We start from the raw sequence: 115,343 nt of genomic DNA, 5'->3' as shown, positions 1-115,343 counted from the left end.
CGCTCTCCAAACGTGTCCCGAGTCCCACCGCCCCGGTACCCGCGCGGGCTGGCGGGGCGACGAGGACGACGGTGCCGTCGGAGAGCGTGAACTGGACCGCGTCCGGCATGAAGGGCTCCTGAGTGGGGGCGAGGTGGGGATGGGGCGCGTCAGGCTTGGTTCGGGGTGCCGCAGAGAGGGGTGGGCCGAGGGGAGTCCCCCAGGTGCTGTTGGACTTGGTCGAGTGCCTTCAGCAGTCCGGTCAGGTCTTCGCCGTTCACGTACTCCATGACCGCTCGGTAGAAGGCGGCCGACACGTCGGGATCCATCGCGTCGGCGGCGCTGAAGCAGAGGGTGTGACCGGAGCGGAGCATCCCGGCGATACGCGCCTGGGTCCGGTTGTCGTACGTCGTCACCTGCCGGTTGGCGGAGAGCGCGTACCCCGGTTCGTTCACCCAGGTCTGCTGAGCCTTCGCACCGGCGAGATAGGCGATGAGCCGGTCGGCGCCCGGGTTGTCCCGGGTGAACTTGCCGACGAAGTCCGCCGACACCTCCAGGGCCTGCCGCGGGGAGGGGAGTACGTAGGTGTAGCGCTCGTCCTTCATCAGGTCCGCCGGGAACGCCATCGCGGACAGGGCGCCATGGCCCAGGGAGCACCTGTTGCGGACCAGTTCGACGGCGGCCTCGTCGAACTCTCGCTCGGTCGCGCTCTCGCTGCCCTCGACGAGGCTCCACCATCTCTCCCACGCCTCCCTGACCGGCGGTGAGTTCCACGTCACACCGTCCCCGGAGACCCAGTTCTCGTACGCGTCGACGCCCTCCTGGGCGAGCAGGATGTCCGCGATCCAGTCCGCGCCGGGCCAGCCGGAGGTCGCGCCGGGGGACTCCAGTCCGAGGCACCAGGTCTCGGGCCGTTTCTGGAGTGCGGACCAGGTGCCGGCCGGCTTCGGGGTGAGCCGGCGGTCGTACCAGACGAGACTCTTGACGTCGGCCTTGACGGGGACCGCGTACACCTTGCCGTCGTCCATGGCCAGCCCGCGGAACGGGTCGACGAACGAGGACGTGTCGACGCCGAGCGGCCGGAGCGCCCCGCCGCGGTACTTGGCGATCGCTCCCACACTGGGCAGGACGGCCAGGTCGGGCGGTGCCTCCGCGGCCACCGCGGCGTCGAGCTGCTGGGTCAGGGCGCGGGTGACCTGTGGGGCGACGTCGATACCGGGATTGGCCTTCTCGAAGGCCTCGATGACCGAGTAGAACGCCTTGAACTCGGTGCCGGACCAGGGAACCATGATCGTCACCCGCTCCCTCTCCGGCGCACCGCACCCGAGGGCGGCCAGGAGCAGCCCGAGGGCCAGGGCGCAGTGCACCAGGGGTGCCGTCAGTCTCTTCATGAGTGCGGGAACCTGTACTCGGCGATCCGGGGGCGGTAGGCCAGGTACGCGAGCGCACCGGCCGCGAGCAGCAGCGGCAGCGCGATCGCCATGACCCATCCCCGGCCCGGCAGCAGTGGGTCGCCGCAGGCGATCAGGGCGACGGACGCCGTGGCCAGCAGCGCCAGGCCGAGCGCCGGGCTGGGGTACTGCCGGAAGTGGCGGGCGACGACGAAGCCGGTCGTGCCGGCGAGCAGCAGCATGACGACCACCGGCCCTATGAGCACGGGCCACAGGAGGTACGGGTCCAGCCAACGCGACCGGAGCTGTTCGTCCAGGGCGAGGACCTCGATCTCCCGGAGATCCTCCAGGGACTCGATGAGCCCGCCCGTGAACCGGACGTCCCTGCCCCGGTCGTCCTTCTCCGGCCCGTCCTCCAGCGAGGGGAGCGCCGTCCTCGGGCCCTGCGGGCCGTTGGCCAGCTGTACGGAGGTGGTCAACTGGCCCTGGACGAACTGGATGTGGTGCAGCCCCTGCTCGCCGGCCGCGTTGCCCTCGGTCGCCGAGGTGAGGAGGGTGCTCACGCGGGTGGTGGCGTTGGCGAAGCTGGTGCCGGTGCCGATCAGGTCGACCTCGTCGGTGGCCGCATCCGCTTTCTCCAGCTCGTCCTTCGCCGCTACGGCACTCTCGCGGGCCTCCCCGAGATCACGGATGGCCTCGCGGGTGCGATCGGCGGCGGCCATCTGCTCCCCGGCCCGGTCGGCCACCACGAGATACAGCAGCGCGGTCACGGCCACCATGCCCAGCACACCGGCCCGCAGCCACCGCAGCACGACGATCGGATGGGGCACGCGCCCCGTCCTCCAGGAGAGCCTCACGACGCATCCACCGGCCCACCGTCCCGCGCTCCGTCCGCGAACCGGTACCTGCACTGCTCGCAGAACTTGGCCGTCGGCGACGCTGGCGTCGTACCGCAGCGCGGGCACTCGCGCGGCGACAACGGGGCTTCAGCCGAGGGAAGTTCGCCCGAGTCGCCCACATCCACCAGGTCCACCGGGCCCACCACGTCGACCGGGTCCACCATGTCCACCATGTCGACCATGTCGACCGGCGGTGCCACCGTCTTCGTCGAGTCGACCCCGATCTTCTGGATCTCCGCCCGGGAGACATCACGCCGCACCCGTGGCAGACCGTCGGGGCCGGTGGTCGCGACCGCGCGCAGCAGGCGCAGCCGGACGGTGTCCTCAAGGTCCCGCGCGAGGTCGGTCGCGAGGCGCAGTTCGCGGTCGGCGCGGTCGAGGTCGCCGCGCAGCTGGGCGTCGGCGCAGGCGCGCATCGCCATGCCGAGTTCGCGTTCGTTCTCGACCCGGGTGAGATGGGCGGAGCGGGGGATGCCGAAGGAAGGCGTCGAGCGGCGTCGTACGGCCATGGACACCGTGTCGGAGCAGGGCGCCCGGGTGCCGTCGGGGTGCTCGGCGTGCAGGGTGATGCGGGCGGCGCGCAGGTTCTCGTCGACGGGCAGGGAGTGCGGGTCGAAGCCGAGGGAGACCTGGTACTGGCGGGTCTCCGGGGGCCAGGAGCCCAGCGGGACGTGGGTCTCCTCCTCGTACCGTTGACGTGCCGTCAGTTCGGCCTCCACGGGGCGGATCTGGCGTACGAAGGCGAGCTGGAACATGTCGTTGAGGCGCAGGCCCAGATAGACCCGGGGCACGACGATGCGCTGTGCCTTCCGCATGAGCCGGGTGAAGTCCTCGGTGAGGTCGGAGACGGTGACGACGGCCTCGGCGGTGCCGTGCAGGGCCTCGGTGATGCGCAGCAGCTCGGCGTAGTGCCAGTCGTCGCCCAGCCCGCGGGCGTCGCAGACGAACCGGTCGGTGCATGCGGCGAGGATGTCACCGAGTTGCTCGGGCGTCTCGTGCTCGTCCTTGCCGTCCGTGTAGAGCACGGCGTGGCGTACGGCGCCCGCGGAGGTCACCGAGGCGAACAGGCGCTCGGCGCAGGCCAGCCACTGCCCGATCGCCGTGCCGCCGGCGGCGAACTGGCCGATGACCCGCAGCTTGGCGTCCTCGCGCGCCGCGGCGTCGACGCGGGTCAGGCCGCCGTCGGCCGGGAAGATCACATCGGCCTCGTGGTGGCCCGCGACGATGCCCAGGAGGGTGCCGTCCCGCAGGGTGTCGATGGCCGCGCACATCGCGCGTTTCGCCTCGTCCAGCTTGTGCCCGGACATGGACAACGACCGGTCCATGATGAGGACTTCGGCGCCCGGCGGCTCCGGGCCCGCGACCGCGCCCGAGGCGGAGCGGGCCGTGACGGTGAGGAGGGCGTCCGCGCGCTGTTGGTCGTGGGCCAGGTCCGAGGGTGCGTCGACTTCCAGGGCGAAACTGAGCCCCAAGGGCGAGCTGTCCCCCACCGGCACCACCCGATCGCGTCGCTGCGTGTCGCTGTGTCCCTGTACCGCCGCGCCCCTCACGGAGCGTGGAAGCGTCCGTCACTTGGCGTATCAGGAGCTTAGCGTTCGGGGTGTTCCTCCGAAACGGGAATGACGGGTTCTTCCACGTCGTGCGGACCATCTCCACCTGAGCGGTGGGCGCAGCCGGTTCGCGAGGTCCACCAGGGCGACGTACTCGCGCTCGGTGGGCACGTGCGGGCCGAGTTCACGGATCGCGTCGGACAGGCGCTCGCGGTCGTGGTGGTGCAGGAAGTGCGCGTACTGGATCTCGGCACGCAGCCCGTCCCGTGCCGCCCGGTCCACGTCGAGGCCGTCCAGACCCGCCTCGGCCCGCGCCAGGTCGTCGCCGGTCGGCCTCGGATGGGCGGGCCCGCCGAGGACCATGACACTCAGGCGTACGGCCGCCACGCGCGCCTCGCGTTCGTAGCGGAACTCCTCCGCCAGCCGTACGGCGGTGCCCACGGCCTTCGTCCGCTCGCCGGCCAGCAGATGGACGCGGGCCAGGCCGAAGCCGGCCGCGCCGAGTGCCGGGGTGGTGTCGAAGACGGCGCTGTAGTGCGCCCGGGCGGCGGTGAGGTTCCTCCGCAGCTCGGCGCAGAGGCCGAGGGCGAGTTGCGGTATCAGCTCGCCGGGGACGGCCTCGCGCACCGTGGTGAAGGCGGTGGCGGCCGACTCCGCGTCCTCGCGGGCCAGCGCGATCAGACCGGAGTACCAGGCGTGCAGCCAGTGCCAGTCGGACAGGCCCGCCGCCGCGAGCGTCCGCTCCGCGAGCACCGGGTCCCTACGACGCAGGGCCAGCCGGCTCTCGGCCAGGGCGCGTCGGGTCTCGCCCGCGAGGTCGGGGGCGTCGGGGTCGGACAGCGGAGTCGGGAGCGCGGCCGCGATGTCGCCGGGCTCGGGGGAGGCGAACGGCGCGCTCATCGTCAGCGTCCCGTCCTCGCCGGGCCGCGCCTCGACCCAGTGGGCGAGCGGACGGGCCGCCCCCAGTCCGCCGTGCAGCGGCTCGGGCATCGAGCCGAACAGGGCGGACGGGCGGGCGACCTGACGATACGTCGGGGCTGCCGCCACGACCTGCCGGATGACACCGCTGAGCTGCTCCGCGAACTGCCGCGCCGACACGAACCGCCGACTCGGCCGCTCGATGTCCGTGGCACGGTCGAGCAGCAGACGCAGCGAGTCGACGCCCGGCGCCGAGGGGTCGGTCCCGCGGGAGCGGCACACCTCGCGCAGGGTCATGCCCAGGGAGTAGAGGTCGAAGCCCGGGGTCGGGCCCCCATGCTCCGGGTCGCCCAACGGGGGTGCGTACGCCTCGGTGTACGCCACCATCGGTCCCTCGTCCTTCTGGCTGCGCACCGAGCCGAAGTCGATGAGCCGCACCCGGTCCAGCGCGCCCGCCGGGCTCTGCTCCCGGTACCGGATGATGTTCAGCGGCTTGACGTCGCAGTGCAGCAGGCCCCGTTCGTGCAGGTAGTCGAGAGCCTGGAGGACGCGGACGCCGTGGGCGAGGAGGGTCTCCAGCCGGTCGCCGTCGCCTGCCGTGAGGGGGACGCCCGGCACGTACTCCAGGACGAGATGCGGCCCTTCGTGCTCGTAGCCCAGGATGCGGACGATGCTGTCGTGCCGGAGCCCGACCAGGACGTCCCGCTCGTGCAGCGCGGTCCTGGCGACCGACTTGTTCAGGGCCTTGAGGACGACCTGGGTGGCGAGGTTGCGGTCGTGGACGAGGTAGGCCGCGCCGTACGCCCCCGAGCCGAGGGCGCGTTCGACGTCGTAGCGGCCGGCGATGGTGAGGCCGCTGGGCCGGTCGAAGTCGAACCCGGTGCCGCATTCCGGGCAGTAGCCCTTCGTCCGGCCCGGTTCACCGGCGCGCCCGCGGCCGACCGGGGAGTCGCAGAACGGGTTGACGCAGTAACGATGCTCCTCGGTGACGGGATCCGCTGACCTCGGCGGGACCTCCGGGGCCCTCGCCCCTTGGTCGGAGTCGACGAGCCCGAGCCCGTACCAGGGATCCGCCCGCACATGAGCCACCCCGACACCCGCACCCCGCACCGGCTCCGGCCCCGGAAGCTCCGCCGAGCCACCGTCCTGCGGCACCGGCTCCCGGTCACACCGGTCACAGAACCCGTCCTCATCGATCTCGCCTCGGCCGCAGTCGGGCCGGTTGCACATCCGCACGGCGCGTCACGCCTCCTCGATACGGCGGTTGACCTCGTCGGCGTACCGGCCGACCGAGCGGCGGGCGGTCGCGAGGTCGATCGGTACGGTCTGCAGGGCGCGGGCCGCCGGGGCGTGGAGTTCGGCGAGGGGGCGGTCCTCCTCGCCGAAGTACCGGGCGGCGCGGACCCGGTGCAGTTCCAGGGCCGAGGAGAGGTCCTGCTGGGTTCTGACCAGTCGGCGCAGGCCGCGGTCGAAGCGGGCCACCTCGGCGCGGGCCGCGGCCGCCTGATCGTGGACCGCGGTGAGTTCGGGGTTCGGCGCGGTCGCCCGGGCGACGGCCAGCCGGACCCGCAGCCGGGGCGCGGTGCGGGGCGGCAGCCGGGGCGCGGCGAAGAACCGTACGCCCCACTCCTGTTCCAGCGCCGCCGCGGCGTCCTCCTCGGCGGCGAGCAGGCCGACCACCTCCTGGGCGCGGTCGGCGCTCACACCCCCGACGACGGCGCCGCGGATCGGTTCCGGGTCGAGGGACACGTCGCGGGCGAGGCCCTCCGGCGGTACGCCCTCGAAGCCGAGGACGAGCCGCAGGCCCCGCGACCGGGCCCGGGCGGCCAACTGCCCGAGCAGGTCCTCCACCAGGGCCTGTGGGTCCTGGGCCCGGTCGACGCCGCCCACCACCAGACAGGCGGGCGGCCTGCGGCGCAGCAGTTGCCGGGCCACCGTGCGGGCGTCGCCGCCGGGGAGGCCGAAGCGGCGCGCGAGATAGCCGCACACCTCGGCGACCGACCTGCCGCGCGCGTCGTAGGCCGCGTCGATGGAGCCCAGGCCGAGGACCGTGTCGCCGGGTGCGCCGGTCAGCTCCGCGTCGGAGACCACCGCCCGGGCCGCGGGGTCGGCCGTGCGCACGAGGCGGACGAGCCAGGAGTCGCCCACCGCGGTGGTGCCGCCGGTGCCGACGACGACGGTGCCCGGCCGGCCGCTGTCGAGCAGCCGGGTGAGCTCCTGCGTGAGGGCGAGCCGCAGCGGGTCGCCCAGCACGTGGTCCTGCAACGCGCCGCCGGTGTCGCCCAGTTCGGTCGCCGGGTCGCCGTCGTAGAACCCCAACTCCGCGATCCGGGGCAGATAGTGGAGCACCGTCTCGGTCGGCAGCATCCACGCCGCCTTCGCGTCGCCGTCGACGAAGTCGGCCACCACGATGCCGATGACCCGCCCGTCGAAGGCGCCGCCCATCGCCATCGCTCCGGCGCCCGAGTACCCCCGCTGGATCCACGGATCGCCGACGCGCACCCGCTTCATCAGCCCCCACTCGCCCTGCCGGCCCCCGGACCCGGCGAGCTGCGCGTCGGCCCCCATGCCGACCGGATCGGCATGGGGAAAGCCGTATACGCGCACCGTGCCGCCGGAGATGGGCGCCTTCCACAATTTCGTCCGCGTGCCGCACCCGGCCGGCTCGTCGAGTTCGAGCAGCGCCACGTCACCGCGCTGTGTGCCGTTGGCGTGCACCCATGTCCCGGACGCCACGCGCGCGGGGCGGCTCCACTCCGGACGGCACGCGACGCTGTTGATCCGTACGTGACTCGTGGTGCCCCCGGGTGCCGCCCCCGCGTACCGGACGACATGCGCGCAGGTGAGCACATGACGGTCGTCGAGCAGCACCCCGGCGCCACAGGGCGTACCGTCCTCGTCGTCCACCCTCACTCGCCACGAACCGTCACTGTGGTGATGCAGCGCCATATGCCCAAGGTAGGGCAACGGCCGTCACATGCACCCGAGTTGTCAAGCGGACCTGGATCCGTACTCAGGTGCGAACGTCGAGTTCGGCCAGCGCCGTCTCCCCGCGCACCCCCACCCGCACGTACCGGACCGCGCTCCCGTCCGCCGCATGCCACGTCCGCCCGTCCGCCGAGACCTCGACGGCGTACGCGATCGGCCGCTTCTGCCAACTCGGCCGGACCGTCCGGACCTTGAGCGCCCGCCCCAGGTCGACCGTGAGGGCGGCGCGCTCGGCGGCCGGGGACCAGACGGTGGCCGCACTGCCGTCCACGGCCGCCTCCGGATACAGCCCCGGCTCTGCGGAGGTCGCCGTCACCGGGCGGCAGCGGGCCAGGTCGGGGGTGAGGGCGAGGTCGGGGCGGCGGGTCTTGAGGGTGACCGTGCCGTAGAGCGTGTAGCGGCCCTCCGGGGTGTCCAGGGGGACGGGGGCACCCGAGCGGAGCCGGACGGTGGTCGTCTCCGGCCCGATCGAGACGTCGTACGTCCGCCCCCGCCACCGCAGCCCCGACAGCCGTGCCCCGTCCGCGAGTTGGGGCGGCAGCGTCGGATCGAGGTGCAGGGCGTCCGGGCGCGGCCGAAGGCCCGTCAGGCCGTGGGTGAAGACCTGGAGGAAGCCGCCCTTGCCGGTGAGGAAGTCCTGCGCCGGGGAGCCCGCGAGCGGATCGGCGGCGCCCGCCTTCTCGCCGCGCGACTCCGAGAACAGTGCGAACGGGCCCCGCGCGAAGGGCTGGTAGGCGCGCCGCAGGAAGGTGTACGCGACACAGCCCGGCTCGCCGGTCGAGGCCGCGGCGATCGCGTGCACCGAGTCGGTCATGGCAGGCCCGTCCGGATCGGTACGGGCGGTGTAGTGGTCGAGCGTGGCGGCCGCGGCGCCGTCCGGCATGGGCCACTCCAGCGGATACACGAGCAGCACGGTGTCGGCCTGCTTGATCGGGGCGCCGTCGTAGCCGTCGTACTGGAGGAAGATCCGCCGCTTCGGGTCGTACGGGATGCGCAGCCGCCCGGCGATGTGCGCCCAGTCGGCCGGGGCCTGCCTGCCCAGAAGGCGGGCGGCGTCGGTGGCGGCGCGCAGGGCGGTCGCGGCGACGGCGTTGGTGTAGGCGCCGTCGGTGACGCCGTTGCTGTACTCGTCGGGACCGGCCACCTCCTTGACGGAGTACGAGCCGTCGGCGTTCTCGGTGACCCGCGAGGCCCAGTAGCGCGCGATCCCGTCGAGCAGCGGCCGGCCCCGCTCGCGCAGCCAGACCAGGTCGCCGGTGGACAGGTAGTACTGCCAGGCGGCCAGCGCGATGTCGCCCTGGAGATGGTTCTGGGTGACGCAGTGCGGCGGCTGCCAGCTCTGGCACTCGCTCCACAGCCGCCCGCGGCTCGCGCTCGTCCACGGGTAGAACAGCCCCTTCACCCCCGTCCTCGCGGCGTTGTCGGCGGCGGCGGCGCGGGTGCGGTGGCGGTACTCCAGGACCGGGCGGGCGAGTTCGGGGTGCGTGACCAGCAGCGCAGGGAACATCCACGTCTCCGCGTCCCAGAACACCATGCCCGCGTAGTTGTCGCTGGTCAGCCCGGTCGGGGCGATGCTGTCGCGACCACCCGCGCGCACCGACGACAGCAGACCGTACTGCGCCGAGCGCACCCACAACTGCAGATCCCGATGCCCCGGCACCTCGATGTCGGCCGTCCACAGGGCCCGCCAGGCCGCACTGTGCGAGCCGAGCAGCGCCGCCCAGCCACGCCCGGCGGCACGGTGCGCGGCGGTGCGGGCGGCGGAACGCGGGTCGCGGGAGGTGAGCGCGGTGTCGACGCCGACGTATTTGGTGGCGGTGTAGGTACGTCCGGCGCGGACGGAGACGCTGACTGCCTGACTCGCGGTCAGATTTGTTGCACTACCGGTGTGTTGTGCCCGTCCGCCGGGCGGCGCGTGGAACGTCGAGGCGACCGCTCCGTCGACCCGGGTGCCCTGCGTCCGGAACGCCACCGCGATCGTGCGGGCGTCGACGCGACCCGCTTCCGTCCCGGTCATCCGACGGGCGCCTCGGCCGTCGAGGCGGTCGGTGAGGGTGAGTTCGCCGTCCCAGTGCGGGGTGACACGCAGGCGTACGGCGCCGGTGTGCGGGTCGTCGCGGGAGGTGAGGACGTCGTACGCGATATCCGTGCGGCGGCCGTCGGGGGCGGTCCAGGTGAGGGTGGTGCGGAGGTAGCCGCAGCGCAGGGAGAGGGTCTGGCGGTAGTCGGTGACCCGGCCGTGGGCGCCGTATGTGTGGCCACCCGCCTCGACGTCGAGGCCGGTCCAGTTCGGCAGCGCGGCGAGCGCCTCGCGGCCTGCCGTGTGGTCGGGCCCGCGGCCGTAGAGGCCGGAGACGAAGGTGCCGTCGTAGCGCGGGGTGTACAGGGGCCAGCCGGTCTTCTCGCCGGTGGCGGCGTAGCCGGTGCCGGTGGGCGGGACGCGGGTGGCGAGGTAGCCGTTGCCGACGTAGGGGTGGTGGGCGTCCTTCGGGTCGATCCGGGTGGCGGTGGGGGCCCAGCCGGGGGCTTCGCAGGCTTGGGCGGGGGAGTGGGGGGTGGCGTGTGCCGGGCGGACGGTGTGGAGGGGCTGGACCGGGAGGAGGAGCGCGGTGGCCAGGAGGGGGGCGAGGAGGTGGGGCTTCGTCACGCCGTCGACGATGCGGGGTGGGAGGGGAGGAAGGTGGAGATACGCCGGGAATTACCACGTATGGGGTGGGAGCGGTACGGGCTTGGACCCGGGCTACCCGCACGGATAGGACGTCGGTGGCGTCGGGGCGCATTCCTCGATGCCGGCTTCGGAGAGCTTGAGGACCTGCCGCTGCTTCTCCGCGAGGCCGTGCACGGTGAAGCCCTTGCCGTTGTTCGTGATGTCCTGGGTGTGCGTGCCTTCGGAGTCGACGTAGGTGACCTCGAAGGCCTTCCAGGTGCAGTCCTGGGTGCCGGACGTGACCTGGATCCGAAGGCCCCCGGGTGTGTCGCCGTTCCCGAGGTCGATCTTCTTGTGCTGGAAGTACGGCTACTCGGCGCCCTTCGCCACCAGGAACACCAGGAGCGAGCTGACGACCACCCGGCCCAGCCTGATGAGGATCTTGCGGTTCCGCCTGCGTGGGTCGGTGTCCGCCGCCTCCGGGACGACGCCGGCGACGACGTCGTCCATCAGCGGCGAGGTGCCCGAGGTCCTGGGCGTGGATGACGGGGGCGAGGGCGTGGAGGAGGGTGAGGGCGACGGCGAGGGGGAGGGCGGCGTCTAGCTGTCTGCCATGGCAGGGGCCTCGCTGAGGTAAGTGCGGTAAGTGCGGGGTGAGAAGGGGAAGTTGATGTTATGTCATGGGCCCGACACCCGCCCGCAAGCCTCCGCATACGCCCGCACCAGCGGCCGCCCCCCGTCCTCCGCACGCCAGGCCAACGCATACCGACTCGGCGAAAGCCCCCGAACCGGCCGCGTCACCACCCCACCCAGCGTGATCAGCGGGGCGTTGCCCGTCGCGACCAGGCAGACACCGAGACCGGCGACCAGCGCCTCGTACGTCTCCTCCGTGCTCGCGATCTCCGCCCCGACGCGCGGCGCCCGGCCGCCCCGCTCCTCCAGCGCCAGCCAGTAGTCACGCAACGGCCCCGCACTCGCGGGCAGGGCGAGGAAGGGCTCCTCGGCGAGGTCGGCGAAGTCGACCTCCGTAAGGGCTGCGAGCGGATGTGACTCGGGGAGGGCGACGAGGCGCGGCTCCTCCGCCACCACCGTCCACGCGTAGCGGTCGGCGTCCGGGAGGGGCAGCCAGACGAAGGCCACGTCGGCGTCGCCGTCCGCGAGGCCCGCCGTGGGGTCCTCCCAGCTCACCTGGCGCAGACGCAGCACCGTGTCCGGGTGCGCGGCGGTGAAGCGGGACCGGATCGCGGGGAGCAGGCCGCCGCGCCCCGGGCTGGTGCTCATACCGACCACCAGCGTGCCGCGTGCGGCGGCCCGGGCCGACTCCACCGCCGCCGCCCCCTCCTCCCAGACGTCCAGCACCCGCCGGGCATACGGCAGCAGCGCCGCCCCGGCCTCGGTGAGCGCGACGCCACGCGGCTCACGCCGGAACAGCTCCACGCCCAGCTGCCGCTCCAGCGCCCGTACCTGCTTGCTGAGCGCGGGCTGGGAGACGTACAGCCGCTCGGCCGCGCGGGTGAAATGCAGCTCCTCGGCCACCGCCGCGAAGTAGCGCAGGTCGCGCACATGTACGTCCATGGTCATAGCCATCGGTTATCAGCGTGGGTCTTGGACGCGCAACCGGACCCGGCGGCAGGCTGGATTTACGCCGACGGGCGAGTGCGGAAACGGCGAGTGCGGAAACGAGGAGCTGTCATGAACAAGGTGTGGCTGATCACCGGCGCGAGCAGCGGTTTCGGGCGGGCCATCGCCGAGGCCGCGCTCGCCGAGGGTGACGTGGTGGTGGGCGCGGTACGGCGGCCCGACGGGCTGGACGACCTCGTGGCCGCCCACCCCGACCAGGTGGAGGCGCTACGGCTGGACGTCGGCGACACGGGTGCCGCCGAGGCCGCCGTACGGGATGTGATCGCCCGGCACGGACGGATCGACGTGCTGGTCAACAACGCGGGCCGCACCCATGTGGGCGCCTTCGAGGAGACAACCGAGGACGAGCTGCGCAAGCTGTTCGATGTGCATGTCTTCGGGCCCGCCGCCCTCACCCGTGCGGTGCTTCCTCATATGCGGGAGCGGCGGGCCGGAGCGATCGTGCAGATGAGCAGCATGGGCGGGCAGATGTCCTTCGCGGGCTTCTCGGCGTACAGCGCCACCAAGTTCGCCCTGGAGGGCATGTCCGAGGGGCTCGCGGACGAGGTCGCCGAGTTCGGCATCAAGGTGCTGATCGTCGAGCCGGGTTCGTTCCGTACGTCGCTGTTCGAGACGGGGCGGGCGGGGGCGAGCGCGGACAGCGGGCTGTATCCCAAGGTGAGCCAGACCCGCGGGTTCGTCTCCGGCGGGGACGGTACGCAGCCCGGTGACCCGGGGAAGGCGGCGGCTCTGATCCTGGCCGCGCTGGAGGCGGAGCGGACGCCGTTGCGGTTGCCGTTGGGGGAGGACGGGGTGGACGCGGTCCTCGGCCACCTCGATCAGGTGCGGGGCGATGTCGCGGCGTGGGAGAAGCGGACGCGGGATACGGCGTTTACCTCGCTGCGGTGAATGCCGACCAGGCGTCGGGGCCTATCCGGAGAGTGGGGCCGTCCGCCGGGTTGTTCTTGGAGTCGCGGATATGGATGGCGTGGGGGGTGAGGGCGACTTCGAGGCACTCCCCTGAATCGGAGCTGTAGCTGGACTTGAACCACTGGGGTGCTGTGCTGGTCATTGCTCTCCTACGAGACGCTCTAGAAAGCTCTTGGAGTCCTTGGGGGATAGGGCCTGCGACCGGAGCATCGCATACTTGTGGGCCAAGTTGGCCGCCTGATCCGGGTCAGCAATCCAGTGGCTGCCGAGCTGACTCTCGGCGTAGACGAGCTGCTGGTGGTCCGCTGTCTCCAGCATGGTGAAAGGGCCTGCCGTCCCGGCGTGCGAGGGTGCGTCAAGAGGCAGGATCTGGAGGACGAGTTGCCGGAGTTCGGTCAGCTCGCGCAGGTGCTGGAGCTGAGCGGGGCGGACCTCGGCCCCACCGAAGCGGAGATGGAGCACGGGCTCCCAGACAACGAAGCTCAGCGTCGGCGGAGACGGCCGACGCAGGATCTCCTGACGGTGGATTCGCTCCGCCGTCCTCATCTCGATCTCGTCCTCGTCGTACGCGGGTACGTGCTCCCGGAACACGGCGCGGGCGTACTCCGGAGTCTGGAGCGGGCTGGGCAGGACGAGACACTCGTACCAGGAGATGGCAATGGCTTCGCGCAGGTGAATGTTGAACTGCTCCGCGTTGAGCGGAAACTGATCGATCTCCGGCATGTTCTCGATGCCCGCCAGCAACATGCCCTTCGCGTCCAGAACTTCTTCCAAGCGGACGGCGATGTGAGGCAGCAGTGGTCGCCTGCCCTGCTCGATCGACGCGATGGTCTCCTCGTCCAGCTCGACCGCCTGGGCGAGGGAACTCTGCGTGTATCCCGCCGCCTTGCGGGCGCTCTGCAACTGCTTGCCCAGCATGCGCATGGTCGAGTGCTTCTTTGCCCGTGACAGCTTCTTGGTGTTCATGGCCTACCTAACTCCCCACACCCGAAGTACCGCCCCAGCATGAACCCGTACAAAAAATCTGTACGGTCTCACGCACTGCTGCACGCTACTGACTCTGCGCGACATTCGTACCGTGATTGCCGCAAACGAACTCCCCTACCAGCGCGACCAGTTCTACGCCCGCGACCGCCGATCCATCCCCGCGGCCCGGCACATGACCTCCTGGGCCCTGAAGTACTGGGACCTCGCCGACTGGCACCGCTGCGACGACGTCCTCCTGTGCGTAAGCGAACTGACGACCAACGCCCTCCTGCACGGAGTGCCCCGCGGCCGGGGTTTCCTCCTCCGCGTCCGCTACGACGGCGACGTACTCCGCGTCGAGGTACACGACAGCGGACCCGGCGAACCGAGGATCCCCGACGAACCGGACGAGAGCGAAGGGGGTCGCGGTCTGCTGCTGGTCCAGGAGCTGGCCGACAAGTGGGGAGTGGGGGAGCGGACCCCCGGCAAGGTGGTGTGGGCGGAGTTCGCCGTGCAGGGCCCTTGTGCAATTCCTGTGGAGGCCTCAATCTTTCGGCTGGCGCACAGGTGCGACACAGGGAATTGACATGTTCCTGTCCGCCTCCGTGGTCGGTCCGCTCCCGTGCACCCCCCACCAGCGCACCACCGATTGAGGAGGATCCCTCAGATGGCAGTGATGCGTAACTCCCGCAGAGACAGCCGGCGAAGACTTGCCGCCCTCAGCGTCGCGGCCACCGCGGCGCTCACCGCCGGCCTCGTCTCCGCGCTCCCCGCCTCGGCCGCCCCCGAGGGCCGTATCCAGTACGCGGGCGCGGCCAACGCCGTGGCCGACAGCTACATCGTGAACCTCAAGGCGGACCACGCCCGTTCGGGTTCCCAGGCAGGCCGCGCCCTCGTCGAGAAGTACGGCGTCGACATCGAGCGCACGTACAAGAAGGCCCTCAACGGCTACGCGGTCGACGCCTCCGAGGCGGAGGCCAAGGCGCTCGCCGCCGACCCGGCGGTCGCCTCCGTGGTCCAGAACCGCACGTTCAGCATCAACGCGACCCAGACCAACCCGCCCTCCTGGGGCCTGGACCGCATCGACCAGAAGAACCTGCCGCTGAACAGCTCGTACACCTACCCGGATTCGGCCGGGCAGGGCGTGACGGCGTACGTCATCGACACCGGCGTGCGCATCACGCACAGCGACTTCGGCGGCCGTGCCTCCTACGGCTACGACGCCATCGACAACGACAACACCGCCCAGGACGGCCACGGCCACGGCACGCACGTCGCGGGCACGGTCGCCGGCAACGCGTACGGCGTCGCCAAGAAGGCGAAGGTCGTCGGCGTCCGGGTGCTGAACAACTCCGGTTCCGGTACGACCGCGCAGGTCGTCGCCGGTATCGACTGGGTCGCCCAGAACGCGGTCAAGCCGGCCGTCGCCAACATGTCCCTCGGCGGCACCGCCGACACCGCCCTCGACACGGCCGTACGCAACGCCATAGCCTCCGGCGTCACCTTCGCGGTCGCGGCGGGCAACGAGACGACCAACGCCTCCACCAGGTCACCCGCACGCGTCACGGAGGCCATCACGGTCGGCGCGACGACATCGACCGACGCCAAGGCGAGCTACTCCAACTACGGCACGGTTCTGGACCTGTTCGCGCCGGGCTCGTCCATCACGTCGGCCTGGAACTCCAGCGACTCGGCGACCAACACCATCTCCGGTACGTCGATGGCGACCCCGCACGTCGCGGGCGCGGCGGCGCTCTACCTGGCCGACAACCCCTCGTCCACCCCGGCCCAGGTCGCCTCGGCCCTGACGTCCGCCGCCACGACCGGCGTCGTCACCAGCCCCGGCACGGGCTCGCCCAACCGCCTCCTCTACGTCGGCGGCGGTACGACCACCCCGCCCGGCCCGCGCTTCGACAACACCGGTGACTACGCGATCGCCGACAACTCCACGGTCGAGTCCCCGGTGACGGTCTCCGGCGTCTCCGGCAACGCGCCCTCGGCCCTCGCCGTCGAGGTCCACATCGTCCACACGTACATCGGCGACCTCCAGGTCCAGCTGATCGCCCCCGACGGTACGGCGTACACCCTCAAGTCGTACGGCACGGGCGGAAGTTCGGACAACATCGACACCACGTACTCGGTGAACGCCTCATCGGAGACGGCCAACGGCACGTGGAAGCTCCGCGTCAGCGACAACGCGAACATCGACACCGGCCGGATCGACGCCTGGGCGCTGCAGTTCTAGCCCTCGTCGCGGCCCCGACTCAGCAGTCCTCATCCTCATCCTGATCGTCCTCGTCCTCGCGGTACGGTTCCGGGTCGGCGACCCAGCCCGCCGCGAGGACGAGCCGCGTGTGGCGGTGCAGGGCCAGGAAGCCGAAGGGGCGGTCGAACGTCGCCTCCACGGTGGTGGTCAGCCAGCGCAGCTGCGGTATGCCGGCGCCGGCCATGCCGAAGGCCGTCACCGCGGCCGCCTCGAAGCCGCGGGCGCCGAACCGGGCCAGGGCCGACTGCCGGGCCCCCTCCACGTACAGGGGGGAGCCGCTGATTCCGGGGAAGTGACCGGGGAGCTGCCGCAGCCTCGCCGCCGTGAGCCCGAACACCTCGTGGCGCTCCAGGAGATCGTGGTTCGTCCGCACCTCGTAGGCCACGGTCCGGACGTCCAACGTCGGCGGCTCCGGCCTCGCGACGCGCTCCTTCGCCACGCGCAGGCCGGGCCCCACATCGCCGTAAGGGAGCCGGGAACCGGGGACGACGGGGTGCCTTCGGGCGAGAACGCCGACTCCCGCTCCCAGCACCCGCCCGGGTGTCATCCCCTCCTCGCCCAGCAGTAGATGGACGTCGATGGCGTTGTCGCCCAGCACCTTCAGCTCGGTGACGTGGCCCGCGGGCGTGTCCGCGACGCCGACCCGGTCCAGCAGCGTGCTCTCGCGGCGCAGGCCCACCAGCTCCCGCCCGCACCACGGCCCGGTCTCGGGCATCCAGAGCCGCTCGCGGAAGGGCCGCAGCCATTTCGTCCGCAACGCCAGCGCACTGGCCAGCACCAACTCGGTGTCCTCGGTCACCGGTACGGGCATCGAGTCGATCAGCCCACCGGTCCGCTTCACGGCCCAGGCGTCCAGTGCCGCCTTGTCGGCCTGCTCGTCCCCCGTCAGCGCCCCGTGTGCCTCAGCCGGCAGCCCCGCCCCCCAGCGCTCCCGCAGCTCCAGCGTCCGCTTCGTCCACAGCCCGAGCGCCGAGTCCAGCCCTCGCATCGCGCCCAGCGCCCTAAGCAATTGCCGCGCCGCGTCCGCCGCTTCGTCCGCCGGCAGTCCGACCGCGTCCGCCAGTTCCGTCCGCGCCGGACCGCCCGCACCGTCCGCCAACAGGGCGAGCAACGGCCACACCCCCGCCGCCGAGAGGACCGTGCCGCCCCCGCCTGTCTCCGAGGCCTGTGCCCAGCGAGCGGTCAGCCCGTTCACCGCCCGGATCGTCGCATTCGTAACCCGCATGACAAACCCCCGCACCCCCCGCTTACGATTCGCCCAGCCGTACGCCAGTTCCCGCCACCCGGCCCCGCCGCCCGACCCAGGAGCACGGTACTCGTGTCCATACCTCCGCCCCCCGGACCCCAGCAGCCCCCAGGGTCCCCGGAGCAGCCCCAAGGGCCGTACGCACAGGGCCAGTACCCGCCGCCGTCAACGTCGCCGTATGCCCAAGGCGCACCCGGCGCCCCGGGACCGTACGCGTACCAGCAGCCCTACGGCCCGTACGCCCCATACGGTCCGCAAGGCCCGCACGGCCCGTACAGCCCCTACGGCAGCCCCGCCCCCGTCAACGGCGTGGCCATCGGCGCCCTCGTGCTCGGCATCCTGTGCTTCGTGCCGGCCCTCGGTCTGGTGCTGGGGCTGATCGCGCTGGCGCAGATCAAGAAGAAGGGCGAGCGCGGCAAGGGCATGGCGATCGCCGGGTCCATCCTGTCCTCCGTCGGGCTGGCGCTGTGGGCGGTGGCGCTGGCCACGGGCGGGGCCGCCGACTTCTGGGAAGGCTTCCGGGACGCCGCCAAGGGCGAGGGCACCGCCTTCGCGCTCGCCAAGGGCGACTGCTTCGACTCGCCGACCGGCAACCTGGAGGGGGACGCCTACGACGTCGACGAGGTGCCCTGCTCCCGCGAGCACGACGGCGAGGTCTTCGCGGTCGTCACGCTGCCGGGCGGGGACTTCCCGGGCGACGACGAGGTCACCGACACCGCCGACGAGAAGTGCTACGCGCTCCAGGACGGCTACGCCATGGACACCTGGGCCGTGCCGGACGACGCGGACGTCTACTACTTCATCCCGTCCGAGGAGAGCTGGCGCTTCGGCGACCGCGAGATCACCTGTCTGTTCGGCAGCACGGAGGAGAACGGCAAGCTGACCGGCTCGCTGCGCAACGACGCGTCGACGCTCGACACCGACCAGACCGTCTTCCTCTCCGCCACCAACGCCATCGACACGGCGCTGTACGAGGAGCCCGAGGAATACCCGGAGGACGACCTGGCGGCGAACCGGGCCTGGGCGAAGGACGTCCACGCGGTGCTCGGCGAGCAGATCGATGCCCTGCGCGGACACGAGTGGCCGGCGGGTGCGAGGCAGCCGGTCGCCGATCTGGTCGAGGAGATGGAGGCCGCCCGCAAGGAGTGGTCGCGGGCCGCCGCGGCGACCGACGTGGACACGTACTACACGCACTACGAGAGTGGGTATGAGTACGTCGACGGCCCCACGACCGTCACCGCGCGCAAGGCTCTGGGCCTGGACACCACCGTGCCGACGTACGAGGACGACTCGGACAGCGGCGGTGGGAGCGGGAACGAGGGCGGCATCAATGTGTGAGCGGATGTGTGACCGCGGCTATAGCGGGGAGAAAGTGCCTGCGTAAAGCCCTCCACGGGCACAAGTCATCACATCGAGTGATTCTCTGGCCTTTGCTTGCAAGAGACAACCCACGGTTGCCACGCTGTTGCTGTCTGTACAACCTGATGGGAGCGGCCAGTGACATTCGGTGAGCAGCCGGCGTACCTGCGCGTCGCGGGTGATCTCCGCAAGAAGATCACCGACGGTTCGCTGCCACCGCACACCCGCCTCCCGTCCCAGGCCAGGATCCGCGAGGAGTACGGCGTCTCGGACACCGTCGCGCTGGAGGCACGCAAGGTGCTGATGGCCGAGGGCCTGGTCGAGGGCCGCTCCGGGTCCGGGACATACGTCCGCGAGCGGCCCGTGCCCCGCCGGATCGCCCGCTCCGGCTTCCGCCCGCCGAGCGGTGCCACACCCTTCCGCCAGGAGCAGGCCGACGGCGAGGCCCGCGGCACCTGGGAGTCCAACAGCGCGCAGGCCGAGGCGAGCGTCGCCGTCGCCGAGCGGCTCGACATCCGGCCCGGCGACCGCGTCATGTGCACGCGGTACGTCTTCCGGGACGCCGGCGAGACGATGATGCTCTCCACCTCCTGGGAGCCTCTCGCCGTCACCGGCCGCACCCCTGTGATGCTGCCCGAGGAGGGCCCGCTCGGCGGCATGGGCGTCGTCGAGCGCATGGCGGCCATCGACGTCGTCGTGGACAACGTGACGGAGGAGGTGGGCGCGCGCCCCGGCCTCGCGGAGGAACTGCTGGCGTTGGGCGGCGTCCCCGGTCATGTGGTCGTCGTCATCCAGCGCACCTACTACGCGTCCGGCCGCCCCGTGGAGACGGCGGATGTGGTGATCCCTGCGGACCGCTACCGGGTCGCGTACCACCTCCCAGTGAAGTAGCGCACACCTTCACCGCAGTTGCCACCGTCAGGGCCCCAACTCCCGTCCCTTTCACCGCCGTTGGATTCTGGCCGTTCTCGCAGGTCGTAGCGGGCGTGTCCGGCATGCCTGTGACCGGATGCGTAGAGGTCCGCGCACGGCGCATTCAATGCCGTGCGCCCCCTGCGACTTGGCTGGTTGCGTACCTCTTTGTGAAAAGGCGTATTCGCTGCGTAAAGGTTAGGCGTAGGCTCGGGCATATGCGGATTGCGGTTTCCTTAGCGGGCGGGGCACGGCACAGGCCGCGAGCGGTAGGCGGACGGCTGTGGGCGGGAAGGAGCGGTGGGGCGCGATGAACGACAGCACGATCACTCTTCCTTGGCTCGTCGTCCGACAGGACGACAACGGCAATCGCTATCGCGTGGGCCGTTACGCGACACGGGCGGAGGCCCAGAAGATCGCGGACAGCCTCGACGGTCGCGGACACAAGCAGCTGTACTGGGTCGAGCGGATCGCGCAGAACGGGAGCAGCGCCGAGGACTGACGGCTCGCTCCCGTAGGCTCCGGCGCATGACGGAACGGATCGTGGTCGGTGCCGCGCTGCTGGACGGGGGCCGTCTGCTGGCGGCGCGCCGCAGCGCACCCGAGGAGCTGGCCGGGCGCTGGGAGTTGCCCGGTGGGAAGGTCGAGCCCGGTGAAGCGCCCGAGGCGGCGCTGGTGCGGGAGCTCCGGGAGGAACTCGGCGTCGACGCCGAGGTGATCGAGCGGGTGCCGGGGCAGTGGCCCCTGAAATCCCCGTACGTCCTGCAGGTGTGGACTGCCCGCCTGCTGCCCGGCACCCCCGACCCCAAGCCCCTTGAGGACCACGACGCCCTGCGCTGGCTGGGGTCCGGGGAATTCTGGGACGTGGACTGGCTGGACCAGGATGTGCCGGCGGTTCGAGAGGTGGTCCGGCGGCTGGGAGCGGGCTGTGCGGCTGGGGGAGGCTGAGCGGACCGGCGTCGACCGCCGTCTAGAACTGCCCGGTGGCCCGCGCGCCCGGGCGATATCGCCCCCGGATATCGGGTATGTGCCTACTAACCCCACGAAACCGGACATGGGTGGACCCGCTGGCCTGGGAAGTGATCGGCGTGATCGACACCGAAGGCGACTGCGCCGACTGGAGCTTTCCCGCAGAGCCCGGCGCGGTCCGCGCCGCGCGCGCCGCCGTCCGCGACCGGTTGCGCGCCTGGGGTCTGGACAGCCTCGCCGACATCACGGCGCTGCTGGTCAGTGAGCTGGTGACCAACTCCCTCCGGCACGCCACGGGCCCCATCGGCGTACGGCTGGTGCGCCCCGCCGACCTCGGTGACGTCCTCCTGGTCGAGGTCTCCGACCCCCTCCCCGACCCGCCCCGCGAGCGCATCGCCCACCTCGAGGACGAAAGCGGGCGCGGACTCCAGCTCGTGGCGCACTCCTCCCGTCGCTGGGGAACCCGGCCGGGCCGCCACGCGGGCAAGACGGTGTGGTTCGAGCTCGCGGTGCCGGAGTGACGGCGGGCGGCGTCCGTACTCCGCCGGCCCGTTCTACAACCCGTCAGTAGGCGTCCACTTCGCTGTACGTGGGGCCTCGCCCTGTCGAACGTCTGGTTCAGGCCAGTGGCAGTTGGGCCGCCGCGTGATTCGACTGCGTGTCCGCTGGTTAGAAGACTGGAAGTGTTTCCGCAGTCGGGACCGAAAACCATCGGGAACGTGCTGTGATCGTGAACACCGTGTTGTGCGGGGCCGTAGTGCTGGATACTGCGGGCAGCCGCCGCCGGTGACCGGTGCCGGACGCGGTGAGCTGGAGGGGACGGTTCGCGTGAGCGAGATACCAGCGAAGGCCACGGAGTCCGAGGACCCGTCGGACGGCGCGAGGGCGAGGGCCGCGGGGGAGTGGGCGGCCTACGACACACAGGCCTCCCGAGCCACACGGGCCCCCGAGGACACGCGGGGCTCGCAGAACACACCGGTCTCACAGGGCGGTGGGGAGTCGCACACGCACCCCTCCCGGAGCCTGCACGCAACCACCCCCGGCAACCCCGGCTTCCCCTTCGTCGACGACGCCCGCCCAGGTGACGCCGTCTGGCAGAGCAGCCCGCCCGGTTCGATCTACGACTACATCAAGGTCGCGTCCTTCTCCATCGGCCCCGACGGCCTGGTCGACCAGTGGAGTCTGCGCGCCGAGCAGGTCTTCGGCATCCCCGCCGAGCGTGCCATCGGGATGGACCCCATAGAGGCGTTCATCGACCCCGACCTGCGCGAGCAGGGGCAGCGCAAGATGGCCGAGATCCTGGACGGGCGGGAGTGGACCGGAGTGGTCCCCTTCCGGGTGCCGGACGACGCCGACGGGGGGCGCGGCAGGGACGGTCTCGCCGAGGTGTACGTCATGCCGACGCGCACCGAGGGCGGAGAGAAGGCCGCCGTGTGCATCGTGGTCGACGTCCGCACCCTCCGCCGGATGGAGACCGACCTCGCTGCCTCGCAGGCGATATTCGGCCAATCTCCCTTCGGCTTCGTGCTGATCGACCCGGAACTGAAGGTCCGCCGCGCCAACCAGCGGTTCGCCTCCCTGTTCGGCGGCACACCGGACGACCACCGCGGCCACAGCGTCCACGACTATCTGCCCCGTGCCGAGGCCGACCGGGTCGCGGCCACCCTGCGCCGGGTCCTGGAGAGCGGCGACTCCATCACGGACATGCACGTCACGGGCTTTCTGCCCGGCTCCGACGAGCGTCGTCACTGGTCCGTCTTCCTCTACCGGGTGCACAGCGGCAGCGGCCGCCCCATCGGTATCGCCTGGCTCGGAACCGACATCACGGCCCGCCGCGCCGCCGCCCGCGAGGCGGCTGCCGCCCGGCGCAATCTCGCCCTGCTGAACGAGGCCGGTGCGCGCATAGGCAACTCCCTCGACCTGGAGACCACGGCCCGCGAACTCCTCGACGTCGTGGTCCCCGGCTTCTGCGACCTGGCCACGGTCGACCTCTACCAGGGCCTGCTGGCCGGCGACGAGACCCCGCCCGGCCTCGCCGACGGCAGCGCCGAGCTGCGCCGCGTCGCCTTCGCCAGCGCGGTCTCCGACGCGCCGTTCGTCGGGGGCGGCGCCCCCGTCGCGGTCGGCGCCGTCCACCACTACCCCTTCAACTCGCCCTGCGCGGACGCCCTGCGCACCGCCCGGCCGCAGCATGTGCCCGGCGAGGAGGGCGGCCTCGTGCAGTCCACGCTCGCCGTGCCGATGGTCGCCCACGACACGGTCGTAGGACTGGCCCAGTTCGCCCGGACGAAGGGCAGCGAGCCGTTCGGGGAAAGGGACCGCGATCTGGCGGTCGAGCTGGCGGCGCGGGCGGCGGTCTGCATCGACAACGCCCGCCTGTACAGGCGGGAGCACGAACGGGCGCTGATACTGCAGCGGTCCCTGCTCCCGCCCGGGGACCCGGTCGCGTCCGGTCTGGACATCGCGTGCCGCTACCTGCCCGGCAACTCCTCCGCCGACCGCCCGAGCGAGGTGGGCGGCGACTGGTTCGACGTCATCGAACTGCCCGGCCACCGTACGGCGTTGGTCGTCGGGGACGTCATGGGGCGAGGCCTGCGTGCGGCCGTGGCGATGGGCGAACTGCGTTCGGCGGTACGAACGCTGGCGTTGCTGGACCTCGAACCCGCCGAAGTCCTCTCGGCGCTGGACGAGATCGCGCGGGGCCTCGGCGCCCCCGGCGGCGTCCAGCAGGCCACCCGAGCGGCCCGCCGCCCCCGCGAGGCGGACCTGTCCGAGGTGTACCTCGCGACCTGCGTCTACGCCGTCTACGACTCCGTCACCCGCCGCTGTACCTTCGCCAACGCGGGCCATCTCCCACCGGTCCTGGTCGAACCCGGCGAGGCGGCGCTGATGCTGGACGTGCCGCCCGGGATGCCGTTGGGCGTGGGCGGCGAACCCTTCGAGGAGGTGGAGGTCGAGCTGCCGGAGGGGGCGCTGCTGGCGCTCTACACGGATGGACTGGTGGAGTCCCGGGACCACCCCCTCGACGAGGGCCTCCAAGCCTTCGTGGGCGCGCTCACCGACCCGACCCGCCCCCTTGAGGACGTCTGCGACCACGTCCTCAACACCCTCGACAGCCACCACGGCGAGGACGACATCGCCCTGCTGATGGCCCGAGTCCAGGGCCTGCCCAGCGACTCGGTCGGCGACTGGACCCTCCCGCGCGAGCCGCGCAGCGTGGGCCGCGCCCGCGAGTACGCCCGGAACCGGCTGCTGTCCTGGGACCTGGAGCCCCTGGTGGACACCACGGAACTCCTGGTCAGCGAACTGGTCACCAACGCCCTCCGCTACGGCGAGGGCGAGATCCGGCTGAGACTGCTGCTGGACCGCACCCTGGTCTGCGAGGTCTGGGACTCCGGCCTGGTCCAACCCCGCCGCCGCCGCGCCCGCGACACGGACGAGGGCGGCCGAGGCCTCCAACTCGTCGGCCTCCTCAGCGCCGCGTGGGGCTCCCGCCGCACACCCCGCGGCAAGACGGTGTGGTTCGAACTCCCCCTCCCGGACGGCGAGAACGGCCTGACGGACCCGGCGGAGGCGCTGCTGAGCCTGTTCTGAGCGCGCCCGGGCGGGGGTATCGACAGGGGGTCCGTTCACGGGGAGGGCGTGCCGCCGCGGCGCCCCCGTGTGCGCGGGCCGCCGAAGCTGGCGGGTGGAGCGTCGTGCTGTTTGCCTGCCAGTAGGACCCCGCCGAGCACCGCTCCGGCGAGGCCGATGGTGTTCGTGCCGGGGCCGTCGATGGGGTGGCCGTGGGTGCGGATGTTCTGGTCGGCCAGGGCGTGGGACTGCTGGGCCAGGGTGTCGGCCGTGAGGAGGTCGGTGAGCTCCTGGCGGGCGCTGCGTCCGGAGGGGGCGGTCGGTGGGGGAGCCAGCAGCCGCCGGGCCTCCGCCAGCTGCGTGCGCGCCTCCTCGCCCACCGCGGCCCGATGCGTCGCGACGACGTCGTCCGCACCGGCGACGGCGCTGCGCGCGCACACCAGCGCGGCGGCCGGGAACACCCCGGCCCGCCCCGCGACGACGGGCTGGACGCCCCGCACGATCCGACGCAGCAGGTCGAGGGGGTCGTGCGGCCCGGAGGTCAGTTCTTCTCGTACGACGGCCAGGACGAGGTCGGCGTGTGTGACGCGGGCGCGCAGCTCGCCGGGCGGGATGTCCAGGTATGAGTCGCCCGCCCTCGTCGGCGACTGCCGCGCCCCCGCCAGCTCCACCTCCGCGCCGGTCAGCGCGGCCGGCACCATCGCCGCGGCCGTCGCCAGCTCGCCGGTGAGCCGGTCGATGCCGTCGATGAAGACGGCGGCCTGGGCGATGGCGCCCTCGGCCGCGCGCAGGTGGCCCGCCGCCCGCTCGGTGTCGCCCAAGTCGGCGCTCTGGCGGGCGTGGTTGAGGCGGGCCGTGGCGAACACCAGCCGGTCCTTGGCCTGCTCGACATGGCCCTCGACGGAGGTGATGGCCGAGGGCGCGTACCGCTCACCGAGGGCGCGGAGGGCCGCGTCGGCGCCCCCGGTACGCCCCGCCAGCTCCCGGAACCGCCCCTCGGCGACGGCCAACGCCTCACCCAGCCCGCCGCCCAGGCCCGCCTCCAACCCGCGCACCTGATCGAACGCGGCGGCCTGTCCGTCCAGCAGCCGCCCCGCCTCCTCACCCCGCCCGACGATCCCCGCGAGCACATGCCGCCGAGCCGCCGCCTCTCCCGGAACCCCGCCCTCGTACTGCCACCGCATCCGGAACGCGACCGCCAGCTCGGCCTCGGCGTCCCGCAGAACCCGCGTGAACGGCTCGACGTCCCCCGCCCCGAGCGCGGCGTCCGGACGCCCTGCGCCGACGACGCCCCCGACCCGCCCCTGGACGAACCCGAGCTCCTCCCGACTGACCCGCACCCAGTCATCGGCGTCGACCAGCAAGGTCCGCGCGCGCTCTTCCAGTTCCCCGGCCCCCGGCTCGGCGCCCTGAACCGGCGCCCCACCCGGCGTCGTGCGCCCCCGCGCCCGCCGCCTGCGCCGCAGGAACCCGTACCCCGCGAGCACCACCACCGCGACCACGGCCAGCATCGGCATCACCAGATCCGCGGCCGACGTCTCCCCGACCTCCCCCTGAGCCACCCCGCCGGCAACGGGTCGCGCCGCCCCACCCGCAACCCGCCCCTCACCCCCGATCGTCACCGCGGGCAACACCAGCCACGCCACCCCGATCAGCCCGCCCACCAGCGCGTGCACCACCCGCACGGATATGTGCGAGGCCCCACGCCGCGGCCGGCCCCGTATCAAGGATGACGTCACATTTCGGAGCGTATGAGCAGGAATGCCCCCGCGCTACCGGGGTGGGGCCGGGGTGGGGTGAGGGGAGTGAGGGTGAGGGGAGTGGGGTGGGGAAGGATGTGCCGATGGACGAGGGGGATACACAGATGCAGCCACGAGACCGCCGCCGACCCCGCCGCGCCCTCACGCCCGCCGACCTCGCCCCGCTCACCCGCGCCGCCCTCGGCCCCACCCGGACCCTCACCGCCGTGACCCGACTGCGCGGCGGTACCAAGAAGGGCGTCTACCGCCTCACCCTCGACGACGGCTCGACCGCCGTCGCCTACGTCTGGTCAGCGGACGAGGACTACTGGGACGCGGGCACCTCCGACCTCCGCGACCCCTTCTCCCACGGCACCGGCCACCACCTGTTCACCGCGTCCCACGCCCGCCTGACCGCGGTCGGCGTCCGCACCCCCCGCCTCCTGTACGCGGACCCCACCCACACCCACCTCCCCGCGGACGCGGCGATCGTGGAGGACCTCCCGGGCGAAACCCTGGAAGACCTGCTCGCCCGCGACCCGCACGCGGCAACCGATGCCCTGCACCGCCTGGCCGCCCTCCTCGACACCCTGCACGCCGCCACCGGACCCCGCTTCGGCAAGGTCGCCCTGGTGGACAACGGGGGTTCCTCGTACGGCGGTTCATGCGAGCAGCGCGTCACCGAGGGCGCCCTGCGCGACCTCGACGAGATCGCCCGGCGCGACCCCCGCGCGGCGACCGCCCGCGAGGCGCTGGCGGACGCGGTCCGTACCCTGTCCGCCGAGGTCCGCCCCCGCGAGCGCCACACCCTCATCCACGGCGAACTGGGCCCGGACCACGTACGGTTGACGCCCGAGGGCGATCCCGTGCTGATCGACATCGAGGGTCTGCTGTACTTCGACGCAGAGTGGGAGCACGCCTTCCTGGAGATCCGATTCGGCCGCCGCTACGCCGCCTTGCGCGCCCCTGGCCTGGACGAGGACCGACTGCGGCTCTACCGCCTGGCGATGCATCTGTCCCTGGTCGCGGGCCCGTTGCGGCTCCTCGACGGCGACTTTCCGGACCCGGCGTCCATGCGGGCCATAGCCGAGTCAAATCTCTTGCGCGCGCTGGAGCTCGTGAAACGATGATCGACATGCACGAGATGCTGGTGATGGCGGCCGTCGTGGTGCTGACGGTCGGCCTGGTGATCGGCGGGGCCGCGGCCACCAAGGGATGGCTGCTTCCGGGGAAGGGGCGCGCCAAGATAGCGCGGCCCAAGGTGTGGGGGTACGGCACGCTGCTCGGCCAGGCCGGGATGGGCGTGTTCCTGTTCCTGGGCCCGCTCGAAGGGTCGAGGAACACGACGTTCTTCCCGTTCGCCATGGCAGGCATGGCCGCGTTCGCGGCCGGCCTGTACGTGCAGCGCCTGGCCCAGTCCCCGGGCCGCACCGACGCTACGAAGACCTCCTCATGATCTTCGACCCCAGCCACACCAACGGGTCGTACTTGCGGTCGACCGCCCGTTCCTTCAAGGGAATCAGCGCGTTGTCCGTGATCTTGATGCCCTCGGGGCAGACCTCCGTGCAGCACTTGGTGATGTTGCAGTAGCCGAGCCCGTGCTCGTCCTGGGCGGTCTTCTTGCGGTCCAGGCCGCTCTCGCTCGCCGCGTCCAGCGGGTGCATGTCCAGTTCCGCGACCCGCATCAGGAAGCGTGGGCCCGCGAACGCCGGCTTGTTCTCCTCATGGTCGCGGACCACATGGCAGGTGTCCTGGCACAGGAAGCACTCGATGCACTTGCGGAACTCCTGCGAGCGGTCCACGTCCTCCTGCATCATCCGGTACTCGCCGGGGCCCAGGTCCTCCGGCGGTACGAAGGCCGGGACCTGCCGTGCCTTGTCGTAGTTGAAGCCGACGTTCGTCACCAGGTCCCGTACGACCGGGAACGCCCGCAGCGGTGTGACGGTGATCGTCTCCTCCCGGGTGAACACCGACATCCGCGTCATGCACAGCAGCCGCGGCCGTCCGTTGATCTCCGCCGAACACGAACCGCACTTGCCCGCCTTGCAGTTCCAGCGGACGGCGAGATCGGGCGCCTGGGTGGCCTGGAGGCGGTGGATGATGTCGAGGACGACCTCGCCGTCGTTCACCTCGACCTCGAAGTCCTCCAGGCCGCCGCCCTGCACATCGCCCCGCCACACCTTGAAGCGGGCATCGTAGCTGCTCACGGGTAGAGCTCCTCTTCGGCGAGGTACTTGACCAGCTCCTCCTTGTCGAAGAGAGCGAGCAGGTCCGGGCGGACGGGTTCGGTGGTCTCCCGTACGAGGTCGATCTGGCCGCGCTCCGGGTCGGTGGCCGCCAGGCCGCCCGTCGGGTCGGTCAGCTGGCAGAGCAGGTTGATGTTGCGCCACTTGCGGTCCATCGTCGGATGGTCCTCGCGGGTGTGGCCGCCCCGCGACTCCGTGCGCTCCAACGCCGCCCGGGCCACGCACTCGCTGACCAGCAGCATGTTGCGCAGGTCGAGCGCGAGGTGCCAGCCCGGGTTGAACTGGCGATGGCCCTCGACGCCGGCCCGACGGGCGCGTACGCGCAGGTCCGCGAGCTTCTCCAGGGCCTGCTCCATCTCACCCTCGCGGCGGATGATGCCGACGAGGTCGTTCATGGTCTGCTGGAGCTCCTGGTGGAGGGTGTACGGGTTCTCCGGCGGGCGTCCGGCCTCCTCGCCCCCGACCGGGCCCTCCGCCGAGAAGGGCCGCAGCGCCTCCGCCGCCGCCGTGTCGACCTCCAGGTCGCTGACCTCGGGGCGTTCGAAGGCCTGTGCCGCCGCGTACTCGGCGGCGTGCCAGCCCGCCCGGCGCCCGAACACCAGCAGGTCGGACAGGGAGTTCCCGCCGAGGCGGTTCGAGCCGTGCATGCCGCCGGCCACCTCACCCGCCGCGAACAGGCCCGGCACCCCGCGCGCCGCCGCCGTGTCCGACTCGACGGCGATACCGCCCATCACGTAGTGGCAGGTGGGCCCGACCTCCATCGCCTCCGCCGTGATGTCCACGTCCGCCAGCTCCTTGAACTGGTGGTACATGGAGGGCAGGCGACGGCGGATCACTTCGGCGGGCATCCGGGTCGAGACGTCGAGGAACACCCCGCCGTGCGGAGAGCCCCGGCCCGCCTTCACCTCGGAGTTGATCGCCCGGGCGACTTCGTCACGCGGCAGCAGCTCCGGGGGACGCCGGTTGTTGTCCGGGTCCTCGTACCAGCGGTCGCCCTCCGCCTCCGACTCGGCGTACTTCTCCTTGAAGACGTCCGGGACGTAGTCGAACATGAACCGCTTGCCCTCGGAGTTGCGCAGCACCCCTCCGTCGCCACGCACCGACTCCGTGACCAGGATCCCCTTCACCGACGGCGGCCAGACCATGCCCGTCGGATGGAACTGCACGAACTCCATGTTGAGCAGGGGAGCCCCGGCGAGCAGTGCCAGCGCGTGGCCGTCGCCCGTGTACTCCCAGGAGTTCGACGTCACCTTGAAGGACTTGCCGATGCCACCCGTCGCGATGACGACGGAGGGCGCTTCGAGGACGAAGAAGCGGCCGGTCTCGCGGTCGTACGCGAAGACACCGGAGACCCGGCTGCCGTCCTTGAGGATCCTGGTGACCGTGCACTCCTGGTAGACCTTCAGCCGGGACTCGTACTCCCCGGTCTCCTTCTTGTCCTCCTGCTGGAGCGCGACGATCTTCTGCTGGAGCGTGCGGATCAGTTCCAGGCCGGTGCGGTCACCGACATGCGCGAGGCGCGGGTACTCGTGGCCGCCGAAGTTGCGTTGCGAGATACGGCCGTCCTTCGTACGGTCGAAGAGCGCGCCCCACGTCTCCAGTTCCCACACCCGGTCCGGCGCCTCCCGCGCGTGCAGCTCGGCCATCCGCCACTGGTTGAGGAACTTGCCGCCGCGCATGGTGTCGCGGAAGTGCACCTGCCAGTTGTCGTGCTCGTTGGCGTTGGCCATGGCCGCCGCGATGCCGCCCTCGGCCATCACGGTGTGCGCCTTGCCGAACAGCGACTTGCAGATCACGGCCGTACGGGCGCCTCGCTCGCGTGCCTCGATCGCCGCACGGAGGCCCGCGCCTCCGGCGCCGACCACGACGACGTCCCACTCCTGTCGGTCGACCACGGACATCAGTCAGCCCCACCCATTCAGAAGAAGCGCGGATCGTCGAAGACCCCGGACGCGACGAGATAGACGTAGAAGTCGGCGAGCGCCACGCTCACCAGCGACGCCCACGCCAGCTGCATGTGGCGGGCGTTGAGCTTCCCGATCCACTGCCACATGCGGTAGCGCACGGGGTGTTTGGAGAAGTGCTTGAGCTTGCCGCCGACGATGTGCCGGCAGGAGTGGCAGGAGAGGGTGTACGCCCAGATCAGCACGATGTTGACGAGGAACACGAGCGTGCCGAGGCCCATGTGGCCCCACTCGTAGTGCTCGTCGCGGAAGGCGAGCACGGTGTCGTACGACAGGATTCCGGCGACCAGGAGGGCGGCGTAGAAGAAGTACCGGTGGATGTTCTGCAGGATCAGCGGGAAGCGGGTCTCGCCGGAGTACTTCGTGTGCGGCTCCGCCACCGCGCAGGCCGGGGGCGACATCCAGAAGCCGCGGTAGTAGGCCTTGCGGTAGTAGTAGCAGGTCAGGCGGAAGCCGAGCGGGAAGATCAGGATGATGATCGCGGGGGAGATCCCCCACCAGCTCCCGAAGAGGTCCCAGTTCGGTCCGCCGCGCATGGTCTCGCAGTTCTCCGCCAGACAGGGCGAGTAGAACGGGGAGACGTACGGCGCCGCGTAGTAATGCGCGTTGGCGAAGGCCCGCCAGGTCGAGTACACGATGAACGCCAGCAGACCGGCCGCGGTGGCGGCGGGGGCCAGCCACCAGCGGTCGGTCCGCAGGTGCGGGGCGTCGATCGCGGCGCGCGTACCGGTTCGTACGCCGCCGCTGTTCAGATGGGGTTCCGTACCAGTGGCCAATGGATGACTCCGGTCGGGTCAGGGGGTGGAATCAGGGGGCGCGGCGGTCCCGGGCGCCGAGACCCTCGTCATCCGTGTCGATCCACAGAGAGTCGTCGTACGGCGTATCGGGGATGGTGACGAGCTCCGGCCTGCGCTGCGCGCCCGGGGACGCGGCGGAATCCCGCAGCAGCGCCACGCTCTCGCGCAGGTGGTCGGCGTCGGTGCGCACACGGCGCATCTCCAGCCCGCCGGTGCCCAGGTGCTGCTCGAGGCGGCCCACGGACCGGGCCAGGTCGTCGAGGCAGCGCTGGACAGCTGTCAGGTCGTCTTGCACGGACATGACGTGACCTCACTTCCGTGGGCCTTCGGCCCTTGGTGGCAACGTTCATGCGCCTGCGAGTGTTGCGCGTCACACCTGTCGCTGTGAAGGCATGTGCAGCGATTGGCGGATTGCACGCCTGAGACGCGCGCCCGCATGCGCTCTGTGTACGCCGGGGGACCGAGGGGAGCGAGGGGGCGCGTCGCGCCGTCCGCGTGGGAGCGCGTTGCTCCACACGGGTGGCCTTGCGCGTCCCCGCCGCCGTGTCGACTCCGCCGGGCGAACCCTTTCCTCTTCAGTGGGGGCCCTTAGATCTGATCAACTCCAAAATACCGCCAAACGTGATCAGAACACACTTATCGTCACCGGCGGGAGCGGCTCCCCGGAGGTACCTGAGATGTCCTACGACGGCTTCGGACCCAGGCCTGGCCGCACCGCGGTCATGCGCTGCGTCGGCTTCCTCGCCGCGGGCGTGCTCGCGGTGCCCGCACTCGCCGGCTGCAGTGACCCGGACCCGGCCGGAAAGCCACTGGCCGGGCAGGACATCGGCTCGGCCGACCGGGCGCAGATCGCCGACGGCGGCACGCTGCGGTGGGCCGTGGACGCCGTGCCGGAGACGCTGAACACCTTCCAGTCGGACGCCGACGCGACCACCACCCGGATCGCGCAGGCCACCCTGCCCTCGATGTTCCGGCTCGATCAGGGCGGCCGTCCGGAGCGCAACCCGGACTACCTGGAGTCCGCCAAGATCGTCGAGACCGAGCCCAAGCAGGTCGTCCTGTACAAGCTCAACCAGCAGGCCGTCTGGAGCGACGGCCGGGAGATCGGCGCCGCCGACTTCGCCGCCCAGTGGCGGGCCCTGTCCGGCCGGGACAGCGCCTACTGGACCGCCCGCAACGCCGGCTACGACCGGATCGAGGAGATCGAGCGCGGCAAGGGCGATCTGGAGGTCCGGGTGACCTTCGGGCGGCCGTACGCGGACTGGCGGTCGCTGTTCTCGCCGCTGTACCCGAAGGAGGTCATGGGCACGCCGGACTCGTTCAACGACGGGGCGCGAGGAAAGCTGAAGGTCAGCGCCGGGCCGTTCGCGGTGCAGAAGATCGACCGCAAGAAGGACCAGGTACGGCTCACCCGCAACCCCCGCTGGTGGGGACAGCGGGCCAAGCTCAACGAGATCCTGCTGCGGGCCGTGCCGCGCGACGAGCGTGCCGCCGCGCTGGCCGCCGGACATCTCGACCTGGCCGAGATCGACCCCGCCGCGGCCCGGCGCATCGCGCTCGCCGCGCCGCCGAGGGCCGCGACGGCCAGTGCCGGCGGTACGCCGGCCGCTTCCGGTTCGCCGCTGATGGGCCCCGACCGGCGCCGGACGACCCCCGAGCAGCGCCGCGAGGCGGCGGCCTTCCGGGGCTTCGAGGTGCGCAAGTCCCTGGAACCGACGTACACCCAGCTCGCCCTCAACGGCGCCGAGGGTCCGCTCGCCGACGAACGGGTGCGCCGGGCCGTGGCCCGCGCGATCGACCGCAAGGAACTGGCGAAGCTGGTCCTCGCCCCGCTGGGCCTGCCCGCCGAGCCGGTCGGCAGCCACCTCGCACTGTCCGGCCAGTTCGCGTACGCCGACAACAGCGGGGCGATCGGCGGCCAGGACACGGCGGAGGCACAGGCGCTGCTCGCGGACGCCGGATGGGTGTCGGGCGGGCCGATCAAGGAGGCGAAGAAGGGGGAGAAGGCGGCAGGACCGGAGGGGAAGAAGTCCGCAAAGGCCGAGAAGGACGAGAAGGCCGAGAAGGACGAGAAGGATGCTCGGAAGGGCGCCGAGAAGGACGGTGGGAAGGGCGCCGAGAAGGGCGCCGAGAAGGACGCCGGGAAGCGCTCGGAGTCGCCGGGCGGGGACGACGGGACGTACATCGTCGGAGGGGACGACAAGGCGGACGGCGGCGAGAGCCGCGAGGGGAAGCACCTCGCCCAGGACGGCAAGCAGTACGGCAACAGCCAGCTGCAGCAGGGCGCGGCGCCCGGCGCCTACGCCCCCCAGGGGACCCCCGCGCCGGCGGGTGCGGCGGCCCGGCCGCTGGCCAAGGGCGGCAAGCCGCTGACGCTGCGCTTCGTGGTGCCGGCGGGGGAGGGCTCCCAGACGCTGCGCACGGTGGCGGACCGGATCGGCCTGATGCTGGAGCGGGTCGGCATCCGCACGGCGATCACCAAGGTCTCGGACGAGAGCTACTTCAAGGACCACATCGCGTCCGGTCAGTACGACCTGGCCCTCTACTCCTGGCCCACCTCCGCCTACCCCGCCACCGACGCCCGTCCCATCTACGCCAAGCCGGTACCGGCCGCCGACGGCTCGCTGAACGTCGAGCAGAACTACACGCGCGTCGGCACCGACCAGGTCGACCAGCTCTTCGACCAGGCGATCGCCACCCTCGACGAGTCCGAGTCCCGCTCCCTGATCCGCAAGGCCGACTCCCGTATCTGGGCGGCGGCCGGCTCCATCCCCCTCTACCAGCGCCCCCAGCTCACGGCGGCGCGGACGAACGTCGCCAACGCGGGCGCCTTCGGATTCGGGACGCCGTTGTACGAGGACATGGGCTTCCTGAAGAAGGGTGTGCTCGTGCCTTCGGCGAGCGCCTCGTCCGACTGACCTCGCCGCACCGCTGACTCGGCCCGGGTCACTGCGGTGAGGTGAACGGCCCCGTGCCGGCCGCCCGTTGGACGCCGAGCAGATAGCCCGCCTGGAACCGGCTGTCGGCCCCGAGCCGTTCCATGATCTCGGCGATGTGCCGTCGACAGGTGCGCACGGACATGGCCATGCGCTTCGCGATCACCTGATCGGACACGCCCTCGCTGAGGAGCAGGGCGATCCGTCGCTTGAGCTGTTCCGCGACGTCGGCGACCTCGTCGTTCCGCCAGTCCAGGGGGAAGCGGGCCGCGGTGAGCCACCAGATGTCGAAGGTGCTGGCGATGAAGTGCACGAGGTTGGGCTCGCGGACCACGATCGCGGCGTTCATGTCGCCCTGGACGCCGATGACGGCCGTCTTTCGGTCGAAGAGCAACAGGCGCATGAACTCGTCGTCCATCGTCCGGACTTCGGCACCCAGCCGGGAGACCCGCTCGACGTAGGCGCGCGTCCCATGGCTGAACCGGGCGGTGTGCTGGTACAGGGTGCGCATGCGGACGCCGCGTTCGAGCATCGCCTCGTCCCGGCCGATCGCCTCCTCCAGGATGTCGGCCTTGCGTCCGCCGCCCGGCTGTGCGGTCAACACCTCGGTCTCGGCGGTCGTGGACAGCTTGGTGATGGTCGCGAGCGCCTGGTCCAGGGTGACCAGGTACTCCAGCGAGCCGTCGGAACGCTCCCCCGTGAGCCACTCCGAGTAGATCGGGGCGAGGTCCATCAACTGGTCGCGCATGGCCTCGATGCGATGGCGCTGGGAGAGCAGGACGCGCTCCATGGGGGCGAGAACACGTTCGACCGCCCGTTCCGGTGCCACGGCCACCGGCGACTGCTCCGAACCCTTGTGCACGAGGCCGAGTTCCACCAGGTCCGCCACTGCGTGGTCAGCGCATTCGGGCGGCAGGCCCAGGTCGTCGAGAGCCTCCGCGAGGCCGGCGGACGGTCGTTGGAGCAGGTGCCGGTATACCACCTTCTTGGCGTGATCACGGCATTTGCTGTCGATTGAGCCCGTATGATTGCTAATCATTCACTTACTCCCCCTCCTCATGACGGTGTCATGCATATTCATGATCTACCACAAAGGTGGTTGGGGAAACTGTTACCTGACAGGGTGGAGTTCGGCGCCATACCAGGTCGTGTATCACCGGGGCGAGCCGCACAACGGCAACCTCGGGAAGGTACTGAAAGGACACATGGGACAGATGAGGTACCTGTTTATCCCGCTCCTGACCGCATGCGTTTTCCTGCATGACACCGGCTGGGGCGGCTGATCGCGAAAGATCCTTGCTCGACCGGCAGGGGAAGCGATTTCGGGGGTAGCACAAATGCGGGGGACGCAGACTTGTGCAGGCTGTGGACGACGCGAGTGGACGCATTGCCGCTGACGGCATGTTGATCTCTGCCACTCGCGATTCGCCGTCGGACAGCCGTTCTTGTGCCTTCTTGTAGGGCCGTCCCGCACGACGCCCTTGGCTTCCCGCGGGATGCGAATCCATACAGAAAGGCACTTTTCGGTGGTGAAAAACCCCTTCGAGGACGCGGACAGCGCCTACTTCGTCCTGGTCAACTCCGAGGGCCAGCACTCACTGTGGCCCTCCTTCGCCGAGATCCCGGCCGGCTGGACGACCGCCTTCGGCGAGGCCGACCGCGAGGCATGCCTGACGTACGTCGCCCAGTCGTGGAGCGACATGCGGCCGAAGAGCTTGGTGATCGAAGATTCCCGGAAAATCCGTAATTGAAATGGAGGGCTTCATGTCCGACCTGACGCCCCGTGAGTCGCTCGTCAAGAACGGCTTCGTCGGTCCGTTCCCGCGCTTTGCCTCGATCGAGGCCCTCGATCAGATCGCCGAATTCTACAGCGACATGCTGGAGAACGCGCCGACTCATCCCATGTACAAACGCTATTCGCTGCGCGACTGGCACCTCATCAATGACCAGATTCGCGAGCTGCTGTCCGCTCCCGAACTGGTCCGGACGTTGCAGGACACCCTCGGTGCCGAATCGCTGCTGCTGTGGCGCACCAAGCTGTTCGAGAAGTTCCCCGGCGACGGCGCGATCGAATGGCACCAGGAATACGGCTACTTCGACGGTGAGGAAGTCGGCGGGCACCGGCCGGCGCTTTTCCCGATGAACCCGGCAGGCGAGTGGGACTGGACGCTCTGGCTGGCGCTCACCGACGTCTCCGAGGACGACGGCGTCATGGAGTTCATCAAGGGCTCCCAGCGCCTCACCTACCCGAAGCGGATGGTCCAGCTCAACGAGTCCGGTGCCTTCGTCGATCCGCGCAACCGGGTGCGCACCAAGGAGGAGTTGCTCGCCAAGGCGGCCAACAACAGCCTGGTGCTCGACATCGACACGCGCAGGGTGTTCGAGGGCATCGACACGGACAAGTACTCCCTCGATGAACTCTTCGAGATCTTCGACACGTTCTGCGCCGGCCTGCTCGCCGTGGTCACCGAGCCTTTCGAGGTCGATCCGGCCGACACCGAGACCATGCCGATGAAGAAGGGCGAGTACGTCATCTTCAGCGAGCGCTGCATGCACCGGTCCCGCGCCTCCCTGCCCACCGCCAAGAAGCGGCTCGCGGTCAACGCCCGCTACACCCTCGGCGACACCTGGGTGTATCCGCAGCGCACCACCGCCGACACCTTCGACGGTTCGAACCTCGACATCAGCGAGCACAAGGTCGTGCCGCTGTTCGGCACCTCGCTCAACCCGAACAACGCCTACCTGACCTGATCCGCCCGCTGCCGGGGCGCGACACACCGTGCCCCGGCGGTCCGCGGGTTCGAACCGAATCGGAGACGGCTCATGACCGGCAATCCCATCGCGACCTTCTTCATAGCGGTGGCGACCGTGCTCGGCGCGGCTGTGGTCTTCGGCGCCGCGGCCCGGCGCGTGGGCCAGCCCGCCGTGGTCGGAGAGATCATCGCGGGCGTGGCGCTCAGCCCGATGGTGCTGTCGAGCACGGTGAGTGACACCCTCTTCCCCGCTGACGTGAAGCCGATGCTGGGAGCCCTGGCCAACATCGGCCTGGCCGCGTTCATGTTCATGATCGGCCGTGAGCTCGACATCGCGCTGCTGCGCGGCCGCGCTCGGGCCACGCTGGGTGTGGCCGGCGGCAGCGTGCTGCTCCCGCTGGCCGGCGGAATCGCGGCGGCCGTTCCGCTGGCGCAGACCTACGCGCCGGGAAACCACACGGCGTTCGTGCTGTTCACCGGGGTCGCCATGTCGGTGACCGCCTTCCCGGTGCTGGCCAGGATCCTGTCGGACCGGGGGCTGAACCGCTCGCCGATCGGCGGGGTCGCGCTGGCCGCCGCAGCTGTCGGCGACCTGGCGGCCTGGAGCGGTCTGGCCGGTGTCGTCGCCTACGTCGGCGCCACAGGCCAGTGGAACATGGTGCTGCTCCCGGGCTATCTGATCCTGATGGCCACCGTGGTGCGTCCGCTGCTGGCGGCCCTGCTGCGGGCGGCCGAGCGGCGCGAGCAACTGGCCGCCGCCCTGCTCCCGACCCTGGTGGTCGGACTCGCCCTGTCGTGCGCCGCCACCGAGTGGCTGGGGATTCACTTCATCTTCGGTGCCTTCGCCTTCGGCGCCGTCCTGCCCCGCTCCGTCTCGGCGGGTGAACACGCCGGTGTGGTGGGCAAGTTGGAGCTGCTGGGCGCCGTTCTGCTGCCGCTGTACTTCGTCAACGCGGGTATGAAGGTCGACTTCAAGGGCCTGGACGTGTCCCTGCTGGGGGTCCTGGCCCTGGTGCTCACGGTGGCCATCGCCACCAAGGCGGTCGGTGTGTACCTCGCCGCCCGGATGGTCGGGATCCCGCACCGCGGTGCCTTGCCGATCTCCGTGCTGATGAACACCCGTGGACTCACCGAGATCGTCATTCTCACGGTGGGTCTGGACGCCCACCTCATCAACCAGTCCTTCTACTCGGTGATGGTGGTGATGGCCGTACTGACCACCGCGATGACGGGCCCGCTGCTGCGGCTGCTCCGCGTCGGCCCCGACGGCAGTGAGATACCGATCGGCAAGAAGGACCTCGAAGGGCAGGGGGCCGGGGCCCGTCCGGAGCGGGTCACCGCGGACAACGGTCCGCGCAGCTGATGAACGCCGGGACCGGGTCGGGTGCGACAAGGGTCCGGTGGCGGAAGGCCTCGGCACCCCTGTCGCACGGCCACCCGGTGCGGCTCAGCTCTTGGAGCCGTGGAGGATCTGGTCGATGAACTGCTCCAGATTCGTCCGGGCGCGGACGACCAGCTCGTCCAGGGTGAGCGACTCCTCGATCCGGCCGCCGATCACCGGTTGTTTCTTGCCCCGGAGGTAGAGCGAACAGGCGAGATCGGTGCACAGATACTGGCCGACCGTGTTGCCCTCCCGGCCCGCGACGCCGGCCCGGCGGGCGGCGAACAAGGACACCCCGGAGCCGCCGTGCATGGTCAGGCAGACGGAACAGATACTCGTCCGCAGCAGGCTTCGGCGTAGGCCGACCGGAACGCGCATGCTGAGCCCGATGTACCCGTTCTCCCGCTCGGCCACCAGATATCCCCGGTCCGGCGCACCCGGATCGCGCCAGCCGAGGAAATCAAGGTGCTCCCAGGGGAGTTCGGCCAGTCCGCGCGGCAGGCTGATTCGACTCGCCTCCCCCTTGGAGCAGTTGATGAAGGATGCGCGGATCGTTTTCTCATTCAGCGGTTCCATGGGCGGGAGATTAACAGCGAAAGCCTTCATGGATGTCTGGTTTATTGGCTTTTGTGGTGGTGTATCGGCCGTGCAGCTTCCTGTCGTGCACCTTTAGGAACTACCTCTGTGCTCGAACTCGACCGCCCGAGCTGACAGGCTCGTAAATTGCAATCATCTTGAGGTGTGGGGGACTTCATGTCTTTTCGGAGCGTTCCGAGAACGCAAGCCGAGGAGTGGCTGGCAAAAGTCTTCGGTGAGATTCTCGGCATTTCCCATGTCGCTCCCGACGCCGATTTCTTCGACCTGGGCGGGGACTCCGTTCGTGCGGTCCGGGTCATCTCCCGGATTCGGGCGAGGTCCACGGCGGAAATTCCGCTCGCCATGCTTTTCGAGCACCGCACGCCGACCGCCCTGGCCGATCGGCTGGACCTCGACCTGCTCGACCTGGAGGACGCCGACGCCCCGGTGATCGAGCCCGCTCCGGGACGCCTCGGGGAGCCGTCGCACGCCCAGGAGCGGCTCTGGCTGCTGGACCAGCTCACCGGTGAACTCGCGGTCCACAACGAGCCGATGGTGTTCCGTCTGCGCGGCGAGGTCGACCCGGAGGCGCTGCGCACCGCGCTCCACCGTCTGATCGACCGTCACGAGGTGCTGCGCACCTCCTTCGTACTCGACGGGGACCGGCCGGTGTCGCGCGTCGAGCCCACACCGACCGCGCAACTCGCGGTGGTCGAGCTGCCCGAGGAAGCGGCCCTGGAGCGGATTCGGGCCGAGCTCTCCACCGCCTTCGACCTGGGAGCGGCCCCGCTCTTGCGGACGCTGCTGCTCCGCGTCGGGAGCCGTGAGTCCCTGCTGGTGCTGAACCTCCACCACATCGTCACCGACGGCTGGTCCGCCGGGATCGTGCTGCGGGAGCTCGGGGAGGCGTACCGTGCGGCCCTCGCCGGACAGCCCTCGCCGGGCGAGCCGCTCGACCTCCAGTACGCCGACTTCGCCGCCTGGCAGCGTGCGTGGCTCGCCGCGGGCGAGGGCGAACGGCAGCTGGACTACTGGGCGTCCAACCTGGCCGGAGCCCCCGAGCTGTCGGCGCTGCGGCCGGACCGGCTCCGGCCCGCGGTACAGACGTACCGTGGCGACCACGTCCGCTTCGCCCTGCCCGCGGAACTGGGCGCCGAGGTGGCGGCGGCGAGCCGCCGGCACGGAAGTCTGCCCGGCACCTGGCTGCTCGCGGTCTACCTGCTCGCGCTGCACAAGCACACCGGACAGCGCGACCTGGTGGTGGGCACCCAGGTCGCGGGCCGCTGCCGTCCGGAGACCGAGCGGATGGTCGGCGTCTTCGTCAACACCCTGCCGGTGCGCTCCGGTTACCTGGAGCGGGACGACTTCGCGGGGTACCTGGCCGAGCTGGGGCGCACCTGGCTGGGCGCCCTGGACCACCAGGACGTGCCGTTCGAGCAGATCGTGCAGCGGCTGAACCTCGCGGGTGTCTCCAGCCATTCGCCCCTGGTCCAGACGCTCTTCGCGTATCGGGAGGCCGTGGAGCCGCTGCGGCTGCCCGGCCTGGAGACCGAGGCGGTCGAGGTGACCGGCGAGACCGCCCGCTTCGACCTGTCGCTGTCGGTGCGGCGATCGGCCGACGGATCGCTCGGCTGCGACCTCGAGTACAGCACCGACCTCTACGACCGCTCCACCGTCGAGCGCTTCGCAGGGCACTTCCGCACCCTGCTGGAGCAGGTGCTTCAGGCGCCGCGGCGGCAGCTCGCCCGGTACCGCCTGAGCACCCCCGAGGAGCTGGCGCAGCTCGCCGCCTGGAACGCCACCGGCACCGACTTCCCCGCCGACCGCTGTCTGCACGAACTGGTCGAGGACCAGGTGCGGGCCACCCCGGACGCCCCGGCCCTGGTGATGGGCGACACCGAGCTGGACTACGCCGAACTGGACGCCCGCGCCAACCGGCTCGCCCACCACCTGGTGCGGCTCGGTGTCCGTCCGGACGACGTGGTCGGCGTGTGCCTGGACCGCTCACCGGAGCTGATCGTCGCCCTGCTGGCGACACTCAAGGCGGGCGCGGCCTACCTTCCGCTCGACCCGCAGACGCCCCGGCAGCGCCTCGACCAGATCATGACCGACGCCCGCTCCCGGGTGTGTCTCACCCTCGGCCGGCAGACCGACCGGGCACCCGAGGTGGCTCACCTGGTCGTGGTCGACGACACCGCCGCGGCCTTCGCCGAACTGCCCAGGACCAAGCCCGCGGTGGCCGTCCGGCCGGCGAACCTGGTCTCGGTGTACTACACGTCCGGGTCCACCGGCGCGCCCAAGGGCGTGGCCAGCACCCACGCCGGCTGGGTCAACCGCATGGTGTGGATGCAGAAGCAGCACGCCCTGCGCCCCGGCGAGACGGTGCTGCACAAGACGACGCTGACCTTCGACGACTCGGCGCTGGAGCTGTTCTGGCCGTTGATGTACGGAGGGCGGATCGCCCTGATGGAGCCGGGGCTGCACCGTGACCCCGAGGCCATCCTCGCGGCCGCGACCAAGTACCGGACGGTCCTGCTCCAGACCGTGCCCAGCATGCTCACCCTGCTGATGGACACCGTCACCGAGGCGGACCGGGCGGCCCTGGGCGCCCTGCGCAACACCGTGTCCAGCGGCGAGGCGCTCACCCCGGCGGCCGTGCGCCGCTTCCACGAGGTAATGCCCGGGGCGCTGCACAACACCTGGGGCGCGACCGAGGTGTCCATCGACTCGACGATCCGCACCTGCACGCCCGAGGACGGCGAGGACACCGGCGCGGTGAGCGTCGGCGTGCCCTTCGACAACAACACCGTGTACGTCCTCGACCCGGCGTTCAACCCCGTCCCGCCGGGCGTGGTCGGTGATCTGTTCATCGGCGGCCTCGGACTGGCGCGCGGCTACCTGAACGACCCGGTGAAGACCGCGCAGGCCTTCCTGGCCAGCCCGTTCGTGCCGGGGGAGCGGCTGTACCGCACCGGCGACCAGGGCTATCTGCGCGCCGACGGCTCGATCAAGTTCATGGGCCGCAACGACCACCAGATCAAGATCCGCGGCATGCGGGTGGAACTCGGCGAGATCGAGTCCGTCCTGCGTGACCACAGCCGGGTGCAGGACGCCGCCGTGGTCGCCCGGCGGACTTCGGGCGGCCACTACCGGCTCACCGGCTGTGTGACGCCCCGCCGGTCCGACGACGCCCCGACCGTCGGTGAGCTGCGGCAGCACCTCGCCGAGTGGCTGCCCGAGCACATGCGACCGCCGTTCCTGATGGTCCTGGAGCGGATGCCGCTCAATGCCAACGGCAAGATCGACCGCCACCGTCTCCCCGACCCGGCCCAGGGCCAGGAAGCGGCGGAACGCGAACGTGCCCCGCTGGAAGGCCCGGTGGAGCAGGCCGTCGCCGCGATCTGGGCCAACGTCCTGGAGGTCGAGACGGTGGGGGCCGACGACAACTTCTTCGATCTCGGAGGCCACTCGCTGATCGCCACCCGGGTGGTGGTGCAGCTGCGCGACGGGCTCGGCGTCGACCTCCCGCTCCAGACCGTGTTCACGCAGCCGGTGCTCCGCTCCTTCGCGGCCGAGGTCGAGAGCACGCTCATGGCCCGGATCAGCCGGATGAGCCCGGAGCACATGCGCGCCCTGCTCGACACGCTCGGCTGACGGCCGGCTCCGTGACCGATCGGCATCATCCAGAGGACCTGATGAACGAGGAACTGCCGGAGAGCGGCGGGGGGTTCTACGAATTCCCCGCCTCCCGGGCACAGCAGCGGATGTACTTCCTGCAGCAGTTGCTGGGGGACGCGCCCACCTACCACATGCCGCTGTTCTTCCTGCTGCGCGGCAGCCTGGAGAGCGAGGCGTTGCGCACCGCTGCCCGCGCTCTGGTCGAGCGGCACGAGGCGCTGCGCACCCGGTTCACCGTCCGCGACGGCGAACTGCTCCAACTGATCAGCCCGGAGGCCGAGTTCGAGTGGCGCGAGATCGACGCCCGCAGCTCCGCCGAGCCCGAGACGAACGCCCGCGAGTGGATCGACGCCGAGGCCTGCCGACCCTTCGACCTGGAACGCGGCCCGCTGCTGCGGGTCGGCGTGTACCGCAAGTCGCAGTCCGAGACGATCCTGCTGCTCGGCATGCACCACATCGTCTCCGACGGCTGGTCCTGCGAGATCCTCCTCCGCGAACTCTCCGCCTGCTACGACGCCGCCGTGCACGGGCGCGAGATCGCCCTGCCCGAGCCGGAGTTCCAGTACGCCGACTACTCCTCCTGGCAGGACGAGTGGCTGGAGAGCCCCGCCGCCCAACGGCAGAAGGAGTACTGGCGGCAGCAGCTGGCCGGCGAACTCCCGGTACTGCGGCTGCCGATGACCCGCCGGCGCGGCGCGGACGTCGGACCGGGCGACGGCTCCCACGCCTTCCGGCTTCCCGAGGACGCGGCCGAGCGGCTCCGCGCCCTGTGCACCGAGTCCAACGCCACCTTCTTCATGGGTCTGCTGGCCGCGTTCCAGGTGCTGCTCCACCGCTACACCGGCCTCGACGACATCCTGGTCGGTACGCCCATCGCGGGCCGCAGCCGCAGTGAGTTCGACGGCAGCGTCGGCCTCTTCATCAACACCACCGTGCTGCGCGCCGACCTCACCGGCGACCCCGGATTCCGCGCACTCCTGGCCCAGGTCAGGGACACCGTGCTGGGGGCGCAGGACCATCAGGACATCCCGTTCGAAGAGCTGGTCCGGATGAAGAACCCCGATCGCGAGGCCGGGACGTCGCCGCTCTTCCAGGTCATGTTCGGCATGAACGAGACCGGGGACCAGGGGCTCCTGCTGCCGGGGATCACCACGGAGTGGCTCCCGGTCGAGTTCGGCGCCGCCAAGTTCGACCTGCTGCTGGACGTGGCCGACGCACCCGGCGGGCCGGAGGCCGTCTTCGAGTACCGCGACGACCTGCTCGACCCGAGCGCCGTCGACGCCATGGCCCAGAACTTCGGCCGACTGGTGCGCAGCATCGCCGCGGACCCCGACGCTCCGCTCTCCCGCCTTCGTCTGCTGCCCGAGGAGGCCTACGAGAGGCTCGTGCCGCCGTCCGCCTCGGCTTCCGCGTCCGCCTCAGTCGAACTGCCGCCGGTGCATGAGCGGTTCGCGTCCTGGGCCGCCCGCACCCCGGACGCCGTCGCGTTGGTGGACGGTGAACGGCGGATCGGCTACGCCGAGCTGGACCGCTCGGCCAACCGCCTGGCCCACCGGCTGCGGAAGCTCGGCGTGGGCCCCGGCACGTTCGTCGGCCTCAGCATGGAGCGGTCGGCCGAGCTGGTGATCGCGATCCTCGGCATCGCCAAGGCCGGCGGCTGCTACGTACCGCTCGACCCGGCGTACCCGCAGGACCGGCTGCGCTACATCGTCGAGGACACCGGCCTGGAGACGATCGTGGTCGGCGGCGACGTCCCCCACTGGTGGACGGGCTTCGGCGGAACGGTGCTCGACCTCACCGCGCCGGAGAGCGAGTGGGCCGGGCTTGAGGACGGACCGGTGGACAGCGGGGCGGGCCCGGACGACCTCGCGTACGTGATCTACACCTCCGGCTCGACCGGCCGCCCCAAGGGCGTGCTCATCCCGCACCGGAACGTCTCCCGGCTGTTCACCGCCACCGACCCGTGGTTCGGATTCGGCGAGCAGGACGTGTGGGCGATGTTCCACTCGTACGCCTTCGACTTCTCGGTCTGGGAACTGTGGGGCGCGCTCGCCCACGGCGGTCGACTGGTGATGGTGCCGTACGCGGTCAGCCGGGACCCGCGGGCCTTTCGCCGGCTGGTGGCGGAGCAGGGCGTGACCGTGCTGAACCAGACGCCCTCGGCCTTCCACCAGTTCATCCGGGCCGACCTCGCCGAGGACGCCGGCGGTGCCCCGCTGTCGCTGCGCCACGTGATCTTCGGCGGCGAGGCGCTCGAACCGTCCGGCCTGCGCGCCTGGTTCGACCGGCACGGCGACAGCTCGCCGCAGCTGATCAACATGTACGGCATCACCGAGACGACCGTGCATGTCACCTACCGTCCGATCACGGCCAAGGACATGGAGACCGGCGGCGGCAGCGTCATCGGAGTCCCCATCCCGGACCTCCAGCTGTACGTCCTCGACCGGCAGGGCCGGCCCGTGCCGGAGGGCGTGCCCGGCGAACTGTACGTCGGCGGCCGGGGACTGGCCGTCGGCTATCTCAACCGCCCCGAGCTGACGGCCGAGCGCTTCGTCCCCCACCCGTACGGCTCGGGACAGGACCGGCTCTACCGCACCGGCGATCTGGTGCGGGTCCTGCCCGACGGAGACCTGGAGTACTGCGGGCGGATCGACTCCCAGATCCAGCTGCGCGGGTTCCGCGTGGAGCTGGGCGAGATCGAGGCCGCGCTCACCGGCCACGAGCGGGTGGACGAGGCGATCGTGCTGCTGCGGACCGGCGAGCAGGACCACGCAGAGCTGGCGGCCTACGTCACGGCCCGGGGCGCCGACCTCGACGCCGCCGTGCTGCGCGCGCACGTGGCACGACTGCTGCCCGACCACATGATCCCCTCGACCTTCACGGTGCTGCCCGAGTTCCCCCTGACCGCCAACGGCAAGGTGGACCGGAAGAACCTGCCCGCCCCCGGCAGGAGCCGGGCCGGGACGGGAAGTTCCTTCGTCGCACCGCGCACCGGGGCCGAGCGCGCCCTGGCCGGGGTGTGGGCCACGGTGCTCGGCCTGGCCGAGGTCGGTATCGACGACAACTACTTCTCGCTCGGCGGGGACTCGATCCGCAGCATCCAACTGGTCGGGCTCGCCCGGGAGGCCGGCCTGACGATCTCCTTCAACGACCTGATGCAGCATCAGACCGTGCGGGAACTCGCCGCGGTGGCGGGCCGGGACGAGCCGGCCGACGCGCCGCTCAGCGTGCCGTTCGCGATGGTGTCGGCGGCCGACGCCGCCCTCCTCCCGGAGGAGGCCGAGGACGCCTACCCGATGACCCGGCTGCAATCCGGGATGATCTTCCACAGCGACCTGTCCGAGGGCCCCGGCGAGTACCACAACGTCGCGACCTACCGGATCAGGGCCGAGTTCTCCGCCGAGGCCTGGCAGAGCGCCGTAGCCGAACTGCTGGCCCGGCACGAGGTCCTGCGCACCTCCTTCGACCTCCACCGCTACCAGGAGCCGCTGCAACTCGTGCACCGCTCCGTACCCCTGCCGTTGACGTTCGAGGACCTGCGCCCGCTCGGCGCCGACGCCCGCACCGCCGCGGCGGACGCCCGGTTCGCCGAGGAGTCCGCGCGGGCCCTCGACTGGCGGGCCGGGCCGCTGATCCGATTCCACGTCCAGCGGTTCGCCGACGACACACAGCAGTTGTTCATCACCGAGCACCACGCGATCCTCGACGGCTGGAGCGAGCGCTCGCTCTTCACCGAGCTGCTGGCCGGCTACGCCCGACTGCTGGCCGAGCCCGGTTCGGCCGCCGAGCCCGCGCCGCGGGCACGGTTCTCCTCCTATGTCCGGATGGAGCGCGAGGCCCTCGACTCCCCGGAGAGCCGCCGCTTCTGGAACGAACTGCTGGACGGGGCGGAGTTCGCCGGGCTGCCGCGAGCCCTCCCCGCCGCGGACGGTCCGGCCCCGGCCCGGATGAGGACCTCCGACCGCCCGGTCGCCGCCGACGTCCAGCGGGGCCTGGACGCGCTGGCCCGTGACCTCGGAGTACCGCTGCGCACCGTGCTGCTCGGCGCGCATCTGCGGGTGATGAGCCTGCTGAGCGGCACCGGCGACGTGGTCACCGGCGCGGTCTACAACGGGCGGACCGAGGAGAAGGACGGCGACCGGGTCCTCGGCCTGTTCCTCAACACGGTCCCGGTGCGCGCCGACCTGACCGGCGGGACATGGAGCGATCTGGTCCGCGAGACTGCCGCGCTCGACCTGGAGATCCAGCGGCACCGCCGGTACCCGCTGGCCGAGATCATGCGGCAGACCGGCTCTCCGGAGCTGTTCGAGACCTTCTTCAACTACACGCACTTCCACGTCGAACAGTCCCTCGGCGAGGTGTCCGCGGTGGAGATCCTCGACCAGGACGGGGTCGCCGACACCAACTTCCCCTTCGGCGCCGAGTTCTTCCGGGACTCCGTCGACGGCGCGCTCGGGCTCGGACTCCGCTTCGACGCGGCCCGTTTCGACGAGGCGCAGATCGGCCGGGCACACGGGTACTACGCCGCCGTGCTGCGGGCCATGGCGACCTCCCCGCAGGACCGGTACGAGACCGCCGACCTGCTGTCCGCCGCCGAGCACCGCACCTTTGACGCCTGGAACCGCACCGAGACGGTGTACGACCGCCCGCACGTCCTGCACGCCCTGATCGAGGAGCAGGTCCGACGGACCCCCGAGGCGACCGCCGTCCGCTTCGAGGGCCGCTCGCTGAGCTACCGCGAACTGGACGAACGCGCCGACCGCCTGGCGCACCTGCTGACCGAACGCGGCGCCCGGCGCGGTGATTTCGTCGCCGTACTGCTGGAACGCTCACTGGAGCTGCCGGTCTGCCTGCTCGCCGTGCTCAAGGCCGGAGCCGCCTATGTGCCGCTCGACCCGGAGCACCCGGCCCGGCGGCTGTGCGGCATCCTCGCGGACTCGGGCATCCGGCTCGCGATCTCCACCGAGCCGTGGGCCGAGAGGATCGCGACGCCGGGCGTCTCGATCGTCCGCCCCGACGAGGCCGAGGACCCGTCGTACCGCTGCCCCGAGGGCGCGCCGGCCGAGTCGGCGGTGGGCCCCGACGACCGGGCGTACATGATCTTCACCTCCGGCTCGACCGGCACCCCGAAGGGCGTGGCGATCTCCCATCGGGCCATCGTCAACCGGTTGTTGTGGATGCAGCAGGAGTACGGACTGCGCCCCGGCGAGCGGGTGCTCCAGAAGACCCCGTACACCTTCGACGTCTCGGTGTGGGAGTTCTTCTGGCCGCTGCTGACCGGGAGCGTCCTGGTCCTGGCCGCTCCCGGTGGGCACCGGGACTCCGGGTATCTCGCGCGTCTGATCCGCCAGGAGGAGATCACGACGGTGCACTTCGTGCCGTCCATGCTCCAGGCCTTCGTGGAGGATCCGGCCACCGCGGCCTGCACCGGGCTGCGCCGGGTGATGTGCAGCGGGGAGGCGCTGCCGTACGACCTTCAGCAGCGCTTCCTGCGGAAGTTCCCGGCCGAGCTGCACAATCTCTACGGCCCCACCGAGGCGGCCGTCGACGTCACCTACTGGAAGTGCGTCGAGGACGGCCGCGCGCTGGTGCCGATCGGCCGCCCGATCGCCAACACCGAGCTGTATGTGCTGGACCGGCACGGCTTCCGGGTGCCGCTGGGCGTCACCGGGGAGCTGTATCTGGGGGGCGTGGGACTCGCCGAGGGCTACCACCGGCAACCCGAAGCGACCGAACGCAGCTTCGTACGGCACACCGACCACACCGGCACGACCCGCCGCCTGTACCGGACCGGGGACCTCGTCCGGTACCTGCCCGACGGCGTGCTGGAGTACCGGGGCCGGACCGACTCACAGGTCAAGCTGCGCGGCTTCCGGATCGAGCTCGGAGAGATCGAGTCCGTGCTCGGCGGGCACCCCGCGGTGGCCGAATGCGCCGTCCTCCTGCGCGACGAGCGATTGGTCGCCTTCCTCGTGCCGGCCGCCGGCGCGGAGGTCCGCCCGGCCGACCTCGCCGCGTACGTCGGCTCCCGGCTGCCGTCGTACATGGTGCCGTCGGCGTGGGCGACGCTCGCCGAGATGCCGCTCAGCCCGAACGGCAAGCTCGACCGCAAACGGCTGCCCGAGCAGGTCCGGCCCGAGCCGGACGGCGAACGCCCGGCGGTCGCGCCCCGGGACGCGTACGAGGAGCGGCTGTTGGCGCTCTGGGCGGGCGTACTCGGCAGGGAAGCCGGGATCCACGACGACTTCTTCCAGATCGGCGGGCACTCCCTGGCCGCACTGCGGCTGGTGTCCCGGATCAACAGCGTGTACGACCGCGACTTCGGCGTCTCGGTCGTGCTGGAGAACGAGACCGTCGCCAAGCAGGCCGCCCTGGTCCGCGGCGACGTGACACCGAGGGCCCGGCCGGGCGCGGCGGTGCAGATCCGCGGTGGGGGCGGCGAGCGTCCGCTGTTCCTGGTCCACCCGGTGGGCGGCGGAGTGCTCTGCTACCGCGAGCCGGCGGCGGCGTTCGGTCCCGGGCTGCCGGTGTTCGGACTGCCCGCACCCGGCCTCGTCCCGGGCGAGGAGCCGCTGCGCACGGTGGCGGAACTGGCCGACAGCCACCTGCGCGCGCTCCGCGCGGTCCAGGACTCGGGACCGTACCGGCTCGGCGGCTGGTCCTTCGGCGGGCTGGTGGCCTATGAGATGGCCTGCCGACTGGTGGCCGAGGGCGAGGTCGTGGAGCTGCTGGCCATGGTGGACAGCGCCTTCCCCGACAGCGGCGGAGACAGTTCGGCGCCGGCCGAACCGGTCGATCGAGCGCTGCGGGAGGAGTTCGCCGAGGACCTGCTCCGCTCCGGCGGGGACACCGACGGTGGTCTCGACGGGGAGGAACTCGCCCGCCACTACGAGGTGTTCAGGACCAACCTGTTGGCCGCCGAGACCTACCGGCCACCGGTCTACCCCGGCGCGGTGCGCTTCTACCAGAGCCGTGACGGGGCCCGGCTGGGCGCGGCGGACGGCTGGGCACAGCGCATCAACGGCGGTCTGACGGTCCGGGACATCGAGACCGACCACTACCGGATCGTCCGGTCACCGCAATTCCAGGAGATAGCGAAGGACATGGAAGAAACAATGCAGGAAAGGCACGCTCGGTGACGGAGAAAAAAGCCAGTTTGTGGCGGCACGCGGACTTCCGGAACCTGTGGCTCGGGCTGACCGCGTCGCTGTTCGGGGCGAAGGTCATGGCCGTCGCCCTCCCGCTGATCGCGGCCGTCTCGCTGAAGGCGACGCCCTTCGAGATGGGCATCCTCGTCGCGGCGGAAACCCTGCCGTACCTGTTCGTCAGCCTCTTCGCCGGCGTGTGGCTGGATCGCAGCGCCAAGCGCCCGATCCTCATCCTCACCGACGTGGTGCGAGCCGTCGCACTGCTGGTCGTACCGGTGGGCTGGGCGCTCGACTTCCTCTCCTTCCCGTTGCTGCTCACCGTCTCGTTGTTCGTCGGTGTCTGCACGGTGGTCTCCGACATCGGCAGCGCCTCGTACCTGCCCCTGCTGGTGCAGCGCAAGGATCTGATCGAGGGCAACGCCAAACTGGAGCTGAGCGGTTCGGTCGCGGACATCGGCGGCAACGCGCTCGGCGGCGGCATCCTGCAGATCGTCTCGGCGCCGTTCGCGGTGCTCATCAACTCGGCCACCTACCTGGTGTCGGCCTTCTTCACGATGGGCATCAAGCACCGCGAGGAGCCGCCCGCACCGCCGGAGCCGGCCGAGGGAGAGAAGCCGCTCGGCATCTGGCGGGAGATCGCCGAGGGCGCCGCCCCCGTGTTCCGTAACAAGGTGGTCCGCACCCTCGTGTCGGCCACCCTGCTCTTCAACCTCTTCACGCTGCTGATCGAGCCGGTCTTCCTGATCTTCGTGACCCGGACCCTGGGCCTGGAGCCCTTCTACCTCGGCCTCATCTTCGCCTCGTCCGGCGCGGGCGCGCTGGTCGGCGCACTGGTGGCCGACCGGGTCAGCCAGCTGTTCGGCGTCGGCCGGGCGATGGTGTTCTCGCTGCTGCTGGCGGGTGTGGCGGCCCTGCTGATCCCGCTGGCCACCGAGGTCCCGAAGAGCATGGCTCCCCTGCTGATCGTGCCGATGCACTTCATCGACGCGGCCATGGTGATCGTCTACAACATCAACCAGCGCAGCCTGCGCACCGCCGTCACTCCGGACCGGCTCCAGGGCCGGATGAACGCCTCGATCCGCATGATCGTGATGGGCGTCTCGCCGGTCGGCGCGCTCCTCGGCGGCTTCCTCGGCGGCTGGATCGGCGTCTCGGAGACACTGGTGATCGGTTCGGTCGGCGTCCTGCTGGCCGGCGTGCTGATCGCTCTGTCCGAAGTGCGCGGGGTGAAGGAGATCCCCGACACCGTACCGGTGACGGTCTGAGGCACCCGGCATGGAGACCACACTGACCGGCCGCATCTCCGGCGGCCCCACCCGAATGCTCCGCGAGGAGATCCTCGACCCGCAGTTCCACTACGAGGCCGAGCATCTGCTGCCGCACTACGTGGCCGTCGAGAAGGCCCTGGTCGCCGAGTACGTCCGGATGGGCCACGTCACCCGGGCGCAGGCGCGGGAGTTGACGGACGCGCTCGACTCGGTGAACCGGGAGAGCGTGACCGCCCAGGCCCAGGCCAACATGTCGGACATCGCGTTCGCGCTGGAGCGTCAGGTGGAGTCCGCCCTGTCGGCCCCCGTGCCGCGCTGGCACCTCGACCGCAGCCGCAACGACCTCCAGGCCTGCGCCCAGTTGATGTTCGGCCGGGCCCGGCTGATCGCCGCGGCGGCGTCACTGCTGGAGTTCGGCGAGGCCGCACGGGAGCTGGCCGGGCGCACCGCCGACCTGCCGATGCCCGGGTACACGCATCACCAGGCCGCCCAGATCATCACGCCGGGGTTCTATCTGGCGGCGCTGTCCGGGCAGGTCCTGCATACCCTGCGGCGGCTGCTCGCCACGTACGACGGCATCGACCTCTGCCCCCTCGGGTCCGGCGCCATGTCCGGTCAGGAACTGCCCTGGGACCGCGACCGGCTGGCCCGGCTGCTGGGCTTCGCCGGGCCGCAGGCCAGCGCGCTGACCTCGGTCGCCTCCCGTGGCTGGGCACTGGAGATCACCGCCGAGTTCGGCATCCTCGGGGTCGCGCTGAGCCGGTTCGCCACCGATCTGCTCGCCTGGGGCGGCAGCGAGTACGGCTTCATCGACCTGCCGGACGAGCTGTCGGGCATCTCCTCGGCCATGCCGCAGAAGAAGAACTTCCCGATTCTCGAACGGATTCGGGGCCGCAGCGGCCATCTGTCGGCCTACCACGTCGATGTGACGCTCGGACAGCGCAACACCCCGTACTCCAACACGGTCGAGGTCTCCAAGGAGGCCGGCGCGCACGTCTGCCAGGCGTTCGAGACGCTCGGCAGCACCCTGCGTCTGTTCACCGAGGTGCTGCGCCATCTGGACTTCCGGGCGGAACGGATGACCGAGGCCTGCGAGCGCGAGTTCCTGGGCGGCTTCGCCCTGGCCAACTCGCTGACCATGGACGAGGACGTGCCCTGGCGGCGCGCCCAGGTGATCGCCGGCCGCTACATCGTCGCCGCCGCGGAGGCGGGCCGCCGCCCCGCCGACAGCGACCCGGAGCTGCTGCGCCGGGTCGCTCGGGAGCAGGGGTTCGAACTGCGCGACGCGGCCGGGGCGTTGGGTGACTCCTTCGACGTCCGGGGGGCGCTGCGGCGGATGACGTCGGTGGGGTCGGCGCATCCGCAGGCGGTCGCCGACGCGCTGCGCGCACAGGCCGAGGAGCACGGGCGCCTGGTCGAGGAGTGGTCGAGGCGGGCAGCGGTTGCCCGCGGAACGGGGGAGGACATCGATGGGAACGGTTCGGTCTGACGTTGTACCCGAGGCGGCCGAGGAAGCCGCCGTAGAGCCCGGCACCGGCCGCTCCTACGGGACCTTCGGTGAGCTGCTGCAAGGGGTCCTGCCGGAGACCGACCGGCACTTCATGGTCACCTTCCCGCTCGCGCGGTGGAGCACGGCGACCCTGCGGTACTCCGCGCTGTCCACCGGGATCGAGGTCTGGCCGCCGCACAAGGAGAAGGCGCGGCGGATCGCCGAGCTGGCCCTGGCGGCCGCCGGGCGCACCGGGGGCGGCGGCGTCCTGGAACTGCACAGCGACCTGCCCGAGGGGAAGGGCATGGCGAGCTCCTCCGCGGACCTGGTCGCCACCGTGCGCGCGGTGGGGGCAGCCGTGGGGACGACGTTCTCGCCCGCCGCGATCGAGGCGCTCCTGCGGGACATCGAACCGAGCGACGGCGTCATGTACGACGAGGTGGTCGCCTACTACCACCGTGAGGTGACGCTGCGCAGCGGCCTCGGCGTCCTGCCGGCCATGACCATCGTCGGCCACGACGAGGGCGGCCAGATCGACACGATCCGGCACAACCGCTCGGCGCGGCCGGTCGACGAGCGGCACAAGGAGGAGTACGGCCTGCTGCTGGCCGCACTGTGTGACGCCGTCCGGGCGCACGACCTGCCGGGGGTGGGGCGCATCGCCACGCGCAGCGCCGAGCTGAACGCGCTGACCCGGCCGCGGCCGGCCCTGCGGGAGCTGCGGAACATCTGCGAGGCGACCGGCGGACTCGGCGTGGTGTGCGCACACAGCGGCACCGTGCTGGGCGTGCTGATCGCCGCCGACGACCCGGACCACGACACCAAGGTGCGCGCCGCCCTCGCCGCCTGCCGCCGCCTGCCCGGCACCACCACGGTCCTGCGCTCACTGGGCGTCGGCGAGAACTGGATTCCCGAGGCCGACGAGACGGCCACCCGGGCGAGCCGTTCGGCCGGCACCGATCACTTCTGGGGGACGTAACCATGCGCTTTTCATCGATGAACGACGCGATCGGCCACACACCGCTGGTCCGCCTCGCGCTGCCGTCCTCCCTCGGGACGAGGGTGTACGCCAAGCTCGAACTGGCCAACCCGTTCGGCATGAAGGACCGGGTCGCCCGGAACATCGTGGCCGAGGCCACCCGGCTCGGGGTGCTCAAGCCGGGCGCCCCGATCGTCGAGAGCTCCTCCGGCACGATGGCCCTCGGTGTCGCCCTGGTCGGCCGCTCGCTCGGCCACCCCGTGCATATCGTCACCGATCCGCGCACGGACCCGGTGACGATGGCGAAGCTGCTCGCCCTCGGCTGCGAGGTGCACGTCGTCCCGAAGATGAACGCCCAGGGGTGGCAGGGTGCCCGGCTGGAGCGGCTCGACGAACTGATGCGTGAACTGCCGGGCGCCTTCTGGCCGCAGCAGTACAGCAACCCGGACAATCCCGGTGCCTATCGGGCGCTCGCCGACGAACTCCTCGGCGACCTCGGCCGGTTCGACGTGCTGGTCGGCTCGGTGGGCAGCGGCGGCTCGCTGTGCGGCACCGCGCGGGTGCTGCGCCGCACCCTGCCGGAGCTGCGGGTGATCGGTGTCGACTCGGTCGGCAGCGCCCTGTTCGGGCAGCCGGACCTCCCCGGCCGACGGCAGAGCGGCCTCGGGAACAGCCTGGTGCCCGAGAACCTCGACCGCACCGTCATCGACGAGGTGCACTGGCTCAACGACCGGGAGGCGTTCTCCTCGACCCGCGAACTCGCCCGCGAGCAGCAGATCTTCGCCGGCAACACCTCCGGCTCGGTCTACCGGCTGCTCGGGCACCTCGCGCGCGAGTCCGAGCCGGGCAGCGTGATCGTGGGCGTCTTCCCGGACCGCGGCGACCGGTACGTCGACACCGTCCACAGCGACGCGTACTGGGCCGACCAGCGGCTCGACGAGCTGCCGCTCTCCACGGCCCCCGCGAAGATCTCCTTCGGCACGGTCGTGGACCGCTGGTCCAAGGCCGATCTCCGCGAGCGCCCGACACCGCCCCGGCACCTGCTCTTCGTGGAGTCCAACACCACCGGCACCGGGATGCAGGCCCTGACGGCCACCGCCCGGCTCGGGTTCTCCCCGGTGCTGCTCACCGACAAGCCGGAGCGGTACGCGGGGCTGGCCGAGACCGGCAGCGAGGTCGTCGAGTGCGACACCGGCACCGTCCGCGCCCTGCGCGCGGTGATCCAGGAGCGGTTCCGCCGCGAGGACATCGTCGGCATCACCACGACCAGCGACTTCTACGTGCCCTTCGTCGCCGAACTGGCCGACTGGCTAGCCCTCCCGGGCAACCCCGCCATCGCCACGACCCGCTGCCGCAACAAGGCGGAGCTGCGCCTGGCCCTGCGGAACGCGGGCGTCGGGCAGCCCCGGTTCGAGGTGGTGTCCGAGGTGTCCGAAGTAGTGGCAGCCACCGGGTCGGTCGGCCTGCCCTGCGTGGTCAAACCGGCCGACGACTCCGGCTCCAACAACGTGCTGCTCTGCCACACCGTCGCCGAGGCCGAGCGGCACGCCGCCCGGATCCTGGCCGTGCACAGCAACATGCGCGGACTCCCGACCGCCCGCACGGCGCTGGTCGAGGAGTACGTGGACGCGCCGGAGTTCAGCGTCGAGATGTTCAGCGAGGCCGGGGAGCACACCTGCGTCGGCATCACGGCGAAGACCGTCACCGGCACCCCGTACTTCGTCGAGACCCGGCATGTCTTCCCCGCCCCGCTCACCGAACAGGCCGCCGGCGCGCTCGTCGAGGCCGTACGGGCGGCACTGAAGGGCACCGGGATAGCGCTCGGCCCGACCCACACCGAGATCAAGCTCACCGCGACCGGGCCCGCCGTCATCGAGATCAACCCTCGGCTGGCGGGCGGCATGATCCCGGACCTGATCCGGCGCGCCACCGGCATCGACCTGCTGGAGCAGCAGATCCGGGCCGCCGCCGGCCTGCCCCTCGACCTGACCGCGACGCGGCACGACCACGCCGGCATCCAGTTCCTGCAGGCCGACCGGCCCGGTGTGCTGGCCGCGGTCGACGGCGGCGAGGCGGCTCTCGCCGTGGACGGCGTCGAGCAGGTCAAGGTCACCGCGGTGCCGGGCACGGAGGTCGGCCCACCGCGCAACGCCTACGGCCGGCTCGGCCACATCATCGCCGTCGGAGCGGACGGCGCACACGTCACGGACGCCCTCGACGAGGCCACCCGCCGGATCGACGTCCGCGTGATTTCGGAGAACCCGGAGAACTCGGAGAGCTTCCGATGATCGAGCTGCGAAGCGACACCTTCACCCTGCCGAGCCCGGCCATGATCCGCGCAATGAGCGAGGCCGAACTCGGCGACGACGTCTACGGCGAGGACCCGACCGTCCGCGCGCTGGAGGAGCGCTCCGCCGAACTGCTCGGCAAGCGGGCGGCCTGCCTGATGCCCAGCGGCACCATGGCCAACCTGGCGTCGATCATGGTGCACGCGCCGCGCGGGTCGAAGATGCTGGTCGGCGCGGAGAGCGACATCTACATCTACGAGGCGGCCGGTGCCACGGTCTGCGGCGCCGTCATGTACGAGCCCGTGCCCCACCAGGCCGACGGCACCCTGGCGCTCGCCGACCTCGAACGCGGCTTTCCCGACGACCCCACCGACGAGCAGTTCGCGCTGCCCTCGCTGATCTGTCTGGAGAACACCCAGAACCGCTGCGGCGGCGTGGCGTTGCCGCAGTCCTATCTGCGGGAGGTCCGGGAGTTCGCGACCGCGCGGGACGTGCCGGTGCACCTGGACGGCGCGCGGCTCTTCAACGCCGCCACCGCCCTCGGCGTCAAGGCCGCCGAGATCGCGCAGTACGCCGACTCGGTGCAGTTCTGTCTGTCGAAGGGCCTGTCGGCCCCGATCGGCTCGATGGTGGCCGGCGACGAGGAGTTCGTCCGCAGGGTCCGCAGGGTCCGCAAGATGCTGGGCGGCGGCATGCGCCAGGCCGGAGTCATCGCGGCCGCGGGCCTGATGGCGCTCGACAACATCGGGCGGCTGCACGAGGACCACGCCCACGCGCGCAGGCTCGCCGAGGGCCTGGCAGGGGTCGACGGCATCGACATCGACCCCGGGGCCGTGCAGACCAACATCGTCATGTTCCGGGTCACCGACACCCGCTTCACCTGGCAGACCTTCGTCGAGGCCGTCGGCCGACACGGGCTCGCGCTGGCCGAGCTCGGCCACGGAAGGCTGCGCGCCGTCACCCACTCGGGTGTCCGCGCCCAAGACGTCGACGAGGCCGTGGCGATCATCCGCCGTGTCCTGACCAACGGAGAGAACGCCTGACATGTCAGCGAGCGACATCGTGAACGAGACCGAGCAGCTGCGGACCCAGCTGCTGGGGAAGCTGCTCAGCCGGGCCGTCGACGGGGCCGCCCCGAGCACGATCCGACCCGCGCCGCGCGAGGGACACCTGCCGGCCTCCAGCGCCCAGAAACCCCTGTGGTTCCTCGACCATCTGTACGGCAGCAGCGCCGCCTACAACGTGCCCTTCGCCTTCCGCCTGGACGGCGAGCTGTCCCCGGACGCCCTGCGCGCCGCCGTCCACGACCTTGTCGCCCGGCACGAGATGCTGCGCACCACCTTCGCCGGCGAGGGCGACGACCTGGTTCTGAGGATCGCCCCCGAGGCGCAGCCGACCGTCCCCTTCGTCAACCTCACCTGGGTGTCGCCCGAAGACAGGGAGCGAGAGGTCCTCAAGCGCATCGCCGAGGAGGCGGGGCGTCCGTTCTCGCTGAGCGGGGAGCCGCTGCTGCGCCTCGTCGTCTACCGGACCGGCCCGAACCGGCATTACCTCTTCGTCAACTACCACCACGGCCTCGCCGACGGCTGGTCGGACGGGATTTTCTTCCGCGAGCTGTGGGCCCTGTACGACGGGCATGTCGTCGGCAGTCCCGCCGAACTCCCCGACCTTCCCCTCCAGTTCGCCGACTACGCCAAGTGGGAGCAGGAGTCCCTGAAGAACGGGGAACTCCGCGACAAGATCGACTACTGGACCCGGCAACTGAGCGGCAGCCTGCCGAGCCTCACCCTGCCCGGCGGCCGCCCACGGGCCGGCCGGCCGACCTTCCAGGGCCGGACGATCCTGACCGAACTCCCGGCCGAGCTGGAGGAACGCCTCGGTGCCGTCAGCCAGGAGTCGCGGGTCTCGCCGTTCGTCGTCCTGCTCACCGCGCTCAACCTGCTCCTGCACCGCTACACCCGGGAGGAGGACATCATCGTCGGCACACCGGCGGCCAACCGCGGTCGTGCCGAACTCGAGGGCGTCCTGGGCTTCTTCGTGAACACCCTGGCGCTGCGCACCGACCTCTCCGGCGTGCCGACCGTCGCCGAACTCCTGCGGCGCACCGAGCGGACCATACTCGACGCCCTGGACCACCAGGAGGTGTCCTTCGCCACCGTCGTCGAAGCGCTGGCCCTCGACCGCGACCTCGGCGCCAGTCCGGTGTTCCAGGTGCTCGCCAACTACCTCGACCTGCGCGAGACCTGGAGCCCGACCGGGCTGGCCGTCGAAGTCGTGGAGTTCGAGAGCCAGGTGACCCGGTTCGACCTGGAGGTGCAGTTCGAGGTCCGTCCGCAGGGCACCCAGCTGCGCTTCCTCTACGCCACCGACCGCTACGACGACGAGCACATCGAGCGGATGGCGGCGCACTTCCTCGCCGTCCTGCGCGCCGTGCTGGATGCCCCCGAACTCCGGGTGGACGACGTCGAGTTCATCGATGACGCCGAGCGTCGGCAGGCGCTGGAGCACTGCAACCCGTCGACCACCCCCACCGGCCGGCTCACCCTTCCCGAGATGGTCGAGGAGCAGGTCCGGCTGGCCCCCGGCGCCACCGCGGTGATCTTCGAGCAGGAGAGCCTGTCGTACGCGGAGCTCAACGCCCGGGCGAACCGACTCGCGCACACCCTGATCGCCGCCGGTGCCGGTCCTGAGCGGACCGTGGCGCTGGTCCAGCCCCGTTCGCCCGACCTGATCGTGGCGTTGTTGGCGGTCCTCAAGAGCGGAGCGTCGTACTTCCCGATCGACCCGGAGCACCCCGGCGAGCGCATCGCCCACCTGCTCGGGGACGCCGCTCCGGTCCTCGCGGTGACGCACACCCGTACCGCCGACCTGGTGCCGGCGACGGTCCCCACCCTGCGGCTCGACGACCCGGCGGTCGCCGCCGAGCTGCGCCGCCGGCCGGACACCGATCCGACCGACGCCGACCGGGTCGGCCCGCTGAGCGACCAGAACTCCGCCTATCTGCTCTACACCTCCGGTTCCACCGGCACGCCCAAGGGCGTGCAGATGCCCGTGGCGGCGCTGCGGAACCTGCTGCTCTGGCAGCGCGAGGCGATACCCGGCCGCCCCGGAGCCCGGGTCGCCCAGTTCACCGCCGTCGGCTTCGACGTCTCGGTGCAGGAGATCCTGGCGACCCTGGTCAACGGAAAGACCCTGGTCGTCCCGGACGAGGACACCCGGCGCAGTGCCGAGCGGCTGGCCTCCTGGCTGGACCGGTACCAGGTCAACGAGCTCTACGCGCCCATGCCGGTGATCGACGCCGTGTACGAGGCCGCCCAGGAACAGGGCCTCGCCCTGTCCGCGCTGGCCGACGTCCAGCAGGCCGGAGAGTCCCTCACCGTCAACGACCGCACGCGGGAGTTCCACAGCCGGGACGCCGGCCGCGGTCTGCACAACCTGTACGGGCCGACCGAGACCCATGTGGTGACGGCGTACACCCTGCCCGCGGACAGCGCCCACTGGACCGCGTCCGCCCCGATCGGCCGTCCGATCAGCAATACGCGGGTCTATGTCCTGGACGGCAGGCTGCGCCCCGTCCCCCTGGGGGTCGCGGGCGAGCTGTACCTGGCGGGCGAAGGCATCGCGCGCGGCTATCTGAACCGCCCCGGCCCCACCGCCGAGCGGTTCGTCGCCGACCCGTACGGAGCCCCCGGCAGCCGGATGTACCGCTCCGGGGACCTGGCCCGTCGCCGACCCGACGGTGAGCTGGAGTTCCTGGGCCGCGCGGACCACCAGATCAAGGTCAGAGGCGTACGGATCGAACCCGGCGAGATCGAGGCCGCCCTGACGTCGCACCCGACGGTCGCCCAGGCGGCAGTGGTGGCCCGCGACGACCAGCCAGGCGGTAAGTACCTCGCCGCCTATGTGGTGCCGGCTCCCGGTCTCACCTGCGACCTGGACGAACTGCGCAGGCACGCCGCGGAATCCCTGCCCGTCTCCATGGTGCCGACCGCGTTCGTGCAGCTGCCGGCCCTGCCGCTGACTCCCAACGGCAAGCTGGACCGGCGCGCCCTGCCCGCACCCCTGCTGGACGCCGTCGGGGCCGGCCGGTCACCCAGGAACCAGCGGGAACGGGACCTGTGCGCCCTGTTCGGCGAGGTGCTGGGACGCCCCTGGGAGAACATCGACGACAACTTCTTCCTCTTCGGCGGCCACTCCCTGCTCGCCACCAGGCTGATCAGCCGCATCCGCGCGGTGCTCGGCGTGGAGCTCCCGATCCGCGCGGTCTTCGAGACGCCCACCGTGGCCGGGCTCGCCGCGGGCGCGGCCGAGGCCACGGAAGCGCGCGAGCCGCTGCGGCCGACGGCCCGGCCGGACGTCGTACCGCTGTCGTTCGCGCAGCGGCGGCTGTGGTTCCTGAACCAGTTCGAGACCAAGCGGTCGGCGTACAACCTCCCGGCGGCCCTGCGGCTGTCAGGACCTGTGGACATCCCCGCGCTCGAAGCGGCACTCGCCGATGTGACGGCACGTCATGAGAGCCTGCGCACGGTGCTGCCGAGTCCCGGTGGCAGTCCCCGCCTGGTGGTGCTCGACCCGGCCGAGGCGCGCCCCGAACTGCGGGTGACCGAGACCGGCTCGCACGAGGTGGGCCTCCTCGCCGAGCGGGCGGCGGGCGAGGAGTTCGACGTCACGGTCGACCTCCCGATACGTGCGCATCTGTTCGTCACCGGGCCCGATTCGTACGTCCTCGTCCTGGTCGTCCACCACATCGCCTGCGACGGCTGGTCCCTGGCACCGTTCTGGCACGACCTGGGCGCGGCGTATGCCGCCCGGCGCGAGGGAGCGGCACTCGACCTGCCCGAACTGCCGGTCCAGTACGCCGACTACACCCTCTGGCAGCATCGGCTGCTCGGCGACGAGGACGACCCGGCGAGCGTCATCGCGCGCCAACTCGCCTTCTGGCGGCGGGAACTCGCGGGCGCCCCGGAGGAGACGGTGCTCCCGACCGACCGACGGCGCCCCGCGGTGGCGAGCAACCAGGGCAGCAGCGTTCTCTTCCAGGGCTCCGCGCAGCTGCACCGCCGCCTGCTGGCGGTCGCCCAGGAGACGGACACCAGCCTGTTCATGGTGGTCCAGGCAGCCCTGGTCGCGCTCCTCACACGGCACGGCAGCGGCACGGACATCGTGCTCGGCGCCCCCGTCGCGGGACGCACCGACGAGGCCCTTGACGACCTGGTCGGCTTCTTCGTCAACACGCTGGTGCTGAGGACGGACAGCTCGGGCGACCCCAGCCTGCGCGCACTGCTGCATCGGGTGCGGGCCACCGATCTCGCCGCGTACGAGAACCAGGACGTGCCCTTCGAGCGCCTGGTCGAGGCCCTCAACCCGTCCCGCTCGCTTGCCCGGCACCCGCTGTTCCAGGTCATGCTGGCCGTCCACAACAGCCCCGAGGCGCTGCTCGACCTTCCCGGGGTCCGGGCCGAGGTGCTGCCGCTCGACGTCGACGCCGCCGCGTTCGACCTGCACTTCGACCTGACCGAGACACAGACCGCAGCGGGAGACCCCGACGGCCTGGAGTGCTACATCGAGTACAACGTCGAACTCTTCGACCGCGAGACGGCCGAGGGCCTCGCGGACCGACTGGTCCGGACACTGGAGGCGTACACCGACGACCTCGACCGGCCGATCGGCGTGCTCGACCTGCTCGGATCCGAGGAACGCGGCCGCTTGCTGGGGGAGTGGAACGACACGTCGCGTCCCCGGCGGGCGACCACGCTGCCGATGGTGTTCGAGGAGCAGGTCGCGCGGGCGCCGGAGGCGCCGGCGGTGGTGTGGGACGGCCGAACCCTGACGTACGGAGAGCTGAACGCGCAGGCCAACCGCGTGGCGCGGCAGTTGATCGACGCGGGGGTCGGCGCGGAGGACCTGGTCGCCCTCGTCCTGCCCCGCTCGGCGGAACTGGTCGCGACGCTGCTGGGCGTGCTGAAGGCGGGCGCCGCCTATCTGCCGATCGACCCGGGCTATCCCGAGGGACGGATCGCCTCGATCCTTCAGGACGCGTCCCCGGCCATGGTCCTCGACCTGGAGCGGGTGACGGAACTCCTGGCCGGCGACGGTGACGGTGACGGCGCGGAGCCGGGCGCGGGAGCGGTGCCGGGCGATCCGACCGACGCCGACCGGGTCCGCCCGCTCACCCCGGAGAGCCCGGCCTACGTCATCTACACCTCCGGGTCGACCGGCCGCCCCAAGGGCGTGGTGATCGAGCACCGCTCGGTCGTGAACTTCGTGATCGGCAACAACAACGTCTACGGGATCACCCCCACCGACACGGTGCTGCACTTCGCCACCCCCACCTTCGACCTCGCCGTGCTGGAGATCTTCTGCACCCTCCTCGCCGGCGCCACCCTCGCCGTGGCGGGCAACCTGGAGCGCTACGACGTAGAACGTCTGGTCGAATTCATCCGGGGTGCAGCCGTCACGGTCGCCGACCTCCCCCCGGCCCTGCTCCCGCTCATCGACCCCGCCGACCTGCCCGACGTCCGTCTGCTGTCGGTCGGCGGCGAGGCGTTCCCCGGCAGCCTCGTCACCACCTGGGCCACGGGCGGTCGCAGGTTCATCAACAGCTACGGCCCCACCGAAAGCACCGTCGCCCAGACCCTGATGGAGTGCACGGGGCCCTACGACCGCACCCCTCCGATCGGTCGGCCGATGGAGAACATCCAGGTCTACGTCCTCGACAACGGCCTCAACCCCACCCCCGTCGGTGTGGCCGGAGAGCTCTACCTCGCCGGCCACGGCCTGGCGCGCGGCTATCTCGACAGGCCCGACCTGACCGCCGAGCGGTTCACCGCCTGCCCCTTCGGCGCGCCCGGCACGCGTATGTACCGCACCGGGGACATGGCCCGCTGGACCCACCAGGGGGTCCTGGAGTTCCTCGGACGCACCGACGACCAGGTCAAGATCCGCGGATTCCGCATCGAACCCGCCGAGATCGAGGCCGCCCTCACCGGCCACCCCGGAGTCGAACAGGCCCGCGTCCTGGTCACCGCATCACCCACCGCGGGCAAGCAGCTCGCCGCCTACGTCATGCCGAAGCCCGGTGCGGACCAGGTCACCGAGTCCGCGCTGCGGGACCACATCGCCCAGGTCCTCCCCGACTACATGGTTCCCACCGCGTTCCTGGTCCTGGACAAGCTGCCCATCACCCCCAGTGGAAAGCTCGACCAGAAGGCGCTGCTCGCCCTCGACCTGCGCCCCGCCGCCCGCGCGCACATCCCGCCCGTCACCGACACCGAACGACTCCTGGCGCGGATCTGGCAGCAGATCCTGGGACTCGAAGAGATCAGCACCGACGACAACTTCTTCGCGCTCGGCGGCCACTCGCTGCTCGTCACGCAAGCGGTGTCCCAGATCCGCCGCCTCAGCGGCGCCGGTCTGACCATCCAGACGTTCTTCCAGAACCCCACCGTGGCCGCCCTCGGGCGGGTCCTGGACGAGTCCGACGCCGGCACAGACACCGAGGACGCTCCACGGGTGGTCCGGCGCAGCCGGGCACTTCGCTTCACACAGGGCGACTAATGCCGTCCTGACCTGCATAAATGTATCCCGCCAAGCCCCAGTGACGGCGGCCCCGTACCATGGGGTAAGGCCGTGGCACGTTCAGCCCGGCAGGGCCCGCGTAACACAGACGTACGCGAGAGCCGTCCTCACCACTCCGGGAGTACGCCACACCATGGCCACGCGCCACGACATCCGCAACGTCGCCATCGTCGCCCACGTCGACCACGGCAAGACCACCATCGTGGACGGCATGCTGAAGCAGGCCGGCGCCTTCGCCGCGCACCAGCTCGAAGGCGTCGACGACCGCATGATGGACTCGAACGACCTGGAGCGTGAGAAGGGCATCACGATCCTGGCCAAGAACACGGCGGTGAAGTACCACCCCAAGGACGGGGGGGACGTCATCACCATCAACATCATCGACACCCCCGGCCACGCCGACTTCGGCGGCGAGGTGGAGCGCGGTCTGTCGATGGTCGACGGTGTCGTCCTGCTCGTCGACGCCTCCGAGGGCCCGCTGCCGCAGACCCGCTTCGTGCTGCGCAAGGCGCTGCAGCAGCGTCTGCCCGTCATCCTCTGTATCAACAAGACGGACCGCCCGGACTCCCGGATCGACGAGGTCGTCAACGAGACCTACGACCTCTTCCTCGACCTGGACGCCGACGAGGAGCAGATCGAGTTCCCGATCGTCTACGCCTGCGGCCGTGACGGCATCGCCTCGCTGACCAAGCCGGAGAACGGCACGGTCCCGGCCGACTCCACCAGCCTGGAGCCGTTCTTCTCCACGATCCTCCAGCACATCCCGGCCCCGACCTACGACGAGGAGGCCCCGCTCCAGGCGCACGTCACCAACCTGGACGCGGACAACTTCCTCGGCCGTATCGCGCTGCTCCGCGTCGAGCAGGGCGAGCTGCGCAAGGGCCAGACCGTCGCCTGGATCAAGCGCGACGGCACCGTCAGCAACGTCCGCATCAGCGAGCTGATGATGACCGAGGCGCTGACCCGCAAGCCCGCCGAGAAGGCCGGCCCCGGTGACATCTGTGCCGTCGCCGGTATCCCGGACATCATGATCGGCGAGACCCTCGCCGACACCGAGAACCCGATTCCGCTGCCGCTGATCACGGTCGACGAGCCCGCGATCTCCATGACCATCGGCACGAACACCTCGCCGCTGGTCGGCCGTGGCGGCACCGGCAAGGGCGCCGACAACAAGGCGGCCGTCAAGGACCGCAAGGTCACCGCCCGCCAGGTCAAGGACCGCCTGGACCGCGAGCTGATCGGTAACGTCTCGCTCCGCGTCATCGACACCGAGCGCCCGGACGCCTGGGAGGTGCAGGGCCGTGGTGAGCTGGCGCTGGCCATCCTGGTCGAGCAGATGCGCCGCGAGGGCTTCGAGCTGACCATCGGCAAGCCCCAGGTCGTCACCAAGGACGTCGACGGCAAGACGTACGAGCCCGTCGAGCGCATGACGATCGACGTCCCCGAGGAGCACATGGGCGCGGTCACGCAGCTCATGGGCGTCCGCAAGGGCCGTATGGACAACATGTCCAACCACGGCTCGGGCTGGGTGCGCATGGAGTTCGTCGTTCCGTCGCGTGGTCTCATCGGTTTCCGGACCGAGTTCCTGACCCAGACCCGCGGCACCGGCATCGGCCACTCCATCCACGAGGGCTTCGAGCCCTGGTTCGGCACCCTGCAGACCCGCAACAACGGCTCGCTGGTCGCCGACCGCGCCGGTGCCGTCACCGCGTTCGCGATGACGAACCTCCAGGAGCGCGGCGTGCTGTTCACCGACCCCGGCACCGAGGTGTACGAGGGCATGATCGTCGGCGAGAACTCGCGCTCCGACGACATGGACGTGAACATCACCAAGGAGAAGAAGCTCACGAACATGCGGTCCTCCTCGGCCGACTCGTTCGAGGCGATCGTCCCGCCGCGCAAGCTCTCCCTGGAGCAGTCCCTGGAGTTCTGCCGCGACGACGAGTGCGTCGAGGTGACCCCGGAGGCGGTCCGTATCCGCAAGGTGAACCTGGACGCCCGCGAGCGTGCCCGCGCCGCGAGCCGCGCCAAGCACGGCTGACCCCCACCGCCGCAGACGGCACCGGGCGCCCCGACAAGGGGCGCTCGGTGCCGTTTTGCGTAGGATGGGGCGAATGGTGCGACTGTCGCCAAGGGGTCCGAGGGGGCGTAGGGAAAACCCTTGAATTCGTTGTGAGTCGCCTTTCAGCGGGTCGGATCCCATTAACCTGCCCGGAAGCAATGCGCCCGCACGGTCGGTGCGTCCAAGCATCGCCGGTATGCGACAGGCAACTGTTTTTTCGGCGAAGGACGTCCGCTATACGGACGCTAACCCCCGATAGATGTGTAACAAGTCCGTTTCGCAGCGATCTCTCCTCAAACCCTTTGTCCGGATTTTGGAAGACCTGGCCCCTATCTGTGATCGAACCGAGACCTCGAGACTGTGGTTCGTCCCCTGGCCGATAGCAGATAGTTAGGCGCGTAGAGCTCGGATGAACGGGTTACGCGCTGACGGGGCGCGGACTTACGAGCGTGGGGGCACCAGACGAACTTCGGCACCGGCGACGGGGCCTGGAGGTGTCGTGTGCTCCCCTTTGCGGTGAACCAGCGGAATTCATGAGGAGGAACCCATGCGAGGTGCCACAAGCGCCATATGGGTCGCGTCGTCCCGGATGGCAGATGTAGGCCCCGCAGGTGCGAGTCCCGGTTCGGCGGTCGCGACGGTGACCAGGCGCCGAGAACTCCCCTGACGCTCCGCTCCGTCGGCCGGTCAGTGCCGATCGCGAGCCAGGGTTCCCCCGGGGGCTCGCCCCCCAGCCGTTGTTCTCCTCGCGCGCTGCGAAAGACGTACGCCGTGCGACGGTCGTCGAACACTCTGCAGTCCCGACGACCTCCAACACCTGTGAAATGGACGAATCATGACGAGTCCAATCGAGCTCGAGGGTGCCGAAACCCCTTCTCTCGTGGACAAGGAGAGCGCGCCGCAGGAAGGCGCCAAGGAGCCGAAGAAGCTTGAGGGACGCAGCCCCGGGCAGTTGATGTGGGGTCGCTTCAAGCGCGACCGCACGGGTGTGACCTCCGCCGTCGTCGTCCTGTTCTTCTTCGTCATCGCCACCGCGGCGCCGCTGATCTCGAAGGTGTACGGCAAGGACCCGTACACGCTCTACGGGCAGGAGCGGCCGGAACTCCTGGACATGTTCACCATGCCGGCGGGGCCCGCCGGTGGCATGACCGGGGAGTTCTGGTTCGGCATCGAGCCGGGCCTGGGCCGGGACGTCTTCACCCAGCTGCTGTACGGCATGCGGACCTCGATGTTCACGGCGCTGGCCGCGACGGTGCTGATGACTGTGATGGGCGTGCTGATCGGCCTGGCGGGCGGCTATTTCGGCGGGAAGTCCGACTACTGGCTCGGCCGGATCACCGACTTCTTCATGGCTCTGCCCAACCAGCTCTTCTTCGTCGCCGCGATGCCCGTCATCACCACGGTGTTCGTCGCTCCGGACGAGGAGACGCCCACCTATGTGCGCACCTGCGCGATCATCATCGTCCTGTCCTTCCTGGGCTGGATGAGCATGGCGCGGCTGATCAGGGCCGCCACCCTGTCCCTGCGTGACCGGGAGTTCATCGAGGCGGCGCGGATCTCCGGGGCCTCGCCCTGGCGGATCATCCGCAAGGAACTGCTCCCCAACATCGTCACTCCGGTGCTGGTGCAGTTCACGCTCACGCTGCCGAGCACCATCCTCAGCATCGCCTTCCTCTCCTTCGTGGGCGTCGGGTACGTCGAACCCACCCCGGACTGGGGGCGGATGTTCGCCATCGGCGCGCGCATCATCGAGCAGGACCCGTACTACATGCTCTTCCCCGGCGTGGCCATGGTGGTCTTCGTCGTGGCCTTCAACCTTCTCGGTGACTCGGTGCGGGATGCCTTCGATCCCAAGACGGGCCGCTGAGGGTCCCCCCACTCACGGGCAGGCCACGGCCTCTTGCCCACGTCGGCTTCGGTCCCCACGGCCCGGCTCCGGCCAGCTACCAGCAGTGCTCACAACTCACAGGCAGGTGGATTCCACTCCATGAGCATCTTCCGTAACCGCACGACCACAGCTGCGCTAGTCGCGGTGGCCGCCGGAGCCCTGACCCTCACCGCCTGCGGTGGCGGCAGCGGCAGCTCGGCGAAGGACAACAGCAAGAGCAAGGAGGACGCCAAGTCGCAGTCCAAGCCGGTGCAGATCGGCGATGCGAAGGCGTCCACCGGCCCCGCTGCCGAGGTCCCCGGTGCCAAGGCGGGCGGCACCGCGACCGTCTACCAGGAGGCGGACTTCTCCCACCTGGACCCGGGCCAGATCTACGTCTCGGACGGAAAGCTGCTCAGCCGCCTCATCTACCGCGGTCTGACCCAGTACTCCGAGGACGACCAGGGCAACCTGACCGTCGTGGGCGACCTCGCCACCGACGCGGGCAAGGTCTCCGACGGCGGCAAGACCTGGACCTACACCCTGAAGTCCGGCCTGAAGGACGAGAACGGCAACCCGATCAACTCGGCGGACATCCGCCACACGGTCGAGCGCCTGTACGCGACCTACATCACCGACGGCCCGACGTACCTGCAGCAGTGGCTGTCCGGTGCCGGCACCACCTACCGTGACGCCTACGCGGGTCCGGACAAGGGCAAGCACCTGCCGGACAGCGTCCTGGAGACGCCGGACGACAAGACGGTCGTCTTCCACTTCAAGGACGCGCAGCCCGACCTTCCGCAGATGCTGACCATGCCCGGTTACAGCCTCGTCCCGGAGGAGACGGACACCAAGGAGAAGTACGACAACGACCCGGTCTCGTCGGGCCCGTACAAGATCGCCGACTTCAAGCCGGGCAAGTCGATGAAGCTCGTCAAGAACACCCAGTGGGACCCGAAGTCCGACTCGGTGCGCCACCAGTACGTCGACGGCTTCAACATCGAGATGAACCACGACGACGAGGACCAGACCAAGACCCTCCTCGCCGACCAGGGCGACGCCAAGAACGCGATGATGTTCACGGGTCAGGTCGCCACCACGCAGCTGCAGGCCGTCGTGGGCGACAAGAGCGTCATGGGGAAGCGCACCATCGAGGGCTACGCACCCTACGTGTGGCAGCTCAACTTCAACCTGGACCGCGTCAAGGACAAGAAGCTCCGTGACGCCATCACGCTGGCGCTGCCGGCCTCCTCGGTCTTCAAGGCCGACGGTGGTGCCTACGGCGGTGAGACCGCCAACTCGCTGATGTCGCCGACCACTCCGGGCTACGACGAGAAGTACGACCCGTTCAACCGGGCCAAGAAGCCCAACGGTGACATCGAGGCCGCCAAGAAGCTGATCGAGGAAGGCGGCTTCAAGGGCAAGAAGCTCGTCTACGCCTACGGCAACACGCCGGTCCGTCAGCAGCAGGCCGTCCTGATCGCCGACGCGCTGGAGAAGATCGGCCTCGACATCCAGAAGAAGGAGATCGACTCCGCCACCTGGTACGAGCAGGTCGGCAAGGTCAAGAACGGCTACGACCTGTACATGACCGGTTGGGGCCAGGACTGGCCGTCCGCGTCCACGGTCTTCCCGCCGCTGTACGACGGCACGACCATCCAGGACGGCGCGTCGAACTACTCGCACATCAATGACGAGCACGTCAACTCCGAGATCGCCCGCATCGTGAAGATCACGGACACCGCCCAGGCCACCAAGGCGTGGGACGCGCTCAACAAGTACATCACCGAGAAGGTCAACCCGGCCGCCCCGATCTACTACACCAAGGTCTTCCAGATCTTCGGTTCGAACATCGGCGGCATCCGCTACAGCTCGGACTCGAGCTACGTGGACGTCACCCGGGTCTTCCTGAAGAAGTAACCCGCTTCGTCGGCAATCGGTGGTGGGCGCGTGGCGGAGCGCCCACCACCGGGGCCCGGTTCCCCCAGACTTTCCCATCGACTGCCGCCGTCCTGAGAGCAGCTGCCTGCCATGCTTCAATTCCTCGTTCGCCGGACGTTCGGCGCGGCGCTGATTTTGCTGTTGATCAGTGCGTTCACGTTCTTCATGTTCTTCGCCATTCCGCAGGACCCGGCCCTGCTGGCCTGTGGCAAGAACTGCACTCCGGACGCGCTGGCGATCATCCACAAGAACCTCGGCCTCGACTCGCCGGTCCCCGTTCAGTACTGGAACTTCCTCGTCGGCATATTCGTCGGCCGGGACTTCGCCGTCGGCCACTGCGACGCCCCCTGCTTCGGTGTCTCGTTCGCCAACAACCAGAACGTCTGGGACACGATCCTCGACCGCTTCCCGCTGACCATCTCGCTGACCGCAGGCAGCCTGCTGGTCTTCCTCACGCTCGGCCTCGGCGCCGGTCTGCTGGCCGCCAAGTACCGCGGCACCTGGCTGGACAAGGTGTTCAGCTCGGGTTCGCTGGTCATCAGCTCCATGCAGATCTACTTCCTCGGCCCGCTCGTGCTGCTCGGCCTGGTCTACAGCACCGGCTGGCTCGACAAGCCGAAGTACGTGCCGATCAGCGAGGACCTCGGCGGCTGGTTCATGGGCCTGTTGATCCCCTGGGTCGTCATGGCGACCATCTTCACCGCCAACTACACACGTATGGCCCGCTCCTCGATGATCGAGCAGCTGCAGGAAGAGCATGTGAAGGCGGCCCGCGCCAAGGGCATGTCGAGCAACTTCGTCTTCTTCCGCTACGCCTGGCGCGGCTCCCTCATCCCCATCGTCACCATCCTCGGCATCGACCTGTCCTCCCTGCTGGCGGGCGGCATGGTGACGGAGCTGACGTTCGGTCTGGCCGGTCTCGGCCGACTCGCGTTGGAATCCGTCGTCAACAAGGACCTGCCGATGCTCATGGGCGTCATGCTGATCAGCGCCGCGCTCATCATCGTCTTCAACCTGATCGTGGACGCCCTGTACGCCGTCATCGACCCGCGCGTGCGGCTGTCCTAGGAGAACCACCGTGACCACTCAGACCAAGCCCGAAGAGGCCGCGGCCACCGCCGCGGAGCGGGCCTTTCTCTCGGTACGTGACCTCAAGGTCCACTTCTCCACCGAGGACGGCGTCGTCAAGGCGGTGGACGGGCTCTCCTTCGACCTGGAGCGCGGCAAGACCCTCGGCATCGTCGGTGAGTCCGGCTCCGGCAAGTCGGTGACCAACCTCGCCGTTCTCGGCCTGCACAACCGCAAGAACACCGCCATCGACGGGTCGATCACGCTGGACGGTCAGGAGCTGACCGACGCCGGCGAGAAGCAGCTGGAGACGCTGCGCGGCAAGAAGATGGCGATGATCTTCCAGGACGCGCTGACCGCGCTGTCGCCGTACTACACGGTCGGCCGCCAGATCGGTGAGCCGTTCATGAAGCACACCGGGGCCTCCAAGCGGGACGCCCGGGTGCGCGCCATCGACCTGCTGGAGAAGGTGGGCATCCCGCATCCGCAGCAGCGGGTCGACGACTACCCGCACCAGTTCTCCGGCGGTATGCGGCAGCGCGCCATGATCGCGATGGCGCTCGCCTGCGACCCGGACCTGCTCATCGCCGACGAGCCCACCACGGCGCTCGACGTGACGGTGCAGGCGCAGATCCTCGACCTGCTCAAGGACCTGCAGCAGGAGTTCGGCTCCGCCATCATCATGATCACCCACGACCTCGGCGTGGTCGCCAACATGGCCGACGACATCCTCGTGATGTACGCGGGCCGCGCGGTCGAGCGGGGCACGGTGCGCGAGGTGCTCAAGGCGCCTCAGCACCCGTACACCTGGGGCCTGTTGGGGTCGATGCCGAGGCTCACGTCCGATGTCGACGAGCCGCTGGTGCCGATCCCCGGATCGCCTCCCTCGCTGCTCAACCCGCCCTCGGGCTGTGCCTTCCACCCGCGGTGCGGCTTCACCGAAGAGGTTCCTGGAGGCCGTTGCTCCAGTGAGCGGCCGCCGCTCGCCCCAGGGCGAGCCGCCGCGTGTCACCTGACGGGGGACCAGCGGCAGCAGCTGTTCATCGAGACGATTCAGCCCCGGCTGGGCTGAGCCAAACCGGGACTGGGGCATCACCATGAGCGACAACAGCAACACCACGACGGCGGTCGCCGACGCGATCCCGCAGCAGCGGGACGAGGACAGCACACCGCTCCTTAAGGTCACCGGCCTGAAGAAACACTTCCCGATCAAAGGCGGCTTCCCGATCCGGCGAACCGTCGGCCATGTCAAGGCCGTCGACGGTGTCGACCTGGAGGTCTTCCCGGGCGAGAGCCTCGGCCTGGTCGGCGAGTCCGGCTGCGGCAAGTCGACGACCGGGCGGCTGCTGACCCGGCTGTACGAGCCGACCGAGGGCACCATCGAGTACAAGGGGCGGGACATCAGTCACGCCAGCCGGTCGAAGATGGCGCCGATCAGGTCCGAGATCCAGATGATCTTCCAGGACCCGTACACCGCGCTGAACCCGCGGCAGACGGTCGGCAAGATCATCTCGGGCCCGATGGAGATCAACGGGATCAACCCGCCCGGGGGCCGGGAGAAGCGGGTCCGCGAGCTCCTGGAGATCGTCGGTCTCAACCCGGAGCACTACAACCGCTTCCCGCACGAGTTCTCGGGCGGCCAGCGCCAGCGCATCGGTGTCGCGCGAGCCGTCGCGCTGGAGCCGAAGCTGATCATCGCGGACGAGCCGGTCTCGGCCCTCGACGTGTCGATCCAGGCCCAGGTGGTGAACCTGCTGCAGGAAGTGCAGCGGGAGATGGGGATCGCCTTCGTCTTCATCGCCCACGACCTGGCGATCGTGCGGCACTTCTCGCAGCGCGTCGCGGTGATGTACCTCGGCAAGGTCGTGGAGATCGCGGACCGCGACTCGCTCTACAACCGGCCCCGTCACCCCTACACGCACGCGCTGCTGTCGGCGGTGCCGGACGCGGACATCGACGCGGCCAAGCGGGAGCGGATCCGCCTCGCGGGTGACGTGCCCTCCCCGATCAGCCCGCCGTCCGGCTGCCGGTTCCGTACGCGCTGCTGGAAGGCGCAGGACAAGTGTGCGACGCAGGAGCCGCCGCTGCTGCGCATCGACGGCAGCAAGCAGGGGCACCTGACGGCGTGCCACTTCCCGGAGGAGCCCACCATCGCGGACCGCGGTGAGGACGTGGTGCTGGACCAGGGCCTGAAGGCCCTGGAGGACAACGCCGACGGCGGCACGGCGGTCTCGAAGAGCTGACCGACGGAATCGCCATGGGACCGGGTGCGGGAGTCGACTCTCCCGCACCCGGTCTTTCGTATTCGTATTCGTATTCGTGTGTGTACGTGGGCGTCAGGCGGTGATCCGCGACCGCGCCCAGTGACACGCCACCTGCGCCTGCGCATCCCCGCCGAGCACCTCCGGATCCTCGTCCCGGCAGGCGTCCGCCACTCCCGCCCGTTCCGCCTCCCCGCTCGCCAGCACCTGACAGCGGGCGTGGAAACGGCATCCGGAGGGGATGCGGGTCGGGTCCGGAGGCTCGCCGGTCAGGACCACCGGATCGCCGGGAGCCTCCGGCAGGACCGACAACAGGGCCTGGGTGTACGGGTGTCGGGGCGCCGTGAGCACCTGCTCCACGTCCCCCGTCTCCACGATCCGGCCCAGGTACATCACCGCCACCCGGTCCGCGATGTTCCACGCCAGCCCCAGGTCGTGCGTCACCACCAGCGCCGACAGACCGAGATCGGTGCGCAGCCGCAGCAGCAGGGCGAGGATCTCGCCGCGTACGGAGGCGTCCAGGGAGGCCACCGGCTCGTCGGCGACGAGGAGTTCGGGTTCGAGGACCAACGCGCCCGCGATGACCACGCGTTGGCGCTGACCGCCGGAGAGTTCGTGCGGATAGCGCAGGAAGAAGCGCTCCGGGGGCCGCAGTCCGGCCCGGGACAGCGCCCCGGCCACCGCCGCACGCTCGTCGCCGCCGTGGCCGTGGATCCGCAGGCCCTCCGCCACCGCGTCGTACACCGTGTGTCGTGGGTTCAGCGATCCCGTCGGGTCCTGGAGGACCAGCTGGACGCGCCGCCGGTACGCCTTCAGGGCCCGCGAGGAGTACCGCAGTGGCTCGCCGTCGAAGACGACCCGCCCCTCGGTCGGCGGCTCCAGGCCGAGCAGGGCGCGGGCCAGCGTCGTCTTGCCGCAACCGGACTCGCCGACCAGCGCCACGATCTCCCCGGCGCCGATGTCGAGTTCGACACCGTCCACCGCGCGGGCGGGCGGGGCGCCGTGCCGGCCGGGATAGGTGACGTGCAGGCCCTGTGCGCTCAAGAGGGTCATGATCCGCTCCTCGCGGCCGGTGCCGCCCGTACATGGACGCAGGCCGCCCGCCGGTCCTCGGCGGCCTCGTACAGCTCCTGGTCGTCCACCGCGCAGGACTCCAGCACGACCGGACAACGCGGATGGAAGGCGCACCCGGACGGCACGGCGGACGGGTCCGGCGGATCGCCCGGCAGGCCGCGCGGCGCGAACCGCGACGCCGGGTCGCCGATCCTCGGGAACGCCTCCGAGAGCGCCTTGCCGTAGGGGTGCCTGGCGTCCTCGTAGACCTTGCGCGCCGGGCCCTCCTCGACCACACGGCCCGCGTACATCACCGCCAGCCGGTCACAGGTGTCGGCGAGGACCGCCAGGTCGTGGCTGATCGCGATCAGGCCCAACTCCTGCTCCGCGACGAGCTGTTCGATGAGGCGGAGGATCTGCGCCTGGATCATCACGTCCAGGGCGGTGGTCGGCTCGTCGGCGACGATCAGCCGGGGGTCGCAGGCGAGTGCCATGGCGATCATGACGCGCTGACGCTGGCCGCCGGAGAGTTCGTGCGGATACGCCGACGCCCGTGCCGCGGGGAGCCCCACCTGCTCCAGCAGCTCGCCGGCCCGCTTCTTCGCGCCCGCCGGGGTCGCCCTCCCATGCAGCAGGATCGGCTCGGCGATCTGGTCGCCGACGCGGTGGACCGCGTTCAGCGAGTGCATCGCGCCCTGGAAGACGATGGAGGCCCCGGCCCAGCGCACCGCCCGCACCCGCCCCCACTTCATGGTGAGGACGTCCTCCCCGTCCAGCAGGACCTGCCCGCCGATCCGGGTACCGGCCGGCAGCAGCCGCAGCAGCGCGAGGGCGAGCGTGGACTTGCCGCACCCCGACTCACCCGCGATGCCGAGCTTCTGCCCGGCCGCCAGCGTCAGATCGACACCCCGCACGGCGGCGGCTCCGCCGGCGTAGGTCACCGTGAGGTCTCTTACGTCGAGGAGGCTCAAGGTGTCACCCCCGGTGTGGGGTTGAGGGCGGGTTTCGTGGCAGGTCGGCGGGGCGGGTGGACCGGCCCTGCGCTGGTGTCGGCAGGGCTTCGGCGTGTGGGCGGTGAGGAGGCGACCTCCCGCGAGGCGGCTGTTGCGTCGCGGGAGGTCGCCGCGCGGGCCCAGACTGCGAGCGGCTTCAACGCCCCACCCCCAGCCTGGGGTTGAGCACGGACTCCACCGCGCGCCCGCACAGCGTGAACGCCAGTGCCACCACCGCGATGGCGATGCCCGGCGGCACCAGATACCACCAGTTCCCGGAGCTGACCGCCCCCGCCTCCCGCGCGTCCTGGAGCAGCCCGCCCCACGACACGACGTTCGGATCGCTCAGCCCCAGGAAGGCGAGGGTCGCCTCGGCGAGGATGGAGGACGAGATCATCAGCGTCGTCTGGGCGAGCACCAGCGGCATCACATTGGGCAGCACATGCCGGGACATGACATGCCAGTGCCCGCCGCCCAGCGCCTTCGCGCGTTCGATGTACGGCCGTGACTCCACCGCCAGCGTCTGCGCCCGCACCAGCCGGGCCGTGGTCGGCCAGGAGGTCACGCCGATCGCCAGGACGACCGTGCCCAGCGAGCGGGGCAGCACGGTGGCCAGCGCGATGGCGAGGACCAGGGTCGGCATCACCAGGAACCAGTCGGTGATCCGCATCAGCACGGTGGCGTACGCCCCCTTGAAGTGCCCCGCGGTGATCCCGACCGTCGTGCCGATCGCCACCGACAGCGCCGCCGCGAGCAGCCCGACCAGCAGCGACACCCGCGAGCCCCACACCAGCAGGCCCAGCAGATCACGCCCGAACCGGTCGGTCCCCAGCGGGAACTCACCGCTCGGGCTCTCCATCGGCTGCCCCGGCGCCCGGGTCACTCCGGCCACGTCGGAGCCGATCGTGAGCGGGGCGGTCAGGGCGAGCAGCGCGAACAGGGCGAGGGCGATCAGTCCCACCAGCCCGGCGCGGTGGGTGCGGTACTGCTTCCAGAACCGTACGACGGACTGGCGCCGCCGCTGCCGGGCGAGCGCGCGCGGGCCGACCGCCTGAGTCTTCGTCTCGGTCGTCATCGGCCCACCCGAGGGTCGAGCAGCGGATAGACCAGGTCGGCCAGGGTGTTCATGACGATCACCGCCGCTGCGAAGAAGAGGAACAGGCCCTGCACCAGCGGCAGATCGGGCACGCTGAGCGCCTGGTAGAACAGCCCGCCGAGCCCCGGCCAGGAGAAGACCGTCTCGACGAGGATCACGCCCGCGACCGTCCGGCCCAGATTGACGAAGACCAGCGTCACCGTCGGCAGCAGCGCGTTCGGCACGGCATGCCGGCGCCGCACCAGGTCGTCCCTGAGGCCCTTGGCGCGGGCGGTCGTCAGATAGTCGCTGCCCATCTCGTCCAGCAGCGCGGAGCGGGCCACCAGCAGGGTCTGGCCGTACTCGACCGCGACCAGCGTGACGACGGGCAGGATCAGATGGTGGGCGACGTCGAGGACGTACGCGAAGCCCTCCTCACCGCCGGACTCCATGCCTCCGGTCGGGAACAGCCCGGGAATCGGGCCGATCCCCACCGAGAACACGATGATCAGCAGCAGGCCCAGCCAGAACGACGGGATCGAGTAGAGGGTGAGGGCCAGACCTGTGTTCAGGCGGTCGCCGAGCCCTCCGTGCCGCCAGGCCGAGCGGGTGCCCAGCACGATGCCGAGCACGGTGTACAGCACGAACGCGGTGCCGGTGAGCAGCAGGGTGTTGGGCAGTGCCTCGGAGATCTTGTCGACGACGGGCGCCCGGAACTGGTACGACGTCCCGAGATCCCCGGTGAGCGCCTTGCCGCAGTAGTCGGTGAACTGCTCCCACAGCGGCAGATCGAGCCCGAACTCCCGCCGATAGGCGGCGAGTTGCTCCTCGGAGATGGGGCGGCCGCCCGTCATGGTCTTGACGGGGTCGCCGGGAATCAGCCGGAACAGGAAGAACCCGGTGACGAGGACGGCGAGCAGGGAGACGGCGGCGCCGCCCACCTTGCCGGCGCCGTAGCGCAGATAGCGCGTGCTGAGGCGCGCCCGCGGTCCCCGGACCGCGGGCGCGGCGGCCTTGACGGCCGGAGCGGAGGGTGCGTCGGCGGTCATGGGCGGCTACTCGCGCTCCTCGGCGGTCGCCCGGCGGCGCAGAGCGAAGAACACTCCCGCGCCGACGAGGACGGCGGCACCGGCGACGACCCCGATGACGACACCTGTCGAACCGGAGCCGTCGGAGACGGTGTCGGAGTCCGCCGGGGTCGCCGACCACCAACTCCAGTAGCCGTCCTGCCCGTAGATGTTGCCCGCCTTCTCGGGCATCGTCGTGATCGACTTGATCTGGTCCGTGCGATAGGCCTCGACCGCGTTCGGATACGCCATGACGTTCATGTACCCGAGGTCGTACAGCCGGGACTCCATCTGCTTGACGAGGTCCGCCCGTTTGGCCGGGTCGTACTCGGCGAGCTGCTTGGCGTACAGGTCGTCGTACGTCTTGTCGCAGATGAAGTTGTCCGTCGCGCCCGTGTCCTTCGGCGTCGCGGGCAGCGCGCCGCAGGTGTGGATCGACAGCACGAAGTCCGGGTCGGGGTTGACGGACCAGCCGTCGAAGGCGATGTCGTAGGTGCCCGCGAGCCAGGGATCGCTGACGTTGTCCAGGCAGTTGAGGTCCACGCCGATGCCGAGCTCGCCCCACCACTCCTGGAGGTACTGCCCTATGGCCTTGTCGTTGGGGTCGGTGGCATGGCACAGGACGCGGTAGGTGATCGGCTTGCCGTCCTTGCCGAGGCGCTTGCCGTCGCCGTTCTTCTTGTAGCCCGCCTGGTCGAGGAGTCGGGCGGCCTTCGCGGGGTCGTAGGCGAGTTCCTGCCCGTCCGCCGGCTGCCAGAAGTACGTGGAGAAGCGCGGCGGGATGTAGCCCTCGCCCCGCACCGCGTGCCCCTGGAACACCCGGTCGATGATGGTGTCGCGGTCGACCGCCGTGAACAGGGCGTGCCGCACCCGCTCGTCCAGCAGGGAGGGGTCGCCGTCACCGAACTTCTGGCCGTTTTTCGCCCGTGCCCCCGGGTTGGTGGCGAGGGCGTAGAAGCGGCGGCCGGGCGCGTCGTTGACGTGGATGTTCTTCTCGCCCTTGAGGGAGGCAGCCTGAGCGGGTGTCAGGGACGGGGACCCGGCGACGAAGGAGACCTCGCCCTTGCGCAGGGCGGCGACCGCGGCGTCCTGGTCCTTGTAGTACCGGAAGACCAGCTCGTCGAACTTCGGTGCCCCGCGCCAGAAGTCCTTGTTGGCCTTGAGACGGACGTAGCTGTCGGGCTTGTAGTCGGTGAGGATGAACGGCCCGTTCCCGACGACGGGGAAGTCCTTGTCGTTGTTGAACTTCGAGAAGTCGCCGACCTTCTCCCAGACGTGCTTCGGCACGATCGGCACATCAAGTGCCGTCATCGTGGCCTGCGGCTTCTTCAGCTCGATGACCAGCTCGGTGGGGCTCGGGGCCGTCACCTTCCGGAAGTTGCCGACGAAGCTGCCGTTGGCGGTGGCCGCACCCTCGTCGGTCATCATCTTGTTGAACGTCCACGCCGCGTCCTCGGCGTCCGCCTGCTGTCCGTCCGACCACTTGGAGTCGGAGCGGATCGTGTACGTCCAGGTCAGCTTGTCCGGCGACGACTTCCACTCGGTCGCCAGGGCCGGGACGGCATGGGCGTCCCCCGGGTCGTAGTTCGTGAGGTACTCGTACATCAGCCGGTGGATGCTGGTGCTGAGGAGCCGCGACGCCAGGAACGGGCTCAGTGAGTCGACACTCTGTGCGACCGCGACGGTGAGGACCTTGTCGCCGTCCGCCGCCACCGCCTGGTGCGGCACGAGTCCGGCCGACAGCGTCAGGGCTGCGGCTGCGGCGGCGAGAAGGCGCCGCACTCTGCTGTGCTGCTGTGGAGTGCTCATGATCGTGACCTCACGTCATCGCTTGCACAGGGACGGCTTGTTGGACTGTCAGCGCTTTACTGCGCGCGTGAACAGCGCATGAAACCCCATGTGGCCTGCGGAAACAACGAAGTGATGAGATTGAGACAGCCAATGGTCCACACCGGTGAAGACCACCTGGTCAATCCCTGACGGTCCGGCAGGGCGAAGGCGAGGCATGCCGGATACCGCCGCGCCGACCGGCCGGCCGACGGTTGCCGCCGAAAGAGCTAACGGCGCCTCGGATGGGTGCCGTGCGCATGCACAGCCCTTCGCGGCTGCCGATATTTGCTGCCAGGGCGCGGCGACACAGGGCGGCGCAGTCAGGAGGACGCACCATGCGCGGAGCCAGGCACGCCGGACGGGCCGTTTGCGCGGTGGTGGTCGCCCTCGCGGCGACGGCCTGCGGAGGCGGGGGTGACAGCGCCGGCGGCGGTGGCGAGGTGCTCAGCTCCTCGTGGACCGATCCGCAGAACCCGTTGGAACCGGCCAACACCAACGAGGTGCAGGGCGGCAAGGTGCTCACCATGATCTTCCGCGGGCTGAAGCAGTACGACCCGAAGACCGGCGAGGCCGAGGACATGCTCGCCGAGAAGATCGAGACCCCGGACTCCCGCAACTACACCGTCACCCTCAAGGACGGCTGGACCTTCAGCAACGGCGAGAAGGTCACCGCCCGGTCCTTCGTGGACGCCTGGAACTACGGGGCGAGCCTGAAGAACAACCAGAAGAACGCCTACTTCTTCAGCTACATCGAGGGCTACGACCAGGTCCACCCGGCGAAGGGCGAGCAGAGCGCCGAGACGATGTCCGGGCTGAAGGTGCTGGACGAGCGGACCTTCACCGTCCGGCTCAGCCAGAAGTTCTCCAGCTTCCCCGACACCCTCGGCTACAACGCCTTCGTCCCGCTGCCCCGGGCGTTCTTCGACGACCACGCCGGCTGGCTGGACAAGCCCGTCGGCAACGGCCCGTACGCCGTGGAGTCGTACACCAAGGGCTCCGAGATGCGCCTGACGACATGGGACGCCTACCCGGGCGAGGACGCGGCCCGCAACGACGGCGTCACGCTCAAGGTCTACACCGACAACAACACGGCCTACACCGACCTGATGGCCGGCAACCTCGACCTCGTCGACGACGTCCCGGCCCAGCAGCTGGGCAACGTCCGGGGCGACCTGGGCGGCCGCTACCTCAACACCCCGGCCGGCATCATCCAGACCCTGGCCTTCCCCCACTACGACAAGGACTGGAACAAGCCCGGCTCGGTCAAGGTCCGCAAGGGACTGTCCCGGGCGATCGACCGCGAGCAGATCACCAAGACCATCTTCCAGGGGACCCGCACCCCCGCCACCGACTGGACCTCACCCGTCCTCGGCGCGGAGGGCGGCTACAAGGAGGGGCTGTGCGGTGAGTGGTGCCAGTACGACGCCGCCGCGGCCAAGAAGCTGATCAAGGAGGGAGGCGGGCTGCCCGGCGGGCAGGTGAAGATCACGTACAACGCGGACACCGGCTCCCACAAGCTGTGGGTGGACGCCGTCTGCAACTCCATCAACAACGCCCTGGACAACGACCGGGCCTGCGTCGGCAACCCGATGGGCACCTTCGCCGACTTCCGCAGCAAGAGCACGACGCAGAAGCTCTCCGGTCCCTTCCGGGCGGGCTGGCAGATGGACTACCCGCTGACCCAGAACTTCCTCCAGCCGCTCTACTACACGAACGCCTCCTCCAACGACGGCAAATGGTCCAGCGAGGAGTTCGACAAGCTCGTCGACGAGGCGAACGCCGAGACCGACCCCGCGAAGGCCGTCCAGACCTTCCAGAAGGCCGAGGAGGTCGTCCGGGACAACATGGCGGCCATCCCGCTCTGGTACCAGAACGGCAGCGCCGGCTGGTCGGAGCGGCTGTCGAACGTGGCCCTCAACCCGTTCAGCGTTCCCGTCTACGACCAGATCAAGGTCGGCTGAGCCCGCCATGGGGCAGTACGTCGTCCGGCGTCTGCTGCAGATGGTCCCGGTGTTCATCGGGGCCACGATGCTGATCTTCCTCATGGTGAACGTGATGGGCGACCCCGTCGCGGGCCTGTGCGGCGACCGGCAGTGCGACCCGGCGACGGCGGCGCAGCTGCGGAAGGAGTTCGGCCTCGACAAGCCCGTGTGGCAGCAGTACCTGACCTACATGGGGAACGTCTTCACCGGCGACTTCGGTACGGCGTTCAACGGCCAGGAAGTCACCGAGCTGATGTCGACGGCCTTCCCCGTCACCATCCGGCTGACGATCGTGGCGATCGTCTTCCAGGTGGTCATCGGGATCACCCTGGGCGTCGTCACGGGCCTGCGCCGCGGCCGCCCCGTCGACACCGGCGTCCTGCTCCTCACCCTCGTCGTCATCTCCGTCCCCACCTTCGTCACCGGTCTGCTGCTCCAGCTGCTGCTCGGCGTGGAGTGGGGCTGGATCCGCCCGTCCGTCTCCCCGGCGGCCCCCTTCGGCGAGTTGCTGATCCCGGGCCTGGTCCTGGCCTCGGTCTCCCTGGCGTACGTCACCCGCCTGACCCGCACCTCCATCGCGGAGAACCGGCGCTCCGACTACGTCCGTACGGCCATCGCCAAGGGCCTGCCCAGACACCGCGTGGTCACCCGCCACCTTCTGCGCAACTCCCTCATCCCGGTCGTCACCTTCATCGGCGCCGACATCGGCTTCCTCATGGGCGGGGCGATCGTCACCGAGCGGATCTTCAACATCCACGGCGTCGGCTACCAGCTCTACCAGGGCATCCTGCGCCAGAACACGCAGACCGTCGTCGGCTTCGTGACGGTCCTCGTCCTCGTGTTCCTCCTCTGCAACCTGGTCGTCGACCTCCTGTACGCCGTACTCGACCCGAGGATCCGCTATGCCTGACCAGCCGCTCCCGTCCGACGGGGCGATCTCCGGCAGCGGTACGTCCGGCGCGATGCACCTGGCCGCCAGTGAGGCGGAGACCCTGGAGCGGCGGCCTTTCGGCGGGCGGTCGCCGGTCGGCCCGGAACCGACGGAGCCGCAGCCGACCGCCGTCCCGGCCGAACGTGCCCGCAGCCTCTGGTCCGACGCCTGGCGCGACCTGCGCCGCAACCCGGTCTTCGTCCTCTCGTCCCTGATCATCCTCTTCCTGGTCCTCATCTCCCTGTGGCCCGCGGCGATCACCTCCGGCAGCCCCCTCGCATGCGACCTCGCCAAGGCCCAGCAGGGCTCCGCGCCCGGCCATCCCTTCGGCTACGACGGACAGGGCTGCGACGTCTACACGCGCACGGTCTACGGCGCCCGTACCTCCGTCATGGTCGGCGTCTGCGCCACGCTCGGGGTCGCGCTCCTCGGCTCGGTACTGGGCGCGCTCGCCGGCTTCTTCGGCGGGCTCTGGGACTCGCTCCTCTCCCGCATCACCGACATCTTCTTCGCCATCCCGGTGGTCCTCGGCGGCCTGGTCCTGCTCTCGGTGGTGACCAGCAACTCCGTCTGGCCGGTCATCGGCTTCATCGTGCTGCTCGGCTGGCCCCAGATCTCCCGCATCGCGCGCGGCGCGGTCATCACCGCCAAACACAACGACTACGTCCAGGCCGCCCGAGCCCTGGGCGCCTCCCACTCCCGCGTCCTGCTCCGCCACATCGCGCCCAACGCCGTAGCCCCGGTGATCGTGGTGGCGACGATCGCACTCGGCACGTACATCGCCCTGGAGGCAACCCTGTCCTACCTCGGCGTAGGCCTGAAACCCCCGAGCGTCTCCTGGGGCATCGACATCTCGGCCGCTTCCCCCTACATCCGCAACGCCCCCCACGCCCTGCTCTGGCCCTCCGGCGCCCTGGCCATCACGGTCCTGGCCTTCATCATGCTGGGCGACGCGGTACGCGACGCCCTGGATCCGAAGTTGAGGTGAGGGAGCCATGGGTTCGGTGACGCGCGATCTCCCATCCCCGGCGACGTGGTGCGCGATGCCCTCGGGCCGAGGGCGAGGTGCGGGCGGCGTGGGTCCGCGGTGCGCGGTGGGAGTGGGCTTGGCCTCCGGGGGACGGGGCGGGGAAGGCGGCCCTGTCGGGCGTCCGGTGCTCTCGGGGTCGCGGCTGGGGCGTTCATCGTTTGGGCGACGTGGTGGGCGAAGTCCTCGGGCCGAGGTCGGGGTGCGGGCGTTGTGGGTTTCGCGGTGCGGGGTGTGGGTGGGCGCGGCCTCGGGAGGCCGGGGTGGGGGAGACAGCCGTCCTGCCGGGCGTCCGCTGTCCCTTCTGCGTCCATGGAGTCGCGGCTGCGGCTTTCACTCCCTCGGCGACGTGGTGCGCGACGTCCTCGGTCGGAGGGCGAGGTGCGGGCGGCGTGGGTCCGCGGTGCGCGGTGGGACTGGGCTTGGCCTCGGGGGCCGGGGCGGGGGAGGCGGCCCTTGCCGGGCGTCCGCCGCTCCTCCGGTGCTCTCGGAGTCGTGGCGGCGGCGTTCATCGTTTGGGCGACGTGGTGGGCGATGCCCTCGGGCCGAGGGCGAGGTGAGGGCGTCGTGGGTTCGCCGTGCGGGGTGTGGGTGGGCCTGGCCTCGGGAGGCCGGGGCGGTGGTCCTGTCGGGCGTCCGCTGCCCTCGCGGGTGCCGTTGCGGGCTTCATCGTCTTGGCGGCGCCGTGTGCGACGCCCTCGAACCGAAGGTGAGGTGAGGTCGGGGCATGTTGCTCGAAGTGCGTGATCTGTATGTGGAGTTCCGGACTCGGGACGGGGTCGCCAAGGCGGTCAACGGGGTCAGTTACGGCGTGGACGCGGGGGAGACGCTGGCGGTGCTCGGGGAGTCCGGGTCCGGGAAGTCGGTGACCGCTCAGGCGGTGATGGGGATTCTGGACGTGCCGCCGGGGCGGATCGCCGGGGGCGAGATCCTCTTTCAGGGCCGGGACCTGCTGAAGCTGAGGGAAGAGGAGCGGCGCAAGGTCCGCGGGGCCGAGATGGCGATGATCTTCCAGGACGCGCTGTCCTCGCTGAACCCGGTGCTGACCGTCGGGGATCAGCTCGGCGAGATGTTCGTCGTGCACCGGGGGATGTCGCGGAAAGACGCCCGCGCGAAGGCCGTGGAGCTGATGGACCGCGTGCGCATCCCGGCCGCCAAGGAGCGCGTCAAGCAGTACCCGCACCAGTTCTCCGGCGGCATGCGCCAACGCATCATGATCGCGATGGCCCTCGCCCTCGAACCGTCCCTCATCATCGCCGACGAGCCCACCACCGCCCTCGACGTCACCGTCCAGGCCCAGGTCATGGAGCTGCTCGCGGAGCTGCAGCGCGAGTACGCCATGGGGCTGATCCTCATCACCCACGACCTCGGCGTGGTCGCGGACGTGGCCGACCGGATCGCCGTGATGTACGCGGGCCGCATCGTCGAGTCGGCCCCGGTCCACGACATCTACAAGGCGCCCGCCCACCCGTACACCCGAGGCCTGCTGGACTCCATCCCACGCCTGGACCAGAAGGGGCAGGAGCTCTACGCGATCAAGGGCCTGCCCCCCAACCTCATGGACATCCCGCAGGGCTGCGCCTTCCACCCCCGCTGCCCGATGGCCCGGGACGTGTGCCGCACCGACGTTCCCCCGCTGGGCGAGGTCGACGAAGTACGCGGCAGCGCCTGCCACTTCTGGAGGGAGTGCCTGAATGGCTGAGGAGGCGGAGGCGATCCTCGAGGTCCGCGGACTCGTCAAGCACTACCCGCTCACCCAGGGCGTCCTCTTCAGGAAGGAGGTCGGCTCGGTCAAGGCGGTCGACGGCGTCGATTTCACGCTCCGCCGCGGCGAAACCCTCGGCATCGTCGGCGAATCCGGCTGCGGCAAGTCGACGGTCGCCAGGATGCTGGTCAACCTCGAACGACCGACGGTCGGCTCGATCAAGTACAAGGGCGAGGACATCACCAGGCTCTCCGGCCGCGCCCTGAAGGCCGTACGGCGCAACATCCAGATGGTCTTCCAGGACCCGTACACCTCCCTCAACCCCCGCATGACGGTGGGCGACATCATCGGCGAGCCGTACGAGATCCACCCCGAGGCGGCCCCGAAGGGCGACCGGCGCAAGAAGGTCCAGGAGCTGCTGGACGTGGTCGGCCTCAACCCCGAGCACATCAACCGCTATCCGCACCAGTTCTCCGGCGGCCAGCGCCAACGCATCGGCATCGCCCGGGGGTTGGCCCTGCGCCCGGAGGTCATCGTCGCCGACGAACCCGTCTCCGCGCTGGACGTCTCCGTCCAGGCCCAGGTCATCAACCTGATGGACCGCCTCCAGAACGAGTTCGACCTCTCCTACGTCTTCATCGCCCACGACCTGTCGATCGTCCGGCACATCTCCGACCGGGTCGGGGTGATGTACCTCGGACGGATCGTGGAGATCGGCAGGGACGCCGAGATCTACGACCACCCCACGCACCCCTACACCCAGGCCCTGCTCTCCGCGGTCCCCGTCCCCGACCCGGAGGCCCGTGCGCACCGCGAGCGCATCATCCTCGCCGGCGACGTCCCGTCCCCGACGAACGTCCCCTCCGGCTGCCGCTTCCGCACGCGCTGCTGGAAGGCCCAGGAACGCTGCGCCCAGGAGGTACCGACGCTCGCGGTGCCGCCCCATCTCGGAGGCGATCCGACCGGGCCCGCGGCGCACGACTCGGCCTGTCATTTCGCCGAGGAGAAACAGGTGGTGCGGGCGGAGCCGAGGCCATAACCGGTGCCCTCGCCAGGGGGGCATAGCCGCACAAACACACCCGAACCGCGTTAACACGCAGGCAACTTGGCCGACCCGATCCCGATATACGGACACGTCAGGCTGAACAGCGTACGGCCGTGCGGGTGCCGTAAACGGACCGGGGTGCGCCATGTCACCCCGGTCCGTTGCTGTTCAGGCGAGCCCGAGCGAGCGCTTCAGGAAGTCCACCTGAAGCAGCAGCAGATTCTCCGCGACCTGCTCCTGCGGGGTCATGTGCGTCACTCCGGACAGCGGCAGCACCTCGTGTGGCCGGCCGGCGGCCAGCAGGGCCGAGGACAGACGCAGGGCGTGCGCGACGACCACGTTGTCGTCGGCCAGGCCGTGCACGATCATCAGCGGGCGGTGCGGCTCGGCGGGGGAGGACAGGCCGTCGTCGGTGACGAGCGAGCTTTTCGCGTACGACTCCGGCTGCGCGGCCGGGTCGCCCAGGTACCGCTCCGTGTAGTGCGTGTCATAGAGACGCCAGTCCGTGACCGGCGCCCCCGCGATGCCCGCGTGGAAGACGTCCGGGCGGCGCAGCACCGCGAGGCCCGCCAGCCAGCCGCCGTACGACCAGCCGCGGATCGCCACCCGGGACAGATCGAGGGGGTGGGACTTCGCGAGGTCCTGGAGCGCGTCGACCTGGTCGTCGAGGGAGACCGTGAAGTCCCCATGGACCGCCTTCTCCCAGGCGGGCGAGCGGCCCGGCGTACCTCGGCCGTCCGCGACGACGACGGCGAACCCCTGGTCGGCGAACCACTGCGAGGTCAGGTGGGCGTTGTGCGCGGCGACGACCCGGGGGCCGTGCGGTCCCCCGTAGGGATCCAGCAAAACCGGGAGCGGGGTGTCACCGGCGTAGTCCCGAGGCATAAGCACGGCGCACGGGATGCGACGTGCGCCCCCTTCGGTGAGGGTCACGCGCGGGGTCAAACCGGGATCTTCGGCATATGACCGGACCGTCGCCCTCACCTTTCCGTCGCGCAGTACCCGCACCTGACCCCCGGGCCGATCGAGCGCGTAGGAGACCAGCACCGTGACGCCCCCGGCACGTACCGCCGCGTGCACGCCGGGCTCCTGCGACACACGCTCCACGCCGAGCTCGTTCACCCGGTACACATGCACTTCGCCGATCTCGGGGTCCGCCGCGCCCTCGCCCGCCGACGCCGAGATCAGCACGTCGTCGTCGGAGACGTCCAGCACCGCGCGGACGTGCAACTGCGGTCCGGTCAGCGGGCGTTCGCCCACCGTGAGCACCCGCGCGCCCCCCTCGTCGGCGATGCGCACCAGCTGCCCGGAGGGGCTCCAGCAGGGCACACCGGCGAAAAGTTCCAGCCATTGTGGATCTTCGTCCGCGTGCACCATCCGCGTCGCCCCCGTCGCCGGGTCCACGGCCAGGAACAACTGGCTGCGCTGGTCCCGCGCCTGGACGAGCAGCAGCGGCGCACCCGCCGCTGACCAGTGCACTCGTGTCAGATAGGGGTAGCGCGCCCGGTCCCACCTGACCTCCGTGCGGATCCCGTCCAGGTCGATCACGAACAGCTGTACATCCGCGTTCCCGGTCCCCGCCGCCGGGTACGCGACGCGCTGCGGTTCGCTCTCCGGACGCGCCGGATCGGCGATCCACCACCGGCGCACCGGCGAGTCGTCCGCGCGCGCCACCAGCAGCAGGTCCGACTCCGGACCCCACCAGAAGCCCCGGTAACGCCCCATCTCCTCGGCCGCGATGAACTCGGCCAGTCCATAGGTGACCCCGTCCGACTCCGGCTCGGCGAGCGCACGGTCGCCCTCGCCCTCGGCACCCACCACCCGCAGGGCGCCCTGTGCGACGTACGCGATGTGCCGACCGTCGGGGGAGGGACGCGGGTCGATCACCGGCCCGGGGACCGGGAGTTCACGTGCCGTGCCGGCTCGCAGCTCGGCCGTGAAAAGCCGCCCTGACAAGGCAAAAGACGCCAACTCCACAGCGTTGTCGGTGGCGTGGGCGACGATGCCGGCGCCCGCCTCACGGCTGCGCTCGCGCCGGGCCCGCTCCTCGGGCGAGAGGTCTTCCGAGGCGCCGCCCAGGAGGGCGCGCGGGTCGGCCGCCATGCGCTCCTCGCCGTCCGCCGTGTCGAGGACCCAGAGCGAACTCGCCGGATCCGTACCGGAGGTGGAGCGCAGGAACGCGACCCGGCTGCCGTCGGGCGCCACCGTGAACGCGCGGGGCGCGCCGAGGGTGAAGCGCTGGGTGCGGGCGTGCCGGCGCGGGAAGGAGACAGGCTCGGTCGTCATGCCCTGACCATATTGGCCAGTGCGCCCCCTTGTGCGGCTGTGCGCCGATCGATGCGCACGCCCGGATAGTTATGATCACAACTGCATAGTGGGTATGAACCTGCTGGCTGCTGTATGGATTTATCTGCCCCCATAGTCCGACCCCCCGCCCTTGGGATTCTTGGAGGTGAGCCGCCGTGGCACTCTCGATTTCGGCGGTGGTGCTGCTGGCGATCATCGTCTTCCTGCTGATCAAGAAGTCAGGACTGAAGGCGGGTCATGCGGTCGTCTGCGCGCTACTCGGGTTCTATCTGGCGTCCTCGACCGTCGCCCCCACCATCAGTGAGCTGACGACGAACATCGCGGGCATGATCGGCAGCATCAAGTTCTGAGCAGCGGGCGCGCCGCTGTCGGTGCCGCCTCGTAGGGTGGGGTCCATGACGGAACCACCTGCTCGGCGTCTGCTCCTGGTGCACGCGCACCCGGACGACGAGTCGATCAACAACGGCGCGACCATGGCCAAGTACGCGGCCGAGGGTGCCCGGGTGACCCTGGTCACCTGCACCCTCGGTGAGCACGGCGAGGTCATTCCCCCCGAGCTCCAGCACCTGACCGGCGCCGAGCTGGGCGAACACCGTCTGGCCGAGCTCACCGCCGCGATGCGCGAGCTCGGCGTCGAGGACTTCCGTCTCCTCGGCGGCAAGGGCCGTTACGAGGACTCGGGGATGATGGGCATCGCCGACAACGACGACCCGTCCTGCCTCTGGCAGGCGGACGTCGACGACGCGGCCCGGGCTCTCGTCGAGGTGGTCCTGGAGGTTCGCCCCCAGGTCCTCGTCACCTATGACCCGGACGGCGGGTACGGCCACCCGGATCACATCCAGGCTCACCGCATCGCCACGCGCGCGGCCGAGCTGGCGGCGGAAGCGGGGTGGCGGATCCCCAAGATCTACTGGAACCGCGTGCCGCGCACGGTCGCCGATGAGGCCTTTGCTCGACTGCAGGTGGATCTGCCCGGATTGCCCTTCGGTAAGAGCGCCACCGTCGAGGACGTACCGGGTGTCGTCGACGACGAGCGGATCACCACCGTGATCGACGGCACCGCGCACGCCGGCGCCAAGGCCGCCGCGATGCGGGCGCACGTCACGCAGATCGAGGTTTCGCCGGGCGAGCGGTACTTCGCGCTCTCCAACGAGCTCGCACAACCCCTCTTCATCACCGAGTACTACGAGTTGGTGCGCGGGCAGAAGGCGGCGGGGACGGAGTCCGATCTGTTCGCCGGTGTCGTCATCGAGGAGGCGTCATGAGCTCGATGCTCGCCCAGCCGCTGAAGCGGCCCTCCGGACTGCGCGCCCTCGCCTTCCTCGGGCTCTTCGTGCTCGGCGCCGTGGTCGGGGTGGCCGGGGCGCTCGTGCAGCCCGCGTGGTTCCCGGGCGGCCTGCTGCTCGCGCTCGCCGGCGAGGCCGGGCTCTGTCTCGGCGGTGCCCGTGCGACGGGCGGCCGGGGCGGGGCCGTCGCGCCCGCCGGCGGCTGGATGATCGCCGTCATTCTGCTCACCGCCAGCCGCCCCGAAGGGGACTTCCTCTTCGGCACAGGCGCCGCCTCGTACCTCTTCCTCCTCGGAGGCATGGCCGTGGCTGTGATCTGCGCCACCCTTGCACCTGTGCGGCAACCGGACGGTGACGGCGTCCGACTTGCCAAGTGACGTACCACTTCTCCACGACGCACTCGTGCGAGTCCCGTGTGGGTTTCCCAGGCGGTCGTGGGATGCGGGCCAGAAGTGGCCAGTATGGTGGTGCGCGCCGCCGAGCCGCCCGCAGTGAGGGCGAATCGGGCGGTGGAGCCAACCGGGAGAACCTGCCTTGAGTCGTGAAACTGACACTCCGTCCTCCGGGCCCAACGGGCACGGCGGAGCCGCATACCCCTCGGGCACGCCGCCGTACGGGACCCCCATGGCTTCCGACAGCGGTGCGGACGCGGGCCGTTCGGCCGCGCAGCCGGAGGAACGCAAGACCGAGACCACGCTGACGACCCGGATCCGGATCAACATCCCCGGGTCGAGGCCCATTCCGCCGGTCGTCGTGCGCAAGCCCGTCGCCGAGGCCGAGAGTGCCACGGCTGCCCCGGACACCGAGCCGCCGCCGGCGCCGTCCGCCCCCACCGCCACGTCCACGGGCATCGTCGAGCCTCCGGTCGAGCCCACGGCGCAGGCGGGGGAGAAGACGAGCGACTGGTTCGCGCCCCGCAAGTCCTCTCCGGGCAAGGGCGGTCAGAGCGGCCCGTCCACCAACGGGGCCGGTCTGCCTGGCGGTTCGGGCCCCGGGGGCGGCGGTCCCGGTGGTGCGGGTGCCGGGGCTCCCGGCGCAGGTGCCGGTGTGCCCGGCGGTGCGCGTCCGGGTGCCGGTCGGCCCGGTGGTGTGGTCGGTTCGATGAGCGTGCCCGGCGGCTCCCGCCCCGGCGGTACGAAGGGCTCGGGGCTTCCCGGCGCGACCGGCGGCCCCGTGGCCCCCGGGCACGGCGGAGGCACCGGTTCCTTCGACGTGACCGAGGCGCTGGCGGCCGCCTCGCCGGGCAACGGTTCCGGTCCCGGCGCCGAGGCGCGCCGTGACGACCTGCCGTACTTCTCGGAGAACGGCGGCGGCCAGAACGGCCAGAACGGCCAGAACGGCCAGAACGGTCAGGGCGGCCCGAACGGCTTCGGCGCGCAGGGCGGCTCCAAGGGTCCGAACGGCTTCGGCGCCCAGGGCGGCTCGCCCTTCGACGCCGCCTCCGACTTCAGCGCCCCGAACGGCTTCGGCGCCTCGAACGGCTTCGGCGCCTCGAACGGCTTCGGCGCCTCGAACGGCTTCGACGGCTCCGGCGACTTCAACGGGCCGGACTACGGCGGTCCGCACGGCCGTGGCGGCCCCCAGGGTCCCGCGGGCCCGACGACCGGTCCGGTCACCGGTGACGGTCCGGCGGTGCCGCCGATCGCCGGCGGCGGACAGGGCGGGCCCGGCCGTCCGGGCGGCTCCGGTGGTCCGAGCGGTTCGGGTGCCACCGGTGTCTTCACGGGTCCCGGCCGGCCCGGCGGTCCCGGCGGCGGCCCGGCGGGCCCGAGTGGTCCCGCCGGCCCGGGTGGTCCGGGTGGCTTCGGCGCTTCCGGCATCTCCTCCGGCCCCGCCGGTCCCGGCGGCTCCCCCCAGGGCCTCGGCCCCGGCGGTGGCCTGAGCGACGACACCGCGATCCTCACGCCGCAGAAGCCGGCCCCCGAGCCCGGCACCCCGCACTACGGCGGAGTCGCCGACAACGTCTCCAGCCACACCGTCACCAGCGGCATCCCGATCGTCCCCCCGGGCGCCCAGAACGGCGGTCCCTTCGGCCCGGGCGCCACCGACGCCCCGGCGCCGCACACGCCCCCGAAGCTGCCCGAACCGGACGCGTCGGACGCCCCGGCCTCCCGCGCGCCCAAGAAGAAGGGCCGCAACAAGCTGGCGCTGATCGGCGGCGGAGTGATCGTCCTCGCGGGCGGCGTCTACGGCGCCGGCCTGCTGATGGCCCACTCCGACGTGCCCAAGGGCACGACCGTGCTCGGCGTCGACATCGGCGGCGGCACGCGGGACGAAGCGGTGAAGAAGCTCAACGACGCCTTTGACGAGCAGGTCAACAAGCCGCTGAAGCTGTCGGTGGGCGGCGAGACCGTCACGCTGGAGCCGGACAAGGCCGGGCTGCAGTTCGATATGCAGCAGACGGTCAGTGCGGCCGCGACCAGCGACTACAACCCGGTCTCGGTGATCGGCTCGCTCTTCGGCAACCACCGGGTCGTCGACCCGGTCATGCCCACGGACGAGGAGAAGCTGCACGCCGCCCTGGAGGAACTCTCCGGCGGCTCCGGCTCGGTGACCGAGGGCACGGTCACCTTCAAGTCCGGCAAGGCGGTCGCCGTCTACGGCAAGGCCGGCAAGGGCATCGACGTCGCCCAGTCGACCGCGGCGGTCGAGGAGGCGTACCGCACCCAGGTGGAGACGGGCACGTCCGCCGCCGTGCAGGTCCCGACGACCACCCAGCAGCCGACGATCTCGAACGCCGAGGTCGACCGGTTCATGAAGGAGTTCGCCGAGCCGGCGATGGCCAACAAGGTCACGATCCAGACGGACGCCGCGCACAGCATCCCGTTCGGCTCGCTGTCCCTGCCGAAGATCCTCGGCGTCAAGGCCGTGGGCGGCAAGCTCGTGGACACGTACGACCTCAAGGCGCTCAAGGAGGCGTACGGCGCCACCTTCGACGGCGTGCAGATCAACGGCGCGAGCGGCAAGCGCGACATCCTGCCGCAGGACGTTGCCTCCGCCCTGCGCAAGGCCCTTCGCGCCAAGACGGCGGCGGAGCGCACCGTCACCATCGACACCAACCCGAGCTAGCGCAGCCGCTCGGACGAGGGGGCACCCGGCACTCGCCGGGTGCCCCCTCGTCGTCGTATGACATCTGTCATCCGGCAGTCAGGAACGCCGACACTGCCGGGCCCCACCCCCGCGCGGCCACCCTGGAACGCATGACAACGACAGCGGTGAACACGACGACCCCGGTGGTCGGGTTCGACCAGGTGAGCAAGAGCTACGGGAGCGTACGGGCCGTCGACGGGCTGACGCTCGCGCTGCACCCGGGGGAGACGGTGGCCCTGCTGGGGCCCAACGGAGCCGGTAAGTCGACCACGCTCGATCTGCTGCTCGGCCTGAAGCAGCCCGACCGCGGCACGGTCCGGGTCTTCGGGACCGGTCCGCGCGAGGCGATCGTCGCCGGGCGGGTGGGCGCGATGCTGCAGAGCGGCGGGCTGATGGACGAGGTGACCGTCGGCGAGCTGGTGCGGCTGGCCTGCGCTCTGCATCCGCGGCCGTACAAGGTGTCCGAGGTCCTCTCCAGGGCCGGCGTCGCGCAGATCGCCGACCGCAAGGTCGACAAGCTCTCCGGCGGCCAGGCCCAGCGCGTCCGCTTCGCCCTCGCGACCGCCGGCGACAGCGGTCTGATCGTCCTGGACGAGCCGACCACCGGCATGGACGTCACCAGCCGCCAGGCCTTCTGGGCCACCATGCGCGAACAGGCCGACCAGGGCCGTACGGTCCTCTTCGCCACGCACTACCTGGAGGAGGCCGACGCCATCGCCGACCGGGTGCTCGTGCTGCACCGGGGCCGGCTGCTGGCCGACGGCACGGCGGCCGAGATCAAGGCGAAGGCGGGGGCGCGCAGGATCTCCTTCGAACTGGCCGCCGACGGCCCGGTCGACGAGGCCGCGCTGCGGCAACTGCCCTTCCTCACCTACTGCGACGTTTCGGGCCACACCGTGCGCATCCAGTCCACCGACGCCGACGCGACCGTCCACGCCCTCTACGGCCTCGGCCTCTACCCCCGCAACCTCGAAGTCGCCGGACTCGGCCTGGAGCAGGCGTTCGTCGCCATCACCGCAGCCGAGGAGGCGCGCCGGTCATGAACGGTCTCATCAAGCTGGAACTCACCCGCGCCCTGCGCAACCGGAAGTTCCTGTTCTTCTCCGTGCTCTACCCGTCGCTCCTCTTCCTGCTCATCGCGGGCAGCGCCGACGGCACCACGAAGATCGACGGCACGGGCCTGACCCTGCCGACCTACATGATGGTCTCGATGGCCTCCTTCGGCGCCCTGACGGCCGTCCTGATGGGCAACAGCGAGCGCATCGCCAAGGAGCGGGAGGGCGGCTGGGTACGGCAGCTGCGGCTGACGACACTGCCCGGGCACGGCTACGTCCTCGCGAAGACGGCCGGCTCGGCCGTGGTGAGCCTGCCGTCGATCGTGATCGTCTTCGTCGTCGCCGCGGTCGTGAAGGACGTACGGCTGGACGCCTGGCAGTGGCTCGCCCTCACCGGCGCGATCTGGGCCGGCAGCCTCGTCTTCGCCGCGCTCGGCGTGGCTCTCGGCTACCTCGCGAGCGGCGACTCGGTCCGCCCGCTCACGATGATCACCTACTTCGGTCTGTCCATCCTCGGCGGCCTGTGGATGCCGACGACGACCTTCCCGACCTGGCTCCAGGACATCGCCAAGTGGGTGCCCACGCACGCGTACGCTGCCCTGGGGCAGGCGATCGAGCAGAGCCGGGCACCCCATGCCAAGGACATCGCCGTCCTCGCCGTCTTCTTCGTCCTGTTCACGGGCGGCGCGGCCTGGCTGTACCGGAAGGACACGTTGAAGGCGTGAGCGGCACAGGCGTCGGCATCGGAAAGCGCCCGGAGAATCGCAAGCAACGCTTCGTCAAGCTCCTGTGGACCGGCATCTGGCTGGTGTACCTGAGCGCACCGGCGGGCGACCTGCTGCACGGCGGTCACAGCACGGGCGTGCGGATCCTCGGCTGGATCGGCCTCGCGGCGTTCGTCACCTGGTACATGCTGCTGCTCTTCCGCACGGGCCGCGGCGAACGCAACAGCGTCGTCCTCGCCTCGCTCGGCGTCCTCGCCGCCCAGTCCACGCTCCTGGCGCTCACCCTGGGCCGGGAGTGGCTCGTCCTGTTCGTGTACGTCTCCATCGCGTCCGGCGCGGCCCTGCCGCTGCGCATGGCCCGCTGGACGATCCCGGTCACCTGCGCGCTGATGAGCGTGATCGCGTTCGCGACCCCGGGCGGCAAGGCGTTCCTGGCCAGTCTGCTGATCCCGGCCCTGCTGGGCGGCTTCGCCATGACCGGCGTACGCGAACTCGTCCGCACGACGATCGCGCTGCGCGAGGCCCGTGCCACGGTCGCCCAACTGGCCGCCAACGAGGAGCGCCTGCGCCTGGCCCGCGACCTGCACGACCTGCTCGGCCACTCCCTGTCCCTGATCACCATCAAGAGCGAACTCGCGGGCCGTATGCTCCCCGGCCACCCCGACAAGGCGGCCCAGCAGGTCGCCGACATCGAGCAGGTCAGCCGCCAGGCCCTGGTCGACGTCCGGGAGGCCGTCTCCGGCTACCGGCGCCCGCGCCTGGCCGCGGAACTGGCCGGCGCCAAGGTCGCCCTCACGGCGGCCGACGTGGTCGCCGCACTCCCGGCCGAGCCCGACCTCACGGGCGTCCCCGAGGACAGCGAGACGGCCCTCGCCTGGGCACTGCGCGAGGCGGTCACGAACGTCGTACGGCACAGCGGCGCCCGGCGCTGCACGGTGGAGTTGCTGCGCCGCCAGACCCTCGACGGGCCCGTCCTGGAACTCTCCGTCGAGGACGACGGCTCCGGCGGTGAGGGCAGCGGCCCCGGGCACGGCCTGACGGGCCTCACGGAACGCCTGACGAAGGCCGGCGGCACCCTGGAGGCGGGCGGGACCCGGCACGGCTTCCGCCTCACCGCCCGCGTCCCGGTGGCGGTTTCGGCGCACGTAGGATCCGCGACATGAGCCTCACGATCAAGGTCCTCCTCGCCGAGGACCAGTCGATGGTCCGCGAGGCCCTCGCCGCGCTGCTCGGCCTGGAGGACGACATCGAGGTGGTCGCCCAGGTGGCCCGCGGTGACGAGGTCCTGGCGGCGGCCCGCGAGCACGACGTGGACGTGGCGCTCCTCGACATCGAGATGCCGGGCGCGACCGGCATCGAGGCGGCGGCGCTCCTGCACACGGAACTGCCGGCCGTGAAGCTGGTCATCCTCACGACCTTCGGCCGCCCCGGCTACCTCCGCAGCGCGATGGAGTCAGGCGCCGACGCCTTCCTGGTCAAGGACGCCCCGGCGGCCCAACTGGCCGAAGCGGTACGAAAGGTACTGGCGGGCGAGCGCGTCATCGACCCCACCCTGGCGGCAGCGGCCCTGGCAGAGGGCGCCAACCCGTTGACCGACCGCGAGCGAGAGGTGCTCCGGGCAGCGGAGGACGGCTCGACCAACGCCGAGCTGGCAGCGACCCTGCACCTGTCCCAGGGAACGGTCCGCAACTACCTGTCGACAGCGATCCAGAAACTGGCGGCACGGAACAGGGCGGAGGCGGTACGGATCGCGAGGGAGAAGGGCTGGTTGTAATCGCCGGGTGGGACAGCGCCCCGTAAGGGGCGCGGGGAACTGCGCGACCAGCCACGACGCAGGCGCGCCCGCGAGACGGCAACAACCCCCACGGCGCCTGGGCTGACCTTCAGTTCAACATCGCCCGAGCCGCCCGAGCCTCCCCCCGCACCCGCTCCGCCGCCCCCTCATCCACCGCACTGATCAACTCCGCGTACTCCTCCAACTCCACGGCCCCATCGACGAAGTCACCCCGCTGAACCAGCAACTGCGCCCGCTCAAAGCGCAACCGAGCCGGATGCGCCGGCAGCAACAGCGACAACTCGACCGCCCACAGGGCCACATCCGTCCGCTCGGGCCGGGTCGCGGCCCACGCCCGGATGTTGTTCAGAATCCGCAGCACCACGTCCAACGGATCGGCCGGCGTCAGCATCGACGGATGCAACGGCGCACCCGTGGCCCCCGCCACCAGCAACTCCGCGTCGCCCCCCGTCAACACCCGCCCGCCGTCGAACGGATCGGCGAGCACCTGGTCGTCGGTCGGCCCGAACCCCACCACGAAGTGTCCGGGCAGCGCGACCCCGTACACCGGCGCCCCCGCCCGCCGCGCCACCTCCATCCACACGACCGACAACAGAATCGGCAACCCACGCCGCCGCTGCAGCACCTCGTGCAGCAACGACGACTCCAGCCGCTGATAGTCCGCGCTGGAGCCGCGAAACCCGTACCGCTCCCCGAGCAGCTCCCGCAGAGCGACCGCCCAGGACCGCGGCCCGCCGGGCCGGAACGGCAGCCGCCCGGCCAGCGCGTCCAGCTCCATCTGCGCCGCGTCCATGCCCGCCTCGTTCAGCGCCCCGTCCGCCTCGGCCCCCACCAGCAGACACAGCGCGGACAGATCGGGCCGCTCGGACCGCGCCTCTTCGGCGAACCGCTGCCGCAGTTCGGCGGAGCGCTCGGGCGGTGGGGGGTTGGGGGGACGCATAGCTGGCTCGTGCCCTTTCACGGCGATCGGTACTACCGTCCGGCGCCGGTCGTGTCCGGCGTCTCCGGTTCGCGATAGTGGTGGTACGCGTGGTGCGCGGCGAACCCCATCCCGGCGTACAGCCCCCGTGCCCCCGCGTTCTCCGTCTCGACCTGGAGCCACGCCGCCGAAGCCCCCTCGTCCAGGGCCCGCCGGGCCAGCGCGGCCATCACCCGGGTGGCCAGCCCCTGCCGCCGCAGCGCCGGATCCACCTCGACGGCGGCGAACCCGGCCCACCGCCCGTCCACGACACACCGCCCGATCGCGGCGGGCGGCTCACCCGCAGCACCGGCGACCGTCGCGAACCACACCGACGGCCCGCTCCCCAGCACCTTCAGGGCCACCTCGCTCACCCCCTTGCGCTGATACCGCCCGAGCCAAGCCTCGTCCGCCTCCCGGGACAGCACCACCCCGGCACCCTCGGCCAAGTCCGCGACCGGAGCCAACGCCCCGATCCACATCTCCGCCGAGACCTCCCGCACCCACCCCAGCCGCTCCAGCTCCGCGCACAGCAGCTCCTGCGTGCCCTCGGCGCCGGTCGCGGTCTGCACGTACGCGGGGAGCCCACGGTCGCCGTACCAGCGCCGTACGGCATCGAGCGCGGCCGGCAGCGGCATCCCGGGGTCGCCCAGCGGCAGTGCCGAGTTCGCCCGGCGGGTGAACCCGGACGCGGCCCGCAGCTCCCACTCGCCGAGCCGCTCGCTCTCCACCGGCCGCCACGCGCGCGTGGCGACGTGCGCGAGTTCCTCGTACGAGGCTGCGGGCCCCCGGCGCCGGGCCGGGGCGGCGGGCACCACCTTGCCCGCCACCAGCGAAGATTCCGGAATGTGGACGGTCTCGCCACTCTTCCGTGTGATCAGGAGCACACCGTCGTCCCATGATGCGAGAACACCCACCGTGTCGGTGAACTTCTCACCCGGAACTCCAGGATCGCTCAAGCGCCGCACGGAGACTCGTTTACCCACGTCAGCAGCGGTGATTCGGACCTCGAGGCGTCCGTGTGCAGAGATTTCCACAGGTCAGTTCACCCCTCCTGTTCGGATCATGCCCAAGAACGGAGATACTAGGGGCGGGCATCGACGACGCCGCGCTCCCGCGCGCCAGGCGGCGGAGCCTGTGGAGGCCCGCCGGCGCCCTATCGAGGAGGAACGACAGCGTGACCTACGTCATCGCGCAGCCTTGTGTCGACGTCAAGGACAAGGCGTGCATCGAGGAGTGCCCGGTCGACTGCATCTACGAGGGCTCCCGGTCCTTGTACATCCACCCGGACGAATGCGTCGACTGTGGCGCCTGTGAACCGGTCTGCCCGGTCGAGGCGATCTTCTACGAGGACGACACTCCGGAGGAGTGGAAGGACTACTACAAGGCGAACGTCGAGTTCTTCGACGAGCTCGGCTCTCCCGGCGGCGCCAGCAAGCTGGGGCTGATCGAGCGCGACCACCCCTTCGTCGCCGCGCTGCCGCCGCAGAACCAGTAAGAGCGGCCCGCTACCCGCGCCGCCTCGGTCCCGTACGGCTCGATCACCCCTGATCGCTGTACGGGGCCGAGGCGTTTGCCGTACGTGTGCCGTACGAGAAAGTGAGCCAGACACCGTGTCCGCAGTCTCCGACCGCCTCCCCACCTTCCCCTGGGACAAGCTGGAGCCGTACAAGAAGACGGCCGCCGCGCACCCGGACGGCATCGTCGACCTCTCCGTCGGCACGCCGGTCGACCCGGTCCCCGAGCTGATCCAGAAGGCCCTGATCGACGCGGCGGACTCCCCGGGCTATCCGACGGTCTGGGGCACCCCGGCGCTGCGCGACGCGATCACGGGCTGGGTGGAGCGCCGCCTGGGCGCCCGTGAGGTCACCCACCGGCACGTCCTGCCCATCGTCGGCTCCAAGGAGCTGGTCGCCTGGCTCCCCACCCAGCTGGGCCTGGGCCCCGGTGACAAGGTGGCCTACCCGCGGCTGGCGTACCCGACGTACGAGGTGGGCGCCCGCCTCGCCCGAGCGGACTACGAGGTGTACGACGACCCGACCGAGCTGGACCCGCGCGGCCTGAAGCTGCTCTGGCTGAACTCGCCGTCCAACCCCACCGGCAAGGTCCTGTCGAAGCAGGAACTCACCCGGACGGTCGCCTGGGCCCGTGAGCACGGCGTCCTGCTCTTCTCCGACGAGTGCTACCTGGAGCTGGGCTGGGAGGCCGACCCGGTCTCGGTCCTGCATCCCGACGTCAACGGCGGCTCCTACGAGGGCATCGTCGCCGTCCACAGCCTCTCCAAGCGCTCGAACCTGGCCGGCTACCGCGCCGCGTTCCTGGCCGGCGACCCCGCCGTCCTCGGTCCCCTCCTGGAGATCCGCAAGCACGGCGGCATGATGACGTCGGCACCGACCCAGGCGGCCGTGATCGCGGCCCTCGGCGACGACGAGCACGTCCGCGTCCAGCGCGACCGCTACGCCGCCCGCCGGGGTGCCCTCCGCGAGGCCCTGGAGGGCCACGGCTTCCGCATCGAACACAGCGAGGCCAGCCTCTACCTCTGGGCCACGAAGGACGAGTCCTGCTGGACCACGGTCGCCCACCTCGCCGACCTCGGCATCCTGGTGGCCCCGGGCGACTTCTACGGCAAGGCGGGCGCCGACCACGTACGCGTGGCGTTCACGGCGACGGACGAGAGGGTGGCGGCGGCGGTGCGGCGCCTGGCGTAAGGGCGCAGGCACACAAAAGCCGACGGGGCCCAGGGAACTCCCTGAACCCCGTCGGCGGCTCAAGCCACGCGCGGTGACCGTCAGCCGAGCGGAAGCGCCTGCACCGGCAGCGACCCGGTCTTCGGCACGCCACCCTGCGTGGCCGCACCGGCCGCGTCACCGAGGACGGTCCCGACCGACCCGGCCACGCCCCCCGCGGTCTCCTGCGCCGCGGGCGTCGCCTTCTTCGCGACCTTGCTGCCGGCCTTGGCGGCGGCGGGCACCGCCTTCTTCGCCTTCGTCGCGGCCTTGCCGCCGGTCTTGGTCACCGTGCCACCGGCCTTCGTGGCGGTCGGCAGCGCCTGGTCGACCGCCGTGTCGACGGCACCGCTCGCGAGCCCGGTGGCGTTCTGAGCCGCACCCTCGACGACGCTCGTGTTGTCGACGGCGCTCAGTCCGCCGACCTTCGAGGCGTCGGGCAGTTCGGGGGCCGCGCTGGCGGAGCCGGCCGCACCGACCCCGGCAGCCGCTCCCGCAGCGACGAGCAGCGCGGCACGGGCGATCCGGCGGGTCAGGGGGAGGGACATGATGCTCCTTCGACGGGTAAGTCGGATGAGAACGATGAAGTGTCCAACCACGCCCGGCAGTTGACCGACTGGCTGTTGATCTCCGGGCTCGGACGCAGTGACTACCGCTCGAAGCCCGGGAAGGTTGCGGCGGCGCAACGTAAAGAGTTGGCAATGCGTCGCATTATCGCCTGCGGATAAAAACGGTCAAAACGCGTCCCGCAGGAATGGCTGCCGAATCCTTACAGCCCTTTGTTCTCAAGGTCTTTGGCGGATATGAGGGTGACTGCGGGAAATCCCCCGCACGTCGTCGTCGGCCGACACCCCGGGTAACCCGTGGGAGTGGGTTCCCGAACGGCTGCGCGCGCTAGTGAGTCATGACGATCCGGACCGAGTCCAGCCCGCCGCCCGCGCCCGAGGCACCCTGCCCGACGATCGCACGCCACTGGCTGTCGGTGTTCCCGGCGGTCCACTCCCGTCCGGCGTACGACACCCGCTGGATGTGCAGGTCGGAGGCGTTGGCCACGGCCCAGTGGGCCAGCTGCCATCCGCGCTCGCGGACACTGCGCCCGGCGCCGGAGCCCTTGCCGCCGGTCACGGGCAGCAGGACGGTCTGCCCGTCGCTCTCGACCACGGACGGAGTCGGCGTGGGCGTGGCCTTCGCGGAGCCCACCTCGGCGGCGGCCGACTGGAGCGCGTCCTGCCCGAAGTCTCGTACGAGCGCGGCCCGTACCGAGTCCGTACCACCGGCCGACGTGCCCCCGGGGAGCCCCTCGCAGGTCAGCGTCGCGGCCGAACGCCCGGTGAGGGCGGCGGCGAGCAGCGTCGCGTCCGGTTCGTGCTTGGCGTACGCCTCCGGATAGCCGCTGCGCTGGACTCGCTGGGCGGCGACGGTGAGCGGCAACTCCGCATAGCCGCGGACCTTGGCCAGGTGCTCGTAGAAGATGCCCGCCGAGTAGATCGGGTCCAGGATCTCCCGCTCGGTGCCCCAGCCCTGCGAGGGCCGCTGCTGGAACAGGCCCAGCGAGTCACGGTCGCCGTGGGTGATGTTGCGCAGGCCCGACTCCTGAAGCGAGGTGGCCAGGGCGATCGTCACGGCCCGCTCGGGCAGTCCGCGCCCGGTGCCGACGGCGGCGATCGTCGCGGCGTTCACCGCCTGCTCCGGCGTGAACTCGTAGCGCGCGCCGTCGCCGTCGTCCGAGACGACCGCGCAGCCCGGCGCCCCCGGGCCTCCGGTGACGTACTGCACCGCGAGATATCCCGCGACGGCGAGCAGGACCACGAAGGCCGCCCCGCGACGCAGGAGGCGGCCACGACGTTTCGGAGAGGCGGACGACTTCGGCACGCCCTACAAGGTAGCCGAGGTTACTGAGGAGTATGGGCTGTGTGGGAAAACGGAGTGCGGGCTGTGTGGGAAACGGAGTGCGGGCTGCGGGGAAAGTGGGCCGACAGGCCCGCGGCCCGGCGGGTTAGGGTCGGCACCATGGCCGACACCTCTCTGGACCTCACGCTGGACGCCGCGCAGCTCACCGCGCGGCTCGTCGACTTCCCCTCCGTCAGCGGCACGGAGAAGCCCCTCGCGGACGCCATCGAGACCGCCCTGCGCGCCCTGCCGCATCTGACGGTCGACCGGTACGGCAACAACGTCCTGGCGCGGACGAACCTGGGGCGTGGGGAGCGTGTGATCCTCGCCGGCCACATCGACACGGTGCCGATCGCGGACAACGTCCCGTCGAGGCTGGACGAGGACGGCGTCCTGTGGGGCTGCGGCACCTGCGACATGAAGTCGGGCGTGGCGGTCCAGCTCCGCATCGCCGCGACGGTCCCGGCCCCGAACCGCGACCTCACCTTCGTCTTCTACGACAACGAAGAGGTGACCGCCGACCTCAACGGCCTCAAGCACGTCGCCGAGAACCGTCCGGAGTGGCTGGAGGGCGACTTCGCGGTGCTGCTGGAGCCGTCCGACGGCGAGGTGGAGGGCGGCTGCCAGGGCACGCTGCGGGTCCTCCTCAAGACCAAGGGCGAGCGCGCCCACTCCGCGCGCGGCTGGATGGGCTCGAACGCGATCCACGCGGCGGCCCCGATCCTGGCCAGGCTGGCGTCGTACGAGCCGCGTTACCCCCTGATCGACGGCCTGGAGTACCGGGAGGGCCTGAACGCGGTCGGCATCTCGGGCGGCGTGGCGGGCAACGTCATCCCCGACGAATGCGTCGTGACGGTCAACTTCCGCTACGCCCCGGACCGCACCGAGGACGAGGCCGTCGCGCACGTCCGCGAGGTCTTCGCCGACTGCGGGGTCGAGGAGTTCGTGGTGGACGACCACAGCGGCGGCGCGCTCCCGGGCCTCTCCCACCCGGCCGCCGCCGCGTTCATGAAGGCGGTCGGTGGCACCCCGCGCCCGAAGTACGGCTGGACGGACGTCTCGCGTTTCTCCTCCCTGGGTATCCCGGCGGTCAACTACGGCCCCGGCAACCCGCACTTGGCGCACAAGCGGGACGAGCGGGTGGAGAAGGCGAAGGTCCTGGCGGGGGAGGAACGGCTGCGGGCGTGGCTCATGGCGTAGGACCGAGCCGGGGAATCACCGAGACCGTGCTGCACGGCGGTCATGCTCACGTCCCCCGTCTGTAACCCGCTTGGATCTACGCTGAGGTGGAACGACCTGCAAGACCCGCAGGCCCCGCAGTGGAGGGAGCGCACATGGCTACCGGTAACCCCGAGGGGAAGAAGCAGCCACCGTCGGAACAGCGTCTGGGACCGGTCCTGCGGAGGCGGGGCCAGGTGACGGCGAGTACGACCGATCAGCGGCTGCTGGACGCGGGCGGTCCGTCGGACTGGGTCCACACGGACCCCTGGCGAGTGCTGCGCATCCAGTCGGAGTTCATCGAGGGCTTCGGCACCCTCGCCGAACTCCCGGCGGCCATCAGCGTGTTCGGCTCGGCACGCACCCCGGTCGACTCGCCCGAGTACGACGCCGGAGTGCGCCTCGGCCGAGGCCTGGTCGAGGCCGGCTTCGCGGTGATCACCGGCGGTGGCCCCGGCGCCATGGAGGCGGCGAACAAGGGTGCGTGCGAGGCGGGCGGCATCTCGGTCGGCCTCGGCATCGAGCTGCCCTTCGAACAGGGCCTCAACCCCTACGTCGACATCGGCCTGAACTTCCGGTACTTCTTCGTCCGCAAGATGATGTTCGTCAAGTACGCCCAGGGCTTCGTGGTCCTCCCCGGCGGCCTCGGCACCCTCGACGAACTCTTCGAGGCCCTCACCCTCGTCCAGACCCAGAAGGTCACCCGCTTCCCGATCGTCCTGTTCGGCAGCGCCTACTGGGGCGGCCTGGTCGACTGGCTCAAGCACACCCTGATCGCCCAGGGCAAGGCCTCGGAGAAGGACCTGCTCCTGTTCCACGTCACGGACGAGGTGGAGGAGGCGGTGGCGCTGGTGTCGAAGGAGGCGGGCCGCTAGCGCGCGGCTGGGCCAGCCGGTCCGGCGAGCGGGGGCGCCTTCTCGGCGCCGGCCCGCGCATCTCATCCCGCCCGGTGTTCGGGGCCGAGGCCGCACGGTCCCGAGCACCTCGCCCACTCGCGAGCGGCCGTCACCTCGACGAGGGACCCGCGTGATTCAGCCCGTCTGGCGTTCGAGGATGAGGTCGCACCGTCCCTGGCCCCCACCCACCCGGTGGGGGCCGCAGACCGGAGGCCGTCACCTCTCGGTGTCGCCCGTGTATTTCAGCGCGGTCGGTGTCGCGGATGAGGACCCGCCGTCCCTGGCCCCCACCCACCCGCCGGGGGCGTGCCGGTGGAGCGACGGTTATTTCTAGGCGCCGGCCCAGGCATCGCAGCCCGTCCGGCGTTTGAGGACAAGGCCCGTTCAGGGCCGATGCGGGGGTCTGAGGGCGGCAGCCCCCAGAAGAGGCGCCCGGGGTCGAAGGGGCAGAGCCCCTGGAGGACGGGACGGGCAGGGGCGGCGGGGGCGAGGAAAAGGCGCCTACGCCAGCCCCCGCCGCGCCACCGCCGGAGGCCGGTGCCCGGCGATCGACGCCACCATGTCCAGGACTTGACGGGTCTCGGCGACCTCATGCACCCGGTACACCTGCGCTCCCAACCACGCGGACACCGCAGTCGTCGCCAACGTCCCCACCACCCGCTCCTTCAGCGGCGTGTCCAGGGTCTCCCCGACAAAGTCCTTGTTGGACAGGGACACCAGCACCGGCCACCCCGTCTCCACCATCTCCCCCAACCGCCGAGTCGCCTCAAGACTGTGCCGGGTGCTCTTCCCGAAGTCGTGCCCCGGATCGATCAGGATCGACTCCCGAGGCACCCCCAGCCCCAACGCCCGCTCGGCCAACCCCACCGTCACCCGCAGAATGTCGGCCATCACGTCGTCGTACGTCACCCGGTGCGGCCGAGTCCGAGGCTCCGCACCCCCCGCATGGGTACACACCAGCCCCACCCCGTACCGCGCGGCGACCTCCGCCAGCCCCGGATCCACCCCACCCCACGCGTCGTTCAGCAGATCCGCCCCCGCCTCGCACGCCGCCGCCCCGACCTCGGCCCGCCAGGTGTCCACGCTGATCACGACATCCGGAAACCGCCGCCGCACCTCGGCCACGAACCCGACGGTCCGCCGCGCCTCCTCCTCGGCGGTCACCTCGTCCCCCGGCCCGGCCTTGACGCCGCCGATGTCGATGATGGCCGCACCCTCCGCCACGGCCTGTTCCACGCGCGCGAGGGCCTGCTCGTCCTGGAACGTCGCCCCTTGGTCGTAGAAGGAGTCCGGGGTCCGGTTCACGATCGCCATGATCACCGGCTCGTGGGTGTCGAACTCACGCGTGCCCAGCCTGAGCATCCCCTGTGACCTCTCCTAGTACGTCCTGGCAAGTCGCCGGTCTACGGCCGCCTGCGACCCTAACTGTCAGAGTCGCATGGCACGATCGGACACTGACACACTCGACCGCACGCATTAACGGACCGTGGGGGCCACAGCGATGGTTATGTTCCTGTTCCTGGTCGTCGCGCTGGCCGTCGTGGTCGCCGCGGTGACGCTCGCCGTGGTGGGCGGCGGCGAGGGCGACGGCCCGCTGCCGGAAGCCGCGCCCGAGCGCCTGCAGGACCCGCTGCCGCCGGACCGCCCCGTCAACCGCGCCGACATCGACAGCCTCCGCTTCCCGCTCGCCGCCCGGGGCTACCGCATGGCCGACGTCGACGACGCCCTCAGCCGCCTCGGCGCCGAGCTCGCCGAGCGCGATGCCCGTATCGCCGACCTGGAGTCCGCCCTGGCCGGAGCCCAGATGGGGTCGGGAGGCCGGGTGCCGATGGAGAAGCCCGACCAGGAGGACCAGCAGTGAGCGACGGCACGGCCCTCGCCGGCCCGGACGGCGCCCTGCGCTGCCCCTGGGCCCTGTCCACCCCGGACTACGTGACGTACCACGACGAGGAGTGGGGCCGCCCGGTCCACGGCGACGACGCGCTCTACGAACGCCTCAGCCTGGAGGCCTTCCAGTCGGGCCTGTCCTGGATCACGATCCTGCGCCGCCGCGAGGGCTTCCGCGCCGCCTTCGCGGGCTTCGAGATCGCCAAGGTCGCGACCTTCACGGACACCGACAAGGACCGCCTCCTCGCCGACGAGGGCATCATCCGCAACCGTGCCAAGATCGACGCGACCATCGCCAACGCACGCGTACTGGCGGACTGGGCCCCGGACGATCTGGACGAACTGATCTGGTCCCACGCCCCCGACCCGACCACCCGCCCGGTTCCGAAGACCTTGGCGGACGTCCCGGCGGTCACACCCGAGTCGACGGCCCTGTCCAAGGCCCTCAAGAAGAAGGGCCTGCGCTTCGTGGGCCCGACGACGGCGTACGCCTTGATGCAGGCATGCGGCCTGGTCGACGACCACTTGGAAAGCTGCGTCGCGAGAAGCGCTCCCTGAGGAGCGCGGGACTGTATCGACTTGCGGCTACGCCGCGTGGGCGCGACCAGCCCCCACGCACCCGCAGCCCCCGATGGCGCCACCGCCCCGAACTCACCGGCCCAAGTACTTCGGCTTCTCCTTGTTGACGAAGGCCTGCACGGCGATCGCATGGTCCTCAGAAGACCCCGCCCGCGTCTGCAGCTCGTCCTCCTTCTCCAAGGTCTCCTCAAGAGAGTGCGACAGCCCGAACGCGACCGCCTCCTTGATCGCCCCGTACGCCACCGTCGGCCCCCCGGCGAGCGCCCGCGCCACCTTCTCGGCCTCCTCGCGCAGCTCACCCGCAGGCACCAGCCGGTTCGCGATGCCCAGCTCGTACGCCTCCTGCGCCTTGATGTTCCGCGGGAAGAGCAGCAGGTCGGCGGCCCGCCCGGGCCCCACGACCCGCGGCAGCGTCCACGAGATCCCGGAGTCCGCGGTCAGCGCGACCCCCGCGAACGACGTGTTGAAGGCAGCCGTGTCGGCCACGACCCGGTAGTCCGCGGCCAACGCGAACCCGAAACCGGCCCCGGCCGCCACCCCGTTCACCCCGGCCACCACGGGCTTCGACATGGACGTAAGGGCCTTCACGATCGGGTTGTAGTGTTCCCGCACCGTGCTCATCGTGTGCCCCGACCCCGTCTCCCGGTCGGAGATCAGCAGCCCGATGTGCTCCTTCAGGTCCTGCCCCACGCAGAACGCCCGCTCCCCGGCCGCGGTCAGCAGCACGGCCCGTACGGCGTCGTCACCCGCCGCGGCCTCGACCGCGTCCCGCAGGGCGACCTTGGCCTCGATGTTCAGCGCGTTCATCGCCTCGGGGCGGTTCAGCGTGATCGTCGCGAGTCCGTCGCTCACCTCGTAGAGCACGGTGTCGGCCATGGTGGATCCCCTCAGGTGTCGCGGCTCGGGGCGTACTCGTCGGTACGCCCTTGTCTGAAGGACAGCATGGCGGAGATCACCGGCAACAGCCCTGACCGGACGTGTGACCTGCGTCAAAGAATTCACGTCCGGTTCTGTTCGGTCCAAGCACGTGCGGTGGCGCAGTATCGCAGTCACATCGCCGAATTGAGTGGTTTTGCTCGCGCGCGTTGCCCAAGCGATGCCGACTGATGTTGGTCATCGGGTCCTGAGATGCGGGATAATGGCTTGGAAGCAATGTGTTCGATGCCGGTGTCGCGTGTCTCATGCCAGACGCGCGTGCCCTCCATGGGGCCGTCGGCTTTGACTATGAGCTGGTTTCAGGAAGGGGAACGAGCATGGCGGCCATGAAGCCGCGGACGGGCGATGGCCCGCTCGAGGTGACCAAGGAGGGGCGGGGCATCGTCATGCGCGTTCCGCTCGAAGGCGGCGGTCGGCTCGTCGTCGAGTTGACCCCTGACGAGGCCGATGCACTCGGCGATGCCCTCAAGAAGGTCGTCGGCTGACGCGGAAGCGACCCTACCCTTTCGGCTGCCCCGGCATCGCACATGGTGCCGGGGTCGCTGTTTGTCGGGGTATGTCTGCGGCTATCTTTTGACCGCGCACAGCAGGCCGTCCCCGACCGGCAGCAGCGACGGCACCAGCTCCTGGCTCTCGCGCACCGCGCGCAGCAGCTCCCGGATGCGTATGACCTCGGTGGGCTGTGGGCCCGAGTCCACCGTGCGGCCGTTGGCGAAGACGCCCTCGAAGACGACGAGGCCACCCGGACGCAGCAGGCGCAACGATTCAGCGAGATAGTCGAGGAACTCCAGCCGATCGCCGTCGCAGAAGACGAGGTCGTAGCCGGCGTCCGCGAGGCGGGGAAGGACGTCCAGGGCGCGGCCCGGGATGAAGCGGGCGCGGTTGCTGGCGAAGCCGGAGGCGCGGAAGGCCTGGCGGGCGAACTGCTGGTGCTCGGGTTCGGGGTCCACCGTGGTCAGGACGCCGTCCGGGCGCATGCCGTGCAGGAGATGGATGCCGGAGACGCCGGTGCCGGTACCGATCTCCGCCACCGCTTTCGCGTCCACCGAGGCGGCCAGCATCCGCAGCGCGGCGCCCGTGCCGGGCGACACCGAGCGCAGCCCCGCCTCGCGGGCCCGGTCGCGGGCCCAGCGCAGGACTTCGTCCTCGGCGACGTAGGCGTCGGCGAACGCCCAGCTCGTCTGCCGGTTGCCGGTAATGGCCCTCTCCTGTCCCCGTGGTTGCCTGGGCGTGACTGTATCCGTTGCGGGCGGGAACCCGCAGATGGGACCGGGCGTTTAGAGAGGTGGGAAGACGAGCGGGGGACACAGTTGGATCACGATGACGAGCGAGACCGCGAGCAAGTGCTGACGCAGGCCCACCAGCCCTATCAGCCCAGATCAAATTCTCGTAAAACCGCTTATCCGGAGCTAACGGGCGAGGTGGCTATGGTAGGGGCTCCACTGGACACCACCAGAGCCGACAGGGGAGGTGCGGCTGCGCCTGTGGATCGGGGAGGAGTGCTGCGGCGCTTTCTCGGATCGGCGGGCAGGCCGAAATCCGTGAACGACACCGCTGACCACAGCCACGCCGGCGACTTCGCCCAGACCGCGACCTTCTCCACCGACGCGGACGGGCAGGCGTGGACTCCGCCCACCTGGGAGGAGATCGTCAGCACGCACAGCGGCCGCGTCTACCGCCTGGCGTACCGCCTCACCGGCAATCAGCACGACGCCGAGGACCTCACCCAGGAGGTCTTCGTCCGCGTCTTCCGCTCCCTGTCGACCTACACGCCGGGCACCTTCGAGGGCTGGCTGCACCGCATCACCACCAACCTCTTCCTGGACATGGTCCGCCGCAAGCAGCGCATCCGCTTCGACGCGCTGGGCGACGACGCCGCCGAGCGGCTGCCCAGCAAGGAGCCCACACCCCAGCAGGTCTTCAACGACGCCCACTTCGACGCGGACGTCCAGCAGGCCCTCGACACCCTCGCGCCCGAGTTCCGTGCCGCCGTGGTCCTGTGCGACATCGAAGGGCTGTCGTACGAGGAGATCGCCGCGACCCTGGGCGTCAAGCTCGGCACCGTCCGGTCCCGAATCCACCGAGGCCGCTCGCAGCTGCGCAAGGCCCTCGCCCACCGCTCGCCGGAGGCGCGCGCCGAGCGCCGCTCCTTCGTGCCGCGTGTGGCCGCACTGGGGGGAGGGGGCGCGACCGCGTGAGTGGCTCCCGACCCAACCCCGCCGAACGGCTCCTGGCCGAGCAGCACCTTGGCGACCGACTCTCCGCCCTTGTCGACGGAGAGCTCGGTCATGAGACGCGCGAGCGTGTCCTGGCCCACCTGGCGACCTGCGCCAGGTGCAAGGCCGAGGTCGACGCCCAGCGCCGACTGAAGAACGTCTTCGCGGAGGCGGCCCCGCCCCCGCCCTCCGAGAGTTTCCTCGCCCGACTTCAGGGCCTCCCCGGGGGAGGTGACCTCGACGGCGGCGGCTCGCCGCTGGGCGGGGGAGGATTCGGCGGACTGTCCGGGCGGCCTGGCACCACCGGGGTGTTCGGGGTGAACCGGAGCGACCGCTTCGAGTTCGGGTACGTCCCGTCGCGTTCGCACGCCCCCGCGCTTCCCACCTCCGACCGCGGCTTCCGCACCCATCCCGTGGCCCGTCAGGACGCGGATCGCTCCGGGTCCTCCCGTATGCGGTTCGCGTTGGTCGCGGCGGGTGCGGTGTCCCTGGCCGCCATCTCGCTGGGCGGTGTCACGACGAGCGCACCGACCGACGCGGAGGCACGCGGCGGCTCGGGCGGCAGCAACGCGACGCCGGCGCGGACGCAGGGCACGGGTGCCGCGACGGCCCCCGACAACCAGCGCCGCCGTGGCGTCGGCCCGCTGCTCGCCCAGGGACAGGGCCAGCGGACGCTGGACACGCCGGCGACCTCGACCGAGGTGTCGGCGCCCCTGTTGCCCGGGATGCCGGCCCAGCACCCGGACGACCAGGAGATGCACACCCTGACGGCGCCCGTGGTGGCCGGCGCGGCCGCCATGTCCCCGCTCATACGCCCGCTCAGCGCGACCCCGCCGCTCACCCTGGCCTCGTTGTCCACGGCCCTTGAGATCACGTCGACCCCCGACCTGCTCTCCGTACCCGTCCCCGACGCGACGTCATCGCCCTCCCCATCCCCCTCCGCCTCTCCCGCCACCGGTCGCTGACCCGGCCTCTGCGCAGCGGCCCACGAACCTGATTGAATCCGGGGTGGGCCGCGCCCCGGCCCGACGGCCGGGCGCGGAGTCGACGAACCGCGGCAGCCGTTGACGCCGCGTGCCGGATGGGGGAGGGAGCACGACGAGGTCGCCGGTTTCCTGAGGGAACTTGAGCGCGACAGCGCAGAGTTGAGTAGGCATTCGGGCACCGGGACGTTCCCGGTGGCGGCCTGCCGAGGAACCAGGGCCGGGAAGCCGGCAGGTCAATCGCGGGATCGCTGTCCGGCGCCGTCGTCGTCGCGGGCTGCGGAACGACGGGCGATCGGCCGGGTCCCATCGGATACGGCGGATTGCGAAGCGTCCTACTCGGGGAATGGTCAGCAGCGAGCAGGAAGCAGAGCATGAACGAGGGGAAGCCCGCGAAGGCGAAGTGGTGGAACCGACCTCGGCCGCAGGAGCCGTCGGCCCAGGCGGAGGACACGGAGCCAACGCCGGACGGGACGAGCGCGACGGCACCGGGCGCATCGGACCCGACCGGGCCCACGGCACCGGGGAGCACCGGCGAGCGGGGCCTCGGTGATGCGACGGACGGCGACTTCGAATGGGCGCGGCCCGCTGCGCGCACGGCCGACGACGCGGCTTCGCACGAGGGGGACTTCGAGCTTCCCCGTCCCGCGGCGGGCGGTAGTGGCGGTGACGTGGCCTCCGCTGGGACCGAGGGTGACTTCGAGCTCGCTCAGCCTGCGGCGCGTGGTGGTGGCGTGGCCTCCGCTGAGGCCGAGGGTGACTTCGAACTCGCTCGGCCTGGTGTGGGCGGCAGCGAGGGAGGGGTGGTTTCGGCCGAGGGTGACTTTGAGCTTGCTCGGCCTGTTGTGAGCGGCGGTGTGGGTGACGTGGCGTCCGCCGAGGGCCCCGGGCCCGTCGACGTTCCCGCAGAGCCCACCGACGCACGCCCCAAGCCCCTGCACGACCCCGACCCCTACAGCACCCCGCCCTACGGCGAGCCCGGCCCCTGGGCGCCCGCTCCGCCGGTACAGCACCCGGCGACCACGCCCGCGCACGGGACGGCCGTACCACCCCCACCCCCGCACGCCACCTCGGCACCCCCACCCGGTCCGCCCACCCCGACGCACAGCGCCCCGACCGCGGCCCACGGCACGCCGGCGCCCTCGGCAGCGCCGGCCCCGGCGGGCAGCGTGAGTGCCGCGCCGCCGAGCTCGGCCCCCGGCGTCGCGGCGTCGGCCCCGGTCGGTGTGGCCGTTCCGCCACCGAGCTCGGCCCCAAGCGCTCCGGCCCCGGCCCCGACAGCCGGCGTACCCGCTCCGGCACCGCCCCCAGCCCCTGGCGCTCCCGTCCCCGCATCAGCCCCCGGAATCCCCGCCCAGGCGGCACCCCCGGCGGCCGACCCCCTCGCCCAGATCCCCCCGGCCCAGCCAACCCCCGTGTCACCGGCGCCCCTGACCACCCCCTGGCAGAACTACGACCCCTGGGCCTCCAACCCCCACCCCGGCGCCCCCCTCCAACAGAACGGCGCCGCTGTGGTCACCGAGCAGCAACGGCGTAAGCGGGGCAAGAAGGTGATCCTCGTCGGGGTCCTGCTGATCGCGCTTGTGTCCGGAGGGGTCGGCGGTGTTGTCGGGGCGTATCTCGAGCGCAACGGTGGTGTGGGGGAGCTGGAGCTGCCGCAGGCCGGGGCCGAGTCCAGTGGGCGTGCGCCGGACAGTGTCGCCGGGATCGCCGCTCGTGCCCTGCCCAGCGTGGTGACGCTGCATGTGAGCGGGAGCGAGGAGCAGGGCACCGGGACCGGATTCGTGCTCGACGACCAGGGCCACATCCTCACCAACAACCATGTCGTCGAGCCCGCCGGGGACGACGGCGAGATATCGGTGACCTTCCACAGCGGAGACACCGCCAAAGCCACCGTCGTCGGACGGGACGGCGGCTACGACCTCGCCGTCGTGAAGGTCAGCGACGTCAAGGGGCTCACGCCCCTGCCGCTCGGCAACTCCGACAACGTCCAGGTCGGCGACCCCGTCGTCGCCATCGGCGCCCCGTTCGACCTGGCGGGCACCGTCACCTCCGGCATCATCAGCGCCAAGGAGCGGCCCATCACGGCCGGCGGGGAGAGCGGCGACGGAAGCGACGTGTCGTATGTGGACGCGCTGCAGACCGACGCGCCCATCAACCCCGGCAACTCCGGCGGCCCCCTCCTCGACGCGCGAGCCCGGGTCATCGGCATCAACTCCGCCATCCGTTCCGCCGACAGCGGCTCCGACCTCGACGGCGGCCAGTCCGGCTCCATCGGCCTCGGCTTCGCCATCCCGGTCAACCAGGCCAAGCGTGTCGCCGAGGAGCTGATCAACACGGGTGGGGCGACCCACCCGGTGATCGGCGTCACCCTCGACATGGACTACACCGGCGACGGCGCCCGCGTCGGTGCCAAGGGCGGCGACGGCGGCCCCGCGGTCACCGAGGGCGGCCCCGGCGCCAAGGCCGGTATCAAGGCGGGCGACGTCATCACCGAGGTCGACGGCCAGCGCGTCCACTCGGGCGAGGAACTCATCGTCAAGACCCGTGCCCACCGCCCCGGTGACCAGCTCGAACTGACCTTGGAACGCGCCGGCAAGGAGATCACGATCTCGCTGACGCTGGGCTCATCGAGCGGGAACTGAGCGAGGGGCCAGACTCACAGAAACCTCACAGTGCAGACCGCGTCACCGCCCGACACGGGCCCTGACAAGGCAAACAACCCGGAAAACCCCACGCCCACCCGCATTCGGAGGCCTCGGGACAGTACCGGTCGTAGCGGATCGCCGGGTACCGTGGATCCGGCCCGGACCACGGAAGACCCGCAAGCGACCACCGAGGGCCACCGAGGACCGCGGACCGCGGACATCGCAAGGAGCTTCAGGTGTTCAATGACATAGGACCGCTCGAGCTGGTGACGCTCATCGTCCTCGCCGTGCTCGTCTTCGGTCCGGACAAGCTCCCGAAGCTCATCCAGGACGCCACGCGGACGATCCGCAAGATCCGCGAGTTCTCGGAGAGCGCCAAGCAGGACATCCGGTCGGAGCTCGGCCCGGAGTTCAAGGACTTCGAGTTCGAGGACCTCAACCCCAAGACGTTCATCCGCAAGCAGCTGGACAACGACGAACTGGGGCTGAAGGAGATCCGCAACGGCTTCGACCTGAAGAAGGAGATGGCCGAGGTCACCGACGCCGTCCACAGCCGTGACTCGGAGTTGTCCGCGTCCTCCTCTTCGGCCTCGTCGTCGCCCTCCTCCGGCGGCAGCATCGACATGACGAAGAAGCCCGAGAACCCCCGCGACGAGCGCCCGCCGTTCGACGCGGACGCCACCTGAGCCGTACGAACACGGGCGCGGAACACCGCTCGTACGTGACGCTTCTCATACTCCGCCTGGGTCGCACGCGGCCTGAACCCGCCCCCTGGGCGCCCCGCGCGCCGGGCGGTTTCCCTGCTGCTCGTAGCGGTGTGGCTATGCTGCCGAGTTGTTGTACGGGCCGCGCCTGAATGAGTAGGGCCGCCCGAAGGGGGGCGGGCCGGCTGGCCCGGCGAGAGCGAGGAGGCGTCCGGGCACATGGAGACGACGAGTCAGACGACGAGTCGGGCAGTCGCGCAGGCACCGGCCGCGGAGAGCGGACAGCAGGTCCCCTCCGCCCGGCGCACGGTGGACGGCTACCTACTGGCGCCCTTCCCGTGGTACGGCCTCGACGAGGCCTTCACGGGGCCGCGCTGGCTGATGCAGGTCGGCACGGCGGCCGACGGGGCCGTGGAACACGGATCGATCGGACACGGTGACGAGCCCTCCGTACGGAACGAGGCGTCGGAGGACCGGGAGAAGTTCGCGGTCGTGGTGACCGTCGCGGCGAATCCTTCCCGCAGGAGCGCCGACGGTACGGGGCTGCTGGAGGCGACATCGGTGTCGTCGGCGGCGTGGCTCGCGGGGGTGGGGCTGCTGTCGTTCACGTGGCCCGGCCAGATGGACCATTCGCTGCGTGACGACTGGCTGGACCAGCAGACCGAGACGGCGTGGGCCCTTGCCGACGACCTGGACGGTCCGGACTGGTCGACGCTCTCCCTGCCGGTGGACGGCGTACCGACGCCCTTCCGCTACCGCGAGTCCGAGTTCGGCTGGGTACTGGCCGGCTCGACTCAGGAGGGCGTGCATGTGGGGGCGTACGGGAGAGGCATGAGCGCGTACGGCTTGGGCTTCGCCATGATCAAGGACATCGCGGCGTACGCCTAGGTCCCGCCCGTACAAGGACAGAGTTACGACGATGGGGGCGCCGTCCGGTGAGACGGCGCCCCCATCGTCGTACAGGAAAACGTCGTACGGGAATCAGAACTTGTTGCGCGGCGTGATGCCCAGCGACAGGCCCGACAGGCCGCGCTGGCGTCCCCCGAGCTTCCCCGCGATCGCTCGCAGCGCGGAGCCCGCCGGGGAGTCCGGGTCCGTCAGGACCACCGGCTTGCCCTCGTCGCCGCCCTCGCGCAGGCGGACGTCGATGGGGATGCTGCCGAGGACCGGGACGTTCGCGCCGGTGGTACGGGTGAGGCCGTCGGCGACCGTCTGACCGCCGCCGGTGCCGAAGACGTCGACCATCTCGTCGCAGTGCGGGCAGGGCAGGCCGGACATGTTCTCGACCACGCCGACGATCTTCTGGTGGGTCTGGACGGCGATGGAGCCCGCGCGCTCGGCCACCTCGGCCGCCGCCTGCTGCGGGGTCGTGACGACCAGGATCTCGGCGTTCGGGACCAGCTGGGCGACGGAGATCGCGATGTCGCCGGTGCCCGGCGGGAGGTCGAGGAGCAGGACGTCCAGGTCGCCCCAGTACACGTCCGCCAGGAACTGCTGGAGCGCGCGGTGGAGCATCGGGCCACGCCAGACCACCGGGGCGTTGCCCGGCGTGAACATGCCGATGGAGATGACCTTCACGCCGTTCGCGGACGGCGGCATGATCATGTTCTCGACCTGGGTCGGACGGCCGTCGGCGCCCAGCATGCGCGGCACGCTGTGGCCGTAGATGTCGGCGTCGACGACGCCCACCTTGAGGCCGTCGGCGGCCATCGCGGCGGCCAGGTTGACCGTCACCGAGGACTTGCCGACACCGCCCTTGCCGGAGGCGACCGCGTACACGCGGGTGAGCGAGCCGGGCTTGGCGAAGGGGACCTCGCGCTCGGCGGTGCCGCCGCGCAGGGCGTTCGCCAGCTCTTTGCGCTGCTCGTCGCTCATGACGTCGAGCGTGACGTCGACGCGGGTGACGCCGTCGACCCCGGAGACCGCGTCCGTCACGCGCTGCGTGATCGTCTCGCGCATCGGGCAGCCGGAGACCGTCAGGTACACGGTGACCGCGACCGCTCCGTCCGCGCCGATCTCCACCGACTTGACCATCCCGAGCTCCGTGATGGGTCGGTTGATCTCCGGGTCGTTCACCGTCGCCAGTGCTTCGCGCACCGCGTCTTCCGTAGCCATAAGGACGATGGTACGGCGCGGTAGCCATCCGCCGGAAAGCCCGTCAGCGGTCGTCTACGTCACGTCCGCGCGACCGATCTGCCGGGAATACCCCGGGCTCGCGGTGGCCGTTGTGCCGCTCCTCCAGCTCCTTCGTCAGATCCTGCAGCTCCGAGCGCATCCAGTCACGTGTGGCGACCTCGCCGAGGCCGATGCGCAGCGCGGCGATCTCGCGGGTCAGGTACTCGGTGTCGGCGATCGACCGTTCGTTCTGCTTGCGGTCCTGTTCGAGGTTGACCCGGTCCCGGTCGTCCTGCCGGTTCTGCGCGAGCAGGATCAGCGGGGCCGCGTAGGAGGCCTGCAGGGACAGGGCCAGGGTCAGGAAGATGAACGGGTACTCGTCGAACCGCA

General features: G+C 70.8%; 88 protein-coding genes (2 of these 88 only partly in view). 55 read left to right on the top strand and 33 right to left on the bottom strand.

What is annotated here, in order from left to right:
• The 7 genes from BLU79_RS18315 to BLU79_RS18285 form a co-directional block, all read right to left on the bottom strand.
• Positions 1–109 carry the beginning of a CU044_2847 family protein gene (locus BLU79_RS18315; RefSeq protein WP_093906854.1) on the bottom strand. The gene continues 212 nt to the left of window position 1, outside the view, so the window shows 109 of its 321 coding nt (coding positions 1–109); its start codon is at positions 107–109; its stop codon lies beyond the left edge, outside the window.
• 40 nt (positions 110–149) lie between these two features.
• A complete protein-coding gene (locus tag BLU79_RS18310; RefSeq protein ID WP_177001065.1) occupies positions 150–1,370 on the bottom strand; it encodes an ABC transporter substrate-binding protein in 1,221 nt (406 codons plus the stop codon).
• Positions 1,367–2,200 carry a hypothetical protein gene (locus BLU79_RS18305; RefSeq protein WP_093906852.1) on the bottom strand — a complete coding sequence of 278 codons (834 nt, stop codon included), beginning with the start codon at positions 2,198–2,200 and terminating at the stop codon, positions 1,367–1,369. Before BLU79_RS18305 ends, BLU79_RS18310 begins: the two co-directional genes overlap by 4 nt.
• A gap of 23 nt (positions 2,201–2,223) precedes the next feature.
• Entirely contained in the window at positions 2,224–3,741 is a 1,518-nt protein-coding gene (locus BLU79_RS18300) for a VWA domain-containing protein (protein WP_143052507.1), read from the bottom strand.
• Between the two features lie 108 nt (positions 3,742–3,849).
• Positions 3,850–5,967: a tetratricopeptide repeat protein gene (locus BLU79_RS18295; protein ID WP_093906850.1), complete on the bottom strand. Its 2,118-nt coding sequence runs from the start codon at positions 5,965–5,967 to the stop codon at positions 3,850–3,852.
• Positions 5,968–5,979: 12 nt separating this feature from the next.
• A complete protein-coding gene (locus tag BLU79_RS18290; RefSeq protein ID WP_093906849.1) occupies positions 5,980–7,686 on the bottom strand; it encodes a trypsin-like peptidase domain-containing protein in 1,707 nt (568 codons plus the stop codon).
• A 64-nt stretch (positions 7,687–7,750) separates the two neighbouring features.
• Positions 7,751–10,372, bottom strand: a complete 2,622-nt coding sequence (locus BLU79_RS18285; protein WP_093906848.1) for a glycosyl hydrolase family 65 domain-containing protein — start codon at positions 10,370–10,372, stop codon at positions 7,751–7,753.
• A 256-nt stretch (positions 10,373–10,628) separates the two neighbouring features.
• Between BLU79_RS18285 and BLU79_RS48265 the strand changes: the two genes are divergently transcribed.
• The gene (locus tag BLU79_RS48265; protein ID WP_093906847.1) at positions 10,629–10,976 is read left to right on the top strand and encodes a hypothetical protein; all 348 of its coding nucleotides are present in this window, start codon (positions 10,629–10,631) and stop codon (positions 10,974–10,976) included.
• A 74-nt stretch (positions 10,977–11,050) separates the two neighbouring features.
• Here BLU79_RS48265 and BLU79_RS18275 read toward each other — a convergent pair whose 3' ends face one another.
• On the bottom strand, positions 11,051–11,959 hold the full coding sequence (locus tag BLU79_RS18275; RefSeq protein WP_093906846.1) for a LysR family transcriptional regulator: 909 nt from the start codon (positions 11,957–11,959) through the stop codon (positions 11,051–11,053).
• A 105-nt stretch (positions 11,960–12,064) separates the two neighbouring features.
• Here BLU79_RS18275 and BLU79_RS18270 point away from each other — a divergent pair, with 105 nt between their 5' ends.
• The gene (locus BLU79_RS18270; RefSeq protein WP_093906845.1) at positions 12,065–12,901 is read left to right on the top strand and encodes an oxidoreductase; all 837 of its coding nucleotides are present in this window, start codon (positions 12,065–12,067) and stop codon (positions 12,899–12,901) included.
• On the opposite strand, the gene BLU79_RS18265 is transcribed toward BLU79_RS18270, so the two are convergent.
• Together BLU79_RS18265 and BLU79_RS18260 are read right to left on the bottom strand one after the other, a co-directional pair.
• Positions 12,885–13,064 carry a DUF397 domain-containing protein gene (locus BLU79_RS18265; protein ID WP_093906844.1) on the bottom strand — a complete coding sequence of 60 codons (180 nt, stop codon included), beginning with the start codon at positions 13,062–13,064 and terminating at the stop codon, positions 12,885–12,887. The genes BLU79_RS18270 and BLU79_RS18265 overlap by 17 nt on opposite strands.
• Positions 13,061–13,888, bottom strand: a complete 828-nt coding sequence (locus tag BLU79_RS18260; RefSeq protein WP_093906843.1) for a helix-turn-helix domain-containing protein — start codon at positions 13,886–13,888, stop codon at positions 13,061–13,063. Before BLU79_RS18260 ends, BLU79_RS18265 begins: the two co-directional genes overlap by 4 nt.
• A gap of 112 nt (positions 13,889–14,000) precedes the next feature.
• On the opposite strand from BLU79_RS18260, the gene BLU79_RS18255 reads away from it, so the two are divergent.
• Together BLU79_RS18255 and BLU79_RS18250 are read left to right on the top strand one after the other, a co-directional pair.
• A complete protein-coding gene (locus BLU79_RS18255) occupies positions 14,001–14,474 on the top strand; it encodes an ATP-binding protein (protein ID WP_093906842.1) in 474 nt (157 codons plus the stop codon).
• A gap of 81 nt (positions 14,475–14,555) precedes the next feature.
• A complete protein-coding gene (locus BLU79_RS18250; protein ID WP_093906841.1) occupies positions 14,556–16,133 on the top strand; it encodes a S8 family peptidase in 1,578 nt (525 codons plus the stop codon).
• A 19-nt stretch (positions 16,134–16,152) separates the two neighbouring features.
• Here BLU79_RS18250 and BLU79_RS18245 read toward each other — a convergent pair whose 3' ends face one another.
• Positions 16,153–17,379 carry a serpin family protein gene (locus BLU79_RS18245; protein ID WP_093906840.1) on the bottom strand — a complete coding sequence of 409 codons (1,227 nt, stop codon included), beginning with the start codon at positions 17,377–17,379 and terminating at the stop codon, positions 16,153–16,155.
• A gap of 93 nt (positions 17,380–17,472) precedes the next feature.
• Here BLU79_RS18245 and BLU79_RS18240 point away from each other — a divergent pair, with 93 nt between their 5' ends.
• From BLU79_RS18240 to BLU79_RS18215, 6 genes are all read left to right on the top strand, one after another.
• Entirely contained in the window at positions 17,473–18,738 is a 1,266-nt protein-coding gene (locus tag BLU79_RS18240; protein WP_093906839.1) for a DUF4190 domain-containing protein, read from the top strand.
• A gap of 159 nt (positions 18,739–18,897) precedes the next feature.
• Positions 18,898–19,650 (top strand): GntR family transcriptional regulator, encoded by a 753-nt coding sequence (locus BLU79_RS18235; RefSeq protein ID WP_093906838.1) that lies wholly within the window; start codon positions 18,898–18,900, stop codon positions 19,648–19,650.
• Between the two features lie 331 nt (positions 19,651–19,981).
• Positions 19,982–20,173 carry an SPOR domain-containing protein gene (locus tag BLU79_RS18230; RefSeq protein ID WP_093906837.1) on the top strand — a complete coding sequence of 64 codons (192 nt, stop codon included), beginning with the start codon at positions 19,982–19,984 and terminating at the stop codon, positions 20,171–20,173.
• 26 nt (positions 20,174–20,199) lie between these two features.
• Positions 20,200–20,619 (top strand): (deoxy)nucleoside triphosphate pyrophosphohydrolase, encoded by a 420-nt coding sequence (locus BLU79_RS18225; RefSeq protein WP_093906836.1) that lies wholly within the window; start codon positions 20,200–20,202, stop codon positions 20,617–20,619.
• Between the two features lie 110 nt (positions 20,620–20,729).
• A complete protein-coding gene (locus BLU79_RS18220) occupies positions 20,730–21,161 on the top strand; it encodes an ATP-binding protein (RefSeq protein WP_093906835.1) in 432 nt (143 codons plus the stop codon).
• 307 nt (positions 21,162–21,468) lie between these two features.
• The gene (locus BLU79_RS18215) at positions 21,469–24,234 is read left to right on the top strand and encodes a SpoIIE family protein phosphatase (protein ID WP_256333364.1); all 2,766 of its coding nucleotides are present in this window, start codon (positions 21,469–21,471) and stop codon (positions 24,232–24,234) included.
• A 35-nt stretch (positions 24,235–24,269) separates the two neighbouring features.
• Here the strand turns inward: BLU79_RS18215 and BLU79_RS18210 are convergent, their stop codons facing one another.
• A complete protein-coding gene (locus tag BLU79_RS18210; RefSeq protein WP_093906833.1) occupies positions 24,270–25,952 on the bottom strand; it encodes a hypothetical protein in 1,683 nt (560 codons plus the stop codon).
• 125 nt (positions 25,953–26,077) lie between these two features.
• On the opposite strand from BLU79_RS18210, the gene BLU79_RS18205 reads away from it, so the two are divergent.
• Positions 26,078–27,082 (top strand): phosphotransferase family protein, encoded by a 1,005-nt coding sequence (locus tag BLU79_RS18205; RefSeq protein ID WP_093906949.1) that lies wholly within the window; start codon positions 26,078–26,080, stop codon positions 27,080–27,082.
• On the top strand, positions 27,079–27,408 hold the full coding sequence (locus BLU79_RS18200) for a hypothetical protein (RefSeq protein ID WP_093906832.1): 330 nt from the start codon (positions 27,079–27,081) through the stop codon (positions 27,406–27,408). The genes BLU79_RS18205 and BLU79_RS18200 overlap by 4 nt, the downstream gene beginning before the upstream one ends.
• Here the strand turns inward: BLU79_RS18200 and BLU79_RS18195 are convergent.
• The 4 genes from BLU79_RS18195 to BLU79_RS18180 are packed head-to-tail and all read right to left on the bottom strand — an operon-like array spanning position 27,389 to position 31,260.
• Positions 27,389–28,159: a succinate dehydrogenase/fumarate reductase iron-sulfur subunit gene (locus BLU79_RS18195; protein ID WP_093906831.1), complete on the bottom strand. Its 771-nt coding sequence runs from the start codon at positions 28,157–28,159 to the stop codon at positions 27,389–27,391. The genes BLU79_RS18200 and BLU79_RS18195 overlap by 20 nt on opposite strands.
• Positions 28,156–30,099 (bottom strand): fumarate reductase/succinate dehydrogenase flavoprotein subunit, encoded by a 1,944-nt coding sequence (locus tag BLU79_RS18190; RefSeq protein WP_093906830.1) that lies wholly within the window; start codon positions 30,097–30,099, stop codon positions 28,156–28,158. Before BLU79_RS18190 ends, BLU79_RS18195 begins: the two co-directional genes overlap by 4 nt.
• Positions 30,100–30,116: 17 nt before the next feature.
• Positions 30,117–30,938, bottom strand: a complete 822-nt coding sequence (locus BLU79_RS18185) for a hypothetical protein (RefSeq protein ID WP_093906829.1) — start codon at positions 30,936–30,938, stop codon at positions 30,117–30,119.
• Between the two features lie 31 nt (positions 30,939–30,969).
• Positions 30,970–31,260 (bottom strand): hypothetical protein, encoded by a 291-nt coding sequence (locus tag BLU79_RS18180; RefSeq protein ID WP_093906828.1) that lies wholly within the window; start codon positions 31,258–31,260, stop codon positions 30,970–30,972.
• Positions 31,261–31,636: 376 nt separating this feature from the next.
• On the opposite strand from BLU79_RS18180, the gene BLU79_RS18175 reads away from it, so the two are divergent.
• The gene (locus tag BLU79_RS18175; RefSeq protein ID WP_093906827.1) at positions 31,637–33,877 is read left to right on the top strand and encodes an ABC transporter substrate-binding protein; all 2,241 of its coding nucleotides are present in this window, start codon (positions 31,637–31,639) and stop codon (positions 33,875–33,877) included.
• Between the two features lie 28 nt (positions 33,878–33,905).
• Here the strand turns inward: BLU79_RS18175 and BLU79_RS18170 are convergent, their stop codons facing one another.
• Positions 33,906–34,877, bottom strand: coding sequence for a LuxR C-terminal-related transcriptional regulator (locus tag BLU79_RS18170; RefSeq protein WP_256333363.1), 972 nt, complete (start codon positions 34,875–34,877; stop codon positions 33,906–33,908).
• Between the two features lie 547 nt (positions 34,878–35,424).
• Between BLU79_RS18170 and BLU79_RS18165 the strand changes: the two genes are divergently transcribed.
• The 3 genes from BLU79_RS18165 (at position 35,425) to BLU79_RS18155 (ending at position 38,011) form a co-directional block, all read left to right on the top strand.
• Complete coding sequence (locus tag BLU79_RS18165; protein ID WP_093906948.1) at positions 35,425–35,646, top strand: MbtH family protein; 222 nt, start codon at positions 35,425–35,427, stop codon at positions 35,644–35,646.
• Between the two features lie 13 nt (positions 35,647–35,659).
• A complete protein-coding gene (locus tag BLU79_RS18160) occupies positions 35,660–36,646 on the top strand; it encodes a phytanoyl-CoA dioxygenase family protein (RefSeq protein WP_177001064.1) in 987 nt (328 codons plus the stop codon).
• Between the two features lie 72 nt (positions 36,647–36,718).
• Complete coding sequence (locus tag BLU79_RS18155; RefSeq protein WP_093906824.1) at positions 36,719–38,011, top strand: cation:proton antiporter; 1,293 nt, start codon at positions 36,719–36,721, stop codon at positions 38,009–38,011.
• Positions 38,012–38,095: 84 nt separating this feature from the next.
• On the opposite strand, the gene BLU79_RS18150 is transcribed toward BLU79_RS18155, so the two are convergent.
• The gene (locus BLU79_RS18150) at positions 38,096–38,605 is read right to left on the bottom strand and encodes an FBP domain-containing protein (RefSeq protein ID WP_093906823.1); all 510 of its coding nucleotides are present in this window, start codon (positions 38,603–38,605) and stop codon (positions 38,096–38,098) included.
• Positions 38,606–38,782: 177 nt separating this feature from the next.
• Between BLU79_RS18150 and BLU79_RS18145 the strand changes: the two genes are divergently transcribed.
• The 14 genes from BLU79_RS18145 to BLU79_RS18080 all read left to right on the top strand — a co-directional run bounded on the left by BLU79_RS18145 (position 38,783) and on the right by BLU79_RS18080 (position 72,214).
• The gene (locus BLU79_RS18145; protein ID WP_143052504.1) at positions 38,783–42,259 is read left to right on the top strand and encodes a non-ribosomal peptide synthetase; all 3,477 of its coding nucleotides are present in this window, start codon (positions 38,783–38,785) and stop codon (positions 42,257–42,259) included.
• Positions 42,260–42,300: 41 nt separating this feature from the next.
• Positions 42,301–49,422, top strand: coding sequence for an amino acid adenylation domain-containing protein (locus tag BLU79_RS18140; protein WP_093906821.1), 7,122 nt, complete (start codon positions 42,301–42,303; stop codon positions 49,420–49,422).
• Positions 49,419–50,696, top strand: coding sequence for an MFS transporter (locus BLU79_RS18135; RefSeq protein WP_093906820.1), 1,278 nt, complete (start codon positions 49,419–49,421; stop codon positions 50,694–50,696). Before BLU79_RS18140 ends, BLU79_RS18135 begins: the two co-directional genes overlap by 4 nt.
• A 10-nt stretch (positions 50,697–50,706) precedes the next feature.
• The gene (locus BLU79_RS18130; RefSeq protein WP_093906819.1) at positions 50,707–52,188 is read left to right on the top strand and encodes an argininosuccinate lyase; all 1,482 of its coding nucleotides are present in this window, start codon (positions 50,707–50,709) and stop codon (positions 52,186–52,188) included.
• Positions 52,169–53,167, top strand: coding sequence for a GHMP family kinase ATP-binding protein (locus BLU79_RS18125; RefSeq protein WP_093906818.1), 999 nt, complete (start codon positions 52,169–52,171; stop codon positions 53,165–53,167). Before BLU79_RS18130 ends, BLU79_RS18125 begins: the two co-directional genes overlap by 20 nt.
• A gap of 17 nt (positions 53,168–53,184) precedes the next feature.
• Complete coding sequence (locus BLU79_RS18120) at positions 53,185–55,455, top strand: pyridoxal-phosphate dependent enzyme (protein ID WP_093906817.1); 2,271 nt, start codon at positions 53,185–53,187, stop codon at positions 55,453–55,455.
• On the top strand, positions 55,452–56,498 hold the full coding sequence (locus tag BLU79_RS18115; protein WP_093906816.1) for a GntG family PLP-dependent aldolase: 1,047 nt from the start codon (positions 55,452–55,454) through the stop codon (positions 56,496–56,498). The genes BLU79_RS18120 and BLU79_RS18115 overlap by 4 nt, the downstream gene beginning before the upstream one ends.
• 1 nt (position 56,499) lies before the next feature.
• Positions 56,500–63,012, top strand: coding sequence for a non-ribosomal peptide synthetase (locus BLU79_RS18110; protein ID WP_093906815.1), 6,513 nt, complete (start codon positions 56,500–56,502; stop codon positions 63,010–63,012).
• Between the two features lie 154 nt (positions 63,013–63,166).
• A complete protein-coding gene (gene typA / locus BLU79_RS18105) occupies positions 63,167–65,074 on the top strand; it encodes a translational GTPase TypA (protein WP_093906814.1) in 1,908 nt (635 codons plus the stop codon).
• 856 nt (positions 65,075–65,930) lie between these two features.
• Complete coding sequence (locus tag BLU79_RS18100) at positions 65,931–66,962, top strand: ABC transporter permease (protein WP_093906813.1); 1,032 nt, start codon at positions 65,931–65,933, stop codon at positions 66,960–66,962.
• 120 nt (positions 66,963–67,082) lie between these two features.
• Entirely contained in the window at positions 67,083–68,882 is a 1,800-nt protein-coding gene (locus BLU79_RS18095) for an ABC transporter substrate-binding protein (protein ID WP_093906812.1), read from the top strand.
• Positions 68,883–68,993: 111 nt separating this feature from the next.
• Positions 68,994–69,971 (top strand): ABC transporter permease, encoded by a 978-nt coding sequence (locus BLU79_RS18090; protein WP_093906811.1) that lies wholly within the window; start codon positions 68,994–68,996, stop codon positions 69,969–69,971.
• A gap of 10 nt (positions 69,972–69,981) precedes the next feature.
• On the top strand, positions 69,982–71,043 hold the full coding sequence (locus BLU79_RS18085) for an ABC transporter ATP-binding protein (protein ID WP_093906810.1): 1,062 nt from the start codon (positions 69,982–69,984) through the stop codon (positions 71,041–71,043).
• Positions 71,044–71,068: 25 nt separating this feature from the next.
• Entirely contained in the window at positions 71,069–72,214 is a 1,146-nt protein-coding gene (locus BLU79_RS18080) for an ABC transporter ATP-binding protein (protein WP_093906809.1), read from the top strand.
• A 93-nt stretch (positions 72,215–72,307) separates the two neighbouring features.
• Here BLU79_RS18080 and BLU79_RS18075 read toward each other — a convergent pair whose 3' ends face one another.
• From BLU79_RS18075 to BLU79_RS18055, 5 genes are all read right to left on the bottom strand, one after another.
• Entirely contained in the window at positions 72,308–73,285 is a 978-nt protein-coding gene (locus tag BLU79_RS18075) for an ABC transporter ATP-binding protein (protein ID WP_093906808.1), read from the bottom strand.
• Entirely contained in the window at positions 73,282–74,256 is a 975-nt protein-coding gene (locus BLU79_RS18070; protein ID WP_093906807.1) for an ABC transporter ATP-binding protein, read from the bottom strand. The genes BLU79_RS18075 and BLU79_RS18070 overlap by 4 nt, the downstream gene beginning before the upstream one ends.
• Before the next feature lie 178 nt (positions 74,257–74,434).
• Entirely contained in the window at positions 74,435–75,352 is a 918-nt protein-coding gene (locus BLU79_RS18065) for an ABC transporter permease (protein ID WP_093906806.1), read from the bottom strand.
• Positions 75,349–76,401, bottom strand: a complete 1,053-nt coding sequence (locus tag BLU79_RS18060) for an ABC transporter permease (protein WP_093906805.1) — start codon at positions 76,399–76,401, stop codon at positions 75,349–75,351. The genes BLU79_RS18065 and BLU79_RS18060 overlap by 4 nt, the downstream gene beginning before the upstream one ends.
• A 6-nt stretch (positions 76,402–76,407) precedes the next feature.
• Positions 76,408–78,228 carry an ABC transporter substrate-binding protein gene (locus BLU79_RS18055; protein ID WP_093906804.1) on the bottom strand — a complete coding sequence of 607 codons (1,821 nt, stop codon included), beginning with the start codon at positions 78,226–78,228 and terminating at the stop codon, positions 76,408–76,410.
• Positions 78,229–78,584: 356 nt separating this feature from the next.
• Here BLU79_RS18055 and BLU79_RS18050 point away from each other — a divergent pair, with 356 nt between their 5' ends.
• The 5 genes from BLU79_RS18050 (at position 78,585) to BLU79_RS18030 (ending at position 84,933) form a co-directional block, all read left to right on the top strand.
• Positions 78,585–80,210, top strand: coding sequence for a peptide ABC transporter substrate-binding protein (locus BLU79_RS18050; RefSeq protein ID WP_093906803.1), 1,626 nt, complete (start codon positions 78,585–78,587; stop codon positions 80,208–80,210).
• Positions 80,211–80,217: 7 nt separating this feature from the next.
• Positions 80,218–81,141: an ABC transporter permease gene (locus BLU79_RS18045; RefSeq protein WP_093906802.1), complete on the top strand. Its 924-nt coding sequence runs from the start codon at positions 80,218–80,220 to the stop codon at positions 81,139–81,141.
• A complete protein-coding gene (locus BLU79_RS18040) occupies positions 81,134–82,150 on the top strand; it encodes an ABC transporter permease (protein WP_093906801.1) in 1,017 nt (338 codons plus the stop codon). The genes BLU79_RS18045 and BLU79_RS18040 overlap by 8 nt, the downstream gene beginning before the upstream one ends.
• 766 nt (positions 82,151–82,916) lie before the next feature.
• A complete protein-coding gene (locus BLU79_RS18035; protein ID WP_093906800.1) occupies positions 82,917–83,891 on the top strand; it encodes an ABC transporter ATP-binding protein in 975 nt (324 codons plus the stop codon).
• Positions 83,884–84,933: an ABC transporter ATP-binding protein gene (locus BLU79_RS18030; protein WP_093906799.1), complete on the top strand. Its 1,050-nt coding sequence runs from the start codon at positions 83,884–83,886 to the stop codon at positions 84,931–84,933. Before BLU79_RS18035 ends, BLU79_RS18030 begins: the two co-directional genes overlap by 8 nt.
• 174 nt (positions 84,934–85,107) lie before the next feature.
• Here BLU79_RS18030 and BLU79_RS18025 read toward each other — a convergent pair whose 3' ends face one another.
• Complete coding sequence (locus BLU79_RS18025; RefSeq protein WP_093906798.1) at positions 85,108–87,225, bottom strand: S9 family peptidase; 2,118 nt, start codon at positions 87,223–87,225, stop codon at positions 85,108–85,110.
• 176 nt (positions 87,226–87,401) lie between these two features.
• Here BLU79_RS18025 and BLU79_RS18020 point away from each other — a divergent pair, with 176 nt between their 5' ends.
• The 8 genes from BLU79_RS18020 to BLU79_RS17985 all read left to right on the top strand — a co-directional run bounded on the left by BLU79_RS18020 (position 87,402) and on the right by BLU79_RS17985 (position 95,176).
• Positions 87,402–87,596, top strand: a complete 195-nt coding sequence (locus tag BLU79_RS18020) for a hypothetical protein (protein ID WP_093906797.1) — start codon at positions 87,402–87,404, stop codon at positions 87,594–87,596.
• A gap of 45 nt (positions 87,597–87,641) precedes the next feature.
• On the top strand, positions 87,642–88,511 hold the full coding sequence (gene mshB, locus BLU79_RS18015; protein WP_093906796.1) for an N-acetyl-1-D-myo-inositol-2-amino-2-deoxy-alpha-D-glucopyranoside deacetylase: 870 nt from the start codon (positions 87,642–87,644) through the stop codon (positions 88,509–88,511).
• On the top strand, positions 88,508–88,909 hold the full coding sequence (locus BLU79_RS18010; protein ID WP_093906795.1) for a DUF6113 family protein: 402 nt from the start codon (positions 88,508–88,510) through the stop codon (positions 88,907–88,909). Before mshB ends, BLU79_RS18010 begins: the two co-directional genes overlap by 4 nt.
• A gap of 247 nt (positions 88,910–89,156) precedes the next feature.
• The gene (locus BLU79_RS47440; protein ID WP_256333362.1) at positions 89,157–91,601 is read left to right on the top strand and encodes a hypothetical protein; all 2,445 of its coding nucleotides are present in this window, start codon (positions 89,157–89,159) and stop codon (positions 91,599–91,601) included.
• 131 nt (positions 91,602–91,732) lie between these two features.
• Positions 91,733–92,665 carry an ABC transporter ATP-binding protein gene (locus BLU79_RS18000; RefSeq protein WP_177001061.1) on the top strand — a complete coding sequence of 311 codons (933 nt, stop codon included), beginning with the start codon at positions 91,733–91,735 and terminating at the stop codon, positions 92,663–92,665.
• Positions 92,662–93,402: an ABC transporter permease gene (locus tag BLU79_RS17995; protein ID WP_093906793.1), complete on the top strand. Its 741-nt coding sequence runs from the start codon at positions 92,662–92,664 to the stop codon at positions 93,400–93,402. Before BLU79_RS18000 ends, BLU79_RS17995 begins: the two co-directional genes overlap by 4 nt.
• Positions 93,399–94,565, top strand: coding sequence for a sensor histidine kinase (locus BLU79_RS17990; protein WP_093906792.1), 1,167 nt, complete (start codon positions 93,399–93,401; stop codon positions 94,563–94,565). The genes BLU79_RS17995 and BLU79_RS17990 overlap by 4 nt, the downstream gene beginning before the upstream one ends.
• Positions 94,562–95,176: a response regulator transcription factor gene (locus tag BLU79_RS17985; protein ID WP_093906791.1), complete on the top strand. Its 615-nt coding sequence runs from the start codon at positions 94,562–94,564 to the stop codon at positions 95,174–95,176. Before BLU79_RS17990 ends, BLU79_RS17985 begins: the two co-directional genes overlap by 4 nt.
• A 109-nt stretch (positions 95,177–95,285) precedes the next feature.
• Here BLU79_RS17985 and BLU79_RS17980 read toward each other — a convergent pair whose 3' ends face one another.
• Positions 95,286–96,137 (bottom strand): transglutaminase-like and tetratricopeptide repeat-containing protein, encoded by an 852-nt coding sequence (locus BLU79_RS17980; protein WP_093906790.1) that lies wholly within the window; start codon positions 96,135–96,137, stop codon positions 95,286–95,288.
• A 32-nt stretch (positions 96,138–96,169) separates the two neighbouring features.
• A complete protein-coding gene (locus BLU79_RS17975) occupies positions 96,170–97,192 on the bottom strand; it encodes a GNAT family N-acetyltransferase (protein WP_093906789.1) in 1,023 nt (340 codons plus the stop codon).
• A gap of 140 nt (positions 97,193–97,332) precedes the next feature.
• On the opposite strand from BLU79_RS17975, the gene fdxA reads away from it, so the two are divergent.
• Both fdxA and BLU79_RS17965 read left to right on the top strand, forming a co-directional pair.
• Positions 97,333–97,653, top strand: a complete 321-nt coding sequence (gene fdxA / locus BLU79_RS17970) for a ferredoxin (protein WP_019058397.1) — start codon at positions 97,333–97,335, stop codon at positions 97,651–97,653.
• Positions 97,654–97,768: 115 nt separating this feature from the next.
• Positions 97,769–98,863, top strand: a complete 1,095-nt coding sequence (locus BLU79_RS17965; RefSeq protein WP_093906788.1) for a bifunctional succinyldiaminopimelate transaminase/glutamate-prephenate aminotransferase — start codon at positions 97,769–97,771, stop codon at positions 98,861–98,863.
• An 80-nt stretch (positions 98,864–98,943) separates the two neighbouring features.
• Here the strand turns inward: BLU79_RS17965 and BLU79_RS17960 are convergent, their stop codons facing one another.
• Complete coding sequence (locus tag BLU79_RS17960) at positions 98,944–99,429, bottom strand: ATP-binding protein (protein ID WP_093906787.1); 486 nt, start codon at positions 99,427–99,429, stop codon at positions 98,944–98,946.
• A 346-nt stretch (positions 99,430–99,775) separates the two neighbouring features.
• Positions 99,776–100,753 carry a heavy metal transporter gene (locus tag BLU79_RS17955; RefSeq protein ID WP_093906786.1) on the bottom strand — a complete coding sequence of 326 codons (978 nt, stop codon included), beginning with the start codon at positions 100,751–100,753 and terminating at the stop codon, positions 99,776–99,778.
• Between the two features lie 138 nt (positions 100,754–100,891).
• Here BLU79_RS17955 and dapE point away from each other — a divergent pair, with 138 nt between their 5' ends.
• The gene (gene dapE, locus BLU79_RS17950) at positions 100,892–101,971 is read left to right on the top strand and encodes a succinyl-diaminopimelate desuccinylase (protein ID WP_093906785.1); all 1,080 of its coding nucleotides are present in this window, start codon (positions 100,892–100,894) and stop codon (positions 101,969–101,971) included.
• 134 nt (positions 101,972–102,105) lie between these two features.
• Positions 102,106–102,864: an LOG family protein gene (locus BLU79_RS17945; RefSeq protein WP_093906784.1), complete on the top strand. Its 759-nt coding sequence runs from the start codon at positions 102,106–102,108 to the stop codon at positions 102,862–102,864.
• Positions 102,865–103,386: 522 nt separating this feature from the next.
• On the opposite strand, the gene folP is transcribed toward BLU79_RS17945, so the two are convergent.
• Positions 103,387–104,247, bottom strand: a complete 861-nt coding sequence (gene folP, locus BLU79_RS17940) for a dihydropteroate synthase (protein WP_093906783.1) — start codon at positions 104,245–104,247, stop codon at positions 103,387–103,389.
• Between the two features lie 145 nt (positions 104,248–104,392).
• Here folP and BLU79_RS17935 point away from each other — a divergent pair, with 145 nt between their 5' ends.
• Both BLU79_RS17935 and BLU79_RS17930 read left to right on the top strand, forming a co-directional pair.
• On the top strand, positions 104,393–104,746 hold the full coding sequence (locus BLU79_RS17935; protein ID WP_093906782.1) for a DivIVA domain-containing protein: 354 nt from the start codon (positions 104,393–104,395) through the stop codon (positions 104,744–104,746).
• Positions 104,743–105,330 carry a DNA-3-methyladenine glycosylase I gene (locus BLU79_RS17930; protein WP_093906781.1) on the top strand — a complete coding sequence of 196 codons (588 nt, stop codon included), beginning with the start codon at positions 104,743–104,745 and terminating at the stop codon, positions 105,328–105,330. The genes BLU79_RS17935 and BLU79_RS17930 overlap by 4 nt, the downstream gene beginning before the upstream one ends.
• A gap of 93 nt (positions 105,331–105,423) precedes the next feature.
• On the opposite strand, the gene BLU79_RS17925 is transcribed toward BLU79_RS17930, so the two are convergent.
• Positions 105,424–106,227 (bottom strand): 2-cyclohexenylcarbonyl CoA isomerase, encoded by an 804-nt coding sequence (locus BLU79_RS17925; RefSeq protein WP_093906780.1) that lies wholly within the window; start codon positions 106,225–106,227, stop codon positions 105,424–105,426.
• A gap of 377 nt (positions 106,228–106,604) precedes the next feature.
• On the opposite strand from BLU79_RS17925, the gene BLU79_RS17920 reads away from it, so the two are divergent.
• Entirely contained in the window at positions 106,605–106,772 is a 168-nt protein-coding gene (locus BLU79_RS17920) for a DUF3117 domain-containing protein (protein ID WP_003966491.1), read from the top strand.
• An 81-nt stretch (positions 106,773–106,853) separates the two neighbouring features.
• Here the strand turns inward: BLU79_RS17920 and BLU79_RS17915 are convergent, their stop codons facing one another.
• Positions 106,854–107,552, bottom strand: coding sequence for an O-methyltransferase (locus BLU79_RS17915; protein ID WP_371131890.1), 699 nt, complete (start codon positions 107,550–107,552; stop codon positions 106,854–106,856).
• Between the two features lie 234 nt (positions 107,553–107,786).
• Here BLU79_RS17915 and sigE point away from each other — a divergent pair, with 234 nt between their 5' ends.
• The 5 genes from sigE (at position 107,787) to BLU79_RS17890 (ending at position 113,726) form a co-directional block, all read left to right on the top strand.
• The gene (sigE, locus tag BLU79_RS17910) at positions 107,787–108,485 is read left to right on the top strand and encodes an RNA polymerase sigma factor SigE (protein WP_093906778.1); all 699 of its coding nucleotides are present in this window, start codon (positions 107,787–107,789) and stop codon (positions 108,483–108,485) included.
• On the top strand, positions 108,482–109,468 hold the full coding sequence (locus tag BLU79_RS17905; protein WP_093906777.1) for an anti-sigma factor family protein: 987 nt from the start codon (positions 108,482–108,484) through the stop codon (positions 109,466–109,468). Before sigE ends, BLU79_RS17905 begins: the two co-directional genes overlap by 4 nt.
• Before the next feature lie 392 nt (positions 109,469–109,860).
• Positions 109,861–112,131 (top strand): S1C family serine protease, encoded by a 2,271-nt coding sequence (locus BLU79_RS17900; protein ID WP_177001060.1) that lies wholly within the window; start codon positions 109,861–109,863, stop codon positions 112,129–112,131.
• Between the two features lie 239 nt (positions 112,132–112,370).
• Positions 112,371–112,820 carry a sec-independent translocase gene (locus BLU79_RS17895; RefSeq protein ID WP_093906776.1) on the top strand — a complete coding sequence of 150 codons (450 nt, stop codon included), beginning with the start codon at positions 112,371–112,373 and terminating at the stop codon, positions 112,818–112,820.
• A gap of 237 nt (positions 112,821–113,057) precedes the next feature.
• Positions 113,058–113,726 carry a hypothetical protein gene (locus BLU79_RS17890; RefSeq protein ID WP_093906775.1) on the top strand — a complete coding sequence of 223 codons (669 nt, stop codon included), beginning with the start codon at positions 113,058–113,060 and terminating at the stop codon, positions 113,724–113,726.
• 93 nt (positions 113,727–113,819) lie between these two features.
• Here BLU79_RS17890 and BLU79_RS17885 read toward each other — a convergent pair whose 3' ends face one another.
• The gene (locus tag BLU79_RS17885; protein WP_093906774.1) at positions 113,820–114,953 is read right to left on the bottom strand and encodes an Mrp/NBP35 family ATP-binding protein; all 1,134 of its coding nucleotides are present in this window, start codon (positions 114,951–114,953) and stop codon (positions 113,820–113,822) included.
• Positions 114,954–114,996: 43 nt separating this feature from the next.
• Positions 114,997–115,343, bottom strand: the 3' portion of a protein-coding gene (locus BLU79_RS17880) for a DUF1003 domain-containing protein (RefSeq protein WP_093906773.1). 250 nt of this gene lie beyond the right edge of the window; the window shows 347 of its 597 coding nt (coding positions 251–597); its start codon lies off the right edge, out of view — the gene reads right to left on this strand; the stop codon is at positions 114,997–114,999.

The sequence above is a fragment of the Streptomyces sp. cf386 genome (assembly GCF_900103585.1).
In the GTDB taxonomy this organism is placed as follows: domain Bacteria; phylum Actinomycetota; class Actinomycetes; order Streptomycetales; family Streptomycetaceae; genus Streptomyces.
This window is presented reverse-complemented; position numbering and strand designations above follow the sequence as displayed.

Bases quoted from the DNA above. Each gene is read 5' to 3' on its own strand.
- BLU79_RS17925 (WP_093906780.1), bottom strand. From the start codon at position 106,227: ATGGCCGACACCGTGCTCTACGAGGTGAGCGACGGACTCGCGACGATC.
- BLU79_RS18250 (WP_093906841.1), top strand. From the start codon at position 14,556: ATGGCAGTGATGCGTAACTCCCGCAGAGACAGCCGGCGAAGACTTGCC.
- BLU79_RS18190 (WP_093906830.1), bottom strand. From the start codon at position 30,099: ATGTCCGTGGTCGACCGACAGGAGTGGGACGTCGTCGTGGTCGGCGCC.
- BLU79_RS18120 (WP_093906817.1), top strand. From the start codon at position 53,185: ATGAACGACGCGATCGGCCACACACCGCTGGTCCGCCTCGCGCTGCCG.
- BLU79_RS17995 (WP_093906793.1), top strand. From the start codon at position 92,662: ATGAACGGTCTCATCAAGCTGGAACTCACCCGCGCCCTGCGCAACCGG.
- BLU79_RS17890 (WP_093906775.1), top strand. From the start codon at position 113,058: ATGGAGACGACGAGTCAGACGACGAGTCGGGCAGTCGCGCAGGCACCG.
- BLU79_RS18045 (WP_093906802.1), top strand. From the start codon at position 80,218: ATGGGGCAGTACGTCGTCCGGCGTCTGCTGCAGATGGTCCCGGTGTTC.
- BLU79_RS18155 (WP_093906824.1), top strand. From the start codon at position 36,719: ATGACCGGCAATCCCATCGCGACCTTCTTCATAGCGGTGGCGACCGTG.
- BLU79_RS18025 (WP_093906798.1), bottom strand. From the start codon at position 87,225: ATGACGACCGAGCCTGTCTCCTTCCCGCGCCGGCACGCCCGCACCCAG.
- BLU79_RS18060 (WP_093906805.1), bottom strand. From the start codon at position 76,401: ATGACCGCCGACGCACCCTCCGCTCCGGCCGTCAAGGCCGCCGCGCCC.
- mshB (WP_093906796.1), top strand. From the start codon at position 87,642: ATGACGGAACCACCTGCTCGGCGTCTGCTCCTGGTGCACGCGCACCCG.
- BLU79_RS17980 (WP_093906790.1), bottom strand. From the start codon at position 96,137: ATGCGTCCCCCCAACCCCCCACCGCCCGAGCGCTCCGCCGAACTGCGG.
- BLU79_RS18260 (WP_093906843.1), bottom strand. From the start codon at position 13,888: ATGAACACCAAGAAGCTGTCACGGGCAAAGAAGCACTCGACCATGCGC.
- BLU79_RS18230 (WP_093906837.1), top strand. From the start codon at position 19,982: ATGAACGACAGCACGATCACTCTTCCTTGGCTCGTCGTCCGACAGGAC.
- BLU79_RS47440 (WP_256333362.1), top strand. From the start codon at position 89,157: ATGGCTTCCGACAGCGGTGCGGACGCGGGCCGTTCGGCCGCGCAGCCG.
- BLU79_RS18290 (WP_093906849.1), bottom strand. From the start codon at position 7,686: ATGGCGCTGCATCACCACAGTGACGGTTCGTGGCGAGTGAGGGTGGAC.
- BLU79_RS17945 (WP_093906784.1), top strand. From the start codon at position 102,106: ATGGCTACCGGTAACCCCGAGGGGAAGAAGCAGCCACCGTCGGAACAG.
- BLU79_RS18095 (WP_093906812.1), top strand. From the start codon at position 67,083: ATGAGCATCTTCCGTAACCGCACGACCACAGCTGCGCTAGTCGCGGTG.
- BLU79_RS18160 (WP_177001064.1), top strand. From the start codon at position 35,660: ATGTCCGACCTGACGCCCCGTGAGTCGCTCGTCAAGAACGGCTTCGTC.
- BLU79_RS18090 (WP_093906811.1), top strand. From the start codon at position 68,994: ATGCTTCAATTCCTCGTTCGCCGGACGTTCGGCGCGGCGCTGATTTTG.
- BLU79_RS17935 (WP_093906782.1), top strand. From the start codon at position 104,393: ATGTTCCTGTTCCTGGTCGTCGCGCTGGCCGTCGTGGTCGCCGCGGTG.
- BLU79_RS18145 (WP_143052504.1), top strand. From the start codon at position 38,783: ATGTCTTTTCGGAGCGTTCCGAGAACGCAAGCCGAGGAGTGGCTGGCA.
- BLU79_RS18130 (WP_093906819.1), top strand. From the start codon at position 50,707: ATGGAGACCACACTGACCGGCCGCATCTCCGGCGGCCCCACCCGAATG.
- BLU79_RS18075 (WP_093906808.1), bottom strand. From the start codon at position 73,285: ATGACCCTCTTGAGCGCACAGGGCCTGCACGTCACCTATCCCGGCCGG.
- BLU79_RS18040 (WP_093906801.1), top strand. From the start codon at position 81,134: ATGCCTGACCAGCCGCTCCCGTCCGACGGGGCGATCTCCGGCAGCGGT.
- BLU79_RS18270 (WP_093906845.1), top strand. From the start codon at position 12,065: ATGAACAAGGTGTGGCTGATCACCGGCGCGAGCAGCGGTTTCGGGCGG.
- BLU79_RS18140 (WP_093906821.1), top strand. From the start codon at position 42,301: ATGAACGAGGAACTGCCGGAGAGCGGCGGGGGGTTCTACGAATTCCCC.
- BLU79_RS18205 (WP_093906949.1), top strand. From the start codon at position 26,078: ATGCAGCCACGAGACCGCCGCCGACCCCGCCGCGCCCTCACGCCCGCC.
- BLU79_RS18110 (WP_093906815.1), top strand. From the start codon at position 56,500: ATGTCAGCGAGCGACATCGTGAACGAGACCGAGCAGCTGCGGACCCAG.
- BLU79_RS17960 (WP_093906787.1), bottom strand. From the start codon at position 99,429: ATGTCCCTCCCCCTGACCCGCCGGATCGCCCGTGCCGCGCTGCTCGTC.
- BLU79_RS18310 (WP_177001065.1), bottom strand. From the start codon at position 1,370: ATGAAGAGACTGACGGCACCCCTGGTGCACTGCGCCCTGGCCCTCGGG.
- BLU79_RS18065 (WP_093906806.1), bottom strand. From the start codon at position 75,352: ATGACGACCGAGACGAAGACTCAGGCGGTCGGCCCGCGCGCGCTCGCC.
- BLU79_RS18035 (WP_093906800.1), top strand. From the start codon at position 82,917: ATGTTGCTCGAAGTGCGTGATCTGTATGTGGAGTTCCGGACTCGGGAC.
- BLU79_RS18295 (WP_093906850.1), bottom strand. From the start codon at position 5,967: ATGTGCAACCGGCCCGACTGCGGCCGAGGCGAGATCGATGAGGACGGG.
- BLU79_RS18080 (WP_093906809.1), top strand. From the start codon at position 71,069: ATGAGCGACAACAGCAACACCACGACGGCGGTCGCCGACGCGATCCCG.
- dapE (WP_093906785.1), top strand. From the start codon at position 100,892: ATGGCCGACACCTCTCTGGACCTCACGCTGGACGCCGCGCAGCTCACC.
- BLU79_RS18180 (WP_093906828.1), bottom strand. From the start codon at position 31,260: ATGTCCGTGCAAGACGACCTGACAGCTGTCCAGCGCTGCCTCGACGAC.
- BLU79_RS18225 (WP_093906836.1), top strand. From the start codon at position 20,200: ATGACGGAACGGATCGTGGTCGGTGCCGCGCTGCTGGACGGGGGCCGT.
- BLU79_RS18100 (WP_093906813.1), top strand. From the start codon at position 65,931: ATGACGAGTCCAATCGAGCTCGAGGGTGCCGAAACCCCTTCTCTCGTG.
- BLU79_RS18275 (WP_093906846.1), bottom strand. From the start codon at position 11,959: ATGGCTATGACCATGGACGTACATGTGCGCGACCTGCGCTACTTCGCG.
- BLU79_RS18050 (WP_093906803.1), top strand. From the start codon at position 78,585: ATGCGCGGAGCCAGGCACGCCGGACGGGCCGTTTGCGCGGTGGTGGTC.
- BLU79_RS17900 (WP_177001060.1), top strand. From the start codon at position 109,861: ATGAACGAGGGGAAGCCCGCGAAGGCGAAGTGGTGGAACCGACCTCGG.
- BLU79_RS17985 (WP_093906791.1), top strand. From the start codon at position 94,562: ATGAGCCTCACGATCAAGGTCCTCCTCGCCGAGGACCAGTCGATGGTC.
- BLU79_RS18175 (WP_093906827.1), top strand. From the start codon at position 31,637: ATGTCCTACGACGGCTTCGGACCCAGGCCTGGCCGCACCGCGGTCATG.
- typA (WP_093906814.1), top strand. From the start codon at position 63,167: ATGGCCACGCGCCACGACATCCGCAACGTCGCCATCGTCGCCCACGTC.
- BLU79_RS18000 (WP_177001061.1), top strand. From the start codon at position 91,733: ATGACAACGACAGCGGTGAACACGACGACCCCGGTGGTCGGGTTCGAC.
- folP (WP_093906783.1), bottom strand. From the start codon at position 104,247: ATGCTCAGGCTGGGCACGCGTGAGTTCGACACCCACGAGCCGGTGATC.
- BLU79_RS18010 (WP_093906795.1), top strand. From the start codon at position 88,508: ATGAGCTCGATGCTCGCCCAGCCGCTGAAGCGGCCCTCCGGACTGCGC.
- BLU79_RS17885 (WP_093906774.1), bottom strand. From the start codon at position 114,953: ATGGCTACGGAAGACGCGGTGCGCGAAGCACTGGCGACGGTGAACGAC.
- BLU79_RS18030 (WP_093906799.1), top strand. From the start codon at position 83,884: ATGGCTGAGGAGGCGGAGGCGATCCTCGAGGTCCGCGGACTCGTCAAG.
- BLU79_RS18150 (WP_093906823.1), bottom strand. From the start codon at position 38,605: ATGGAACCGCTGAATGAGAAAACGATCCGCGCATCCTTCATCAACTGC.
- BLU79_RS18245 (WP_093906840.1), bottom strand. From the start codon at position 17,379: ATGCGGGTTACGAATGCGACGATCCGGGCGGTGAACGGGCTGACCGCT.
- BLU79_RS18115 (WP_093906816.1), top strand. From the start codon at position 55,452: ATGATCGAGCTGCGAAGCGACACCTTCACCCTGCCGAGCCCGGCCATG.
- BLU79_RS17920 (WP_003966491.1), top strand. From the start codon at position 106,605: ATGGCGGCCATGAAGCCGCGGACGGGCGATGGCCCGCTCGAGGTGACC.
- BLU79_RS18200 (WP_093906832.1), top strand. From the start codon at position 27,079: ATGATCGACATGCACGAGATGCTGGTGATGGCGGCCGTCGTGGTGCTG.
- BLU79_RS18055 (WP_093906804.1), bottom strand. From the start codon at position 78,228: ATGAGCACTCCACAGCAGCACAGCAGAGTGCGGCGCCTTCTCGCCGCC.
- BLU79_RS18265 (WP_093906844.1), bottom strand. From the start codon at position 13,064: ATGACCAGCACAGCACCCCAGTGGTTCAAGTCCAGCTACAGCTCCGAT.
- BLU79_RS18125 (WP_093906818.1), top strand. From the start codon at position 52,169: ATGGGAACGGTTCGGTCTGACGTTGTACCCGAGGCGGCCGAGGAAGCC.